The following is a 115,343-nucleotide window of genomic DNA, read 5'->3' as shown; positions in this document are numbered from 1 at the left end:
GGGATTGACTATAAATAAAAAACACCCGCGTCAATAGCGGGTGTCAGATATATAGCGATAAGTTAGCTTTGTCTCAAAACAGTCTGATTAGGCAAAGGCTTTTAAGCGAGCACGGCCGTTGACTACTGCTTGCTTGACTTGGTTTGGTGCAGTACCGCCCAAATGGTCACGGGCTGCTAGTGAGCCTTCTAGCGTGAGATAGTCAAAGACATCATCACCGATGGCATCGCTGAATTGCTGCAATTGTGCCAATGACAAGTCACTGAGATCAACGCCTTCTTTGATGCCCAGTGCAACCGCATTACCCACGACTTCATGCGCATCACGGAATGCAACGCCTTGACGTACCAGATAATCTGCTAAGTCGGTAGCAGTGGCATAGCCTTTCATTGTCGCAGCACGCATACTTTCTTTGTTTGGAACAATGTTAGGTAGCATATCAGCAAAGGCAAGTAGTGAGCCTGTCAGTGTATCGACACAGTCAAACAAAGGCTCTTTATCTTCTTGGTTGTCTTTGTTGTAGGCGAGTGGCTGGCTTTTCATCAGGCTGAGTAATGTCATCAGCTGACCAAAGACACGTGCCGCTTTACCGCGTACCAACTCAGGCACGTCTGGGTTTTTCTTTTGTGGCATGATTGATGAGCCAGTACAGAAGCGATCTGGTATCTGCACAAAGTTGAACTGCGCTGACATCCACAGAATAATCTCTTCGCTCATACGTGACATGTGCATCATAAGAATAGAGGCAGCTGAGGTGAACTCAATCGCAAAGTCACGATCTGAGACCGCATCTAGCGAGTTTTGACAAATACCTTCAAAACCCAATAGCTCAGCGGTGATGGTACGATCGATCGGGAACGTCGTGCCAGCGAGTGCGGCGCTACCAAGGGGCATCTGGTTGATACGGCGACGGGCGTCAACCAAGCGCTCGGTATCGCGATACAACATCTCAAACCACGCCATTACATGATGACCAAAGCTGACAGGCTGTGCGGTTTGTAAATGCGTAAAACCAGGCATAATAGTATCAGTATGTTGATCAGCCAGATCAAGCAAGCCGCTTTGTAAGCGTACGAGTAGTTCGATAATGTTATCGGTTTCTTCACGCAACCACAAACGAATGTCAGTCGCGACCTGATCGTTACGGCTACGCCCTGTATGTAGTTTTTTGCCAACAGCGCCTATAATATCAGTGAGGCGTGATTCGACATTCATGTGCACGTCTTCGAGGGCGATTGACCAGTTAAACTCGCCTGCTTCGATCTCTTGTAATACTTGATGAAGACCGTCGATAATGGTAGATACTTCATCAGCAGTCAAGATATCGCATTCTTTGAGCATCGTTGCATGGGCAATCGACCCTTGAATATCGTGACGAGCAAAACGTTGGTCGAAGTCAACAGATGCGGTAAAGGCAGCCACGAAGCTGTCTGTCGCTTCACTGAAGCGTCCGCCCCACATCTGCTGGCCCTGAGTGCTGGCAGGGCTATTTTGTGCATCTTTGTTTGTTACTGAGACATTCGTGCTAGAATCAGCAACAGATGAACTTTTACTTGATTCGGGATTACTAAGGTTTGAAGAATTGGCGTTCATATCGGTACAAGACAAGTCAAGAGAATAAGAACTCGAGTATAGCAAATGATGAGGTTGCCTTACTAGCTAAGCGCTTAGAGTTTTTTATTCCAAAACTCATGGAGATCATGAGGCCTTGGCAGTGGCTGACATATATTGCTTTTTGGTCACTGTTTCTCACGGTGATTGAGCGTCATGGTCTGTCAAGTTGGTCTGATTTTATTATCAAGTTTTTTTCTCGAGTGCTACAGAATGCACTGACTGTTATTCCATCGCTATATTTGGTAGATTATCTACGTCCTGTTTTCAAAAATGCCAGTATACCTAGTGTAAGTGTGCGTATCGTCATGCTAATGATGTTTGCCGCTACAGTTTCTATGACTTTGGTGGTTTTAATTTTGATCAATATGGGTTTGATGGAATATAACCGTCAAACTTTTATGACCAATTTGTTCTTCAATACCGTACTGACGGGCGGTTTTACCATTGTGTTTTTGCTGTACTTTTTGCGTAGCCACCGTGAGCTTAATGCGCTCAAGCTGTCGTTTGAATACAAGTTGACCGCACAAAATGACTTAATCAAAGCTCGCACTGCCCCTCATTTTTTCTTTAATACTATCAACACACTGGTCTCACTCATTGAGTCTGATCCACCAAAAGCCTCTGCTTTATTACAAAACGTTTCGGTCTTATATCGAGCCAGTTTTAGCGGTGAACGTGAGATTAGTTTTGAAGAAGAAGTGGCGCTATGTGAGCATTATTTAGCGATTGAGTCTAGTCGTTTGGCAGACAAACTCGAGGTCCATTGGGATTTGCCTGATGAAGATATCATGTATGACATGGTGATTACGGCGTTAACCTTACAAAGCGTGTTGGAGAAAATGCTACTCAATGTGGTTGAGATGACCACTGAAACCATTTATTTTAATATTAAAGTCACTTGGCAGCAGCACAGAGTGACTATTCAGATCGACGTTGAACTTCCCAAAAAGACCTTAATCATTAACCATGATTTGCGTCAGCATATGAATTTTTATATTCAAGCGGATCGATTACGCGCGTACTTTGGCCAAAGTGCTGATATTCAAAGCACGGTTACTGGTAACCACATCACTACCATTATTGACTATCCCTTACAAGATGTCAGCTTATAATCTTTCCTCTTTTGCCATTTTTTATGATGTTCTTAGACACTATGTTCTCATAGTAATATGTTATGGCATATTTATTGCATTATCTTTTATATCTACATGGTTATTGCAATTTTTATCCGGCAATTATTGACAATGAGTGGTTACTATAAAAAAATATGATGCAGAAAATTTCACCATATTGAACTGGCCAGTACATTCGTCATACCATCGAAACATATTCAGTAGAATTTGAGGTGGGAGTTTACATGCGTATCGTAGTTTGTGATGATGAGCCTTTAGCGCGTGAGCGTTTGGTCAGAATCGTACAGGAGTCAGGTCATGAGGTGGTTGCTCAAGCTACCACAGGGGCAGAAGCTATTGTCGCCGTAAAAACTCAGCAGCCTGACATTATATTATTAGACATTCGTATGCCTGAGATGGATGGGGTGCGCTGTGCCAAAGAGCTGGACAAACTTGATCATCCACCAGCCATTATATTTGTCACCGCTTACGATCATTATGCGATAGCGGCACTAAAAGCCAATGCAATCGGTTATCTGTTGAAGCCGGCAAACAAAGACGAGCTATTAGAAGCACTGAACAAAGCAAAAAACCTAAACGCGGCGCAATTGAATGAAATTCGCAAGCTTGCAAATCCAACGGCGCGTCCGATACGCGAGCATATTGCTGCTCGTACTCACCGCGGTGTAGAGCTGATTAAACTTAAAGATATCTATTATTTTGCGGCAGATCAAAAATACGTCAAAGTACGTCACAAAGATGGCATTGTATTGATTGATGAGACCCTAAAAGAGCTAGAGCGAGAGTTTGACGATCGTTTGTTCCGTGTGCATCGCAACGCCATTATCAATCTGAACTTTTTAGATTTTTTAGAAACCCTAGACGCTGGACAATATCAGATACGTTTTAAAGGAATTGATGAGACGTTAGCCGTGAGTCGTCGTCATCTGCCAGCCTTACGTGACAAAATTCAAAGCATGTAATAGGATGTTTTCAGAGCGACATAATCATCCCATATCATCAAACCCTTATTTATGCTTAAATAGGGGTATTTTTTGCGCCAGCTTTTACTATCTCTGATGTGAGTCGACCATTTTTTGTGGCAAGTTTTCCCACCCGCTTAGCACCAACTTGGCACTGACATTGTAGCATTGAGATTATAGTATCGAATTTATTGAGGCCCTTTATGAGCAATCCGCAGCAACCTGCTTTGACTACATTAACCATCGCCACGCGTCAGAGTCCTTTGGCTCTATGGCAAGCGGAGCATATTCGTGATCGCTTATTGGCGCTCTATCCTGAGTTGACAATTGAGTTACTAAAAATTGTCACTAAGGGTGACAAGATTTTGGACACACCTTTGGCCAAAATTGGCGGTAAGGGTTTATTTGTCAAAGAGCTTGAGCAAGCATTGTATGACAAGCAAGCAGATATTGCGGTACATTCGCTAAAGGACGTACCGATGCAGCTGCCTGAAGGCTTGACGCTAGGTGTCTACTGTAAGCGTGCTTCACCAACTGATGCTTTTGTCTCAAATACTTATAATAGTATTGATGAATTGCCGCAAGGCGCAGTTGTTGGAACCTCAAGTTTGCGTCGTCAATGTCAGATCAAAGCCTACCGCCCAGATCTACAGATCAAAACCTTGCGCGGTAATGTTGGTACGCGTTTGGGCAAATTAGATGCTGGTGATTATGATGCCATTATCTTGGCGACCAGTGGCTTGCAGCGTATTGAATTAGATGAGCGGATACGTGGGCAGCTAGATATTGATGCCTGCTTGCCCGCAGTCGGTCAAGGTGCGTTAGCCATTGAGTGCCGTGAAGGTGATGTCGAGGTGTTAAAACTATTAGCACCGCTGAACGATGATAAAGCGCGTATTCGCCTTATCGCTGAGCGCGCGCTGAACCGCCACTTGGAGGGCGGCTGCCAAGTCCCGATTGCAGCCTACGCAGTGTTGCAAATGGCTGATGAAACTAGCGCTAATAACGATGACAATGGTGAAAACGGCAATAACGATAACGGCAATGTATTGTGGTTACGTGGTCGAGTGGGTCAAGCGGATGGTAGTAAGCTGTTAAAAGCAGAAAAGCGAGTGACATTGGTTGGTACACAAGACGAGCAAGAGGCGCAGGCAAATCAGCTCGGTATTGATGTTGCCAATATACTACTTGCTGATGGTGCAGGTTCTATCTTGTCAGCGATTTATCACGCTGAGTAACGTATTCGCTTTGTCATACTGAGTCATTGATCCACATATCCAATGTTTGGTCGATGATTCAGTCCATTCTACAAGCCTTTTGTCGTGGTACATCTATGTCATCAACGTCAACTAAAGCTAGGTATACTCATAAAAATCAATCGACTGATGGGTCAGTGCCAAAAATTGTCATCAATACACGACCGATAGCACGCGCTGCGCCATTAACGAGTCATTTGCAAGCAGCAGGATTCACGGTGGTTGAGATACCGATGTTGACGTTGCAACCGCGTCCAACAACTGACGACGACCTAACACTGATGCGTGCGTGGCTAGCAGGTGAATATAAGGCTCTGGTCATCGTAAGCCCAACGGCGGCCACTTCGGGATTGAATGTTTGGCAGTCACTTGTGCACAGTGAGCATGACGATAGTAGTCATGCGAAAGCGGACAATAAAGCAGCCAATATAGCTTCTGAAGTTTTGGTAGCACCAAGTCAAATCATTGCAGTGGGTCAAGCAACCGCTACGGCATTGACTCAAGCCAATATAGACGCGGCAAACTACCAAGTGCGACAGCCTGAAGTTGCCAATAATGAAGGTATGCTAGCAATGCCTGAAATAGAGCGTTTACAGGCGGGTGATAAGCTGCTGATATGGCGCGGACTGGGCGGACGACGCTTATTGGTCGATACCTTACAAGCACGCGGTGTACATATCGATAGTATTGCGTGGTATGAGCGCTCGATGCCTACCGAGGCAACGACTCAGTATCAGCAGTGGCAAAAAGATTTTCATTCGTATCATAAAATAGCGGATACCGCGAAAAAACCTATCGTCGTCGTGAGTAGTGGCGCTGCTTTTGAGCATTGGACGAGCATCGTCCAAGGTGCAAAAGAAAAAATGTCAGAACCAAAACGTAGTAATGACATAATGAGTGATGCAAGAGATAATTTGCCACTCACACTAGCCGACTTTTCTTATGTCGTATTGGGGGAGCGCTTAGCAAATATGGTTGCAGCGCAGCGCCTGAGCTATTGGCGTGTAGAAGATTTGGCACCAGACACCATTCTATCAGCTATTACTGCCAATACTTAGGGCGTGTCCCTATTTTAAAAATGGTGATAAAAATGAGATAAATCATAGGCAAACAAGGAAAGTAGTGAAGACAATATCGAGATATTGACCAGCTATTTGACGCTGTTTGTCAAAGATTTAGCCATTTTTAGCCCATTTAGTGACCAACGTTCGAATTGGGGACAGGCCCTAGTTTCATAATTTCTATTTGATTTAAATATGTTTATACCTACCCATCACGGTACTGTCTTATGCCAATGAATTCTGAGTCTTTATCTAAGGATCCTTCTGCTATACAGCAGCGCCGGCAAGCAAATATCTTGCTGCTGCGGATGCAGTGGTTGTTCATCTTGCTGCTTATCGCGGCATTACTCTGGCTCTATATTAGTCAGCAGCGTTTTCAGCACAGTGTCAACGAGCGCTTGCAGAGCAATGAGCAGGTTGTCAGTCGCCTAAACGAGATGGACGATCGTTTATTTGCCATGAGCCAGCAGACCCTACCAGAGCCTAGAGTCAAAGCCAGTAGCCAAGCGCAAAACCAGCTAGATTTACTACGTATTCAAATAAAAGCCGCTGACAGATTGCTAGCAGACAACAATGATAGTGCCGCGATCGAGTTGTTGCGAGGTTTGCATTGGCAGTTGGCGCAAAGCAGCAATGAGATTGCACCTGCATTGACCGTCGTAATCAAGCAAAGTTTGCTCAAAGATATCGAAAGACTACAAGCGCAAAGCTCACAACCTAGCCCATGGCAAATACAAAATCTTGCGATTCAAAACATTCAAGAGTTCTTGCATAGTCATGAGCGCCTCGGCAGCTACGAGGGTGCTGATATTCAGCGCCGAGAGCTGGTTGATGCAGCGACTGAGGGTGGTCAGAAGCGAGCAGTCGCGAACCCACCTGCTCAAACGTCAGCGCGTAACGACATGATATTGACGCGTAGACAATTGACGATTCATGAAGTTATCATGACATTGAATCTGGCAAGTCAAGCGAGCAATATGCGCGAGCAGGATCAATTGATCAATTATTTGACCCAAGCGCGTAAACAGCTAAAAACTTTACTACCTAAATCATCGATTAGCAATGGCAAAAACCCCGCGCAAGTTGGCGCCATTGGAATAGCACCAGTAGACAAAAAATCAATTGGCGCAGAAAATAATTTAGAAACCATGAACTCGCCTAGTGACATACCAGAGGTCATTGTCTGGCTTGACCAACTTATTGCCAACGCTCCTAAGCCAACACCGTTATTAACCACACAGATTTTGGATAAGCCACAACCTTAATCGATACGGTTCGAAACAACTATATATAGACAACATGAGACACAAGGTAAGTTATGACCAATATGAGTGAAAAGCCAGATTTTATGTCTGAGGTGGCAATCGATCGACCTGAAGTACTGGCGCATTACCCAGTCATTCATTATCAGCCGATTCATTGGGGCGAGATGGATGCCTTTAATCATTTAAATAACGTGGTGTATTATCGTTATTCTGAGTCAGCGCGCATTGGTTATTTGCACGCGTTAGATATGTTCGATGGCAGTATGGTCACCGTCTTGGCACAGTCGAGCTGCCAGTATTTGCATCCAGTGACCTATCCTGATACTTTGTTATTGGGCGTTCGCTGCCAGCGTCTGGGCAATACCAGTATTGCGATGGAATATAGCTACTATAGTACAGCACAAAACAAAATCGTTGCGACCGCTGATGCCGTCGTAGTGCGTCTCGATAGTGATGGGAAAGGTAAGTTACCGTGGACGGCAGAAGAGCGCGCGCGTTTACTAGCATTAGAGGCAAAATTTGGTCATACCCCTGAATTTTAGATAAAGCTTTACCTAATCTAATCAATTGTTAAAAACAAAAAGGCACGCTAATGTCATATTAGCATGCCTTTTTTTATGACTGTTTATTAGTCAATCTTTTAAATAGGTTTAGTTGTCTTGCGGTGCCTGCACAAAATCTACGACATTTAGATCGAAACCTGATAACGCATAAAACTTCATAGGTGATGACAATAGACGCATATCACGAACGCCTAAATGACGTAGTATCTGTGCGCCGACACCGATACTGCGATAAGGCTGCTGGGTGATGGTCGATTGCGATTCATTATTCGCGGCTTGCTCTAGTGCATCCCCAAGATCGACCGGTTGATGATTACCAACCCAGACCAAGACACCGCGCTCTGAGGCGCTGATCTCTTCTAATGCTGACTGTACGCTCCAGCCGCTACGGCCTGTCATGTCATTTTTGGCAGCGAATAAATCACGCAGTGGATGGAAGCCATGAACACGTACGGTACTGACGCCTTCGCTCACATCACCTTTGACCAATGCTAAATGAGTTTCTTCAGCACCAAACTCGCGGAAGCGATGCAACGTAAACGTACCGTGCTCGGTCTCAAAAGGACGAGTTTCAACTTCTTCTACCGTTTGCTCATTGGCAATACGGTAGTTGATGAGGTCAGCAATCGTACCCATTTTGATATTATGTTCTTTGGCAAATATCTCAAGATCATCGCGGCGTGCCATGGTGCCATCAGCGTTGATAATCTCTACGATCACTGCTGCAGGCTCTAAACCCGCTAGTCTAGATAAATCGCAACCCGCTTCTGTGTGGCCTGCACGGTGCAGAACACCGCCGTTTTGTGCCATGATTGGAAAAATATGCCCAGGCTGCACGATGTCTTCTGGCTTTGCTGCCGATGAGACAGCTGCTTGGATGGTACGAGCGCGATCAGCAGCAGAGATACCCGTGGTGACGCCTTCAGCGGCCTCAATCGACACCGTAAAGTTGGTGCTAAATTTCGCTTCATTGCGATCTGACATCAGCGGTAGTGCCAATTGCTGGCAACGCGCTTGTGATAGCGTTAAGCACACCAAGCCACGCGCGTGGGTGATCATAAAGTTAATGTCTTCAGGACGAACATGCGTCGCTGCCATGATGATATCGCCTTCGTTTTCGCGGTCTTCATCATCCATCAAGATGACCATTTTTCCGGCACGAATGTCTTCGATAATCTCAGGAATCGTATTTAAACTCATAGTAAGTCTCAATATTTTATTATTAATAAATATGTGTGATTTGGAATATAAAGTGTTGTCTGCCTATTGTAGCAGTAGTTGGTATCACGCGCTGTTGCTGTTGAGCAAATCACATGACCATCACAGTAATCAAATATAGAAGTAGTTCATGACTTTTATATATCATTCTAAATACATTTTAACGGTTTTTATCCCAGCGTGCTGACACAAAGCTGAACTATCACGCTTAGTCTTTTAAAAACAGGGTTAAATATTATTAATGGCTCATACGTGTCACTTCTCAATCTTTTTTGCAAAGTTAGGCAATGCTTTTGATCGTTACTGTTTTTGGTCGTTACTGGTTTTAGTCATTACTAGCGGCTTGGCTTTTTAACCACTCCATAAACTGTTTGCTATGCTGCTCGCGTTGATTATCTGCAAACTCGTAAAAGCTCGTACCAACCAAATTATCTGGTAAGTAGCTCTGAGGGTAGTAGTGGTGAGGATAATCGTGCGGGTAAGCATACCCTTGACCGTAGCCCTGATTACGCATCAATTTGGTTACGCCATTACGCAGATGTAGCGGTACAGGGGAGGCATCTTTTTCTGCCAACGCCATCGCTGCATTGATTGCTTTATAAGTGCTGTTACTCTTTGCACTGGTGGCTAAATAGACCACGACTTGCCCTAGGATAATACGTGCTTCTGGCATACCGATGGATTGCACACTGCGCAAGGCTGCATCAGCAAGAAGTAGGGCGTTTGGATTGGCGTTGCCGATATCTTCACTGGCCAAAATTACCAATCTGCGAGCAATAAAATCGGCAGGCTCGCCGCCAACGAGCATCCGCGCCATCCAATAAAGCGCTGCGTCAGGATCTGAGCCACGTACTGATTTGATCATAGCTGAGATAATATCGTAATGCTGCTCGCCATCTTTGTCATAACGTACCAACGCCGTCTGCGCCACTCGGCTGACCAGTTCGTCATCGATGATAATCGGTGACTGCTTGGTATCCGCTGTTTGAATCGCCAGTTCTAATAAATTTAGCGCCTTTCTTGCATCGCCGTGAGCCAGTTGGCTGATAGTATCTTGTGCTTGCAAGTCGATGGTGAGTTTCTTGAGTACATGGTCTTCCGTGAGTGCCCGTTTTAATACCGCGCTGATTTGCTCAGGCGTTAACGGCTCTAAACGATACACTTGGCAACGTGACAAGAGCGCGTTATTCACACTGAATGAGGGATTTTCTGTGGTGGCGCCAATCAGCGTAATATCACCAGACTCTACCGCGCCCAATAATGCATCCTGCTGCGCCTTATTAAAACGATGAATCTCATCGATAAATACCACAGGTGACTCAAATGCCAGTGAGTCTTTACTATCCAAGACCTCGCGCAACTGCTTGACCCCAGTATTCAATGCTGAGAGTGCGTGAAAAGGTCTATTAACCGCATCAGCCAATAACATCGCAATTGTCGTCTTACCGATACCTGCTTCGCCGTGCAAAATAATAGAGGGCAGATGCCCTTGCTCGACCAAACGCCGTAAAGGTGCGCCAGTGGCCAGAAGATGCTCTTGACCAATAATAGCAGCGAGAGAAGCAGGGCGCATACGCTGAGCAAGAGGGGTGTCGGCATGAAAGTTAGGCGGCATAAGTTTCTCTATTGAAAAATTAAAAAACGGTCTATTGTCTACAATGGCGGCCATTGAGAGATTTTATAGTCAAATCTAAACAACGACATACTAGTCTACAGTTATCATTTCTATTGAAGTGAAAAGCGTTTGTTTGCTTGGCATGATTCTCGCAGCAACTTCGCCATGATAATTTCGCCATGACAATGAGTATTAGACATCAGCAGTCAAAGTAGGCTAATTTATAAATAGGGTACTTGCTATAAACAATACACGCTAGGCTAACGCAAAAATATGTTAATGAAAGCTAACGAAGCGTATAGCTTATGTCCCCAGCACTTTAGTTTTAATGATTCATCCATATTAATGGTGCAATGGTAACGATCAAAATGGTTGATCAAATATCATTTATTATCACCAGCCTAGCAAATATAAGGTATTACATTGACGATGTCTGGACAATCTCTCAAGCGTTTGCTTAATCGATATTCACGCAGTAGCGCAAAAAAGCAGCAGTCGCGTTGTCTGACAGTTGGTGAGATTGCGTTGGCGCGCTCGGTGTTTGGTGACAGTCTCAGATTAGATGAAGTACGACTAAAAACCACCTGGTGGGTCCTAAAAAACTATGCGGTAAGTCCGAATGGTCATATTTACTTTAATCCAGCCGATTGGATCGATGATTTCAGTGTAGCCTCGCTGGGCAAGCAGAGCTGGCTCATTCACGAGCTCACTCACGTGTGGCAGCTACAGCAAGGATTGAAAGTCGTGCGCGGTACCCTTATCGATCGGCGATATGATTATGTACTAGAGACAGGCAAGTCGTTTTTTAAATATGGTATCGAGCAGCAGGCGCGCATGGTTCAAGATTATTTTGTCCGTAGTCAGCGCGGACAAGATTGCCAAGATTTAGAGGCCTGTATACCATTTTTGACTGTGAATCCTCTCACTGACGTAAAAAGTACCAATCACGCTTCTAGCGCTTAGTTTTTGTCTGATATATGAGGTGAGCTACTAATCGATATTATGCTTCTATCATGACTGATAGGTCAGCAAGGTCTCTGACGGTAATCAAATAGCGCCAGCCCGACACCATTTTAGCTTTTTATATTTTTGCTTTATTAAAGGATACGTACTCTCATGCTTCGACTTTTGCCAGTAAAGCCTAATATCGATACTTCTGCTAGCTCAGCTCTGGCTGCAGTAGCGCTAACGGGCATACTATTTCTGACCGGCTGTCAGCAGCAAGCTGACGCACCGCCTGTACCAGATGAGACTCAGACAACTGAAAAAACAAGCGCAGAGGACAGTCAACCTATGCAGCGAAGTGATTCTGCTGCGGCACGTATAGAGCAGTTTCAACCTATATACGTTGCGCAAGCGCAAGGGCTACAGCGTCGACTACAAGCAGAGTATGAGTCACTGCAAGCGGCAGATGCTTCAGATAGCGAAGAGTCACTATTACTGAGTGAGGCGACTAACGATTCAGCTACTCTTACAGAAAATGCGAATGGCGCCAATTCCGAACCATTACCAGCTGATAGTCCAGTAGAAGCTAACGCTACCAGTGAGGAAGGTTTGGATGCAGAGATAAATACAAGTACCGAAGTGGGTGAGCGTGATCTGACTGTATTAAAGCGTATCAGCCTTGAGCCACGTAAGCCTGTCATACTGACCGAAGAGCAGATCATCGAGCGCTATCAGCAAACGATGGAAGCGTTATATCAGCCTGTGACTACGCCACTCAGTGCAGAGGATTCTGATACGCTGATCAATATAGCGACCTTAGTACCTCAGCTGTTTGAGCATGCAGAGATTGCAGGAAGGGTCAGTGCAAAAAGCCCCGCGCTGGCTCGGTTGATTATTCAGCACCAAGTATGGGAGCAAATAGAAGCGCAGCAAGTGGTGGATATGCAGCAAATGAAGCAACAACAGCAGCAAGAGTTTGAAATGCTCATGACCAAATTCAACGATACGATTAAAGGGTATGACGAGCAGATTGCTAAATATGAACAGACTTTGAAAGAGTTTCAATAACAGTTTGAATGATACTCATAGTAATGAGTTTGCCAATAATTGGATTAAATATATTCAATAGCATCTATCCTAGAACAATAAAAAATCCCGCACGATGGCGGGATTTTTTATTATAAAGATACTATTTTTGCTTACTTACGGTCTTCAACTTTCACAAAGTCACGGCGCGTTTCACCAGTATATAACTGGCGTGGGCGACCGATCTTGTATGGGGCGCTGTGCATCTCTAACAAATGGCTGATCCAACCTGAGGTACGAGCCAATGCAAAGATTACCGTAAACATTGATGTTGGGATACCGATGGCTTTTAAGATAATACCAGAGTAAAAATCAACGTTTGGATATAGGTTACGCTCGATGAAGAACGGGTCTTCTAAAGCAATTTTTTCGAGTGCCATTGCCAATTCAAGCTTAGGATCGTTGACACCAAGTGCTTCTAATACCTCATCACAAGTCTCTTTCATGACTTTTGCACGTGGATCGAAGTTTTTGTAGACACGGTGACCAAAGCCCATTAGCTTCACTTCACGGCTTTTCACTTTTTCCATGAATTCAGGTACATTTTCAACCGTACCGATTTCATCAAGCATCTCTAGTACAGCTTCGTTTGCGCCGCCATGTGATGGACCCCAAAGGGCTGCAATACCAGCAGCGATACAGGCATAAGGGTTTGCACCAGTAGAACCTGCTAGGCGTACTGTTGACGTAGAGGCGTTTTGCTCATGATCAGCATGCAAAGTAAAGATTTTGTCCATTGCACGAGTGATGACATCGTTCGTCTTATAGTCTACATCAGCAGGAGTCGCAAACATCATGTACAAGAAGTTCTCAGCGTAGCTAAAGTCGTTACGCGGATACATGAACGGTTCGCCTTGTGAGTATTTATAACTCATCGCTGCAAGCGTAGGCATCTTAGCAATCAAACGAATAGCTGTGATTTCACGATGCTCTTCGTTACTGAGGTCTAGGTTGTCATGATAGAACGCTGATAGCGCACCAACGACGCCAACCATAATAGCCATTGGATGCGCGTCACGGCGGAAACCTTCAAAGAATTTACGCAATTGATCATGAACAGCCGTATGTTCACGAATTTTTTCAAAGAAATCGGCTTTTTGCTCAGCGTTAGGTAGGTCGCCATTTAGCAACGCATACGCCACTTCTAGGTATTCAGCATGGTTTGCTAACTCGTCGATAGGGTAACCGCGGTGTAATAATTCGCCTTTGCCACCATCGATATAAGTAATTTTTGATTCAACAGGAGCAGTTACTTTGAAACCAGGGTCATAAGACCAAAATCCTGATTCTTGCAAAGCAGCAACATCGATAACTGGGCGCCCTAAAGTACCTTCAATAATAGGAAGTTCGTATTCTTCACCATTCACGGTTAGTTTGGCATTAGTATCAGCCATAAATTGCTCTCCATTGTTTTTGATTTGTTAGAATAAAATTACTGCAGACGTACACCTCACGTCATCATTGGTCAAACGGTAGAATGTGCTTAACTCGTTTAATACGCAAGGTATATTAGCAGCAATTACTTGTGATTTGAAAAAACTTTTATTGACCGTGGGTCCAATTGGCACGGCCTAGCGGTGGTTGTTCGCTGTAATTTTTGTATCAAAATATGTCTGATTGGTTATTTTGCGCCAAACTTTCTGTTTATCAAAAATATTTACAACGTCAATATTGACGTTATATTTTTGGGTTTGTCGCAAAAACGCAACAGAATTTTCGTAAAAAACGAGGCTAAAAACAGACAGGGCATGAGTAGTAGACAAGTTGAGTGTCGATCATAATTGTCAGAGGTAAGCGTTTTCCACATTCAGTATTGCATATATCTATTTGTTTGTTAATTAAGTGTGTGTCTTTATTACTTCAGGGATAAATTTGTAATTATCGCCCAGTCATTTTATAATTGTAGGAATTAACTGGCACTAGCTTTGTGCGAATTGATAAGTGGTCATGATATAGTGTTATTTAGAGCTTACTTTATACATGCTTATTTACGATTGTCTGGTGTTGCGATAAACCAAACCGAATTCTGTGGTTTAAACGTTCTTGTTAACCGCTCTATTTTTAGATGCTCAGCACCAGTATTTAGTGTTTAGCACAAGGTTTATTTTGATAGAGAAGACATATTAACGTTGTCTGGCTATTCATACGACCAATAAAAATAGACTGGTTAGTCGATCTTACTCATGTTTATTTTCTTTGTTGTATAATAGATAGGTTGTTTTGTAGGCCTGTCAGCTCGACAAGCGACACTAAACAGCTTATCAATACCTTATATACATGATTCTTTCTTCATATTTAGCACAAACTAAAAGAAGTCAGCTAGCTCTTCCTTACTTTATTCGTCTCGTGTGTTGCTCGATGCTCAACTGACACCATTTTTGTCAAGCGTTGATAGCAGATACAGGAGTATAACCGCAAAAAGGATGCCCGCTGTGAAAAGCAACCGACCTATTGATCTGCCTCTAAGCCAAGTGATTAGCGTTAATCGCTCACCGATCGCAATCGCCTCTATTTTGCATCGTATCTCTGGCATTATTTTATTCTTATTAATTCCTGTAATGCTGTGGCTATTACAGAACTCATTGGCATCGCCTGAGAGTTTTGAGACCGTATTTGACAACGTGCTTGTGCGCTTTTTAGCATGGATATTTGTTGCCGCCATCGCATATCACTTCGTGATGGGTATCAAACATTTATTTGCTGATATGGGCATGAACGAAGAGCTAAAATCTGGCCGCACTGCCTCTATGGTCAGTTTTGTCATTGCAGCGATTTTAGTTGTCGCGTCATTTATATGGGTGATGTTCTAATGATTAAAAATGATTCAGGAATCAAAAGTGCTACTGGTCTGACAGGTTCAGGCTCACGCGATTGGATTATTCAGCGTATTAGTGCTGTTGTTTTAGCCGTTTATAGTGTGGTGTTGCTGGGCTTCTTTTTGACCCATGGCGATGTCACGTACCTTGAGTGGTCATCATTCATGACTAGCCTGCCAATGCGTTTATTCAGCTTAGTTGCTGTACTTGCACTAGCTGGCCATGCTTGGGTGGGAATGTGGACAGTATTTACTGACTATATTACGACAGGCAAACTGGGCTCAAGCGCAGCAGGTTTACGTTTAGTGCTACAGTCATCGATGATTATCGCTATTTTAGTATTTCTATTTTGGGGCATCATGATTTTTTGGGGTAACGGCTTTAGTGTCGTTGCTGTTTAATCATTGAGTGACCAGCTTTAGTATTGATATAAGTATCTATATATAAAACGGATGCGCGCAGCTGGTATGTCAGCTGATAGAGTAGTTTAAAAGTGTCCGTTGATAGCCAAAAATAGTCATAGCATTGGACCAACAGCGCCCACTATTTAGATTGTCGCTGAATGAGCAACAAGGTTGAGCGGGTTTGGTTCAGTATAACGATAGATATGCAAATTAAGTGGTCAAAGACTGTTATATCATCTTCTCTAATAAGTGCATGTGATGGCCAGATAAAAGCCTTTAAACCTGCAGTAAGAAGATTTTAAAACACGCTTTTCATTTACTTATAAGCATTAACAGGCATTAGGAAAACCGTAATGGCAACTAGACAAGACAATACCATTAGTAATATTAAAACCCTAAACTACGATGCAGTTATCGTTGGTGGCGGTGGTTCAGGTATGCGCGCTTCATTGCACTTAGCGGAAGCGGGTATGAAGGTTGCAGTCCTGACCAAAGTATTCCCAACACGTTCGCACACGGTTGCCGCTCAGGGTGGTATCGGTGCAAGTTTGGGCAACATGAGCAATGACAACTGGCACTTCCACTTTTATGATACCGTAAAAGGGTCAGATTGGTTAGGTGATCAAGACGCTATCGAGTATATGTGCCGTGAAGCGCCAAAGGTAGTCTATGAGCTTGAGCACATGGGCATGCCGTTTGACCGTAACGAAGATGGTACGATTTATCAGCGTCCATTTGGCGGTCATACGTCGAACTATGGCGAAAAAGCGGTACAACGTGCGTGCGCTGCTGCTGACCGTACAGGTCACGCATTGCTACACACGCTCTATCAGAAAAACTTAGAGCAAGGTACTGAGTTCTTTATCGAGTGGATCGCGCTTGACTTGATCAAAGACGAAGCGGGTAACATCAACGGTGTTATCGCCCTTGAGCAAGAGACAGGTACGGTTGCGGTATTCCAAGCACCAGTGACTGTCCTAGCAACAGGTGGTGCAGGTCGTATCTTTGCCGCTTCTACCAACGCTTATATCAATACTGGTGACGGTATTGGTATGGCAGTTCGCGCTGGTATCCCACTGCAAGATATGGAATTCTGGCAATTCCATCCAACGGGCGTTCATGGTGCAGGTGTACTATTGACTGAAGGTTGCCGCGGTGAAGGTGCGATCTTGCGTAACAAAGATGGCGAAGCTTTCATGGAGCGTTATGCGCCAACCGTTAAGGATTTGGCACCACGTGATCTAGTATCGCGTTCTATGGACCAAGAGATCAAAGAGGGTCGTGGTTGTGGCCCTAATGCCGACCATATCGTCATGGATATGACGCATTTGGGTGTCGACACTATCATGAAGCGTCTACCGTCAGTATTTGAGATCGGTAAAAACTTCGCCAACGTTGACATTACTAAAGAACCTATTCCAGTTATCCCAACCATTCACTATATGATGGGTGGTATTCCAACCACTATTCATGGTCAGGTAATCGTACCGGATCTAGAAGCGGGTACTGATGAAGACGGTTTATATGCTAATGGTAACGTTGTTAAAGGCCTATATGCTATTGGTGAGTGCGCTTGTGTGAGTGTACACGGTGCCAACCGTTTAGGTACTAACTCACTACTTGATTTGGTCGTGTTTGGTCGTGCTGCTGGTAAGCACATTGTTGATGAGTTCCATCAAAACGATCATAACTACAAACCACTTGATCCGCATGTACTTGACATCACGGTTGGTCGTTTAGACAAATTGCAGCAATCAACGTCAGGCTACAATGCACAAGACGTGGCTGATGAGATTCGTGCCACTATGCAGACACATGCCAGTGTATTCCGTACGCAAGCCATGATGGATGAAGGCGTTGAGAAAATTTTAGCGCTGGGTGAGAAAGTCGAACAAATCCATTTGGGTGATAAATCACAAGTCTTCAACACTGCTCGTATCGAAGCGTTCGAAGTGGCAAACCTATACGAAGTAGCAAAAGCGACAATGGTATCAGCCGCTAGCCGCCACGAAAGCCGCGGCGCGCATAGTGTCTCTGATTATGATCGTCCAGAAGATGATGACTACGCACCAAACGGCCGTAATGACCACGACTGGATGAAGCATACTTTATGGTATTCTGAAGGCAACCGTATCATTTACAAACCAGTTCGCAAAGTGCCACTGACTGTTGACTATATCGAACCAAAAGTTCGCGTCTATTAATTTTAGACTATGCGCTCGATATAAACAGAAAGCTTAAACGTTTTATCCCTTATTAATTTATTAAAAAGGTGACCGCCAGCTACATGCTCATAGGAGTGTTACTAGGCTATTAATTGATATTCGATATTTAATTATCAGTAGTGATTAATAGCCAACACTCACATGTTGCAATCTTTGTATGCCCGCCATCACCTACGTGTGGAGTTTAGCATTATGAGCCGAGGTACTCGCACCATCGAAATCTATCGCTACGATCCTGATGTGGACGCAGCCCCACGCATGCAAACTTATACGATTGAATTACTTGATTCAGATCGTATGTTGCTTGACGTGCTATTACGCCTAAAGAAAGAAGATGAAACAATCACTTTCCGCCGCTCTTGCCGTGAAGGTATTTGTGGTTCTGATGGCATGAACATCAACGGCAAAAATGGTCTAGCATGTCTAATCAACATGAATACTTTGCCAGAAAAAGTAACCGTTCGTCCGTTACCTGGTTTGCCAGTGGTTCGTGACTTGGTTGTTGATATGAACCAATTCTACGAGCAATACGAAAAAGTACATCCGTACTTAATCAATGATCAGCCAGCACCGCCAACTGAGCGTTTGCAGTCTCCTGCTGAGCGTGAAAAGTTAAATGGTTTGTATGAGTGTATTCTGTGTGCATGCTGTTCAACGAGCTGCCCATCTTTTTGGTGGAACCCTGATAAGTTCCTAGGTCCATCAGCATTGCTACATGCGTATCGCTTTGTTGCCGATAGCCGTGATGGTGACACGCAAGCACGTTTGGCGCGTTTAGACGATCCATTTAGTCTGTTCCGTTGTCGCGGTATCATGAACTGTGTGTCAGTTTGTCCAAAAGGCTTGAACCCAACTAAGGCGATTGGTCATTTACGTAATATGTTGATTGATCAAGCTGGTTAATGGTTTGTAATTGTCTTGATTATTATTGATCGCACAAAAAAACACCACCTATTCGTTAGGTGGTGTTTTTGTTAGTCAAAATCACTGATTATAATAGTGTTAATTTTCTGATCACTATTGTTTGAAGTGTACTTCTGTCTGTAGCAATGAACAATCATACCGGACAGGTAGAAAAAGAAGCCTGGTACACTGGTGAATAATAGGACGTTAGTCTATCCGTAAGTCTGTATGGGCGATACGTTGGTCATATGTAAGAAGACATATTATATAAACAGTCAATCTATATAATCGGATACACGTAAAGTTTGGTATAATTGCATCTTGAACTTGATCAAATATTACGAAGTTTGTTTCGAATACATTAGAAGTAGCATCTATACGGGCTATTGCATTAATACAATAAAACGTTATGTATACAATAACGATGCTTCTATAATTGATAATAGATATTCATTACGTAAATACTTAGTATTGAACAAACAAACTATATCCCAAAAAACGGTCATGGTATTCTATACAGCAATGTATGTTTATCTGAAACGATAAGATTTGTTAGCAAATAGCGGATATTTCAGCGATAATAGCCAGTTTATAGGCTAGCTGAAAGATTGACCATTTATTTATCATTGATGAATTGGTTATGGCTAAAAGAAGTATATATAAATTAATGTTGTGAAACGAGTCAGATCAGAAAACTGAGTATTCACAAATAAATTTATTTTTAACATAGGTGTTGCAATAAGACTTGTTATCACTATTTAGCATTACTTGCTCTTTTAGACAATGACAGCAATATTCTATAGTGACGGCAATACTTAGGGATAAAAGTGTTTTATCGAACAGTATTCAATGGGGTATGACGAATTGTCTGAACGCCTAGCATACAACGACTGACACCATAATAAGCACGATTCCATTCATTTATCTATCAAATAGACGATTATTATGAATAGTATAACCAAAGAAAAAGCGGACCAAGGACATACTGAACTGGCCGCCGATAATGCCAGCTATATAGAAGCTCTTTATGAGCAATACCTAACGGACCCTGATAGTGTTGACACAGATTGGCAAGCGTACTTTGAACAGTACAAATCGTCAAATGATGCTCAGCATAATGCTATTAAAGACCAATTTTTGTTACTTGCTCGCAATCAAACAGCGAACAAATCTAGTAACGAAAGTACCGGTACAAGTAGTAGCAATTCAGACAACTGTACTGATCCAAAGCAAATGGGTGTACAGCAACTCATTTCAGCATACCGCCGCCGTGGTCACCGCCGCGCCAAGCTAGATCCATTAGATTTACATCCACGTGCAGAAGTGGAAGATCTAACTCTAGCTTATCACAACCTATCAGAAGCCGACCTTGATACTGTATTCCCAACCAATGATTTAGTTATCGGTAAAGATGAAGCGCCATTGCGTGAAATTATCGAAATCATGGAGCGTGTTTACTGCCGCCATATTGGTATTGAGTATATGCATGTGACCACCAGTACAGAAAAACGCTGGATGGAAGAGTATGTAGAAAGCAATCTAGGCTATATCAAGTTTGACAAAGAAAAGCGTTTGTCTATTCTTGAGCGTCTAACAGCTGCCGAAGGTCTAGAAAAATATTTGGCGCGTAAATATACAGGCGTTAAGCGTTTTGGTCTAGAAGGTGGTGAGAGTTTCATACCTGCAGTCAATGAAATCATCCAACGTGCTGGTGGCTATGGCACAAAAGAGATGGTTATTGGTATGGCTCACCGTGGACGTCTAAACTTGTTGGTCAATATTTTGGGTAAAAACCCTGCAGACTTGTTTGATGAGTTTGACGGTAAAGTGCAGCCAGAAAAAGGCTCAGGCGATGTTAAGTATCACAATGGTTTTTCATCTAACGTGATGACACCAGGTGGTGAAGCGCATTTGGCTTTAGCATTTAACCCATCGCATCTTGAAATCGTTGCACCAGTATTACAAGGCTCAGTACGTGCACGTCAAGTGCGCCGTAATGATCAGCCATCATTGGACAACACGGGTGGCAACTCAGTATTACCGATCGTTATCCATGGCGATGCGGCTTTTGCTGGACAGGGTGTGGTTCAAGAAACCTTCCAAATGTCACAGACCCGTGCTTATACCACTGGTGGTACTGTGCATATCGTTATCAACAACCAAGTGGGCTTTACCACTAGCCGTCAAGAAGATGTTCGTTCAACCGAATATTGTACTGACGTCGCAAAGATGGTACATGCACCAATCCTACATGTGAATGGTGATGATCCTGAGTCAGTCGTTTTCGCGGCTCAATTAGCCTTAGACTATCGTCATCAGTTTGATAAAGACATCATTATTGACTTGTTCTGCTACCGTCGCAACGGTCACAACGAGGCAGATGAGCCTTCAGCAACTCAGCCATTGATGTATGCGGTTATCAAGAAACTGCCAACGACACGTACCCTTTATGCACAAAAGCTCATCGCAGAAGGTATCTTAAATACTGAAGAAGAAAAGCAGTACGAAGATAATTATCGTGAATCTTTAGACCGTGGTGATTACGTTGTCAGCTCACTAGTTCAAGAACCTAATGAGCAGTTATTTGTAGACTGGAAGCCTTATCTAGGGCATGACTTGGTTGACGACTGGGATACTAGTGTTGATATCGAAAAGCTCAAAGGTTATGGACGACGTATGGCTGAGATGCCAGAAGGGTATAAGCTACAGCGTCAGGTTCAAAAGGTTGTTGAGCAGCGTTTAGCGATGCAAACAGGCGAAGAGCCTCTTAACTGGGGTGCCGCTGAGACATTAGCCTATGCATCATTAGTTGATAACGATGATGTCTTAGTACGTATTACGGGCGAAGATGTTGGCCGTGGTACATTCTCACATCGTCATACTGAAATCTACAATGTTAATGATGGCAGCATGTATGTGCCACTTGCTCATTTGAGTGAGAAACAAGCACGCTTTGCTACTTACAACTCGTTGTTGTCAGAAGAAGCGGTATTGGCCTTTGAATATGGCTATGCTACGACAGTACCGAACGCTTTGATCGTTTGGGAAGCTCAGTTTGGTGACTTCGTGAACGGTGCTCAAGTCGTCATCGATCAGTTTATTTCAAGTGGTGAGACCAAGTGGCAGCGTGTTTGTGGTTTGACGATGTTGTTACCGCATGGTTTTGAAGGTCAAGGCCCTGAGCATTCATCTGCTCGCCTTGAGCGCTTCTTACAGTTATGTGCTGAAGACAATATGCAAGTCATCACGCCAACGACTCCTGCACAGATTTATCATGCCTTGCGTCGTCAAGCGGTACGTCCAATTCGTAAGCCGTTGATCGTTATGTCACCAAAGAGCTTGTTGCGTCACAAGCTAGCAACTTCTCATCTAGAAGAGCTTGCTAACGGTAAGTTCGAAACGGTATTGCCAGAGATGGACGATCACAACGCAGATAAAGTGACTCGTATGGTGCTATGTGGTGGTAAGGTTTATTACGATCTACTAGAACAGCGTCGTGCATTAGGTCTCGATCATGTTGCTATCGTTCGTATCGAGCAGCTATATCCGCTACCAGAGCAACGTTTGGTCGATGAGATCGAAAAATACAGCAACCTAGCTGAGATTGTATGGACGCAAGAAGAGCCATTGAATCAAGGCGCTTGGTATTACTTAGCACCGCATATGTTCCGTATCGTTGTACCACATCCAACCAAAGCAAAAGTTATGGAGCCCGTGGCACGTCCTGCTAGTGCAGCACCTGCAACAGGATCTCCAAAACTGCATGCACAGCAACAACAAGCATTAATTGCTGGTGGTCTTGGTATCAGTGTTGATGAGTTGTCTCAGTAACAGATTATCTAATCGAAAGACTATAGAAGATAAATGAATCAGGCGATGACAGTCAGTATCTTTTAGTACAATCTAAGTAGCATCACTAGAATGCTACTGACTGCCTATCACGACTTAATAATAAGTATGAATATCCAAATCTAAGGAGTATATCGATGGCTGACATCAAAGCCCCCGTTTTTCCAGAATCGGTTGCCGATGGCACAATCGTTGAATGGCATGTCACTGAAGGTCAACAAGTTAGCCGTGACGACCTATTAGCTGAAATCGAAACTGATAAAGTGGTACTAGAAGTTGTCGCACCTGATGATGGTGTATTGACTAAAATCGTTAAGCAAGTTGACGATACCGTATTGTCTGACGAGTTGATTGCACAGTTCGAAGCGGGTGCAAGTGCAGGCGATGCAGCACCAGCTGCAGAGCAGTCAGCTGCTCCAGCACAAGAAGAGCAAGCGGCTGATGGTGGCGAGCCAGTACAAGTCACTGACAAAAAAGATGAAACAGAGCATAAAGATCAAAGCCCAGCAGTTCGTAAAGCAGCAAAAGAGTCTGGTGTTGATCCTAAAGAAGTTGAAGGTAGCGGCCGCGGTGGTCGTGTCACCAAAACAGATATGGCTAACCCAACACTGAAATCAGACAGCAGCATCAAGTCTGACAACGGTCGTCCAGTTGCCGAATCAATGGGTGAGCGTACTGAAAAACGCGTACCAATGACTCGTCTTCGTAAGCGTGTTGCTGAGCGTCTATTATCAGCATCACAAGATACAGCGATGTTGACGACGTTTAACGAAGTGAACATGAAGCCATTGATGGACATGCGCGCTAAGTATAAAGAGAAGTTCGAAAAGCGTCATGGTGTACGTTTAGGCTTTATGTCATTATTCGTAAAAGCGGCGACAGAAGCACTGAAACGCTTCCCAGCAGTAAACGCCTCACTAGATGGCGATGACATTGTTTATCATGGTTTTTATGATATCGGTGTAGCAGTATCTTCAGATCGTGGCTTGGTTGTTCCAGTACTACGTGATACTGATCGCATGAGCATGGCTGATGTTGAAAGCACTATCCGTGAGTTTGGCGGTAAAGCACAGCAAGGTAAGCTTGGTCTAGAAGACATGACTGGCGGTACTTTCACTATCTCTAACGGTGGTGTATTTGGTTCATTGATGTCAACACCTATCTTGAACCCACCACAAACTGCTATCCTAGGTATGCATGCGATCAATGATCGTCCAATGGCAGTTGATGGTAAAGTTGAAATCTTGCCAATGATGTACCTAGCGCTATCTTATGACCATCGCATGATCGATGGTAAAGAAGCGGTACAGTTCCTAGTAACTATCAAAGAGCTGGTCGAAGACCCAGCTATGTTGTTACTAGACTTGTAAGCTTCTAAGCTTGTATTGGCAACCGCTAATACAAGCTTTTTAGCTTTGGTACAGACAATAGCTCTACCTGATAAGCAGCAATTGATTTGCTGTTAATTATATTAAAAAAGAATTTAATAATGGTGACTTGCTATTGACAAGTGAGTCTATCTCACTGACATAGTGTATTAACTATTTAGTGTAGATAACGCTGATCTATCAGCGAGATAACAACCAGTTTAAATGACACATACAATTAAAAATAGGAACGTACTATGAAAGACAATTATGATTTAGTCGTCATCGGCGGCGGTCCTGGTGGTTACGAAGCAGCGATTCGTGCAGGCCAGCTTGGTATGAGTGTTGCTTGTATCGAAAAGCGCGTTTATAAAGGTGAGCCAGCACTTGGCGGCACTTGTTTAAACGTTGGTTGTATCCCATCAAAAGCCCTGCTTGACAGCTCACATCGTTATGAAGCTACTAAGCATGACCTTGACGAGCACGGTATCAGTACTGGTGACGTTGCTATCAACATCGAAAAAATGATAGAGCGTAAAGAAGGTATTGTTAAGCAGTTGACTGGCGGTGTTGCAGCCTTGTTAAAAGGCAATGGCGTTGATTGGTTACAAGGTTGGGGTACTTTAGTTGACGGCAAAGGCGCTGACAAAAAAGTCAAATTTACCGCTTTAGAAGACGAGAGCGAAACAACGATCACTGCTAAGAATGTTATTCTTGCGGCAGGTTCTGTGCCTATCGAAATCCCTGTTGCCAAAACTGACGGTGACCGTATTGTTGATTCGACTGGCGCACTTGATTTCACTTCAGTTCCTAAGCGTTTAGGCGTTATTGGTGCTGGTGTTATCGGTCTTGAGCTTGGTTCAGTATGGCGTCGCCTAGGTAGCGAGGTCGTCGTATATGAGGCACTTCCTAGCTTCTTAGCTGCTGCTGACAAAGACATCTCAAAAGAAGCTGGCAAAATGCTCAAAAAGCAAGGTCTTGATATCCGCGTTGATACCAAAGTAACCAATGCTGAAGTACAAGGTGACCAAGTTGTCGTTACTAGCGAAAGCAATGGCGAATCGAGCGAGGAAAGCTTCGACAAGCTAATCGTTTGTGTCGGTCGTCGCGCTTACTCTGAAAAGCTACTTGGTGAAGACAGCGGTATCACGTTGACTGAACGTGGCCTTATCGATGTCAATGATCAGTGCAAAACCAACCTTGATGGTGTTTATGCTATCGGTGATTTGGTCCGTGGTCCTATGCTTGCGCATAAAGCAATGGAAGAGGGCATGATGGCTGTTGAGCGTATTCATGGCGAAAAACCTCAAGTTAACTATGACACTATCATCAATGTCATTTATACTCACCCAGAAATCGCATGGGTAGGTTTGACTGAGCAAGAAGCTGAAGAAGCTGGCTATGAAGTTAAAACCGGCTCTTTCAATTTAGCTGCTAACGGCCGTGCATTAGCGCAAAGCGAAGCACAAGGCTCTATCAAAGTCGTTGCCGATGCTAAGACAGATCGCCTGCTAGGTATGCATGCTATCTCTGCTGGTGCTGGTGATATCGTCCATCAGGGTATGATTGCGATGGAGTTTGTCTCTAGTATCGAAGATCTACAGTTGATGACATTTGCTCATCCAACGATTTCAGAAGCAGTGCATGAAGCTGCGCTATCTGCAGATGGACGTGCTATCCACGCTATCCAGCGCAAAAAGCGTAAGAAATAAGTAGTTGTTCGTTTAGTTATTATCGATTTACAACCTGATTGTGGTATCGCTATTTTGGAGATACTACGATCATGAGTGCGTCAGATATATGATTAATATATATGCACGCACTTGATTTCACTTTTTATTAATTGTAAAAAATAAAGGATACAATCAATGAATTTACATGAGTATCAAGCAAAAGAGCTATTAAAAAGCTACGGTTTGCCAATTCAAGAAGGCATCATCGCTCATAACGGCGAAGAAGCGGCAGCCGCTTTTGATAAAACCCCAACTGACATTGCGGTAATTAAAGCGCAAGTACATGCTGGTGGTCGCGGTAAAGCTGGTGGCGTAAAGCTAGTTAAAACTCGTGAAGAAGCTAAGCAAGTTGCTGAAGAGCTGATCGGTACTAACCTAGTAACGTTCCAGACTGATGCTGATGGTCAGCCAGTCAACTTTGTATTGGTTGCAGAAGATATGTATCCAGTACAAACTGAGCTATATCTTGGCGCTGTTGTTGACCGTGCGACTCGTCGTGTGACGTTTATGGCATCTACCGAAGGCGGCGTAGATATCGAAGAAGTAGCACACAGCACACCAGAAAAAATCTTCAAAGTACACGTTGATCCTTTAGTTGGTTTAATGCCTTTCCAAGCGCGTGACGTTGCGTTCAAACTTGGTTTAGAAGGCAAGCAAATCAATCAATTTGTTAAATTGATGACTGGCGCTTATAAAGCATTTGTTGAAAACGATTTCGCATTGATGGAAATCAACCCTCTAGCTGTTCGTGAAAATGGCGAAATCGTTTGTGTTGATGGCAAAATTGGCATCGACTCAAACGCCCTATATCGTCTGCCAAAAATCGCAGCGCTACAAGATAAAACTCAAGAAAACGAGCGTGAGCTGAAAGCGGCTGAGTTTGACCTAAACTATGTTGCTCTAGAAGGTAACATCGGTTGTATGGTTAACGGTGCTGGTCTTGCCATGGCGACCATGGACATCATCAAACTGTATGGCGGCAAGCCTGCTAACTTCTTGGACGTTGGCGGCGGCGCAACCAAAGATCGCGTTGTTGAAGCGTTCAAAATTATCCTTGAAGACAGCAGTGTTGAAGGCGTATTGATCAACATCTTCGGCGGCATCGTACGCTGTGACATGATTGCAGAAGCGATTATTGCTGCAGTAAAAGAAGTTGATGTGCAAGTTCCTGTGGTCGTACGTTTAGAAGGTAACAACGCTGAGAAAGGCGCGCAGATCCTAGAAGAGTCAGGTCTAAAACTGATTTCAGCCCAAGGTCTTTCTGACGCCGCGCAAAAAATTGTCGACGCTGTTAAAGCGTAATAGCCAAAGCGTAATGACGGCAGTGACATATTAAAAGGCTAATGACAGCCGACGCCTACTGCCATCATTGCAAGACAACCGAATACAAGGAAAATATAATGAGTGTATTAATCGATAAAGATACCAAAGTATTGGTACAAGGTTTCACTGGTAAAAACGGTACGTTCCATTCAGAACAAGCCATCGAATACGGCACCAAAGTAGTTGGCGGCGTAACCCCAGGTAAAGGCGGTCAAACGCATCTAGGCCTACCAGTATTTAACACAATGGCGGAAGCCATGGAAGCGACTCAAGCTGACGCTTCTGTTATCTACGTACCAGCACCATTTGTACTAGACTCTATCGTTGAAGCCATCGATGCTGGCGTTAAGTTGATCGTTGTGATTACTGAAGGCGTACCGACTATCGATATGCTAAAAGCAAAACGCTATCTTGAAGAAGCGGGCGACGTACGTTTGGTTGGTCCTAACTGCCCAGGCGTTATCACACCAGGCGAATGTAAAATCGGCATCATGCCAGGCCACATCCATCAGCCAGGTAAAGTGGGCATCATCTCACGTTCTGGTACTTTGACTTATGAAGCCGTCGCTCAAACGACTAAGCTTGGTTTTGGTCAGTCAACTTGTATCGGTATTGGTGGTGATCCTATCCCTGGTATGAACCAGATTGATGCGTTAAAACTGTTTGAAGCTGATCCACAAACTGAAGCAATCATTCTAATCGGTGAGATTGGTGGTACTGCTGAAGAAGAAGCTGCTGCTTATATCAAAGACCATGTAACTAAGCCAGTTGTTGGTTATATCGCTGGTGTTACCGCTCCAGAAGGCAAGCGCATGGGCCATGCTGGCGCTATTATCTCTGGTGGTCAAGGTACTGCTGAAGAGAAATTCAAAGCGTTTGAAGATGCTGGCATCGCGTATACACGTGATCCATCTAAGCTTGGTGAGAAGCTAAAAGAAGTTACTGGTTGGTAAAATTGACAAAAGCCTATTAATACCAAAACTGTATTGAATTATTATGAGGACACCCCTACAATGGGGTGTCTTTTTTATGTCTGTAAATTTTATGAGAAACAAAATATTAGTCACTGGTGGTGCTGGATATATTGGTTCGCATACCTGTATAGCTTTGCATGAAGCAGGTTATGATATGGTAGTATACGATAACTTATCCAATAGTAGTCGCGAAGCGATTAATCGTGTCTCTACCTTAATTGGTCAAAATATCGAGTTTGTTGAAGGTGATATTCGAGACATTGAGGCGCTGAGACAAGTCTTCTCATCCCATCAGTTCTTTGGCGTGATTCATTTTGCTGGTTTAAAAGCAGTTGGCGAATCAGTAGCCAAACCATTGCTGTATTATAATAATAATGTTATTGGTACGATAGATTTGTTAGAAGTTATGGCAGAGTATGACGTCAAGAATTTAGTGTTTTCTTCATCTGCTACGGTTTATGGCGATCCTGAAAATTTACCTATTGACGAAAACTCTCCACGTTCTTGTACCAATCCTTATGGACAAAGTAAACTTACTGTCGAGCATATTTTAGAAGATTTGGTCACATCTGATAGTAGTTGGAATTTGATACCTCTTAGGTATTTCAATCCAGTAGGCGCGCACTCATCTGGGCAAATTGGGGAAGATCCAAATGATATTCCCAACAATTTGATGCCTTATATTTCTCAAGTCGCTGTCGGTAAGCTCGAAAAGCTCAGCATCTTTGGCAATGACTATCCTACTATCGATGGAACAGGTGTCCGTGATTTTATCCATGTCACTGACTTGGCTCAGGGTCATGTATCAGCGCTTAATTATTTAGAGCGTCGAACCAGTTCAACAAACCCTTCAGATATGAAAAAATCAGTAGGTTTTCTACCGATTAACCTAGGAACTGGCAAAGGTACCTCTGTATTAGAGTTAGTGAATGCTTTCACCGAAGTGACTGGAAGAGATATTCCTTATCAATTTACAGATCGTCGTGCTGGTGATATCGCCAGTTGCTATGCCAGTGCTGACAAGGCGAAAGTATTATTAGGATGGCAAGCCAAATTATCCGTTAACGACATGTGTAAAGACACATGGTATTGGCAGAGCATGAATCCTAGTGGTTATAAAGTATCTTAAGATTTGTTAGATACTCTTTGTTTATTTAACAACTTTTCCTAATTCATCTTTTCAGAGTGGTCTTCTTGTTATGAAAAAAATAACCCATGCCGTTATACCTGTCGCAGGCTTTGGTACACGTATGCTGCCGCTGTCGAAATCTGTGCCAAAAGAGTTGTTACCACTTGGCAATCGTCCTGCTATCCATTACGTGGTCGAAGAGGCCATCGCTGCGGGTATCAAGCATATTGTCTTGGTCGGTCATGCGCAAAAAAGTGCGATTGAAAACTACTTTGATATCAATGCGGAATTGGATAATCAATTACGTCAAAAAGGAAAGGATGATCTGGCTGATAGCTTGAACTGGCTACCAGAGGATGTAACGGTATCAATGATCCGTCAAGGCAAGGCCTTAGGTTTGGGGCATGCAGTACTAGCTGCGCGCCCTATCATCGGCGAGCATGACTTTGCTGTATTACTCCCTGATGTCGTTCTCGATCCGTTTACTACTGATATGGCTGCTGATAATTTGGCCTTTATGTTAGATGCCTTTGCTACAGATAGTCATTCACAAATATTGGTTGATAACGTAGCAGACGAAGACGTGCATAAGTATGGTATCGCTAAACTCAGTGAGAATAGTGATATGAATGACCAAGCAGATGTGAATGCTAGCTTTAGCGTTGCAGGTTTTGTAGAAAAACCCAGTCTAGCAGAAGCACCATCAAATCTAGCTGTAGTGGGTCGCTATGTATTTAGCAATCAAATTTTTGATTATTTAGCCAATACGCAAGCCTCAATCGGTGGTGAGATTCAGCTGACTGATGCTATCGATGCACTCATTAACGAATATGGTGTAAATGTCACAACGATGCGCGGTGCTAGCTATGATGCAGGTGACATGCGTTCGTATATGCAAGCGTTTATCTATTTTGCCGAGCAGCAATTAGCAGATGATAAGTAGCGATGGATAAGATAAAGGACGATAAGAAGTATGATAGCGCTCGCTGTTCCAAATACTGGGAGCAGTTGCAAACGCTTGCGGCACAGCCATGGTCGCTGGCAAGCTTATTTGCACAAGATGACAGCCGCGCGAAACGCTTTAGTACGCAAGCTGGTGCGCTGCACATAGACTATAGCAAGCAGTGCATTAATTCTCAGGTATTGGACGCTTTATTTCAGCTAGCAGATAGCTGTGAGTTGTCCGCTCGAATTGATGCGTTGATGCAAGGCGCGATGGTCAATAATAGTGAAGAGCGAGCGGCCTTACACACAGCACTACGTCTGCCTGAGAATGCAGAGCTACAAGTTGGTAAGCAAGATGTGGTTGCTGATGTACATCATAGTTTGGCGCAGGTAGCGAGATTATCCGAACGTGTCCGTAGTGGCACATGGCGAGGGTTCTCAGGTAAGGCTATTACCGATGTGGTCAATATTGGCGTTGGCGGTTCTGATCTTGGACCGCTCATGGCAACTGCCGCGCTTGATGAATGGGCAGACACGGACATCGGTGTGCACTTCGTCTCTAATATGGACGGCACTCAGCTTGATAATCTACTAAAACATTTAAATCCTGAAACCACTTTATTTATCATCTCGTCTAAGTCTTTTGGTACGGTTGATACCTTATCTAATGCCAAAACTGCACTGTCATGGTTACTTGCGACGGCGACGCTGCGCGCTGGTACTGAAGACAGTGTGTTGCGTCGGCACTTTATTGGAATATCAGCCAATAGTGAAAAGATGAGCGCTTGGGGGATACATCCTGAGCATCAATTAGAGCTTTGGGAGTGGGTTGGGGGCCGGTTTTCTTTGTGGTCAGCGATTGGGCTAGCCATTGCTATTCGTGTTGGTATGAATGGGTTTAGGGAGCTATTAAGTGGTGCTCACAGTATGGATGAGCATTTTGCTCAGGCAGATTTTGTAAATAACTTACCAGTATTGCTAGGGCTGCTAGCTGTATGGAACAGTACGTTTTTGAAGGTGAATGCCCATACCGTACTGCCTTATGATGGACGGTTGGGCTATCTGCCTAGCTACTTGACCCAGCTTGAAATGGAAAGTAATGGCAAGTCGGTTACTCAGCACGGCGATCATATTGATTATGATACTTGCCCAATTCTGTGGGGCGAAATTGGTTCAAACGCTCAGCATGCCTTTTATCAGCTACTGCATCAAGGAACACAGCAAGTCTCCTGTGATTTTATTGCTTGTGTACGCCGCTATAGTGGCGAGGTACAAAATGCTTCTTTACAACAACAGCATGAGCTATCTTTAGCAAATTGCTTAGCGCAAAGTCGAGTCTTGGCATTTGGCAATGCTGCTGTCACAGATGTCTCAAATAGTGATAAAAAAACGGTATCTAGTGCAGATAAATACAAATACTACCGCGGCAATCAACCATCAACTACCTTGCTTATTGATGAGCTTACGCCTCATAGTTTGGGTGCGCTGGTTGCGCTCTACGAGCATAAGGTTTACGTGATGGCCAGTATTTGGGATATTAATCCGTTTGATCAATGGGGGGTTGAGATGGGCAAACAAATGGCAGAGTCTGTGCATGACGCTATGCAGCAAGAGACTTACAGCCAATTTGACACCTCTACCGACCAATTATTGCAGCATATCAAAAAACTGTCTCAGTAATATTGATCAATCAATAATGTAAAAAGGTACACTCATGGGGACTGCTACAAACTATCAATGTACGCCTTATAATGAATTTGCATCAAGCCAAGTGACCAGTTCCAATGCGTGTGTGCTGGTTGGCCATAGTATCGAAGCGATCACCAGTGCAGTGGTGCTGGCAAGTTTAGGTCAACGCGTTCATCTGTATGCGGATATGGATCTATTGGCTCAGCAGATACAGCAATATAGCTTTGAGCACCATTTGCAAGCGCTATGGCAAATGTATGTACAGCAGCAAATCATTACGAGTCAAGCATTACCAGATAGTGCAGAGACGTTAATACAATATTATGAAACGGCAAATCATGGTGATAGCCAAATTGTCAGTCAAAGCATTCATAGTGATGATCGAAATAAAGTGGCGCTTTACTGGTTGTTTTTAGACAGTATTAAGCCAACATGGAACGACGACAGCTGGATTACGGCATTTAACCATAGTCACCAACAGGCATCACCTGTGATTATGAGTGGTATTGAGCAATTAGGGACTATCTCAGCGCTATCTGAGCGTTTACAGCGCGCTTGGGTTTATTATGTCCCGTTTGTATTTTTACAAGATGGTGATGCTTATAACTCCATGTTGAACCCTGCATTATGGTTACTAGGTGAAAAAACAGCAGATAGCAACCAATATTTAGAGATGTTACAGCCGTTAATGCAGCATGCGCGCACCGCTCATCATGCCGATATCGCAACGATAGAGTTTGCGCGTAGTAGTATTATGGCGATGCTCGCGACCCGAGTGAGCTTTATGAATGAGATGTCACGCTTGGCGGATAGCCAGCAGGTGGATATCAGTCAGGTGAGTCGTATCATGGGATTGGATGAGCGTGTAGGCAGTAGCTATCTACAGGCAGGATGGGGGTTTGGCGGTAATACATTACCTACCGAGCTTGCTAAGTTACAGCAGTCGAGCAAAATACACAGTTTAGACATGCCTCTTTTACAGTCTGTCATGCATATTAACGAAGACCAAAAAGAGCTGATATTTCGCAAGTTTTGGCAGTATTTTGATGGTTTCATTGATAATAAAACTGTCATGATTTGGGGCGGCAGCTATAAAGCAGGCTCAGGCCGTACCGCAGGCTCAGCCATTCATCCGTTATTAGCATTACTATGGTCTTATAATATCCGTACACTGGTTTATAGTGATAAGGCACAGGGTGAGCTTGCTGCACTATACGAACAACAACCTTTACTTGAATTAATCGCTAACCCTTACCAGAAAATGAGTGAGGCTCAGGCAGTCTTTGTGATCAATTGGTCGCCACGAGATCGACTAGATATTGATAAGATCAATCAGCAAGCCATGCCAGTATTTGATGCGCAAAATACATTTACTCGATCGCAAATTGATCGTTTAGTAGGCGACTATGTGGGCATTGGCCGGTCTAAATAATGTTATTGAAGTTCTTCATTATTAAAAAAGCTCGCTAATCATGATTAGCGAGCTTTTTTGTGGCTTTATGCTGGTACAGCACCTTGTGCTGCTAACCATTGCTGAATTTCTTGAGTTTTATCAGACAATAACACGTGATCGCCGCGACTTTCGATATTCAATCTAATCAGTGGTTCAGTATTTGAAGCACGTAAATTAAAGCGCCATTCGCCAAAATTTAGGCTTAAGCCATCAAGCGAAGATTTAATTGGATTGTCGATACTAAATTTTTCTTCAATTGCGCTGATGATCGTTGGGGCATCATGAGTCGTGAGGCGAAAATTTAGTTCGCCTGAGCTGGGATAAGACTGAATGTAGCCTGTGACCAATTCTGATAGGGTCTTACCAGTGATAGACAGCAGCTCTATGGTGAGTAACCAAGGAATCATACCGCTGTCGCAATAGAAAAAGTCACGGAAGTAATGATGGGCGGACATCTCACCACCATAGACTGCACCTGAATCGCGCATGATTTGCTTGATAAAAGAGTGTCCAGACTTGCTGATAACGGCATTGCCATTATGCGCTTCGATAACCGCTTCTGTGTTGTATATGACTCGTGGATCATAAACAATGGACTCGTTTGGATACTTATTCAAAAAAGCTTGAGCGAGCATACCGACGATATAGCTACCATCAATAAACGATCCATTTTCATCAAACAAAAAGCACCGATCAAAGTCACCATCAAAGGCAATACCAAGATCCGCTTTGTTTTCTAGCACAGCTTGCTGAGTCGCCAGTCTATTGGCTTCAATCATTGGATTGGGGATACCATTGGGGAAGCTACCATCAGGCGTATGATGCAAGGTGATAATTTCAATGGGTGCACCAGCTTTTACCAGTCTATCGATTAACAAGTCAACGACTGGACCTGCGCTACCATTACCAGAATTAATGACCAGTTTAAGGGGCTTTAGTTTATCAATATCAACGAAAGTCATGACGTGATCGATATAAGCACTTTTATCAGTCAATAATTGCAACTGTCCTGATTGATTGTCAGTTGTAAATTGTCCTGATTCTGCCAATGCCTGAATCTCTGCCAAACCATCATCCGCACTGATAGGTTTTGAGTGCTCTTTGACCAGTTTTAAACCATTGTAGTTGATAGGGTTGTGGCTCGCCGTGACCTCTATACCACCAAGTGCCTGATAATGACTGGTAGCAAAGTAGACCTCTTCCGTACCACTCATACCCAAATCGATCACATTAATGCCTGCATCAACGATGCCTTTGATAGCGGCTCGTTTTAATTGCTCACTAGAGTGGCGAATATCACTACCAATGACGATAGCTGGTTTTAGATCTGCCATATCATTGGTTTTATTTTCAATGGATGCCTGATAGCGCTGATATAAAATCTGAGCAAAAGCCCGACCAATACGGTAAGCGATGTCTTCATCGAGATTGACGCCAAGCTCACCGCGTATATCATAGGCTTTAAACGAGTTGATGGTGATAGGATTGAATTCCGTGGCTGGCTGATAGCTGGTGGTCTCAGAAGTGGACATAATGATAAAATTCCTTGCGCGTGAGCAATGATAAAATAAGAAAGTAGATAGCATAATTATAAGCCAATCAGGGTTCAATGATACATTAACTACTCAATGAGTTAGATACATGTCGATATGTATGACGCAGATTTATGCTGATCGATCACTAAGCCTCTTACTACACTGACATACGAGAATGATAAACTATACGCTATACCAAGCCAAAAAATGGCATGATAAATAAGATATAAGAGTATTTCCTATGAGTATTTTAGACAATAAAGTAACAGTGCCTGCGCCTGTGCAAGGCACACCAGAAGCGAGTGGTGAGTTTGATGATTTACTGGCTTTGATGGCTCGTCTACGAGCAGATTGTCCGTGGGATAGGAAACAGACTAACCATAGCCTTATTCCTTATGCCATCGAAGAGGCTTATGAGCTTGGCGAAGCGGTGCAAAGCGATGATGATGAAGATATCAAAGGCGAGCTGGGAGATGTGCTGTTACAAGTCATCTTTCATTGTCAGATGTACGCTGAACAAGGGCGTTTTGATATGAGTGATGTCATTACGACCTTGCAAGAAAAGCTGGTTCGCCGTCACCCTCATGTATTTGAAGCGGAAACACTCAAGGACGATGCCGCAGTAAAAATACGCTGGGATGAAATTAAATTGGAAGAGCAGCAGGCACGCGAAGCACGTGGCAAATCAAAACGTCGCTTAGATCAAGTGAAAGCGGGCAGTGCCTTAATGCAGGCACAAGACGTGCAAAAACAAGCGTCAAAGCTGGGTTTTGATTGGGACGGTATTGCTGGTGCAGTCGAAAAGCTGGATGAAGAGATTGCCGAGCTAAAGCATGAGCTAACAGATAAATCTATAGTCGAGATCAAAGCAAATATCAGAGAGGTCGAAAAGGAATTAGGCGATTGCATGTTTGCGCTCGTCAATGTCGCACGTAAACTGAACCTTGATGCAGAAGCGTCTACCTTAACCTGCGTACATAAATTTAAATCACGTTTTGGTTATATCGAGGAGCAATTAGCATCAAGTGGTAAGCGTTTGGAGGACAGCGATATAACCGAAATGGATGCATTGTGGGAAGCGGCGAAACAACATGAACGCTCATCATAAAATCTCGTCTCGTAGCTATATTTTGTCTAGCAGCTATATAGCAATGTCTATTTTCGGTCTTTTATGTGCTCTGCTGGTGCTTAATAATGCCCACGCTGCTCCCTGTTTTGACAATCCTCAGCGTGCTTACAATTATCTGTTGGCACAAGAAAATGCCAAAATACAGGCACGAGATGAAGCCACCGTAAATATCAATCGTGCCAGTGAAGGTGAGCTGGTATCGCTAAATGGTATTGGCAGCAGTAAAGCACAGGCGATTATTTTATATCGTGAAATGTTCGGTGAGTTTAAAACAGTAGATGAATTAGCAAAGGTGAAAGGTATTGGTGCAAAAACGCTTGAGAAAAATCGAAGACGCTTAAGTGTGCAAGATTAATAGCGGTATTTTACATTAATCAATCCCAATATTGACAAAATAGCATGTAAGTAAATGTCATAACACACCCAGCACGTGCAAAATTTGTTAAACTAGCGGGTACATCCGCCTGATAAACGCTGTGTTATTCAGGGGTGGTTAAAGAATACCGGCGAGGAGTAGATGCATGGCCGAGCGTGCCGCCAAGCAGTTAGAACTGAACAAATCTGAATTACCCAATTCCATTACTGAAGTGATTGCCACATTGACCCGAGCTGGGTTTGATGCGTATATCGTTGGTGGTGGTGTGCGCGATACCTTATTGGGTCTGCGCCCAAAAGACTTTGACGCCGTGACTGATGCCAAGCCGCACGAGATTAAAGATGTCTTTGGCAAGCGTTGCCGTATCATCGGTCGACGCTTCCAGTTAGCACATGTGTATTCAGGTCGCGAGTTAATCGAAGTGGCTACTTTCCGTGGTCCACCAACGAGCAATGCCAATACCAATCAGGATGGTATGATCCTGCGCGACAATGTGTGGGGCGATATCAAACAAGACTTTGCCCGTCGTGACTTTTCTATCAATGCGCTTTATTATCAGCCGCTCAAAGGCGTGGTGCATGATTTCTGCGGTGCGCTTGATGATATTGATAACAGAATTATTCGTCTATTGGGTCATGCGCCAGTACGTATCGAAGAAGATCCAGTAAGATTATTACGTGCCCTTCGATTTAAAGCCAAATTGGGCTTTGAGTTTGATGATGCGTTGTCCGATCAGTTTCATGATGGCAACTGGGCCCTGCTTGAGCAGATATCGCCACATCGTCTCTATGATGAAACACAGAAGATGTTTACCGGTGGCTATCTAGTGCCACTGTTGCCATTATTGTTTGAGTCTGGCGCGATCGATAGCCTCATCATTTATCCACCAGCCGAGCCAAGCGCCTTAGTCAATCAAGTGGCAATCAATACTGACAAGCGTATTGCAGCAGGCAAAAGCATCAATCCAGCGTTCTTTTATGCGGCGCTATTGTGGGAAAACTATCTGCATCAATTGGCAAAAGCTAAAAAGCGCAATATGCCGTTTGCTGAAGCACAAATGCATGCCGCTGGTAAAGTCATTGACCGTCAACGCATCAAAACCGCTATTCCAAAATTTGCTGAGCAGTTTATCCGTGATATCTGGATATTGCAGCCAAAACTTGCAGCTCCGCGTAGCAAGCAAATCGTTCAGCTCTCTGAGCATCCGCGCTTTCGTGCGGGTTTTGACTTTTTATTATTGCGTGAGCAATGCGGTGATGCTGAGCATCCATTGTCAGAATCGACGAATGACATGGGCGAGTGGTGGCAGACGTATCAGACATTGTCTGAGCGAGAGCAGCAGCAAGCGATTGAAGCGTTCGACGAAAATATCCGCCGCGGTGCCTACAAAAAAGGGCAACGTAGCCGTGGACGCAATCGTCAAAAACCAGAAGCAAATATCACTGATCACTCACCATCTAATCAGAGCAGTGCGAAACAAAGCAATGCTAATGATAGTAATGAGAAAGGTAGAAAGGATCAGACAATGGTAAACGATTCATCGAATATCCCAGCACGCCGTCGTCGCGCTGTCAGCCAGTCTAAAAATGACAGCAGTAACAACAAAGAGTACAACACGCAGCAGGTGAAACAAGATAGCAATGAGCTTGCGCAGCTACAGCAGCTATCGCTTGCTAGTAATAACCAAGCGACAAACAAACGCCACCATTCTAAACCTGCGCCACTGTTTGTTATAGAGCACGAAAAGGTTGTGCCGCCGCTACAAAAGCAGCTGCCAGCTGAGAGTGCATCGCAGCCGAAGCGCAAGAGCGCACCTGTGCAAAAGCAAGAGTCGACTAATAACGACACCCAAAAGCAAACGGATAAAGCTGATCGTTCAGATAACACTCAGTTGTCTCAAGCTAGTTCGTCAGAGGTTAAGGCATCAGCTGATCAGGCAAGACCAACTCGCTCAATCGCAAGATCGCCTGCGCTAGTCAGTATGAATAACGAGCCGATTCCGCACAAGCGTCGCCGTCGTCAGCCCACTGTTGATAGTGCAAATAGTGTCGAGTTGCAAAGCAAGAATGATAAAGAGCAGTCAACAGTGAAGTATGCGAGAAAAGCACCTAAGTCAGTAGCGAAATCAGCTAGTTCAGCTGATACTACAGAAGCAAAAACTGTAGAGCGTGAAGTGACGAAGAAAGCGGCTACACCAGCAAAGGCTAAGAAATCAGTCAAAGCAACCACAGCAAAAACTGAGCAAGCTGCTAGTAATCAAGCCCCTGCTGTTAAAGTGACCGATGATAAAGGCCCTGTGCCATCAAAACGCCGTCGCCGTCAGCCTAGTACTGAAAGTGCCTGATATGAATAACAGTACGAATGATAGTCACTGGGTTACCTGTTATGTGGGCCTAGGTAGCAATCTATCTAATGAGTTGGGCTCGCCTATAGACCATTTGCAGCAAGCGCTTGAAAGTATGAAAAATAGTGAGAAAATACGCGAAATTAGTGTGTCTTCTTTTTATGCGTCAGCGCCAATGGGTCCACAAGACCAGCCAGACTTTATCAATGCGGTTGCTGGGTTCGAAACGGTAATGACGCCTTTTGAGCTGCTTAGTTTTTGTCAGAAGTTAGAGAGCATGGCCAAGCGGGCACGTTTGCGCCGCTGGGGTGAGCGTAGTCTAGATGTCGATATTTTACTATATGGTGATATGCAGATTGCCGAACCACAACTAACGGTTCCGCACGCTGGACTACGCGAGCGTAATTTTGTATTGATACCACTGCGAGAGTTAGCGCCACATTTGACTATCGTAGGAAAATCAATAGCTGACTACCCACAAAGTCATGATTGGACAGGCTTAAAATTATTATCAAATGACTGATCTTCAGTGGCTTATTATAACTGATTAAGTATCAGATACTTTTTATGATAGCTCACTAACGCTAGCTAAAATGATAGACATTGATAATTAAAGGCATTGCAAGTTAATTGAGGGTCATATGACAACATTATCTACGTTAAATAAATTTAAAAAAGACGGTACTAAGTTTACTTGCTTGACGTGCTATGACTCAATGTTTGCACGGATGATGGATAAAGCTGAGATAGATACGATTTTGATTGGTGATAGTCTAGGTATGGTCGTGCAAGGCCACGACTCAACGTTACCTGTGACCGTCAATGATATGGCATATCACACAGCCAATATCGCCCGTAGTAATGAACACGCCTTGATATTGGCTGATCTGCCTTTCATGAGTTATGTGACGTTGCCAGAAGCCATTGCCAATAGCCGCCAATTGATGCAAGCAGGCGCGCATGTAATTAAGGTCGAAGGCGGTAGTGAGCTCTGTGAATTGGTGACGACTTTAGCGCAAGCAGGTACGCCCACTTGTGTACATCTTGGTTTGACCCCGCAATCGGTCAATGTCTTTGGCGGCTATAAGATTCAAGGTCGCGGTGACGAAGCGGCTGACAAATTGCTCGCTGATGCTAGGGCAGTGGTTGATGCTGGTGCAGCGCTGTTGGTGCTAGAGTGTGTACCGGCAGCACTTGCCAAAGCAGTGACAGATGCTGTCGCTGTACCAGTCATCGGTATCGGTGCCGGCGCAGATACTGATGGTCAGGTACTGGTGATGCATGACATGCTTGGTATGGTACATGGTCGTGTTCCCCGTTTTGTTCATGACTTTTTGACTGATGAGCGAAACAGTACACGCAGTATTGAAGGGGCTTTTGCATTGTATCAGCAATCGGTACGTGAACGCAGTTTCCCAACCGAACAGCACCAATTTAGCTGATTTTTAAGTTGTTTAAGCTATTGAACAACAGAACGTTTGAATAGAAGAAAAGTAATCATGTTTCCAATTATTTATCATGATATCTCGTCACTACGTGAAGCGCTTCAGCCTTATCGTGGTCAGAAAAGTGAGAAACAAGGCCGTCAGCAGCGCATTGCGCTAGTACCAACAATGGGTAATCTACATGACGGTCATCTTGAGCTGGTAAAAATTGCCAAACAGCATGCAGATATAGTGGTGGTCAGTATCTTCGTTAACCCTACTCAGTTTGGCGTTGGAGAAGATTTTGATAGTTATCCACGTACACTAGACGAAGATGTGGCTAAGCTTGCTACTGTTGGTGCAGATTATGTTTTTGCGCCGAGCAGTGATGCGATGTACCCAGTATTACCACCACCGACTACCGTATTAGCTGGCGCTATTAGTAACCAACTATGTGGTCAATCACGCCCTGGCCATTTTGATGGCGTTGGTATCATTGTCTCTAAGCTTTTCAACATTGTGCAACCAGATGTGGCGATATTTGGCCAAAAAGACTATCAGCAGCTGGCTATTATTAAGCAGTTGGTGCGTGATTTGAGCCACCCAATTGAGATTATTGGTGCACCTATTGTTCGTGCTGATGATGGGCTAGCGCTCTCCTCGCGTAATCAATACTTAACCGAATCTGAGCGACAAGTTGCGCCTACACTGCATCGAGAGCTACAAGGTTTGGCAGAGCAGTTGAAAGGTGGTGGCATCAGCCAGCAAGCGTTTGAATCATTACTAGCAGACAAGCGTACACGCATTAGTGACGCAGGTTTCACGATCGATTATCTAGAAGTAAAAACTGAAGAGCTGGGTTCTGTCGTAAGTGACTCTATAACCTTCAATATAGAAAATAAAAACATTGTTATTTTGGTTGCAGCATGGCTGGGACGCGCACGTTTATTGGATAATCAGTTAGCAGTGGTGGGGTAAACCCTTTGGTACATAATGTATCAGATGCAATGAACTAGAATGGGTAGATCATGGATATAAGTCAGGATCAAAGCGATAATCAAGCCGCATCGATAACGCCAAAAATATCAACGGATAAGCTCAGTATTCTAGTGGTATCAGGCCGTTCAGGATCAGGCAAAACATCAGTGCTGAATATCCTAGAAGATTTAGGATATTACTCTATTGATAATCTGCCGTTGTCTTTATTGCCGAGCGCCGCCCACAAGCTGGTAAAAGAAAGCGGTATCCATCGTATTGCGCTAGGTGTTGATATACGGACGCCACGAGCTGATCTATCTAACTTTGCCGCCATCTATGCTTCTTTGAAAGAGACCTATGGGGCGCAAGCGGTACAAGTCTTATATGTGACGGCGCAAGAGAATACTCTGATAGCACGTTTCAATGCGACGCGCCGCGTTCACCCTTTGATGTCTCAAGATGTTGATAGTGACAATGCAAAGCATATCGCATTTAACCTGCCTGCTGCGATCAAGAAAGAAATTGAATTATTAGAGCCAATTTCTGGTCATGCTGATATTAAGATTGATACTACCAGTCTAAATATCCATCAGTTAAAAGACAGGTTACGCGAACATATTGGCATGGACAATCAGATTGTCATTAACCTGCTGTCATTTGGTTTTAAGCACGGTAGTCCTATTGATGCTGACTTTGTATTTGATGTCAGGATTTTGCCCAATCCACATTGGAATCCTAAGCTGCGTGCCTCAACAGGGCTCGATGCTGAAGTCAGCGCATTCTTCGCTGACTATCCTGAAGTGTCTGAAATGCTCAATGACATCGATAGGTTTTTGACACGTTGGCTACCAGAGTTTTTGCACAACAATCGTCATACAGTGACGGTTGCGATCGGTTGTACCGGCGGTAAGCATCGTTCAGTATTTATCGCCGATCATTTGCAGCGTCGCCTGGCTGATACGATGCCAGGAGGTGTAAAAGTACTGGCAAAACATCGCGAAAAAAGTCGTTGGTAGTTATATTCAGTACTATTAATTTTATTACTTATTATTTTGGAAAGCTTTTATGATTGACTGGTCAGAACAAGATATGCGCGTCTCGCGCACAGAACTCAAAAAATCTCATGAGCGCTTGCAGCAACTGTCTATACCGCTCGCTGGCCTATCAAAAAAACAGCTAAAAACATTACCAGCCAGTGATTACTTTATGGCGGAACTCATGGCATTGGCTGATATCACCAGCGCCAATGCTCGTAACCGTCAGACCAAGCGTGTCGGCAAGCTCATCAGTGAAGAAAATCGTCACGAGTTGGTCAAGGCGTTGTTTGATGCATTTTTTCCTAAAGAGCAAGTGTCTAAAATTGAAAGTTGGTATGATCGCCTAAACATCAATGATGAGGGCACGCTCAAGCAGTTTGTAAAACAATACAAAGCTTCTGAGCACAACAGTATGTATCAATTGCTACTATGGATTGAGTACGCCAAACATATGCAAGACGATGAGCTAATGGAAGAATCCAAAGCAGACTTGGCAAGCTATATTCGTGAAGTGGCGATCTTGTCGCAATTAAAAAAATAGATATACGATAGTAATATTGATTAGATTTTATAACGCAAAAAAGCCAATCAATGAATGATTGGCTTTTTGACGTGTCATACAGAAATTATCGCACGTAAATGATGCTATTCAAGCTAACGTAATATAGGTTATTTCTTTTCAGCGCGGGCTTTATCGACTAGATATTCAACAACTTTAGGCACTTTCGCATCTTCACCAGTTACCACGTATTTGCCTTGTACGACCACGGCTGGTACGCCAGAAAGCTGATAGCGTTTAGCGCCTTCTTGTGAGCGACCAATTTTTGTGCCAACAGCAAATGAGTTATACAGACTGTTGAATTTCTTTTCATTCACGCCTTTTGATGCGTACCATTTGCTCAATGATGATTGATCAAACAGCTTTTTGCCATCTTTGTGGATCGCGTCAAATAGTGCAGAATGGGTTTTGTCTTCGAACCCTAAAAGCTGAGCCGCATAGAAACCACGAGCGTTGGCTTCCCAAACAGGGTTAAGTGCCGCTGGGGTTTTGAAGAATACCACATCTTTGTCTTTAGTTTTTGCCCATTTTTCCATATACGGATCAAGCACATTACAGTGCGGGCAGCCATACCAGAAAAACTCACGAACAATGATAGCATCACCGCTGATGGTCTCTGGGTTGTCTATTACGCGATAATCTTTTCCAGCGACATAGTCCGCAGCTTGTGCGCCCATTGAGGCAAGTCCAATGGCCATCGCCAGACCAGTCAGTGTAATGACACGTTTCATACTTTATCCTTGAGGTGTAGGGATTTAGAGTTTGTTAAAAGGTTAGGGTATTTATGACATTTACAACATCGATATGTGAGATATACGATTTTCAGAGTGTCTGAACGATACAGCGTCAAGTATAATCGAACAATATTGAAGTATCGACTATGATAGCGTAAAACGTGCACGCTTGTGAATCGGATTCTTAACCGACAGTTATAAAGTTGTTAGCTATTATTTAAGGCGTATTGCTTGTCATTTCTGATAGTTAGCTCTTTGAAGCTTACGCCTCATCGCTATGCTTACTTTATACTAATTATAAAGCATGCGAATAAGTATGTCTAAAGCAGCTATTCTCTATTATTTGCCATAAAACTGCAGGTAAAAAGCAGGTAAGAAATAGACGTTTGCTAAGCCCATTCACAATCAGTGACGATGTACCTACGACAAATATACGGCTCTCATGCTAATATTGAGCACATAACCGTGCACTGTATACGATAACAACTATAATGACAATCAAGGAAAATGCTATGAGCTCAGCTTTATCTTCTTCGCCATCTTCGAGCAATAAAACCAACGAAAATCTCGATAAAACGGCGGCTGGCACTATAAACGTGGACCCCAGCGAAGTTGAAAAATTTAACAATCTGGCGAGCGAGTGGTGGAGCAACACAGGTGCATTTGCAACGTTACATGAGATCAATCCGCTACGTTTGAATTGGATAGAAGAGAATATTAAGCGTGGCTATCAAAACGATACTCGCAGTAATGATGTGACTGATAAAACCGCTGAACAAGGGCTTGCTGACAAAAAAGTGCTAGACGTAGGATGCGGTGGCGGAATACTGTCAGAGTCTATGGCACGTCGCGGTGCAGATGTGACAGGGATCGATTTGGGTACTGAAAACCTCAAGGCCGCTGCGCTGCACGCTGAGCAAAGCGGATTAGAGAGCACTTTACGCTATCAGCATATTCCAGTTGAAGAGCTAGCAAAAACGCATGCAGGTCAGTTCGATGTGGTGACCTGTATGGAGATGCTGGAGCACGTGCCTGATCCTAGCTCGATTGTACAGGCTTGTTATGAGCTCTTAGCGCCTGGCGGCGTTTGTATACTATCGACAATCAACCGAAATCCTAAGTCGTACTTGTTTGCTATTGTCGGGGCAGAGTACGTACTGCGATTGCTCGACCGCGGCACCCATGATTATGCCAAGTTTATTACCCCAGCTGAGCTAGACAAAATGGCCATTAATACAGGCTTTGTACGCCAAGATATCATCGGTTTGCATTACAATCCGCTGACTAAGCGCTATTGGCTCGCCCAAAACGTTGATGTGAACTATATGATAGCTGTCCAAAAGCCATTGGTTTAACGCGGTAGAATGAGCACTGTAGACGGCTTTCTTTATCCATTGTAATTTTACTAAACACGTTATCAATTTCAAGAGCATTCACTATGACCCAATTTGTAAAAGCTGTTTTATTTGACCTTGATGGGACGTTAATCGATACTGCTGCAGATTTTGTGCGTATCATTGGTAAAATGAGTCTCGAAAACGATTGGCAAGCGCCGCCTGAGGCAGAAATCCGCGAGCAAGTCTCTGCTGGCGCTTCAGCTATGGTGCAATTGATGCTCAGGCATAACGACCAACTAGAAGTCAGTGAAGAGGCATTGCTTGAGTTCCGCCAGCAGTTCTTAGATGACTATGAGGCAGATATCTGTGTCGACAGCTGCTTGTTTGAGGGGCTTGAAGCTGTGTTAGTTGATTTAGAGAGCAAAGGCGTACCTTGGGGTATCGTGACCAACAAGCCTCGCTATCTGGCAGAAAAACTATTAAATAAGATGCAGTTGGATGAGCGCTGTGCCGTCTTGGTATGCCCTGATGATGTGTCGCGTTCAAAACCAGATCCAGAGCCAATGTATATGGCACTAGAGAAACTGGCTATCCCTCGCGGTGCGGCTGGCTGTGTGCTCTATGTAGGCGATCATATACGCGATATCGAAGCGGGCAATGCGGCTGGTATGTCTACGATTTTGGCGGCTTATGGTTATATTCCACCTGAAGATCAAAAGACGCTAAAGAAATGGGGCGCAGATCATATTACTGACACCCCTGAGCAATTGAGCAAATTGCTGCTTTCTTCTGGCAAATTTGAGTATTTATAGATTGGTTTTTAGGTAGTAAATCATCAGTATGAGTCATCTTGAGTTCATACTGATAAGCATATATTTTCAATGATTCAACGATAAGTAGTGAGCAATAGCATGAGTGACAATATCAATCAGCCAGCTAATCAGACAAATAATCAAAAAAACGTTCAAAGTCTTACTCAACCTTTGACTCATGACGATATTCGCAACTTTGTGCCACCTACTCATTGTCTAGATGGAAAAACTATCTTAGTGACAGGTGCAGGGGATGGCATTGGCCGTGTTGCAGCATTAACCTATGCTCGCTATGGCGCTACCGTCTTGCTACTAGGCCGTACCAGCAGCAAGCTCGAGTATGTCTATGACGAGATTGAGAGCCTTGGCGGTAAACAGCCTGCTATGTTGCCGATGAATCTAGAAGGGGCGACCTATGCTGAAATGCAGCAGCTAGAAAGACTCATTGATAAAGAAGTTGGTCAGCTGGATGGTATCTTGCATAACGCTGGTGTGCTTGGGCAGTTGACGCCACTTGAGATGTATGACGTTGATACATTCGCTCAAGTCATGAAGGTCAACTTTACAGCGACCTTTATGCTCACTCAAGCGTTGCTACCACTGTTAAAAGATGCCGATCATGGCTCTATCGTCTTTACTTCTAGTACAGTTGGCACGCATCCTCGCGCATTTTGGGGTGCTTATGCGCTATCAAAACAAGCAGTAGAAGGTATGAGCGATATCTTTACTCAAGAAACCCAAAATACCACGAATCTGCGTTTTAACTGTGTTAATCCAGGTGGTACTCGTACTAATATGCGCGCCCATGCTTATCCAGGTGAAAACCCGATGAGCTTAAAAACACCTGAAGATATTATGGCAGGTTATGTCTGTCTGATGAGTGATGCAAGTATTGGCGTGCGCGGGCAAGTGGTTGAGCTACAGCCAAAAGATTAGCAGTGATATTTTTGCTGTATGTTGTCATGTTTTATTTATGATATTGCGACGATTGTTAGGTTGTAATCAGTCGTATCTAGCCCCATCTATTTGTTATTAAAGAAATTATATAAAGAATAATGACTAATAAAAAACAAATAGGATAAAATTATGGCAGGTGGCTGGTCAAGAGATGGTGCTGAGCACGAACAAATGGATGCAACGGTCAATGATGCCTTGGAGCGAGCGCGGCGTTCGCTACCAACAGGTATCAGTGCTGAGCTATGTGATGAATGTGGTAACCCTATTCCAGAAGCGCGGCGACTAGCAGTGCCTGGTATTCAGCATTGTGTCAGTTGTCAGACAGAGCTTGAACAAGAGGCAAAAGCGGCTGAGCTATTCAACCGTCGCGGTAGTAAAGACAGTCAGTTGCGCTAAAAAGTAAAAAGAAAAAGGGCGGACATTGCTAGATAACAAAGCAATGTCCGCCCTTTTTTTGTCTATGACTATACAACCATTGCCATCAGTTCGCGATCGCAATCCTCCCAATCTATCAAGGCTAATGACGCTTTAACATCATGTTCAGTTTCTGTTTTTTCTGTAGCTGTATCGACCGCATTGCTTAATTGCAAAATAATTTCTAATCGACTATCAGTCTGTGGGCTAATCGTTCTGGTGGTTAGACTACCAGGGTTAAAATTGATCTGCATCCAGCCATCAGAAGTATGAACCACGCCTTTTATGCGTTGCCAGTTTGGCAGTGCTAACAACCAATTCTGTAAATCGTCAGCATTTAGCATGTAATGTGCAGGTAGTCGCCATCCAGCCAACTGAAAATCCTTTTGATCTTCATGGTAGCGATAGGGCAGGTCGTTATTAGCATTAGCCGGAGTATTGGTTTGAGCCTCGCTCTCATCGGTAGATGAACTCGATGATGGCGCAGCTCCTAAAGAGTTGGCTTGAGACTGTAAACCAATCAACGGTTTTTGAGGATTAGAAATACTGACTTTTCGTTGATTCGAAATGATAGAGCTGGGCTTATTCAATTGGTCGTTCAACGTAGACGAGTATGCATCTGCTACAAGTTTATTTGCTACAAACTTATCTGATGAATGGACATCTGATGAATCTATTGTCTCAGCTACCGTTAGTTCAGATACTGCCCAAATGATTTTTACTTGTGAATTTAGCTTGGCTATCCACTCCACCATCGATTGTTTTTCGCTAGTATTTAGTTGGGCGTAGCGATTAATTATCAGCACATCGGCATCACGAACATGCGCTTGAAAACCATCATGATCACGATACTTAACCTGTTGCCACTGCTCGCCACTCAGTACAGTTATCACCGCATTCATCTGTAGTGCGGTTTGCCAATGCGGCGCACTGAGCTGTAATATCAGCTCGCGTGGATGTGCCAATCCTGTGGGTTCAATAAGCAGTCTCTGCGGGTGATGGTCACTGAGTAGGCGACTGATCGCAATTTGTAAGGGCAGCTGACTGGTACAGCAAATACAGCCGCCACTAACTTCTCGAATGGCGATATTCTTTTGCTCAAAATCGTTATCTTGAGAGCTTGCCAAGAGTGCACCATCAATACCGATACGGCCAAACTCATTGATTAAGAGAGCCCAGCGCTCGTCATTAGATTTTGTGGCAAGCATCTGATTGATGACGGTGGTTTTGCCAGCACCTAAAAACCCTGTCACTAACGTGCAGGGTATGTTTTGAAAAATAATAGGGTTTTTCACAGGTATGCTCATCATATTGGCACGTGTTTGCGAATAACCAAACACGGCCTATATTAAAAGAAATGTCATCAGTCAAAGGTTATTCACTCTTGACGGTTTCTACCTCAGCTTCATCAGGAACGAACACATAGCCCACACCCCAAACCGTTTGAATATAGCGGGCTTGTGAAGGGTTGTCTTCAATCAAGCGACGTAGGCGTGATACTTGGACATCGATAGAGCGCTCCATCGCACCCCACTCACGACCACGGGCAAGGTTCATCAACTTGTCACGGGTCAACGGCTCACGTGGATGCTGAACTAGAGCCTTTAACACCGAAAACTCACCTGTCGTCAAAGTGACGACGTTACCATCACGTTTGAGCGTGCGAGTTGATAGATCTAGTGTCCATGGACCAAATTCAACCACTTCTAGTTGGTGACTTGGCGCCCCTGGAAGCTCACGGTTTTGACGACGCAAGACGGCCTTGATACGCGCCAATAGCTCTTTTGGGTTAAATGGTTTAGGCAGGTAGTCATCTGCACCCGCTTCCAAACCTGCGATACGGTCAGCATCGCCACCTTTGGCGGTCAGCATAATGATTGGAATGTCCGCATTGTCTTCACGTAGGCGCTTACAGATGCTGATACCGTCTTCGCCTGGTAGCATCAAATCTAACACAACCAAAGAGAAGAGCTCACGTTGCATGAGTTTGTCCATCTGACTGCCATCATGGGCAGTACGAACGACGAAACCATCATCTTCTAGGAAGCGCTGTAGCAAAGAGCGCAGGCGAGCGTCGTCATCGACAACTAAAATACGCTGAGTCAAAGTATCGGGGCTGTTGTTATCAGTCATACAGGCATCCTCTTATAAAAATTATTGTTAGCAGAAATGACGAGTAAAAAGCGATGAGTAAAATACTGCCATTAATTATCGTTATTTAATGATGGGTCAAAACAAGCACGTCATAGAATCAAAAACTATTGTTCAATATATCAGCACATCTCAATATTTGTGCTATTGATACTTTAGTGTATAAGATTGCACCGCGAATTGCATCACCCATGAGAATAAATGCTGTATGCGTTTGTTTAACAAGGCTACAGAACGTTTGATATAAAACGTTTTATGACGCAAAACAGGCGATAATTAACGAAAAGATAAAAAGGATTTTTATTCATGCAGCTTTTGCTATAATGCAAAACTACATTTCTCAACGATTGATACGTATATGAGTAGCACTGATACCTTAACGTCATCTCAAACCTCGACAAATGCACAGGTTTTGGATGCAACCACACACGCGAATATTCACGACAAGCTTGCTCGCGCGCTTGGCATTAAGACTGCTCAAGTCAATGCGTTTGTGAAGCTTTATGATGAAGGCGCAACCGTTCCGTTCATTGCGCGTTACCGCAAAGAAAAGACGCAGAACCTTGATGACGCGCAGCTGCGTGCTTTAGAAAAATCTCTCAATTATGAGCGTGACATGGCCACACGTCGCCTCAAAATTACTGAGCTGTTAAGCACACAGGGCAATCTGACCGATGAGCTACAGACGCGTATCAATAATGCGACGTCTAAGCTTGAGCTTGAAGACATCTATCTGCCATATCGCCCGCGTCGTCGTTCACCGGCTGCCAAAGCACGGGCTGCTGGTCTTGACGCTGCCGCCCAAGCGGTGTTAACGCAAGAAATCACTCCGACAGAGGCGCTGGCTGATTATCAAGTTCAATCAAGTATCACTGATGATAGTGGTAATGAGATCGACGTTGATTTTAGCGATATCGAAAAACAGCTCGCTGGCGTACAAGCCATTATCGTCGATGAGTGGACACAAGCACTGGGCTTGTTGGATAACCTACGTAGCGGGTTTGCCAAAACTGCCAGTATCGTATCGAGCGTTGCGAGTGAAGAAAAGCGTGAAGTCGGCGAAAAGTTCAAAGACTATTTCGAGCATAGCGAAAGCCTTGCCCGTCTGCCTAACCATCGCCTATTAGCAATGTTGCGCGGTCGTCAAGAAAACGTCTTGGGTCTAAAAATTGAAGGCGAAGACGCCCCCTTTATCGAAAAAATCATCAATCATTTCGATGTCGATGCCAAAGCGCCAGCAGCACGCCGTGAGTTTTTGGCAGAGGCAGCCAGCAGCTTATGGAAAGACAAATGGCGTCCGCATATCGAGCATCGCCTATTAACTGAAAAGCGTTTGGCCGCAGAAGCAGATGCGATCGATGTATTCGCTAGCAATCTACAGCATTTGCTAATGTCTGCACCTGCAGGCCCTAAAGTGATCTTAGGTGTCGATCCTGGTATCCGTCATGGCGTAAAAATGGCCATCGTCGATGCGCAAGGTCATGTCATGTCAGATAGTGAAGAGAAACCTGTTATCGCGACAGTGTATCCGTTCGCACCTGACAACAAAATGACTGAAGCCAAAAAAGTCATCGATGAGCTATTAAGCACTTATAACGTTGATTTGGTCGCTATCGGTAATGGTACGGCAAGTCGCGAAACCGATGCGATGATCAAAGAGATTCTAGCCGCGAACGATGCACTCAAAGCCAAAGCTGTCATCGTGAACGAGTCGGGTGCCTCTGTCTATTCTGCCAGTGAGCTTGCCAGTGATGAGCTTGCTAATCTAGATGTTTCTGTGCGCGGCGCGGTTTCTATCGCACGTCGCTTGCAAGATCCATTGTCAGAGCTCGTTAAAGTGGATCCAAAAGCTATCGGTGTAGGTCAGTATCAGCATGATGTCAATCAAAACCAGCTCGCAGATAGCCTTGATAAAGTCACTCAAGACAGCGTGAACGCGGTTGGTGTTGATGTAAATACGGCAAGCCCTGCTATCTTGGCTCATATCGCTGGTCTTAACCGCAACGTAGCGCAGCAAATTGTCACTTATCGCCGCGAGCACGGTGCATTTGATAGCCGTGAAGCACTCAAAAATGTCCCACGCCTAGGCGCTAAGACCTTTGAGCAAGCAGCTGGTTTCTTGCGCATTCATAATGGTAGCAATCCATTAGATGCCACTGGTGTGCATCCAGAAAGTTATGCCTTGGTTGATAACTTACTTGCGCAAGCGGGTAAGCCGTTGTCAGAAGTCATCGGTAATGATGGTGTGCTAAATGCTATCGATACGACTGCGCTGGCTGCTAACGATGATAATGTTAGCGTAAAAGCGATTATCGAAGAGCTTGCTAAACCTGCACGCGATCCACGTCCTGAGTTTAAAACAGCCAATTTCCGTGATGATGTCAATAGCATCAAAGATTTGAGCGAAGGTATGCAGCTTGAAGGGGTAGTCACTAACGTAACGGCCTTTGGCTGTTTCGTTGATGTGGGTGTCCATCAGGATGGTTTGGTCCATATCTCTCAGATGGCCAATGACTTTGTCGCAGACCCCATGAACCGCGTCAAACCTGGTGATATCGTATCGGTTCGTGTTATCTCTATCGATGAAAAACGTGGTCGTATCGGATTTAGTATGAAGCCTGAGTCTGAAAAACCTGTCCGTACGGCTGCTAAGTCTACTGCAACCAGTACAGATGGTGAAAAAGTGAGCCGTCCACGCAGTAATCAGGCGAATAGTGACCGCCCAAATAATAGCCGTCCCGCTACTGATAAGCGTTCGTCTAAGCCACGTGGTAAACGTCAGGACAATACGAATAGTAACCGTAGCAAACCGATCAAAAACGATAAAGCGGAAGCACCTAGTAAGATGGGTACACTTGGCGCTTTGTTACAAGAAGCTGGCGTGACTAAAGCTAAGAAATAGCCAAAATTTATAGCCGTGTTCAACAAAAAAGGCAGCCAATTGGCTGCCTTTTTATATGTCACTTATTGATAGTAGTAAACTATTAATCATACTATTCAATCAAGCACTGTCATTCAATCAAGTACTGCCATTATTAACGAATTGTGAAACGACGGTTTTCGTTGAATTCAACTTGACCAGGCTGAGTGGCTAAAAGCTCACCACGACGGTCTTTTTTCTTCTCTTGTAAGGTAATCTCGACTGGCTTTTCGCGCATGTCAGCAGGTGTTACTTGGCTGCTTTGAATGTCATTTGTCATCTGTGCGCGGCGCATCATAGCGGCACGTGCTTGAGCATCATTATTAGACATTTCATCCTCTGCTGTAACTGTCATGTCTTCATCCATGTCACCTTCTTCAGACTCCATATCGTCATTCATCGTATCCATGTTGTTATCATCAACAGCACCTGGTTGAGTAGCGAGAAGCTCGCCATCAGGGCCTTCTATTTCGGCTTGCAAGGTATTATCGACAGGAGTGGTACGCATGTCTGCTGGCATAATGTCACTGGTATTGACAGGTGCAGCTATTGCTAACGCTGGCAAAACAAGTGTCGCGCCTAATACTAACGGTAAAATATTCTTTTTCATTATAAAACTCCAAATTTGATAAATTAACAATGATTAAAAAAGGCTGCCCCTGTTTTGATATAGCTAATTTTAAATATTATTGGTTTAAAATATAGACGATCAAAAACAGCCAGACTTTGGTTCGACCTTACTATAATATGTAAAAACAAAGTACCAGTTATATAGCTGACATTTCAGTAGTAAACTCATTAAGGTTCTAACAGCTTGGTATATTCTTGTGACGTTGTGAAACTAATAAGCCCACATCTTATTTAAGAAATGAAGTAAGCATTTGGATCTATTCTATTCAACAATGATATATTTACCAGTATTTGTATCGATAACACGCCGCTGAGAATCTTTATCTGGCACACGAACTACTAGAAAATTTTGACTAATATCAATGCGATCAATAATATTTTTTAGAGAAATATCTTTATTGGATGATGCTTTTTGAAGTGAACTTTGATTAAAAGTTTTAAATGAATATTCTCTATGATAACCAAACCTTAATGTGTTTTATCCTAGCGTATTGGTGAGAATATGGCTGTGACATTAAGCTAGGGATGTGTAGCATAATGTATTGAAAAATCGAAAAGTTGCAACATTGATTACCAAAAAAGTACGGTATTAGTATTCGCTAACATGACTGATGAGCACTATAAAATTTGCGTATTAAAAAACCGCACCTTGTTATCAAGATACGGTCACAAAAATCATCAGCGTTAATAAATCATTATTTAAATGTTTTACACTCGATTAACCATCGATAACATCAAAACTTAAGCCTGAATGTTCTTCTAAACGGGCTATGAGCTTATCACCCATCGCAGAGGCAGGCGTCCAGAATCCGCCGCCAACGTCTTCTTTACTGATATCTTGTGCCAGACATAATGCTGCCTGCGCGAGCATACGGGAAGTGCTGCCGTAACCAGGATCTTTATCGCCGGTAACTTTGACCGTAATGGTGTCGTTTTTAGCTGTCTGACCGAAATGGCGAATATCAAAGTAGCCATTTTCCTGCTCATTCTTAGAAGGGCCTGTGCCTGCTTTGGGCAGAACATGTTTGGACAATAACTCACGGCTTGGTTTAATCATCATAGCAGTGGCAAATCCTAGTAGACCCGCGCTCATCGCGTAGCTTGATAACTTACCTTTGACACCATCTTTCATCCACATGGCTTCGTCATATTTAAAATCGCGACCGTATTCATAATCAAGTAGCTGGTTACTGCGATGTACAATACGTGTGTTAATACTCGCCATCACAAAGGGCGCCAACCAACGTTTATGGGTGCTGTCGTATTCTGGTTTGCTGACATTGTCTTGACGGACATTGGGCACATCTATGTCATCGTTTAGTAGATAAGGGTTGGCCACTTGCTTACGGCGTGACTTATCTTCACCAACTTCTTCGAATATCGTAGCCATCGAGGCAATCGTACCACCAGAGATGCCGCCTTTTGCCGCTTTTACTCGCATGTGAATCACATTACAAGCTTCTCCGAACTTCTCTTCTGCTTTGGTTTGCGTAAAGTAAACGCCTAAATCTGATGGGATAGAATCAAAGCCACAAGAGTTGACGATACGTGCGCCGCTTTGCTTGGCAGTATCTTGATATTTGTCCATCATATCTTTGATAAAGATCGCTTCACCAGTAAGATCGACGTAATCAGTACCGTTTTCGGCGCAAGATTTGATAAGAGGCTCGCCATATTTGAGGTAAGGGCCGACGGTTGAGATGATGACTTGTGTCTGTTTGGTCATCTCATCGAGGCTGGCAGAGTCTTTACTATTGGCAATGATAATATCTACTTTGCTCTCAAGTTTCGACTGTAGCTCATTGAGTTTTTCTTCATCACGTCCTGCAATTGCCCAAGTGACGTTAGAGCCATCTTTATTTTTAGCATTGGATAAAAAATTGATTAAATAGTGAGCGGTTATTTGTCCGACAAAGCTTGTTGCGCCATATAAGATGACGGCATAAGGGCGGTTGTCGCTACTATCTTTTTGCGTAGGTTTTGCGGTATCCGTCTCGGTACTCATAAGTATTGTCCTTAATAGATTGGATGATAATGTGACTTTGAACTATAAACCAAGTGGTCTAAATAAGTTAGAAGTTTATGGGGTCGCTATAGTTTTCATTGCCAAATCTCTTTTTCAGGAATTTTTGATGTTATTTATATGCAACTACAAGGCAACCAATAATTTAGCAAATAAGGTGCTCATCATCGTAAATAATATATTTATAGAGACAAGAAAAAATAAAAGGTATTAACACTTGCTACAAACTTTACATAATCTACTGACATCATTACTAAAATGCACGTTCTTTAAAGAGAAATATTGCTAATCTATGTTTGTAAGCAGATATGACTGGTATTAGAAAAACAAAAAGTTAAATTAATACTATATAAAGTTTACTATCTGATTTTTAACAATTATTTGAGGAGAATATTATGTTTCGTTGGGCTATTATTTTTGCAGTGATCGCACTGTTAGCAAGTTTATTAGGATTTGGCGGCGTCGCAGGATTGTCTGCTAATCTGGCATATATCTTCTTAGCAGTCGCTGTGATTTTATTTATTGTGGCATTTGTCAGTCGCAAAATGTAAATACAGCTTATTACTATAAAAAATCCAGTATAAGAAAAGACCCTCAATTGAGGGTCTTTTTTATGTTCTACTAAAGCGCTTCAGTTACTCGTTTAACATAAGCATAAGGCTATAGACGTTTGGGCTGAACGATATGCTCCATGCGTTTTGCAAGGCGAATGTCCAAACTAGAGATACCACCCGTATCCTGATTAGTCAGGCGTACCTCGACTATATTGTATATATTACGCCATTCGGGGTGATGTTCTAGTGCTTCAGCATGAAATGCCGCTTGGTTCATAAAACTCATGGCTTCGATAAAGTCACTGAAGTGATAGGTCTTGACGATACTATTACCATCGCGCTGCCAACCAGCAAGCTCTTCTAACTGTAGATTGATTTGTTTGTCAGATAAACTACTCATATTAATAACCTTTATTGTTATATGGATTGGTTTATTAAAAGTTATATTGGGATCGGTCTCCTAATCTAAAATAGGTTGCTAAAATCATTATTGCGCACAGTCTTTTATCGTTAAGGAGTAGCAGTAAGCTAGATAAGATCTTGGTACTCAGGGTGCTTGCTGATATATGAGGCGACAAATGAGCATTGCGGCACGACTTTTTTGTCATGCTCACGGGCGTAATCTAGCGCATGCTTGACTAGGGCAGAACCAACACCTTGACCGCCTAATTGTTGCGGAACGATCGTGTGGTCATAGACGAGCTTGTCATCACGGTCTTGATAGCTAATGTAGCCAGTTTGGCCATCAATAGTCGTCTCGAAACGATTTGCTGCTTGGTTATGAGTAATATCTAAGTTTGTTTTGGTCGTTTGGTTACTCATTGAACAACTCCATTTATTATTATCGAATATTTATGATGAATTAAGGCTGTTTAACAGGCGCTAATATCATTATGCGTGCTAATAATTCTAGCCATATATTTATCAAACACTTGTTGTTATTTTAGTATGACGCATTACCGCTTAACAATCTAGATGCTTACCACAATAGTAGACATGACAGCGTCTGTGTATATAGTTTTAGCGTTAACCAGTCTGCGTAAGAATGAAGTATTTCTAAAATACTATTTTGGCACATTACCATGCATAGGATAAGGCTTGGCGGACAACTGGTGGTAAAAACCGACCAAGGCCACCTTTGACCACTGGTTTAGTCTCACGATCGATGCGATTATCGGTATCTGACATTGACGCCTTATACGCATGCCATTCTTGTTCGCTAGGTTTGCTAAAGTGGTGGATACGTCCTATTACTTGTCGCAGCTGTGTACTAAAACGTCCAGTGTTATAGGCCAGATTGTATTTGTGGCAGATGGCTTTCACCTGAGGAGCAATACTGGCATAGTGGCTGGCTGGCATATCAGGAAAGATATGGTGCTCAATCTGATGGGATAAATTGCCAGTCAAAATGTGAAACCATTTATTCCCTTTGATATTGCTAGAACCCAAAATCTGACGCACGTACCAATCGCCTTTGCTCTCATCAGTATCGAGATGGGTATAGATATGTGCTTGCTCAGTGAAATGACCACAGAAAATCACCGCCCACGTCCACAGGTTACGAACCGTATTGGCCGTCATATTGCCGCTCAGTGTGCTTAGGGCACTACGACGGCCTAGTGTCATTGCTGCTATGGCTGGCAGTGCAATGTAGTCTTTACCCACTTGCCGGCCGATTTTGGCAAATAGTGCGCGAGATTTTTGCTGCATGATTTTGTGCAAGTCAGGGGAGTCGGCGTATTCATCGACACTGATCTGAATATCATGAAAGGCAACCGCCCATTCAAACCCAAATGCCAGTACCGCTGTACTAAACATATTGTAGCGATCTTCTGGCGTCCAAGGCTGCTCATCGGTCACCCGAATTAAGTGATAGCCGACATCATGATCTCGACCAACAATATTGGTAAACGTATGGTGTAAGTAGTTGTGCGAGTGTTGCCACAATGGCGCAGGGCAAACAATATCCCAATCAAACTTTTGACTGTTCAGATGTGGGTGCTGCATCCAATCGTATTGACCATGCATGACATTATGCCCAAGCTCCATGTTGTTGAGTATTTTGCTAAAGCTAAGCATTGACGTACCCAGTAGCCAAGTACCTATCTGCGAGCGGCGTGATGACATGCGTCCTGCGGCGGCCAGTAAACCACGGGCGACAAGCTCACTATAAGCCACAGTGGCATAAATCCGCTGAATGTATTTGGCGTCATCGCTACCTAATGAGTCCATTACACCTTTATATAGCGCATTTAATTCTACTGCCAAGGCATCACTTTGTGCTTTTGTTAATGGTGCATGGGTTACTGTTGGATAGCGAGTTTGCTGTGATGATAGGGTTGGCTGCTCGCTATCATTTTTTGTCAACGGTGCATCGGACAATGGTGTCAAGATAGGTACGGCAGAATGTGCTGTGTCAATAGGTGGTAATAAGCGCATATATAAATCCTTAACCGAAACGGCACGAATAAACAGCACTAGGTTCGGTTTTATGAGTCATCTGAGTTTTAGCATACAATATGAGTTAACATCAGTCTATTTTTTAGTTTTAAGAGGTCGATAGTCAGGGGTTAGTGGTCGTATTTTTTATTTCAGCAGTGCTAAATGTCTAACACCACGTCTGTCATAGCGATATTGATGCACGTCTGGATAGACTCGTAACCATCACTACTTATCTTGCCAGTTTGGATGTTTTTGACCACGCCGCTCACTTTATTGCAGCGGCACAACTGGCAAATTCCTTGCCTACAGCCATAGGCTAGACGTACATCTGCATTTTCGGCAGCGACCAACAATGTAGTGTCGCTATCGAACTGCCGTTGCCGTGATCGCAAATACACCGTATGCGACTCTGTCTGTAGTGCGTTATCTAGTACTTGATTGCCGCCGCTATTAAAATCAGGGAGTGCACTACCGAAATTTTCTACGATAATGTTGTCACGTAGCTGGATGTTTTGTGGCACGTTAATCTCGTTTACTGTTTTATATAAGCCAGCTAATAACGCTTGTGAACCGCAGGCAAATATCTGCATATCTGCCAGAGGTAGATTAAGTGATAACAGACCCTCTGCACTTAAGTGTCGTTCGCCAGCCAGATAGGTAGCAGGGTTATCAGTATGGATCAAATGATAGTTGAAGGCTGGATAGATATCGCTCAGCTGTTGCCACTGATGCTGAAGCTGGGGAAGTTTCGTTCGATTATAATGTAGCAACGCCACCTGATGTCCGTCTGCTAGTGCTTGCGTAATAAGTCCTAGCATAGGCGTGATACCGCTACCGCCAGCGACAAATAACAAAGGGTTTAATCTTTTATTATCTAAGTTTGTCTTCGCTAAAGTGAAGCTACCAAGTGGAACACTCGTATCAACGATGCTAGATAGTGGCAGTTGTTTGGTGAGGTAATGAGACACCAGTCCTTGTGGTTTGATTGCGATAGTAACCGTGTGGCGTTGGCTTTTTGCTGACTTAGTAATGACGGCATCATCTTGCCACCATAGTGGTTGGTTCGCCAATCCTACAATTGAATAGCTGCGCTGATGATAAACCCCATCGATAAAAACACGTAAATCGAGGTACTGACCACCTTGCCAATCATCTGTCCCTTTAGATATCTGCTGCCTAAACGCTTGATTGATCTCAAATTGCAGTGCGATTAAATCATCACTCATCTCGTATCGAGCAATAAGGCGTAGCTTGGGCGTCGTCAAAGACCAAAACGGATGTAAGCGCGACCCGATAAAATCGACAAACGCACGTTGAACTATTTCAGGGCGATAGCCGTTGGCCATATAATCAGTACCTGTATAAATATTATTAAAAAATATATGAAAAATAATGACTCAGCTTATAGTTAGTCTCATTGATAAGATATGAAACCATCCTTTTTTGCGCTGTTAAGCTACTCTAACATGCTAACGACTATTGATTAAATTTGCGAAAGTTTTGATGCTGTTTTTTGTGGTTTTTATAAAACAGTAATGAATCAGAATGTTAAGCTTGTTATTTCAGCAAAATATTTGTGGCCGCTTTTATCCAAAAACGGCGATGTGCTATGACAAAACTCGCAAAACAAAGGGTAAAACAACCTGTTAGCTTGCAGGGTATGCGCCACAATGCGATAATGACCTATAATTTGTAACCCTGATTTTGAGGTACGGCACGCTTGGCATCATCGCTGAGTGGCATTTGCTGTTCTCTTCTATGCAGTCTATCGGAGTGTTAATGGCTCAATATATTTACACGATGAACAACGTGTCAAAACTTGTTCCCCCTAAGCGCGAAATCTTAAAAAACATCAACCTATCGTTTTTCCCTGGTGCCAAAATTGGTGTCTTGGGTATCAATGGTTCGGGTAAATCAACCTTGCTACGCATTATGGCTGGCGTCGACACTGAGTTCAGTGGTGAAGCACGCGCGCAAGCTGGTACCAAAGTTGGCTATCTGCCGCAGGAACCACAGCTTGATGACAGCAAAGACGTGCGTGGTAATGTCGAAGACGGCATGCGCGAAGCATTAGATGCGCTCGCTCGTCTAGATGCCATCTATGCTGAATATGCAGAGCCGGATGCTGATTTTGACAAACTTGCTGAAGAGCAGGGCAAAATGGAAGACATCATCCAGTCATGGGATGCGCATAACCTAAACAACCAGTTAGAAAAAGCCGCCGATGCGCTACGTCTGCCACCATGGGATGCGGACGTTAGCAAACTGTCAGGTGGTGAGAAACGCCGCGTAGCACTATGCCGTCTACTATTGTCGCGCCCTGATATGCTATTACTTGACGAACCAACCAACCATTTGGACGCCGAGTCTGTCGCGTGGCTAGAGCAGTTCTTGCAGAACTACAGCGGTACTATCGTTGCCATTACCCATGATCGCTATTTCTTGGATAACGTCGCTCAGTGGATATTAGAGCTTGACCGTGGCCATGGCTATCCGTATGAAGGCAACTATACTGAGTGGCTAGAGCAGAAAAACAATCGTCTAGAGCAGCAAAACAAGCAAGAAGAGACATTTGCTAAAGCCTTGAAAAAAGAGCTTGAGTGGATTCGTAAAAATCAAAAAGGTCAACAGGCTAAGTCGAAATCTCGTGTACAGCGTTTTGAAGAGTTGAACTCAACAGAGTTCCAGAAACGTAATGAGACCTCTGAGATTTATATTCCACCTGGTCCACGTTTGGGCAACAAGGTGATCGAAGTCAATGACATCTCCAAGTCATTTGGCGATCGCCTACTATATGAAAACCTAAGCTTCAACGTCCCAGCGGGCGCGATCGTTGGTATCATTGGTCCAAATGGTGCGGGTAAAACCACGCTATTCAACATGATTACTGAGCGTGATACCCCAGATACTGGTTCGGTTGATTTGGGTGAAAGTGTCAAGGTTGCCTATGTCGGTCAGGTGCGTGATCACTTAGATGATAATAAAACCGTGTGGGAAGAAGTCTCTGACGGCCTTGATATCATTACTGTTGGTGATTACACCACGCCAAGCCGTGCCTATATCGGACGTTTTAACTTCAAAGGCTCAGACCAGCAAAAGCACGTCGGTCAATTATCAGGTGGTGAGCGTAACCGCCTGCAATTAGCGAAGACACTAAAGCAGGGCGCAAACGTATTGCTCCTCGATGAACCATCAAACGATTTGGATATCGAAACCTTACGTGCGCTAGAGGATGCGATTCAAGTATTCCCAGGCACAGTCATGGTCGTCTCGCATGATCGCTGGTTCCTTGACCGTATTGCTACTCATATCTTGGCATTTGAAGAAGAAGGTCCAGTGTGGTTCGATGGTAACTACACTGAGTTTGAAGCCTATCGCAAGAAAACCATGGGTGATGACGCCAGTCCTAAGCGTGCCAAGTATAAGAAGATTACCAACTAATACCGCTATTTGGTATATTGGAACTGAATAAAAAAGACCGCTAATGATTAGCGGTCTTTTTTTAGATAAGTATTTTTTAATTGTACCGGTGATGGTATTTATTTATCAATAATTGGAGATTTCGATTAAATTGCCATCAGGGTCACGAAAGTAAAATGACATAATTGCCCCTTGCGCACCTGTTCGCGGTACGGGACCTTCGAGCACGTCAACACCTTGCCCACGCACATGGGTCATGGCATCGGCTAAGGGCGTGGTGGTGATAAAGCACAAATCGGCGCTACCTGCTTTGACATTTTGCGCTTTGGGCTCAAACTCATTACCCAGCTCATGCAGGTTGATTTTCTGTTGACCATACGTCAAGGCGACACGTCCTGCACCAAAACGCACTTCGCTCATGCCCAGCACCTTGGTATAAAAATCAATGGTATGCTGTAGATTTTTTACGGTTAAAACAAAATGGTCAAGCCTTAGTATGTCCATGGCATCTTCCTTAGGTATTATTGATAATAAAATATTTCATACGAGCGTGATTTATGACGATTAAAGCATCCCAGCAAGAAACGATAGAGCAGTTATATCACACCCACCCGCTACTAAAGACGATCACAACGACCAAACCGCTATGCTGGTTTAACCCCAAGTGGCAGTCCTTTGCAGAAGTGGCCTATGCTTTACCGCTTGGCGCAAAGGAGATCGCAGACGCCGCTGATCGTTTGCAGCGGTTTGCTCCCTATATTGCTAGCGTATTTCCTGAGACGGCGGCAAGCGATGGCATCATCGAATCCCCATTGATCGCTATCCCGCGCATGCAGCAAGCGCTACAAACCTTTTGTGGTCATCCCATGCTTGGGCGCTTATTGCTGAAATGCGACAGTCACTTGCCGATTTCAGGCTCGATTAAAGCACGAGGCGGTGTCTATGAAGTACTCAAGCATGCTGAGACAGTCGCGATTGATTCAGGTCTGTTAACCCTAGAAGACAACTATCAAAAACTCGATAGTGCTGCCTGTAAAGCGGTCTTTGCCACACATAGCATCGTGGTCGGCTCAACGGGCAATCTTGGTTTGAGCATCGGCATTATGGGTGCGCAGCTTGGTTTTCAAGTCACTGTGCACATGTCCGCCGATGCCCGCCAATGGAAAAAAGACTTGTTACGTGACAAAGGTGTCCGTGTTGTCGAGCATCAAGATGATTATAGCAAAGCTGTCGAACAGGGACGTATTGAGGCCGAGCAAGCACCGCGCTGCCATTTTATCGATGATGAAAACTCCCAAGATCTGTTCCTTGGTTATAGTGTCGCTGCTGAACGCCTAGAGCAACAACTGGACGATCAAGGTATTCAGGTCAATTATGAGCAGCCGCTGTTTGTTTATCTGCCTTGCGGCGTTGGCGGTGGTCCCGGCGGCGTGGCCTTTGGTCTAAAGCAGATTTTTGGTGACGATGTGCATTGTTTTTTTGCTGAGCCTACCCATTCTCCAGCTATGTTGGTTGGTATGTATACGGGCTTGCATGATGGCGTGAGCGTTCAAGACTTTGGTATCGATAACAAAACCTGTGCCGATGGTCTTGCAGTTGGTCGACCATCCGCCTTTGTCGGCCATGTGATGGGACCACTGCTCAGCGGTATCTACACGGTGGCGGACGACGACTTATACCGTCTGCTGGCCTTGATGCATGACAGTGAAGGTATCGATCTTGAGCCTTCCGCCTTGGCAGGCGTGCCTGGTATTTCCAAAGTCCTCACTGAAGGTACAGCGTATCTGGAGCGCCACGGGTTAACGGATAAGCTCGACCAAGCGACACATATCGTGTGGGCAACGGGCGGCAACATGGTGCCCAGTGAAGAGCACCTTAACTACTATCAAAAAGGAAAAAACCTACTATAAGATCTTTTAAATAAGCACAAAAGCTGAGACGCAATGCGTTTATTCTTTAAAAAAATAGCAGATTTCCTGTGGTATTAATTTATTGAATGATAGCCGCCTAAAAGCTGGTCACTACCGTCACCCCAGGTACAGTATTATGCTCCATCGACATCAGCGCCTCGATGGACTCTGCTAAGCTGATTTCGCGCCCCAATAGCTTTTCGGGCGCAAGCTTGCCTGTGGCAATCATCGGTAGCATGGCATCATAACGAAACGCCTGCATCCCGTGGCTGCCAATGATTTCTAATTCATTGGCGATGACTCGGTCCATCGGGATGGGCGGTGTCGCTTGCTCAGCTAATAGCAGGCCGACTTGGACATGCTTACCCCGTTTTTTTAGACTTTTAATCGAGTTGATACAAGTGGTCGGATGACCCAGCGCGTCTAAAGACACGTGGGCGCCGCCCTTGGTCAGCTCCAAAATTGCTTCGGGTACACTCGCCACGGTATTGGCATTGATGGTGGCATAAGCGCCTAACGCTTTGGCCAGTGCCAGCTTGTCATCGGCGATATCTACCGCAATTACATTGGCACCCAGACTATCGGCAATCATAATGGCAGACAGGCCAACGCCGCCACAGCCATGTACCGCGACCCATTGACCCGCGCTGACTTTCCCTTGATCTACGACCGCTCGAAATGAGGTCACAAAACGGCAACCAAGGCTGGCGGCGGTGGTAAAGTCGATGGTTTCAGGCAGATGGACTAAGTTGACATCGGCATGATGGATCACTACGTATTCTGCAAATGAGCCCCAGTCGGTAAAGCCCGGTTGGGTTTGGTTACCGCACACTTGATGGTTGCCAGAGTGGCATTCATGACAGCTGCCGCAGCCGCTGACAAACGGCACGGTGACGCGATCCCCTACCTTAAATCGCGTGACATTACGGCCAACTTCGGCAATGACACCAGCAAACTCATGACCAGGTACATGAGGCAGCTCGATATCAGGATCATGTCCCATCCAGCCATGCCAGTCACTACGGCACACGCCAGTCGCTTCCACCTTAATTACCACATCATCAGCCTCTGGCGTGGGATCTGCCACCTGCATCAGTTTGGGTGTGGCACCAAAATTTTCATAAACAACCGCTTTCATAAATCCTCTCTTTTCTATAACAAGGCATGGCATTTATTCTACTCAGATAAGCCAAACAGTATCAGCAACTACGCGATTTTTCTGTCTGTCCACTATCAATATACGGTAATCAATATCATGATTTTAGAATGACGCGCTGCTTCATAAAGATAGCTGATCAAAGATATTTTGCTAATAATTGTAACTACTTTTGTTGAGACTGACTACGCTTGTATGTGATTTTGCTTGTCAGTGCATTGCATTTTGCATGCTGGCTCTATCTATGGAAGAAGCCAAACAAAAAAAGACCGCTAATCATTAGCGGTCTTTTTTTTGGCTTAATTGTTTAAAAGTCATGAGAAACAACTAATAATTAACGCTTACGCCCAAATTTACGCTGCTTTTTATTACCAATCTCAGTAATCGCGTGAGTGATTTCTTCTTCGTTTAAACTGGCGACTTGCTGCAAGATTTGCATCATATCAGGCGTCAGCACATATTTGGCATGACTGGCGATGTCATTGATACGATGGTCAAAGGTGAGGATACCCGTTTCATCATCTTTTTGTAGATAATCAAGACGAGTCAAGGCGCTGATAAAGCTGGTGAACAATGCACGATCAAAGAAGTCAGGAATATCATCCGCATACAGTACAGACAAGCGCTGTCCAAGCAAATGGCACAGGTCAACGACTTCGCTTTCGGTTAGATTGCCAGAGCCTTGCTGAGCGAGTAGGGCAAGCGTCATAAAATAACGCTCAAGGCTTTGTCCAACGGGTGTCGCCAGTACTTGTAGCTGTTGATAGCACTTGCTATTAGACTCAGGGACACTAAGCGTGTCGTCGCCTAACTCAACAATCAACCCATGAGACAGTAAACTATCGACCTTTTTGTTGAGCGTCTCAGCCAAACCATGCGCTGGATAGTATAAGAATAGCTCACCTTGCAAGAACGGATATAACTGCTCAGCAATACTATCTAAGCGACTGCGTTTGATACGTCCATTACGTGCCACTAGCGCTGATAAAAAAGACAGTAAAATAAAGACGTGTAGAATATTATTGCGGAAGTAGCTGAGCAATGCCGCCTGCTTGCCAGCGACCTGAATGATATCGCCTAAAATGTGCGGCGTACGCTCTATCAGTTTTAGCTTGATACCATAATCAATGATTTCTTGCGGCGTCATATCTGTGATGACAGTGTCATCTGCATAAGGAAGCTGCTGCGCTAGGCCTTGGTACAAAGCGATTTGCTCACGGCAACTGTTTTCATCCAATGCCGCTTTTGGTGCGGATAGTAGTACCAATGATAGCAGCGACACAGGCGTTATCACGGCCGCTTTATTGATGTGCTGCATGACTTTTACACCGATGTTATCGACCATGGCACTGGCTTTTTCATCGAGCGGGGAGTCGGTGCGATCGGACGGTAAGCTGTTGGCTGGAACATCGAACTTTGTCATAAAATCGCTAAGATGCAGCGGTGTACCAAAACTTAGATGTACATTACCAAAAATACGCTCAATTTTACGACCAACCTTGAGTAGCCCAATCAAAGATTCTGACTCTTTTGGTTTGCCTTTCAACTCGCCAATATAAGTGCCGCCTTCCATAATGCGCTCATAACCAATATAGGTTGGAATGAACACCACAGGCTTATTAGTTTGGCGTAACTGGCTATGTACAGTCATGGCTAGCATACCCATCTTGGGCGGTAGCAGGCGACCTGAGCGTGAGCGACCACCTTCGATGAAGTACTCGATCGGCGTATTACGCGTGATAAGGGTGTGCATATATTCACGCAATACGGCGGTATAAAGGGCATTGCCACGGAAGCTACGACGAATATAAAAAGCGACAGCGCCGCGCAATAACGGACCCAATACAGGCACATCTAAATTGTCGCCTGCCGCAATGTAAGGAATGCTCAAGCCGCGCTTGTAGATGACATAAGACAACAATAGATAATCGACATGACTGCGATGGCACGGCACATAGATCAATTCGTAATCGGTCGCTAGATCGCGTACACGCTCAAAATGATGGACTTCGACACCATCATACAGTTGCGTCCATAACCACGTTAAAAACTTATAAAACCCACGAATAATCGAATGAGAATAGTCATTGACCATCTCGTTGGCATAGCCTCGCGCTTGACTACGAGCGTCGCGTACGCTGGTACCTTTTTCGGCAGCTTCCAGCTCTATTGCGTGCTTAATCGCTGGCGAGTAGACCAGTTTATCAACCAGATTACGTCGATCTGACAAATCAGGGCCAAGCATACTGGCGCGCTGCTTGTCTAAGTAGATCGTCAGTTGCTGCTGCAACATCCGCACGAGTTCACGATTACCATCAGCGGCCGCCACGAGCGTATAGCTGGGTGATATTTCAGCATCAGTTTTGACATCATTATCCGTCGTTGCTGATTCAGTATCTTGTGAGTCTAAAGCAGTTGATTTTTTAGCACCTGAATTCTCAGAAACCGAATCAAAAACGTTAGGGCCCGCGCTTTCACCTTTGAGGCTGTCATTGATGATAGTACGTAAATCTTGGGGTGGGTGGAACTGTACAAAGGTATCGCGGCCCATCACGCCGATATTGAACAACTGCTTGCTGATACTCGGGTCTTGCCAATTGTCAGCGGTTAACAGTTTAAATAGCGAGTCTTCTTTTTCAGGGGCGCGTCCCCACAGGATAGATACGGGTACTAGGCGCACCTTTAGCTCTGGATATTGCAATACCGCAGACACTAGACGAGAAAGGCGCGGAGACAACTGATTGTCTTTGGCATGTGGGTGATTCAAAAATATGATGGCTGCGTTTTCTTTGATATTGTGAGCCGCGTCATTGACCCCAACCAATGCAGGCGGCAAGTTATGCTCTTGCGTCTGCAAATCGATCAAAATACTGTTGGAGCGAGAATAATCCTGTAGCACATAAAACCTGAGTACCTGATCGTCGCTATCAAAATCAGGCAATTCACCCAGTAGTTTCGGTTTGACAGCAACGTCGAGTAGCTGCCCCGATAGCTTACGATATAGCTGATTGATCGGAGCATTGGAATATGGCTTGGTGACGATTGGACCTGCGTCAGTTTCAGAAGTGCGGTCAGTGCTGACTGGCGCTTTAAAAATCCGTTTTTTTAGGAACTTCGGTATCATAATCAGTATCAAAAATAGTCAAATATGTTGCGCTTATGATGCCATAAAAGCCACCAAAGCGATATATAGTGTCTGTATATACTGCTAATATTAATACTATTGGGTTACTCACTAGTAAACGAGTAATGATACAAAACGGTCAAGTATTTGAAAGTTACGATATTTGGCGTAATAATATATTGATGCCATGTCTATCTAATCCGTATGACGCCCATTCTTTAGTTCTATTTTATTAAGCCGAAACTTTATGACGCCAGCTATCGATCTTGCCAAAAAACGCGATCTTGATTACCGCATACACGAATATACTCATGACAGTCATGCTGCTTCTTTTGGTTTAGAAGCCGCAGAAAAGCTTGGCGTAGCAGTAACGCAAGTGTTCAAAACTTTGGTGGTGTCGACCGATACTGGCGACCTTGCGGTTGCGATATTGCCAGTAGATAAAACCCTCAATTTTAAAAAAATGGCCAAAGCCTTATCTGCCAATAAATTGCTGTCCTGCAAAAAAGTACAAATGGCAGATCCCAAGCAAGTCGAGCGGAGTACCGGTTATGTGTTGGGCGGCGTCAGTCCATTGGGGCAAAAAAAGCGCTTAAAAACAGTCATAGATAGCAGTGCGCAAGATCAGACAACAGTCTATGTCAGTGGCGGTCGTCGCGGCTTAGAAATTGAATTGCCACCAGCGCAATTAGCCAACACACTTGATGCGCATTTTAGTGCGATTACTGACGAATAATAGGCATAAAGGTTTTACGGTGGCTAAAGATACCGCGTAAACTTATCAGCCAGATTATCTATTACTTTTTATACAAGGATATACCCATGCCGCATTTAACCATTCAAGCCACGCCCAACGTCAGTATCCCTCACGAAGAATCATTGTTAAAGTCGCTCAATAAAGCACTATGGGACAGTGGGCTGTTTAAACAACCTGCTGAAATCAAAACACGTATCTTACCTATTGAGACGTTTTTAGTAGGCGTGGAAGATGATGAACAAGCGAATGGCTTTATCTATGCCAATCTAAAACTGATGAGCGGCCGCGATATAGAGACTCAAAACCAGCTGGCTGAGCTACTGGTTGCTACCATCGAAGAAAAGATCGGAGACGAGCAATCAGGTCGCGCGGCACTGCAAATATGCGTAGAAGTCGAAGAGATTAGTGCGGTCTATCATAAGAAGATGCTGGGTAGTTAATGTTAAACGCTCTAACCTCTTCTAAAGCGACTTATTCTAGTTTAAATGTCATAGTTTGAAGGCTGTCATTTGAAGGCATTAGACGTCTATGGTTAAGCAGGCTTGCATAAAGACTTGCTGGCATACTTTGGTAGTATCATGACCTCAACTTTATAGCCAGCCGTTTTGCCTTGCGTTGCCATCAGGTTACGTGCGATACGTAATCGATAATCACCCGTGGTTGGCAGACAACCTTGATAAATGATACCGCCTTTGGTGCCATCTTTTTTACCATTCGGCATATGTAACACACCGACGTTAGCAGTCTCGGGCGTGCATGCAAGTGGCGAAATGTTAATAACGGCATATTGCTGACTTGCAGCATCGAAACGATACCACCGCTCATTTTCATGGGCGTTTAACTTGCCAGTGACGACGCTAGTAATGGCGCCCTTTGCAAAATGCAGAGTACTATCGCTACTTTTGGCAACTGCACTGCTGATGCCAATACTGACGAACGTAGTACTAATGACTAAGGCTCGCATATATTGAGCAGCTAAAGCCGCGTTTTTATCGTTAGGTAGAATCATCATGTGCTCCTAAATTACAGGTTGCTTTTGATAGTCTTTAATCATAATACGGTCAGTTAAACACAAAAAAGCGCCTAAATGATAGGCGCTTTTTTATGGATTATTGATGCAGTGTTAGTCTAGAAAAGCAAAGTTTTCGATGTCCATCTCTGTCATGCTATTGCTTGGTGCGACCATGGCTTCAGCATGCCCCGAGGTACGTGGTAATAGCTTGTCAAAGTAGAATTCAGCTGTTTGAATCTTCGCTTTGTAGAATTCTGGTGCTTCTGTGCCACCATTTTCAAGCTTGTCATAAGCGACTGCTGCCATACGTGCCCAGTGGTAGCCCATCATGACGTAACCTGAGTACATCAAGAAGTCATCTGATGCGGCTGAGATGATTTCACGGTCTTTACGAGCCATTAACATCAAGCGTACAGTTAATGTGTTCCATTCAGCGCACAGCTTAGTAAGTGCCCAAACAAATTTACGCATATCTTTATCAAGGGCATACTCGCCGCACCATTTCATGATGCTTGAGGTATAGTCACGGATGATTTTACCTTTAGATTGCAAAATAACTTTACGGCCTAATAGATCCAATGCCTGTACGCCAGTCGTACCTTCGTACATGGTTGCGATACGTGCATCACGAGCGATCAGCTCCATGCCCCATTCTTTGATGTAGCCGTGACCGCCATAGATTTGCTGACCGTGTTTGGCCGCTTCGATACCTAATTCAGTCAAGAAGCCTTTTAGGATTGGCGTGTAGAAACCTAGCTTGTCATCCCATTTTTCGAACTCTTCATCATCACCATTGACGATACCCTGTGCCATTTTGTCGGCATAGCGTGCTGAGTGATAAATCATCGAACGACCACCTTCAGCAAAGGCTTTTTGCGTCAATAGCATACGGCGTACGTCAGCATGATGAATGATGGCATCAGCTACTTTTTCAGGATCTTTGGTGCCAGATAGCGTACGCATAGAACGACGTTCTTTGGCATACGGTAGCGCGTTTTGGAAAGACAGCTCAGTGTGCGCCAAACCTTGGATACCAGTACCGATACGAGCAGTGTTCATAAAGGTGAACATCGCTTTTAGGCCTTTGTGCGGTTCGCCAATTAGGTAGCCAGTAGCACCATCGAAGTTCAATACACAGGTAGAAGAGGCGCTGATACCCATTTTGTGCTCGATTGAACCGCAAACAACGGCATTGCGCTCGCCAGATTCACCTTCAGCATTCGGCGTGAATTTCGGTACGATGAATAGCGAAATACCGCGTGTGCCTTCTGGAGCATTGGGTAGACGTGCTAGGACAATATGAATAATATTGTCTGTTAAATCATGCTCACCGCTTGAGATAAAGATTTTGGTACCACTGATTTTATAGGTACCGTCATCCTGCGGGATGGCTTTTGATTTTACTTGGCCCAAATCCGTACCACACTGTGGCTCGGTCAAACACATTGTACCTGCCCATGAGCCTTCGACCAACTTCGGTAGATAAAGAGCTTTTTGCTCATCTGTACCATATTGGAGTAGCGTGTTGATACAACCAGTTGATAGGCCAGAGTACATCGCCCACGGCCAGTTAGCAGTACCGATCATTTCAGCTTTGATTAGGTTGATTGACGTCGGTAAGTTCATCCCGCCGTATTCTTCAGGATACGAGATACCTTGCCAGCCGCCTTCTACAAACTGGTTGTAAGCTTCTTTGAAGCCTTTTGGCGTGGTGACTTCGCCATTTTCAAAATGACAGCCTTCTTCATCGCCTGATTGATAGATAGGAGCGAGGACGTTTTCAGAAAAGTCAGCCATGCCTTGTAGGATCATGTCAATCGTTTCAGGATCCGCATTCTCGCCATTGTCTAGGCTTTTATAATGCGTTTGGTAATCAAATACATCATTAATCAAAAATTTGATGTCACGTAAAGGTGCTTTGTAAGTTAACATAATCGCTCTCTTTGGTTGGTTCACTATCATGGACTTACGACGCAGTATTTGAGTCAAAAGTCATGTCAGCGATGTGTCATTATTTTAATTGAGATAGATACTATATCTGTTGTTATGAGTGCTAGTAATAAACAGCGAGTCCATTGTGAAGGGCTTTATGACGTCCTTGTTGAGCGTCAGCTATTATTGCGTTGATATGATTATAAATCTTATAGGTCGATAAATATACAATTGATAACTATTATTCATGACTTTTATTTTAATTAATCAATTTTAGTTTTATGAAGTGGCTGATATATGGGCTGGATGTGCTCAAAAATCATCTGCTATAGATGATTGATGATAAGCAGAAGACCGAAGAGTAATAGACATAATAAATAAGGAAGGCCATCTATGAGCGACTCAAAATCTCACAAACAATCCTCTTGGTTGACCACATTCTTGATGCGCATTAAATTGCTCATTGACGGTGAGCTTGGGCATTTACTGACAGTCAATCGTAGTCGAAGGCCATGGCATATGCCTATTGTTGCTGCGATTGCGATCAGTTTTCCAGTATTCGTGGGCGCTTACTTTAGTGACTTATCTGCTGGAATCAAAGCGTCGCTGGGGTCAATGATTATTCTCAATTTGCCCTTGGTGGGCGGGTTACCTTATCGACTGGTGACAGTGATGGCTTGGGGGTTTGCCATGATACTCAGCTTTGCGCTGGGTTTGATGGCGCAGCAATTGCCTATACTCAGGCTGCCTGTCTTTATGCTTGTTGCGCTTAGCGTGGTGATGTTGAGTCGTTATTATAAGCAGCCACCACCAGCAGGGTTGTTTGTGTTGATGGCTGGGGCAATCGCGCTGTTTATTCCTGTCCCGTTAGATCGAGTGCTCTCAGCGATAGGGCTTGTGTTATTAGGTAGCGGGTCTTCGATGTTGCTGGCGCTACTATATACGCTGTTTTTGCTCGCCACACGTCCTATTGCCCCTGCGCCTAGTTATCATTATGAGCCAGATATGATCAGTGATAGCCTCATTGTCGTAGGTTTCATCAGTCTGGCGTTGGTGATAGCAGTTTTGTTAGACATGCCTTATCCATATTGGGTCGCCATGAGCTGCTTTATTATTATTCAAGGTATACAGCTAAGAACCATGTGGATCAAGCAATTGCATCGTATATTGGGTACGTTGGTTGGTATGATGGTTGCCAGTTGGATGCTGTCTTGGGGACTATCGATGTGGGGTGTCGCCGTGGCTATATTATCAATGATGTTATTGATAGAGTCATTTGTCGACCGGCATTATGGGCTGGCGGTGATTTTTATTACGCCGTTGACGATATTTATCGCGGAGTATGGCAGCACAATGCCGGTGCCGCCAGTGGCAGGAGATGTCATTCATACGCGCATGATTGATACGGCACTCGGTTGTGTAATTGGTCTGAGCGGTGGTTTGGCGATACATTCTACAAGATTGCGTGTACCACTGCGGCGTTTGGAGCATTGGCTGCTGCTGCGCTTTAGTGGATAATAAGCAGCAGTTTAATGCTGCTTATTAAGAGTTACATTAAGTATTTTGACTCAAGGCGGCTGTCGCTTTTGCGACATCGATCTCATGACCCGTCCAGCGCTCAAAACTCAATGCTGCTTGTCCGATGAGCATGCCGTAACCTTCAGACGTTTCGGCATCACGCGCCGCGAAATGCTGCAAAAAGGGTAGGTCGCGCCCATACATCATGTCATAAGCGTATTGGCAATGTAGATTATCATCCAGCGGCAGTGTATCGCCTGATAAGCCGATGGAGGTGGCATTGATAATCATATCAAAGTCGCCGCTCAAGTCGCCAGTGACACAGGTCTGAATCTGCTGCTCTGCAATGACTGAGCTTGCTGTGCTTAGCTCATCCACTAAATCTGCCGCTTTACTCACTGTGCGATTGGCGATAGTCAGTGATCCAATATTTGCTTGAATCAGCGGTAGTATGACACCGCGTGCCGCGCCGCCTGCGCCAATAAGGGCAACGCGAGCACCGTCCAGTGGCCAACCTAAGCTTATTATGTGATTGACGAGCCCTTGTCCGTCCGTATTATCGCCGTATATGGCCTCTTTTATCGACGCGCCTTGTTGTAGTAGCACCTCATCTATCATAAGGGTATTGACCGCGCCTGCTGTTTTGGCATGTTCTGATAAGCCGCCGCTTGCCGCACAGCAGTCATAAGCGACTTGCTTAAAAGGTACGGTCACGTTAGCACCCACACCACCACCATGAAAAAACGCCTCAACGACCGCTGTAAAACTGGCAGCATCGTCAGGACAGTACTGGCGCTGGTAGCGAATATCAATACCCGCCTGTAACGCAAATTGCTCATGAATTTCAGGGGATTTGCTGTGGGCAATCGGATTGCCAATAACGATAAAGTGTTGGATCATAAAGGGTCCATTGGCTAAAAGAGGCAAGACATCATCAAAAATGCATCGCTTACGACCATTTATCATAAGCGATAAAATGATGATTGACAAACCAATGGCTCACTTCATAAGCCTTGTATCGGGCAGAGTTTGATGAGTGATATCTTTAACAAATATGTACCCTCTGGGAGCGTTATGCGTAACCTAAAAGGTAGTCAAGCGCCGAGCAGTTGGGTAAACTATCGATTATATGTTAATTAGTATAATATGCTCTAATGACTGTTAGGTTATAACTTTTATTAAATACATTTTTTATTAAAAAACCCTTTGTTATCGGTGGCTTCTGGGCCAGCTCGTTAATATTATTGTAAGATCAATCTAAAAGTGTGAGTAAATTATCCATGTGGAATCATAACCTTCAGACTCTTCTAGTTGGTACGATAATGGCAGTTAGTGTGACGCTTGGTGGCTGTGATAGCACCAAAGAGGATGCTCAAAATCTAGAGACAAACGCTGAGAGTAGCGAGCAGACTGTGACGGATACCTCTGTACAGGATAGCGCTGTAGATAATCCTGATCTAGATGGCGCGACCGCCCAACAAGGTACACCAGTAAAATACGATGTCTCGGCATGGGGCGCTGACAAGGTAGAGCCGCTTAGCACCGATGAGTTAGATAGTATCAAGTCAGCATTTGGTAAAGTAGTAAGTACGGATGAAAATAGCCTAGACTATGCCAGCAATCCTGCTACCAAATATCGCTTTATGAAGACGGACGCGCCTTATCTAGATATTATCGACTCCGAAAAATACCTTGAGCTTGGCTGGTATTATGCCAATCCGACCGATTCTGATAAAGAAAAAGCGTTGAGCCAAGACCATGCCAAAAAAGCCTACCAACTATCGCGCCGACTGATGGATGATGAGGGTGGCAAAATGGTCGCTGATATGCTCAGTAACCAAATCATCAAAAACAGAGTCATTGGTGGGCAAAAGGTAGAACTGGCAAAATGTGAGTTTTATAGCTGCATGCTAGTCATCAATAAATCCGCTGCCCAAACAGACAATAGCTAAGCGATGATAGATATGAGGTCACTGCCTAACCGTTGGGTCTGCCTATATCCACAAGACGATATGGCAACTAGCGAAGCGGTGACACTGTCGCCAGACAACCGCGGATTGGCCTATGCGGATGGGTTTTTTACGACCATGGGTGTGATGGACGGGCTCATATTATGGGCAGACTATCATCATCAGCGGCTCATCTCCCACGCTGACGCCTTGCAGTTAGATATAGAATGCGAAGAACTACTGGCAGTATTAAAAATGTATGCCCAGCAGCTAGAGCAGGGCATGCTCAAGCTCGTGGTGACTCGCGCCGCACAAGACATTCGCGGTTATGGCTATGCACCAAGTGAATCAGGAAGCGCTTGTGAGATATGGCTAAAGCCGACTGTTATGAGAGTCTCCACTGCTGTGCAACTGTCGTTACCTGATGGCAGTCTAGTACCGATGCAGCCGAACGCCTCGGCGATATGCTTATCTTCACAGATTGCCTGTCTGCCGCCGCCGCTGGCAGGACTCAAAAGCTTGAGCCGCCTAGACAATGTCCTTGCCAGTGGCGAGCTACAGCGCATAAAAGCTGAACCATTGGCCTCTAACGTTGCAAAGAGTCTCAGTGAAGGGTTGCTACGTGATATGAGTGGTCACTGGGTTGAAGGGACGATGAGCAATGTGTTCTATCAGTTAGCAGATGAGCCTTTATCCGAATCTAAAACGCGCTCTAGTGGCCATGAAGGTGTTGATAACAATCATGAGACTTATCTAACCATAGGTCAATGGTATACCCCTTCTATGGATCAATCGGGCGTTGCTGGTGTGATGCGGCAGGTGATTATTGATGCTTTATCCACGACAGAGTATCCAGTGGTGATACGGTCGTTATCAGATGAGGATTTGCCTAAGTTGACGCGGTTATTCTTTTGTAATGCACTGCGCGGCATCATGCCTATGAGTAGTTTGACGCTATTGTCAGGTGATATTGTGGATTTTAAATTCGTTTAGTTGTTATTGAAAAACAACAAATTTAGTATCAATAAAATCATCTGGATATAAAACTACTTGCTCATTTCTATACATCTCTTGCGCTTTCAAAAGCGCACTTTGCTTATCTTCTGCGATGACCTCCACGATATTGCTTAGTGTTTCAACAATTTCAATTTGAAAGGTCTGTGACATTTTTTCATTTGTTCTTATCATAGTGAATCTCAATATTGAAAAGCTACTTTCGTTATCTATGCTGGCTAGATTAGCAAAAGCATTCAAAAGAAGTGATCGTCTTTTGTTACGCAGACTTGTGCCATAAAGCAAATCGATCAATGATCCTTTTTCAATGGAAATTTTTAAAAGGACAATATCGCATGCGTTCGGTATATAAAGATAAACGAATTCCGTTACAACTTCGTCGATTGATGATATTTAATAAAGTTTGCTGTGTAGCAAAAGAAAATCCTGATGAAGTAATTCACTTACCTTGCTATTCACAAATAGCATTTAGTATTGTGTATTCTAAGAAAGATAAAAAATACACAGCGTTTGGAAGTGTGTTTAAGTATGCGCATACCCGTCAAGAAGTCATTGAACAAGGTTTAGATAAGCAGTTTCATGAAGATACTGTGATGTGTGCAATCACAACCGAAAGACAAGCTTTTACTAAAGCTTCTCGCACTCCGTTAGGGCTGTTAATGAGCTGGAATAAACAGGTAAAAAATCGAGCTTATACCTGTCTCGATGGCAATGTGAAACACTTTTTCAAAGTAAATGATGAGCTAGAGCTAGATTATCCTCCTCACAAGTTTTACGGTCGTTTGGTTGCTGCCAAAGGTTTGCCATTATGGGATGATAAGTGTTCTTAGTATAACTTTTGATAATGGCCACGGCTTATAAATTTAATAATGCCTTTATCTCGTAATACCTGTAACTGTTGGCGAATTTTATCTTTTACGTGGTTGTTTTCAGGATGTTTGAGTTGTAACTCATCAGCAAAAGCATAAACTTGATTGAGAGAAAAACTGGCATCGAGCCGGTCGATACATTGCCAGACATCGAGTGTCCAGCCACGCGACTCTATAGATTGCGTGCGTAAAAATAAGGTTTTTTGGAATTGCTGGGTAACCGACTCTTTATCTATGATTTTTTGGTCTTTGACCAAAAATACTTTGCCTGATTCTGGCACTTTTCGTAAGTCAATATTGCAACCCACCCAACCTGCGCGTTTGGCAGTCACTGATAATGGTTTGCGCTTCATAATAATATCGGGCGTAAAGAAATGCTTGGGAATAATTAGAAAATTATTGACGGTGTATTCTTTTGAGTAGGTCAAAAAGAAAAAACTGGGATTGTCATCACTATTGATACGCTCAATCATCGTCTTATAAGCGCCATCATTAACGATGTTGCTGAGTTTGGTTTTTTTACTTTTTAGCTCATATTGCTCATTACAATGCGCGCAGTAAAAATCAGCGACTGGTTGACCGTTAGCAAATTCAGTCAAAGGCTGCTCGCTACAATTAGGACAGTAACCATTTTCCGTCACCCATGCTTCACTGAGTACACGAACTTTTTGAGGTCCAGAGTGATAGCTTTTAGCAAGACTTTGATTAAAATGTAGGTTCATAAGATATTTTCATTATTAATAGATAAACTGAGAATACTGAAAAAAACGCCTAAGTATTAAGCCATATAAACGGCCATCAATAGCAAGATAATTCATAAGCTAAGCAAATACCATTGAAAATCGTACGGTTCAGTGCTAAATTCTAGCAAACATCTGCCTCGCGAGTTGCCATGAGCAAGCCCACACCCAATACACCACCTGAACGTCCCAATGAGTCGCCATCGAATAAGCAAGATGGCACAGTCGAGGAGCGTGTAGACACCACGCTACCGGACGCGCAACCAGTGGTAGATAGGGGGGAAGACACGCCAGCAACCAATGTCTCGCTGATCAGTGGCAACAGCAAACCGCGTCAATATAAAGTCAACAATCCCTCATTTTTTATGCAGCGCGGTTATCAGGTATTGCTGGTAATAGGGCTCATTGCTGCATTTTTCTTAGTCATGGTATATCAGACCTTGTTTGGTCGTATCGAGCAGCCGCAGCAAATGGTCACGATTGAGCAAGGTCAGACGTATTATGGCCTATTGCCGCAGTGGCAAAACCAGATTCCGCTGTTTTCGGCCAGCGTAGCCAAGCTATATATCAAGTCGCAAGTCGATGCGCCTTTGCATGCAGGTATCTATCAATTACCTGAAAATCCAACCATTGCTGAGGCATTGCAAATATTAGAGCAGGGCGCAAAAGCAGCTATGGTAAAGGTGCAGATCATCGAAGGCAAAACCTCAAAAGATTTGTATCAAGCGCTGCGTGATAATGACAATATCGAAAAAGAAGTGCTGACCGCAGATAGTGATAATGCCAGCATCGCACAAGCGTTAGATTTGGCTGGTATATTGCCAGACAGCGTGACCAACAGCAGCGATCCTATCGTCAATCATAATCTTGAAGGGTGGTTTGCACCTGATACCTATTATTATGGTGAAGGAACGAGCGATAAAAAAGTGCTCACAGACCTATATAAACGCCAGCAAAAAGCGCTGACTGATGCGTGGGAAAATCGTGCGCCTGACCTACCTTATAATAGCCCTTACGAAGCATTAGTAATGGCATCTATCATCGAAAAAGAAACCAGCGTACCAGAAGAGCGTCCGCTAGTCTCTGCCGTGTTTAGAAATCGCTTGGTTAAAAACATGCGTATGCAGACCGATCCGACCATCATTTATGGTATGGGTAGTCGTTATGATGGTAATATCCGCCGCAAAGACATCGATGAAAAAACGTCTTATAATACCTATCAGATTGATGGCTTACCGCCAACGCCAATCGCCCTGCCATCTGCCGCATCTATCGAAGCAACCTTACATCCTGCCGATAGCGACGCCCTTTACTTTGTGGCAACCGGTAATGGCGGACACAAATTTACCAATAGCTTGGCTGAGCACAACCAAGCGGTAAAAGACTATCTGAGCGTCATGCGTGAGAAAAAATCTCAAACACCGCCGCAATAAATAACCTTCTTATCTCTTATAAAACTTATCGTTTATTGAGCGCTATAACCTAGCTATAGCGCTCATCAATGACATAAGGTCATATCATGTCAGTACCTATACAGACCAACGCGCCATCCGCACATACGAGTACAGCATCGTCCACGCTACCGGAATCGAATGCTTCGCAAACGACGAACGCATCTACTGTAGGGCGGTTTATTAGCTTTGAAGGAACGGAAGGCGTCGGGAAAACCACGGCGATTGAGCAGCTATGCTTGCAACTAGAGAAAAATGGTATTCAATACCTTCGTACTCGCGAGCCGGGTGGTAGTCCGTTTGCTGAGCGACTGCGCGATATATTGCTAGACCCTGCAACTGAAATTGAGGATGATACAGAGCTTTTATTATTGTTTGCGGCGCGCTGTGATCATATGCAGCAAGTCATTCTACCCGCACTACAACGCGGCACATGGGTAATCTGTGATCGGTTTACGGACTCTACTATTGCGTATCAGGGTTTTGGACGCGGACATGGCGATCAAGCGATGCTGACCAAAATTGAGACGCTGATCGAGCAGTTTGTGACCCAATTACCTGAGCTGACTTTATGGCTTGATTTGCCAGTATCAGAGGGCATGGCTCGCGCCAATAAACGCAGCGCCGCAGATCGCTTTGAGCAGCAAGCGATGGATTTCTTCACTTGGGTACATATCGGTTTTAGTCGGCTTGCAAGCTCGCATCCTGAGCGCATACAGCGTATCGATGCGTCAGGCAGTACTGATGAAGTGAGCGCGCGGATATGGCAGGCAGTCGTAGACAGATTTGATGTTAAATAATCATATTTGATCGAGTATTTTTATCTTGTAAGTAGATTTAATAATCAAGCGGATGTAATAAAAGTAAAAAGCCCCAGCATGTCGCTGGGGCTTTTTATTGATGACAGTTTGTTATTTAACCGATTATGACGTTAGCGAGTAAATAACGACAGAGTTTATTTATCACTATTTTTGTCATTCAGCTCACTCTGCTCGGCTTCTTTCTCAACCGCAATAGAAGTGTCAGTGTCAGTTTTGGCAGTCGAATGAGTAGCATTGTCTTGACCAGAATCAGGGAGGCGATTTGGATCAAGCGCTCCTTTTTTGTTTTTAGGCGCGTTACCATTACCGTTGGTATTACTATTACTAGACGTTTTGGTTTTCGAGGTCGCTGTCGAGTTTGCTGACATCACACCTTTATTAGCTGCATCAGTCGAGACGGCTTTTGGCGCCACTGCTTTATCATCCGTCGCTACTGGCGCGATATTAGACGACTTATCTACGCCACTATTCACACTCGCAGTACTTTTCTCAGCATTTTTAGCAGTATCAGTGGTCGTCTCTGGTTCTGCTTTTTGAGTGCTATCACTGCTCAGCTCTTTTTCTTTACGCTTTTCAGGTGCTTTTGAGCTGGATTCAAAATTAGCATCGGCGACCATACGCGCTTGTTCTTGCTTGGGTGTCACGTCTACTGGTTTTGGCTGTACTTCATCATCCACGACCAGTGAGATAAGCTTACGATCACGAGGCACCGTACCGTCGAACTTGTCAGTAATGACATGCAGCTTGCCTTCTTTATCTATGGTGTACAGCGGCACAAACTGCTTGTTATCCGCTTTATACTGCTCAAAGCTATAGCTGTCAGTGATGTTGGTGATTTTGATGCGGGCTTTTTTGGACAGCATACTAGCAAGCTTGGTGTACGTCACATCTTTGCCAAATAGCCACTGTGAGTGAAAATTGGACTGCTTGTCGTCGCGCTCACTTCTGACTTTTTCATCACTGAACTTGAGACGGTATAGCTTACGTTCGCCAAATTCATGACGATAATGAATCTCAGACAAGGTATTCATCTCTTTGTCCATACTCATGGCAAACAAACGCCCAATACCGATAAGGTCGAGATGGTGATCAGCGTGATCAGAGATGGGATTGCCAAAGTAAGTACGCAGTCCGCTCATGCGTGCGCGCGCAATATTGGTATAGTTATTATGGGCAACGATGACGTCGAAGCCTTGCTCTTTAAGAGAGGTAGCGATGAGTAGGGCAATCGGGTTTGAGCCGACGATAAGAATACCGTTGGTCTCAGGCTCACGTACGCCCAGCAAGTTGCCGACCACCTTTGCGCCCAGACCCTGAATCATCACCGTGCCAATGATGACCATAAATACCAATGGTACAAGTAGCTCAACACCCTGAATATCATACTCTTGCAAACGAATCGCAAACAGGGATGAGATAGCAGCAGCGACGATACCGCGAGGGCCAATCCAGCTGATCATGAGCTTTTCATTGGTTTTTAGATTGGAGCCGATAGAGGACGCCCATACCGATAATGGACGAGCCACAAACATGACAATAGCCAGGAGCACCAGACCTGCAAACCCTACGCTCAATAAACTTGCCAGCTCTACACGAGCGGCCAAAATAATAAATAGCACAGAGATCAGCAGAACGGTTAAAGACTCATTGAACTCCAAAATCGTCTCGCGCGGGAATTTTGGCCAGTTTGCCAAAGCCACACCCAGTACGGTCACGGTCAATAATCCTGATTCATGCTCCAAGTGATTTGATACCGAAAACAAGACCAAGACGAATGCGAGGGTAAAAACATTGCGCAAAAACTCAGGAACCATATGACGACGCATGAGGAAGGCAAGCAACCAAGCGCCTGCCATACCAAGTGCAGTGGCCAATACGACAATTTTGGCAAATAGTAAGATACTACTGGCTTCACCGCCTGAGATGATATATTCATAAACCAATACCACGGCGATAGCACCGATTGGATCAATGATAATACCTTCCCATTTTAGGATGTTGGATATCGTTTTGTTGGGGCGCACGCTACGCAACAGCGGCATAATGACCGTCGGACCGGTCACGCAGACCAGCGCACCGAACAGGAGTGCAATCAATGGATCGACATCAAATAATAAATAAGTCGATAGTGCTACGATAGCGATAGTGATAAGTACACCAACCGATACCAGCATTTGCACCACGGTACCGTGTTGTTTGATCTCATCGAATTCTAGGGTTAGCGAACCCTCAAACAGGATAATCGCGACACCTAAAGAGATGAAGGGAAACATCAACTCACCCAATACCAAATCAGGGTCAAATACGCCCAGTACTGGTCCGACGATAATACCAATCAATAATAAAAATAAAATGGACGGTTGCTTCAAATACCAAGCCAGCCATTGGGCGGCAATGCCAATCCCAACTACGCCGGATAGCAATAGGGCGGTATCCATAAATTAATCCTTTTGTAATCTTGTCATATTTTATATCTATCAAATAGCTGCCATAAGATAATCGCTACCGTTCACTTCATAATAAGTTGCTATCATTACTTATCTTATCTGGGTCATAGCACTGATAGCCATCATGGATCACAACATGAGCTAGATATGATATATATACTATAAAGTAGCAAAGACAAAAGCAGTCCTAGACAAATAATGTGGGTCTAGAAATGCAAAAGATGGAAAACAAGGGTGATGATAGCCAGCTTGATAAACGGATAGTCGATAGTATTTTTACTAATTGACTTTTGTCTGTTTTATGATTTGTTTTGCTTGCTATCATAACATGGTTTGATTCATATACATGTATATAGCGCCTGCCACGATATTAGCGCGCAGCCACAAAATTGTACAAAGTCAGTATGAAATAACCATGCCTTGGGTTATCCTGCATTATGGAAATAATGACAAGATAACGTTTTGTTCATCATACAGGAGCTACGTTGGTCATGCACGCCGCCAAAACGACAATAATATGACGTCAATCAGAGACCATATATTAGCGCTGAGGGTTTATATTTACCAAGGCCACCAATTCTAATTTTTACTAAATAAGTATAAAAACGGGGCGGATATGATCGTTACTATATCAGCCTAGCGGTAAAACATATATGAAATCGATGCATAGTACGAATACCATCGTGTAATATGAGTATAACGATATAAGCAAATATAAGAACGCTGACCAATAACGATTGGGGTTATGTGCGTCAGATAAGACGTTATCGAGTACCACCATCATCTAATTACCAACAATAATAATGACCATTCATATGGGGGACAATATGCCTATCAATATGTTTAAATCACGAACCACTGTCGATATGCGACTTTGGTTACAGCGCAGTGCGTTGGCACTTGCTGTGAGTACGGCGATGGTGGCGAGTATTAATGTCACCACAATGAGCAATGCCCATGCGGCTGTAACCACGGCTGATTTTTCTGGCCTAGTTCAACAAGTGACGCCAGCGGTGGCACGCGTCAACGTTACCAAGACAGTCAGTGAGGCTGAGCTTGCTAAGGCGCAAACGGCTGAAGTGTTGCGGCAGTTTTTTGGCGATCGGGTGCGCATTCCTGATCGAGCAGTCACGCCAGCGATAGAGCATGCTTATGGTACGGGCTTTTTTGTCACATCTAACGGCTACATGCTGACCAACCATCACGTCATTGAGGGCGCTGACAAAATCACTGTCACACTTAATGATAGAACCGAGCTTGATGCAACCTTGATTGGTAGCGACGAGCGCTCAGATGTGGCTGTATTAAAAGTTGAAGGCACTCAGTTCCCAGCATTGCCGATTGGCGACTCAAACAGCTTAAAAGTAGGGGAGCCCGTACTAGCGATTGGTTCACCATTTGGTTTTGATTATTCAGCCTCCGCTGGCATCGTCAGTGCCAAATCACGCAGCTTCTCACGCGAAACCAGTGTGCCGTTTATTCAAACCGACGTGGCGCTGAACCCTGGTAACTCAGGTGGCCCTCTATTTAATCAGCGCGGCGAAGTGATTGGTATCAACTCCCGCATATTTAGTGGGACGGGCGGCTACATGGGACTATCGTTCTCTATCCCGATTGATGCTGCTATGGATATCTATGAGCAATTAAAGACCAGTGGTGAAGTCGCTCGCGCATATTTAGGTATCTATCCCCAAGATATCGACCGTAATCTGGCTGAAGCTTATAAATTGGATAAACCACAAGGCGCTTTGCTGACCCGTGTTTCTCCAGATTCGCCAGCACAAAAAGCAGGTCTAAAACCTGGTGACATTATCTTGCAGTACAATAATGTACAAATCATGCGAGCATCCGACTTATTGAATCTGCTCAATCGAGCAAAGCCAAGCGATCCGTTTCGCGCACAGATTCAGCGCAATGGTAAGCAGATGATCATTAGCGGTAAGCTCGCTTATGCACCTAATGATGTGAGAGCCCAAAGTGGGGATCAGCAGAGCAATGATGTACAACTGGGCTTACGCTTGCGTGATTTAACCGAGGATGAGCAAGCAGAAATCGCTGCAGATAATAAAACGGGTATTTTGGTTACCACTGTTGATCCGACAGGACTTGCTGCCCGCTCAGGTATTTTGGCAGGTGATGTTATTACTAACTTTCATCAAAAGCCTATTAAAAAGGTAACGGACTTCTCTGGTGCGATCTCTTCTTTACCAAAGAAAGGCGTTGTGACTATAGAGGTCATCCGCCAAGGTATCCCTGCTATTATTGGTCTGCGTATTGAGTAGATAAAACCATAAGGAAGTGATTTGGAGAGCAGCATACCAAAGAATACCGAAAAGTATAATTGTTCATAATAGATACCGCTCATTATAAGAGATACGCAAACGGATATTGTATTAGTCTGCAAATAATATATTTAAATATTCGTCAGCAGCGGTATTGGTACGCGAGGCCTGCCTTTTCGCTTATATCGTCCCACCATCGATGTGTTGACGATTCGTTAACATTAATCAAAAGACTTATCAGTGCTGATTCATTACGCTAAACTAGCTATTAAGTTTAGCGTTTGTTTATTGATAAAGCCCTGAGCTTATATTTATGGTTTTTGGTAGTACAAAAGCCTCTTTTTAGCCTTTGATTTATGATTGCAGCATCAATTGATTGATAGCGGTCAAATCAAAATATGCTACACTAGCAGGCGTTTTTATTATTATATTTTATGGCGCAACAGGTATTAGCAGTCACTGACATAGATAATGCCAATACTCACGTGAGTACGCAGTAATTTATAATGTAAACGTTGTGATAATAAATAAAACTTCAGCATTAACATCAAGCAAGGATTGGCCATTAGCGTTTATCGACGCATATCAATATTTGGCACTTGCAAACGACCTATCATGTGACAGCTTTGATAAAAGCTAGGATAATACAGTAAGGCACGGTTATGAGCACAGCATACGACGAGATCAAAACCCGATTACAAGGCTCAATGGTAGCCTTGGTAACGCCCATGCACCCTGACGGTACAGTTGATTATAAACGTCTGGCTGACCTCATAGACTGGCAGATAGAGCAGGGCACACATTGCCTCGTTGCTGTTGGTACCACTGGTGAGTCGGCAACCCTATCAATGCAAGAGCATAGCGATGTCATTCGCTATTTTATCCAGCACGTTAAAGGTCGCGTGCCCGTTATCGCGGGTACTGGCGCTAATAATACTATGGAAGCCATTAAGCTGACTCAAGACGCAGCAGATGCTGGTGCAGATTGTGCGTTGTTGGTTGCTCCTTATTACAATAAGCCGCCACAAGAAGGTTTATTTCAGCATTATCAAGCCATTGCTAAAGCTGTCAATATTCCTCAGATGCTCTATAACGTACCGGGTCGCACGGTCGTTGATATTGCACAAGACACGGTTGAGCGTTTGTGCGATATCGATAATATCGTTGCTATCAAAGATGCGACAGGCTCTGTTGGTCGCGGTGAGCAATTGATTAAAGCCGTTGGCGACAGAATGGTTGTATTGTCTGGTGATGATGGCACAGCGCTTGATCTACTAAAAGTAGGCGGTAAAGGCAATATCTCAGTGACTGCCAACGTAGCGCCAAAAGCCATGAGTGAGACTTTCGCTGCTGGTTTGCGTGGTGATTTCGCAGCCGCTGACAAAATCCACGATGTGGTCAAGCATTTACATCGTGATTTATTTATCGAATCAAGCCCTATCCCAGCGAAATACGCCCTACATAAAATGGGTATTATCGATAAAGGTATTCGCTTACCACTCGTTTGGTTGGCAGAGCAGCATCATGCGACTATTGATGAAGCGTTGGTTCGAGCAAACATACTATAACTTGATCTTCAGCGATTTAAGACTTGTTGCTTGACGATTAATATTCAAGCGAGCAATAAGTCAACTTATCATGATGAGTCAATCGCCTAAATGAGCAATAACTGCTAACTCAGAGAGACAACATGATGACAATATCATCAAAAACAGTATCATCAAAAACGACAAAACTACTTCCTGCAATGCTGACCTTAGTTTTGGGTAGCACCCTTGTATTGAGTGGCTGTCAAGCAACCAAGAGCTTGCTTGGCAAGCGTGATAATGGCAGCTTAGACTATCAACAAAGCAAAAAGCTTGCACCGATAGAACTACCAGCTGCTCAAGAAACAGCGCCTTTCGTGCCTTTGTATCCAACACCGAATGTGGGTGCGAACACGCTCAAACTACAGAATGAGTCAGGTAATCAGTATCAGCTGCCAAAGCCTCAGCGTGCTGTTAGTAGCCCTTCAAACTAATTTATTTCTTCATTTGTACCGCCGATTTTTATGATTATTGATTAGAATAATATCGATATTGTAATAAGAGTCAGCGGTCACTGCGCGTTTTTACCACATAAGCTTGAACGAACAGGAACCCCTATAATGCAAAAGCAACAACTGCTGTATAAAGGCAAGGCCAAATCTGTCTATGAAACAGAAGACAATGATCTTCTGATTTTACACTTCCGTGATGATACCTCAGCGCTTGATGGTAAGCGTATCGAACAATTGGCGCGTAAAGGCGTGGTGAATAACCGCTTTAATGCTTTTATCATGCAAAAATTGTCTGATGCTGGCATCGAGACGCATTTCGAAAAGCAATTGTCTGACGACGAAGTATTGGTCAAGCGCTTGGATATGATTCCTGTAGAGTGCGTGGTGCGTAACTTTGCCGCTGGTAGTTTGGTACGTCGTTTGGGCTTAGAAGAAGGGCAAGCATTGACGCCGCCAACGTATGAGCTTTTTTATAAAGACGATGCGCTAGGTGATCCAATGGTCAATGAGTCGCTTTCTGTATCTCTTGGCTGGGCGACCAAAGAGCAATTGGCTAAGATGGAAGAGCTGACTTATCAAGTCAACGATGTATTGAAAGCATTGTTTGATGCGGGTGATTTAATCCTAGTTGATTTTAAACTAGAGTTTGGCGTATTCCATGACCGTATCGTATTGGGTGATGAGTTCTCACCAGATGGTTGCCGTATCTGGGATAAGAATACTAAGAAGAAACTTGATAAAGACCGTTTCCGTCAGTCATTGGGTGATGTGATCGAAGCTTATGAGGAAGTGGCTGACCGTATTGGTGTGCCATTAAAATAAGTATCTGATACTTAGTATGCAACAAAAAACTGAGCCTTGTGCTCAGTTTTTTTATGGCATTATATTAATGTTGGTACCCTAATGAGGACTTTAACCTTTAGCTGTGGGCTAATACTATCAACGCTTTGACATACTGGAATAGTCATGGTGTACTTACCACACATATTTTATTTGTGATTGGTGCGCTATACAGGCATCAAACTAACCGTATTAGATACGACTTTAATGAGCGTACAAATGCTAAACTGATAGGTAGGTCATTATCATTAGGCTGTCTTATTAAAATTCCTAGATTGTTTTTTATGATGTTATGAACATAGCTCAATATCTAAGGTAGTTTCGTAACTTCGTAAAAGAACTGATACTTTTACAAGAAGTCTAATAATAAATATTACCTACTTAAGTTCAATTCGTCTTGAATAAGTGGGTTGCTAATTATCATATAGTCATGAAAGTCAAAGGAAATTCGTCCCCAGAGTATTCTCATAATATGATTAAAACGGTCACGACATTCGCATGCTTCGTCTTCATTAAATTTCTCTAATATGTAACATTCTGAAGTATGTATTTGGTTTGTCATCAAGTTATTTATACTATGACCAAGATAGTATAAATCTGCTGCGAATTTTCTGTACAATATCTCGTTACCTTGTAAGCTTGCACATAATTTGATTAAAAAATATTCTAGACTCCAATATTTTTCAATATCCCAAATACACAGTTCCTCTAAAGAGTAGTGAAAAGACTTCTCATCCCAAAAAATATCTTTGCATTCACTATACTTTCTAACAGTCATTATTAGTCTCCTGTTTTTCATATTTTCATCGTATGTGTTTGTTTCTAGTTATATTATAAATACCTTTGGATGTTGATGACTTTATTTTAAGAAACTTAATTAGGGTATACCCCAAGGAAACCAGTTATCTCACCCTTCAAACCTATTAACAGACCACTTAAAACAGACTGGTATAATGGAGCCACTTAAAACGGACTGCAATTCCTATCCATTTATCAACCAGTATCGCCCTTGTAGACACAGGCTTATCGTCCAACTCGTATAAAAAATCAAACATAGCGCCAACACTGTCTTCCATACCTTGTCTTACTTTTATGCTAATTTGTTAGTACTTACTCATATCAATTAGACCATAAAAATAAGAAAAGGTTTCGCTAATGTCTACTGCCTCATCAACTGTTTTAGAGCCTGACTGGTTCACCCGTCCGACCTGTGTGGTCGCTGCCGATTTGGTGGGTAAGGTGCTTTGTAGAAAGCTGATTGACAGCGACGGATCAGAAAAAGTTTTGCGAATGCGTATCTCTGAGACCGAAGCCTATATTGGTCAAGATGACCCCGCTTGCCATTCACATGCAGGTACTCGAACGTCGCGCACAGAGATTATGTATGAGCAAGGTGGCGTGTTCTATGTCTATTTGACCTACGGTGTGCATCATATGCTAAATTTGATTAGCGGCCCTCTAGAGTCGCCTGAGTCGGTATTGATTCGCGCTGGGTTTTTGACGGATGATAGCGACTGTCTGATTGATGAGCAACAACTCAGTCCAAATAAGCAGCTGACTCACCCCAAGCAGTTTGCAGGTCCGGGTAAGCTGACCAAGCGCTTGCAGATAACTCGCGATTTATATGGTAAACCGATCTCGCCAACTTCAAAGGTTTGGATAGAAGATGATGGCTGCCAGCCACCCGTGTCAGTGCGTCCGCGTATCGGTATTGATTATGCTGGTGATGCTAAAGACTGGCTACTACGCTATATATGGACCGATCATCCTTCTTTATCTAAGAACTAATAGATTGAGATTTAAACCTATTTTGTGAGGTAAGTTCATGTATAAGTTGACGGTTTTTATTCCTGATGAGGCACTAGAGCAAGTAAAGTCCGCTTTATTTGCAGCTGGTGCTGGGAGTATTGGCGATTACGAACAGTGCTGTTGGCAAGTGCAAGGAACAGGACAGTTTATGCCATTAGCAGGTAGCGCGCCGCACATCGGTAAGCAAGATAGTTTAGAAACGGTCAATGAATGGCGAGTAGAGATGGTCGTCGATGACGCGTTTATTACTGCTGCTGTCATCGCGTTAAAAGAGGCGCACCCGTATGAAACGCCAGCGTATGATGTGATAAAAGTCTTGGATTTTTAGTTTTATATAGAAAAATATTAGCTTGTTGAGTGTAAGAATTCTCACAAAAAAACCAAACAAGCCAATTGATGACTTATTTGGTTATAAGTTTTTTGATATTTCAACTGAGTATTAGCAGTGAATATCAGACCCTAATAATCGATTAATCCTTTTTAATCTTAATGACATTGTAGCTTGGATAGCCCAGTTCGACTTTATAATCGTCGCGACCACGCTCAGCTTTGACCTTAATTTTACGGTCGCCCTTTTTATATTTAACATCTTTGACACGGTATCCCATGCTGCTAACTTTATTGGCAGCTCGACGCTCGATAGCAGCTGAGTAGACGTTTTTATCCGCTTTTTTATGTTTGTTTTTGTGCTTTTTATGCTCTTTGTTATCTTTGTAGACGTCTCCGTAGATATCGTCATATACGTTATAGCCGCCAGGTGTAGTGACACAGCCGGTAGTTACCGCTAATAAAGTGGCGACAATACTGCCGGATATTACATTCTTTAGTGTTGAAGATGATAAAGCTTTCATAAAAATGTCCTCATAATACACTATCGTTGGATAAAGATAGTTTTCCAATATTTCAGTAAAGGGGCGTGTAGAACTGCTCTACTAACAGTAGTGTCAGCGTCATCAGTCTTTTTTAACGCTAATAACATCTAGATTTGGGTAACTGAGCAATATCTCATACTCCTGCGAGCCGCGTCTGGCCTCAATGTCAAAGACACCACGCTTGTTTTTTTCTTCAAGATCGATATCTTCGACACGGTAACCCATAGACCTTACTTTATTGATGGCACGGCGCTTGATCGCTGGGTAACGTGACTCTCTTTTAATGCTGTCCTCTATATCACCTTTTTTATAGCGCTTGTCATTCTTATATTTGCCATTATTTTTATGCTTATCTTTTTTATAATGGTCATTGTCTTTTTGATACTTGTTATCTTCCCAGTTGTTTGACCATGATCTTTTATTTGAGCTGATGAGTCTTAGAGAAGGGTAAGTATATGTTAGCTCATAGAGCTGATTATTCTTTTTGGCAAAAGCTGTCATTGCGCGATCGCCACGATAACTGTCAGAACGAATGTCTATGACTTGATAGCCTTTGCGGCGTAAGTCTTGACGTAGCTGCTGGCTGACACGGTTAAAGCTATCGTTTTGCCGATTATTATCACCACGATATATGGGTTGGTTATCATAGCCTGGACCAACGACAGCACAGCCGACAGTGGTACCCAATAGAGCAACGATAAGACCAGTAGACATGGCTGTCTTAAAGGAGAACGGCTTTAGAGTTTTCATGATGCAATATCCTATAAGGTTTCAGAGAGCTTGCGATAAGAATACTTATATGAGTTAAAGGTAGGAGGTTCTAAAATATGTTGATACAGCCATACTCAGATAGGTATTAAGAGCTACTATCACTAAAAAAACTATTTTTAGAAATGTTTTCTTACATTATCTATCATAGGATACAAAGCTTTATATTAAGTGTCATTTGCGTTAATAAGTTGTAATTATTGAGAATAATTAAATCGTTGTAAGCATATGCTTACACGCAATGACGTTTACGCGACTTAACATGAGAGTGAGAGTGAGGCATTATGGTTACACGGCATTAGGGAATGTGACTCAAGGATTGAGTTGACCGCATTAAGGATAATGATTCAATTATTAGCATCAGGATGATAATAGTAGTTGAAGTAAGGACACATACCCATTGCTGATAGCAGCAGTTAAGATTAGATGCTGTATGCAGTAATAAGGGCAGGATGCCCAGTATCACAATCACTGAATATTTGTGCAAGGATGCATAGAAAGCAGTCGTGATAAGTAACATGGATAGTTAACAATAAAACCGCATAACAATTTATTGCTATGCGGTTTTATCGTGTCTGGATGAGGCTAATTATTCTAATTAGCCTATACTAGCTTTTATTTGATACCAAATATGAAATGAGAACTACAGAATACTGCTTCTTTAATTTATGATTTGCATAAAAAAAACCGCATAAATCTCTATGCGGTTTTTATTTTATTTACTTTGAAAAAGACACTATTTATATTTCTCAAAGAAAACTTATTAGTAATTGTTTTCGCGGCGCCAGTCATCTACTTCGCGCTCGGCGTGATCTTGAGCATGGCCATAACGCTCTTGTACACGGCCAACCAGCTTATCGCGGCTGCCTTCAACTTGATCTAAATCATCATCGGTCAGCTCACCCCATTTTTGTTTTACTGAGCCTTTTAGCTGCTTCCATTCGCCTTTTAGAGTATTCTCGTTCATATTTGTATTCCTTTTTCTTTAATTAATATGTGTAATATAATTTTTAATTACTTTTCATGGTAGTTCTATTTGCTAATTACTAAACCTACTGATTTATTTATTTTCTTATTTTAGTAGTTCACAAGTATTATTGGCTGTTACCAATTATCTTGTAGTATTAAATATAGGACGTTTCAATTCAGCTGTCTGTATGTGCTATGTTTATAGTGTTACTTAATTATAGTGAGCGTGCATTATGTGTTATCTGCCGACTCGCTGTAGTAGCAAAGCGTAAATTACGTCTGCCATGCGTAATAAAAATACTCAAATCAATGAGGGTCTTTAAGTACGAACAAGATAAAAAAATCATTCTTACGTAAAATATATAGCCTACGAATAAAAAGCAGAAACCTAAAAATAGGTCACTGCTTTTTTATTCTGCAATATAAAATAAGAGCCAGCTTGTTAAGATACTCTGCTAGTGGTTAGCGAGGTAACGCTGGTAACGTTTGGTCAATTTGCTGAGACGGATACGGTCACTAAGTAGTGACAATATTGGCGACGCATTTGGTTTAGGCGGCTTTGCTTTACCCATACGCTGTAGTTGGCGCTTGATGACTGCCATAGTAGCAACGGCACTTAAGGTCTTATCCTTCCACTGTACCATAGGATTGTGAGCACTGAGGCTACCATCTTTTTTCCAGTCATTGGGTAGCGCTGGGTTCATGGCTAATGCCGTTCCCATACCGACAATATCAATACCTTGAGCCAGTACTTCTTCTGCAACGGCCAATCGTCTGACACCACCTGTGGTCATCACAGGCATTTTGGCTACTTGTGCAATCTCTTTTGCGAAGTCCAAAAAATAGGCTTCTCGTTGCAACGTGCGACCATCTGCTGTGTTGCCTTGCATGGCTGGGCTTTCGTAACTGCCACCTGACAGCTCAACCAAATCTACTGCTAGCTCGCTCATCGCCAAAACAACCACTTTGGCATCATCAGCGTCAAACCCGCCCCGCTGAAAATCTGCTGAATTGATCTTTACAGCGACCGCAAAGGCGGGCGTAACTTGAGCGCGAATGGCCTTAATGACCGCAATCAGCAATCGCATACGGTTTTCAATCGACCCGCCGTATTCGTCTTCTCGTTTATTGGTGAGCGGTGATAAAAACTGAGAAATCAGGTAACCGTGAGCCGCATGAATTTGCACGCCATCAAAACCAGCTTGCTCTGCTTTGATAGCGCTATCGGCAAATCGTTGTATCAGCTGATCTATATCCTGCTGCGTCATGGCGCGAGGTTTGCTAAACAAATGCGAGTGCTTACCCAAATCAATAGCCACATCAGAGGGTGACAATACATCACCACCCATCGAGGCATAAACTTGACGACCAGGATGATTTAGCTGCATAAAAACGCGTGTGTTGTTTTGTTTGGCAGCACGTGCCCACGCTTTAAAAGGCGCTATATCGCTGTGTTTATCTAATACGACACCGCCCGGACCAGTCATGGCGCGGCCATCGACCATCACGTTGCCTGTGATTAATAAACCAGTACCGCCATTCGCCCAGCTTGCATATAAGCGCAGTAAGTTAGGGCCAGGGATTTGACCAACATCAGCCATGTTTTCTTCCATGGCAGCTTTGGCTAAGCGGTTGGGCAAGGTGATACCACAAGGCAATATAAACGGTGAAAAAACAGGTGATGTCATGATAGCAGCCTAAAATTATTGTTTTGTGAAGCGTGCGTTCTACTATGAATTTGGCTATAGACTTATCGTTTAAATGACTATAACCTTATAGTCGAAACATAATTAGTAAAAATTGTTGTGGGTTTAAAAATGATGAGTCTAAAAATAGTGATCGCTATGTGACTATCATCACACTTTTTTAGCACAATAGCACTTCAGGTAAATTACTGGCGTGTTGACATAATCCTTTATCGAGTAGGGATACCTCTGTATTGAAGGCATTAGCGCAAAATGAAGCCGCACCTATAGAGTCAAAACGTGAGCTGGCAAAAGCCAAGACGCGGCGTGCCTTATTAAAAAGTGCGTTACGGCTCTATAGTCTAGAGGGCGCTCAAGGCATGAGCATGAATAAAGTGGCTAAAGGTGCTGGTATTGCGCAGCCCAGTTTTTATAATCATTTTGAAAGCTTGGATGCGCTACAGAACGAGCTCAGCGCTCAGTTAAAAGACAACTATCTATCGCCGATGCGGCTGGCATGGGTCAATATGCTCAAGGACTATGACGTACTGACTAAGGACGAGTTTAATCAGCAGTGTCAGCAATGTCTGGTGATGATTTTTGATTCAGCATTTCAGAATATTGCGCTATTTCAGCATTTGCTCGAAGATCGTCCGCGATTCACTGCCGATATAGAAAACCAATCCTCACTCAATAATGGACTGGGTAATCTAGTCAGCGAAATACAAGAAGAGTGGACTGAGATATTTATTCAAGGATTGCAGCTATCCAATCGTTCTTGTGAACGTAGCGCTGTCAATCTCTGTGTGGATATGGCAGCCGCGCAAGTACATGAGCTGATATTGGGCTGTCATCAGCAGCGCTACTCAAGGGAGCAAGCGATTGCCACCTTGAATGTCAGCTTTGACGCACTGTTCGCCAATTTTTTGCAAGGAAGCAACCATAGCGACTCATGATAAACATCATGAAAGCTAGGATTTATAAAACACAAAAGGGAGTATGACTATGGCCACTACAGCGGCTAGTGCGACGGACAACGAACAAATCCACTTTAGAACCTGTACTTTATGCGAGGCCATGTGCGGGATTGAGATCAAGCACGATGGCGAAAAAGTCTTATCGATTAAAGGGGATAAAAACGATCCTTTTTCTCAAGGTTATATTTGCCCAAAAGCCACTGCTTTGCAGGATTTGTACGAAGATCCTGACCGTTTGCGAGGCCCTGTCGAAAGAACGGCGGATGGTTGGAAATCGATCAGTTGGCCAGAGGCGTTAGATAAAGTTGCTGCAGGTATTCAGTCTGTTCAGCAAAAATACGGTCAAAATGCATTTGGGGTGTATTTGGGTAACCCGAATGTCCATAACATGGGTGGCATGTTGACCATCAAACAGCTACTCACTAGCCTAAAAACGCGTAGCCGCTTTTCTGCGACCTCAATCGACCAATTGCCGCATCATATCGTCAGCATGCACTTGTTCGGTCATATGCTGCGTATCCCTGTGCCTGACGTGAATCGTACGCAGTATATGCTCATCATCGGTGGTAACCCGCTGGCCTCTAATGGCAGTATCATGACCGCGCCCAATATGCGTCAAAAGCTAAAAGACATCAAAGCACGCGATGGTAAAGTGGTTGTGATTGATCCAAGGCGTACTGAAACAGCAGACATCGCCAGCGAGCATCACTTTATCCGCCCAGCGACAGATGTATTGCTACTATTGGCCATGCTCAATGAAATCTATGCACAAGGCTACGCCAAGGTAGATAGCCGAGTGGCAGATTTGGCACCAGAGATTGATCGTATTGAATCATTTGCAGCAGGATTCACGCCTGAGTCGGTGGCAAAGATTACTGGTATTACTGCTGATGAAATCAAACGTATCGTCAAAGAGTTTTGTGAAGGCGAAAGCTCGGTTTGTTATGGTCGGATGGGTATCTCGGTGCAAGAGTTTGGCTTGCTGAGCCAATATCTGTCCATGGTTATCAACATCGTCACAGGACGCTTAGATGAAGTGGGCGGGCTTATGTTCCCCAATCCTGCTGTCGATGTTGTCAATAGCTCGGGCCCAGGTTATTTGGGCAAACGCCACAGCCGCGTGAGTAATCTGCCTGATTTTAATGGCGAATATCCAGTGGTTGCGATGGCGGATGAGATGCTAGTAGAAGGGGAAGGACAGTTAAAAGGCTTTATGAGTGTCGCTGGCAACCCTGTTCTTAGCACGCCAAATGGCGAAAAACTGGATGAGGCATTATCAGGGCTAGAGTTTATGGTGTCGCTCGATTACTTTGTGACCGAGACTAGCCGTCATGCCAATATTATCCTGCCGCCCGTCTCGCCATTAGAGCGTGACCATTACGACATTACGTTTAATGGCTTTGCCGTACACAATGTTGCCAAATACTCGCCCGCCTTATTTAGCAAAACAGATAATGAAAAGCATGATTGGGAGATTTATCTAGAGCTTGCCGATCGTTTGGATAAAGACGCGCCAGAAGCAACGCAAAAAGAACGTGCCGCGACAAAAGCCTTTGGACCGAAGTTCTTGCTTGAGCAGGGTCTCAAATATGGACCTTATAAAGACGTCACATTGGATGCGCTCATAGATAACCCACATGGTCTCGACTTGGGACCATTGCATCGTATGTTGCCAGAGGCGATCAAGCACGCCGATAAGCAAATCAATCTCAATGTTGATTTTTATCAGGCAGATTTGGCACGGGTCAAAGAGATGATGCAGCAGTACGATGATCAAGAGATTTTGCTCATTGGTCGTCGCCATGTACGTAGCAATAACTCATGGCTACACAATAGCTATCGATTGGTCAAAGGTAAATCTCGTTGTACGTTGATACTGCATCCACAAACGGCAGTGCAGCACGGTATTACAGACGGGCAAGATGTGAAAGTGACCTCTCGAGTAGGCAGTGTGGTCATTGCAGCAGAAGTGACCGACGAGCTGATGCCAGGCGTGGTCAGCATTCCGCATGGCTTTGGTCACGGACGTAAAGGGGTTAAGCAAAAGATTGCGCAAGCGCATGCCGGTGTGAGTGTTAATGACTTAACAGACGATACCTTAATTGATCAATTGAGTGGTAATGCCGCCGTGAATGGTGTACCTGTGCAATTAGAAGCATTGGATATGGATGTAGATAGTTTATCTACTGCTACAGAGACTGTAGCAGAAAGCGCACTAGCATAAAGTTAATCGCAAGTTCATAGATATACAAAAAGGCGTTCACATAAAGTGAGCGCCTTTTTTTTGCAATCTGAATATATTGCTGAGCCGATCAAACGCTCATGCCGATAAAATCAAAATCAACGTTGGGCGTTTCATCTTGTATTAATAAGCTGATGGCTTTTGCAGAGCCGCAAGCATGCGTCCAGCCTAATGTACCATGTCCTGTATTTAGCCATAGATTGTCAAAAGTGGCTGAAGTATTGTGGCTACCATGTTTGACTTGACCGCAATGCGCACGACCAATCAAAGGTACGTTCGATGGGGTCATCGGGCGTAGTCCTGTCCAATACTGCACAGAATTTGCGATGATGCCTTTGGGAAATAGTTGCTGCACGCGACGAGTAATGGCTTCACAGCGTGTGGTATTCAAATCTAAATTATAACCATTAAATTCTGCGGTCCCAGCCACTCGCAATTTGTCACCCAGCCGCGAGGTCACCAGCTTAAACTCATCATCAATCAGGCTGACAAAGGGCGCTAAATGCGGTGCACGTGGATTGACGGTATAGGTGGCCGAATAGCCCTTTGCTGGAAAAATAGGCACGTGAATGTCCAATGGTTTTAACAGAGGGACGCTATAGCTACCTAGCGCGACCACATGACTATCAGCCGTGAAAGTCTGCGCATTTTCGCCTTTTGGCCGAATGGTAATACTGTGTATATGAGGTTTTGCAGAGTTAGCATCGGTATTGAGTGCTAAGATCTCGGTATCATATAAAAACTGTACACCAGCATCTATGCAGCGCTGTGCCAAGCGCTGCGTGAATAGATGCGCATTGCCAGACTCGTCGCGGCTGGTATAGGTTGCGCCTGTGAGTTTATGTGCAATGGGATAGAGGGCAGGTTCCAAGTTAACGGCATTATTGATATCAATCACATGACGCTCACAACCAAGCGCTTGCATACGCTCAGTGGGTTCGATAGCGGCATCAAACTCAGCTTGGCTGGTATAAAAATGCATGATACCGCGCGTTTGCTGCTCATAATTGATACCGATATCGGCGCGTAGCTGTTGTAAGGCGTCGCGAGAATACAACCCTAAGCGTACCATTTGCACCAGATTGGCATCGGCTCTATCGGCGCGGCACTCTTGCAAAAATTGCATGGCCCATTTGAGCTGATCCTTGTCCGCACGCAGGCGAAACAGTAGCGGGGCGTCTTCTTTAAATAACCACTTAAGCGCTTTCATCGGGGTGGCAGGATTGGCCCACGGCGTCGCATGAGAGACCGATATTTGACCACCATTGGCAAAGGACGTCTGCATCCCTGCTGCGGACTCACGTTCAATCACGGTCACATCATAGCCTGCTTGACGTAGATACCATGCGGTGGTCACACCCACCACGCCTGCTCCGAGTACCGCAATATGTGTCATGGGATTCTCTATGCTGATGTTAATCATGACGGCAGCCGTATATTAGCTTGCCATCACCGTTGCTGTGCAGCTTTCTTGATTCGAATTATTTTGGGCGCGCAACATCTACCTGTAGCGCCGCTGGCAAGTCCAGTATGCTGAGTGTGCTTTCTGCCAATTGTTCAGGACGAGCCACGACAAGTGCAGTAAAGCCATTGTCATTTTCTATCGCATTCACCACTTGGATTTTATCGAGTTTGTCACCTGCTACTGGTACCGCGCCGCTACCTTTTACATAATGTAAAAACGCTTTTGGCGCAGATTTAAAATAAATACGGGCAATGACTTCTTGACCCAAATAGCAGCCTTTATCATAGTCCATGCCGCCGCGTTGATGCAGGCGCAGCTCTTGCGGTTGGAACTCACCTTGAGTCGCAGCGACAATCCAATAGTTACCAGTCGCTAGGCTGCACGCCATCCAAGCCTCAGTATCTTCAGCGGTATTGTGATCGTCCTTATGACTAAAGGTTGGTTCGTCTGCTAACACGCAAGGATAAATCGCGATCGACTCGCTGGTATCAAATTTAGAAAACGCGCCAAACTTTTTTAAATGAGCTTGTAAGGCTTCTGCACAATCGCTGCTAATAACCACATCATAGTGCTTCTCGGCTTGTTTCTTAATCCAAATACCAAATTCGATCCGACCTTTTAAGTTGCAGATTGCAGCGGCTTGATAGCTAAGCCCAAGCTTGGTGACATCGCAAGTCAATTGCCCTTGCAAGAATTTTTCGGCATCCTCGCCTTGAATGGTCAACTGCGAAAACTGCGGCAATGCAGCGCTGTTTGGAGACTGAGTCATTGTTATTATCCTTCTGCTGAATGCTTAATTATTAAAAATATATAGATGAAATCGAAGCGATAAGAATTATAGGTGCACTTTATATAGGCGCTGTTGTTACTGACAAAACATGTCAGCAAAAATGTAAATAAGGTTAAGAAGAGTACCACAAAAATGGTGTCACAAAAACGTCATCAATAAGTGGGGCGCTTAAATGTAGATTAAGCATTAAATTGGGCGTAGCGCGCCATTTTCAACGGTACAAATTGGTTAAAAATGGCGAGTTACGGTACAATGTCCGCTCTATAATAAACCCAACGTCTGATGACTGCCGAGGATATGATGAGCTTACCAAATTGCCCGAAATGTGATGCTGAATATACGTATGAAGATGGTGCGTTACTGGTATGTCCGATGTGCGCTCACGAGTGGACAGCAGCTGAGACGGATGCGGCACAAGTGGAAGAGCAAGATGCTATCATTCGCGATGCCGTTGGCAACGAGCTACAGGATGGTGATGCGGTGACCGTCATTAAAGACCTAAAGGTTAAAGGCTCTTCACTTGTCATCAAAGTCGGTACTAAAGCGAAAAGTATTCGCCTATTGCCAGACGCGACCGATGGTCACGATATTGATTGCAAACTCGACGGCTATGGCCCAATGAAGCTTAAATCTTCTGTCGTCAAAAAAGCGTAAATTGTAAAAATGTCTTGAAAGATTCGATAATAAACAAATATAAGACTGACGACATTTAGAAAACACAGAACTTACAGAATACAGAACCTATAAATAGAGAATAGCTATGAGTACTAAAAACGAACAGCTTTTTGCCCAAGCTCGCAAACATATTCCAGGCGGTGTTAATTCACCCGTCCGCGCCTTTGCAGGGGTCGGCGGTACGCCAATTTTTATGCACCGTGCCAATGGCAGTAAGATTTATGACACCGAAGACAATGCCTATATTGATTATGTTGGTTCTTGGGGCCCAATGATTTTGGGTCACGCCCATCCAAAAGTCATCGATGCGGTAAAAAAAGCGGCCGATGACGGCTTGAGCTTTGGAACACCAACCCCGTTTGAAACGACGGTCGCTGACAAGATTTGTGACATCGTCCCGAGCGTTGAGATGATTCGCATGACCAGCTCCGGTACAGAAGCGACCATGAGCGCGATTCGTTTGGCACGCGGTTATACTCAGCGTGACAAAATCGTCAAGTTTGAAGGCTGCTATCATGGACATTCAGACAGTCTGCTCGTGAAAGCAGGCTCAGGTATGCTCGACATCGGTGAACCAACGTCTAAAGGTGTACCCGCCGATTTTGCGAAGCACACGATTACGATCCCTTATAATGATCCGCAAGCAATCAAAGACTGCTTTGAAAAATGGGGTGATGAGATCGCTTGCGTGATCTTAGAGCCGATCGCTGGCAACATGAATATGGTCATTCCAGCGCAAGAGTTCCATGACACGCTGCGTGCCCAGTGTACTGAGCATGGTGCAGTATTGATTTTTGATGAAGTGATGACAGGATTCCGCGTGGGTCTGGGCGGTGCGCAAGCACACTTCGGTATCACGCCTGATTTGACCTGTTTTGGCAAAATCATTGGTGCAGGTTTACCAGTTGGTGCGTTTGGCGGTAAAGAAGAGATTATGTCTTGTATCGCACCGCTTGGTGGCGTTTATCAAGCGGGTACGCTATCAGGTAACCCACTTGCGATGCGTGCTGGTATTGCGATGTTTGAAGACTTAACAGCAGAGGGCTTTTACGAAGACTTATCTGCCAAAGTCGATCATCTGGTCGATGGTTTCCAAGCGGCGGCGGATAAGCACGGTATCAATCTGCGCACCAATAAATTGGGCGGCATGTTTGGTATGTTCTTTGTCAAAGACGCTGATACCAAAACCCCAAGTAACTTTGATGATGTGACAGAGTGCGATATGGACGTGTTTAACACGTTCTTCCATGGCATGCTTGATCGCGGTATTTACTTGGCACCGTCTGCGTATGAAGCGGGCTTTATGTCAATCAAGCACAGCAATGAAGATATCGAGGCGTCAATTAGCGCAGCTGATGAGATATTTGCAGAGATGGCAAAGGGCTAACCCACTCTAAATCTCTCAAATCTTAGGCATTTAAAAAATGAACCAGCATTCGTAAGTAAATTATGATGCTGGTTTTTTTGTGCGTTTGTCATACCTGCGATCTTTTAGGCTTAAATTGCCACGCAGTACGTCGCCATACATCCGAAAATCACTAGCAAAACTCTTTAGCGGAAATTTAAACGAGGCAGGTTTATTTTTTTCAAAGAAAAAATGTCCGACCCAAGCACAAGCATATCCGGCAGCGATTCCTTTTGCTAACGGCTTTACTGAGCCAGTTTTGATTGACTTTGCCAATCCTAACAAGCCAAAGCTGCTACCTGCGAAATGGAGACGGCGACAAGCCATGTTTTGATGCTCGTCTAAATAAAAATCATAAAACGCCTGTTTGGGTGACGCGTTAGTTTTTACCATATCCGTTCTGGTGCTGTTATGGGTATTAGCGGTTTCGGTCGCATTTTTTTCGGTTGTTTGATTCATGCGGTTAGCTTCCTTGCTGGTGGGTTTGTCGACTATCCATCGTCGGCAGTTTTTAGGTAAATAATTGATGGTTTTCGATGTGATTTATAACGATGTAAAAGCAGTAAATAACGGTTTTTTATCACAATATTACGAGCCTTCAATGTAGCAAACCGATATGGCTAACACAAGCGTTAGATGTAGGCTTGGTCATTAGCCTTTGATAGATTGGTTCTACACTTTTGCTATGATTTTACGGCGCTTGCGCGTATTTGGTATAAATGCTTTAATGGAAAAATGGCCCAGATTTGTGTGGCGGCTGCTTTTTCTATACCTGTGATTTTATATCTATGTCGTACCTGATTTTGTTAAACTACACACTCTCTCTAACACGGTGACAACTTGCCTTATGCCTACTGACTATCTTACGAACCCGCCGCTCGGCGATGATGAAATGATGGCAGCCATTGATATTGGTTCCAACAGTTTTCACTTAGCCATTGCCCGTCTTGACCACGGGGAAGTGCGCAAAGTAGTCTCTATGTCTGAAAAGGTACAGCTCGCTGCTGGACTGGATGAGCATAAAATCTTGAGCGAGACAGCCGAACAGCGTGGTCTGGATTGTTTGAGTCGGTTTGTGGCGCGCTTGGATTCTGTACCGCCAGAGCGTATTCGTGTGGTTGCGACCAACGCCTTGCGCCAAGCCAAAAATGCCAATCATTTTATTTCTCGTGCCAATAAGATTTTGCCCAAACCCATTGAGATTATCGCTGGTCGCGAAGAGGCACGATTGATTTATTTGGGCGTCTCGCATACCAATGAGAGTAGCGACAAGCGCTTGGTCATTGATATCGGTGGTGGCTCGACAGAATTTATCATCGGTCAAGAATTTGATCCGCTATTGACTGAAAGCTTACAAATGGGCTGTGTTGCATTTACACAGAAGTACTTTGCTGATGGCCTTATTACCAAAGAGGCTTTTAACAATGCGATTTCAGGCGCGCGCAAAGAAGTACTAGCAATCAATGGTCGTTACCAAAAGACCGGCTGGAGCAGTGTGGTCGGCTCAAGTGGCACGATCAAAGCGGTGCGTAACGTCCTTGTGTCCAAAGGCTGGGCCGATGAGCAAGAACGCATTACTTATAAAGGCGTCAAAAAATTAGAGCGATTGCTACTTAAGATTGGCAATATTGATGATATCGAGTTAGAAGGCGTCAAAGACCACCGTAAAGCCGTATTTCCGGCAGGGGTAGCAGTGTTGCGTGCGGTGATGAAGGTACTAGGCGTTGAAACCATTACCTACTCAGATGGGGCGTTACGTGAAGGCGTGATGTATGACATGCTTGGGCGTTTTGCGAGCGAAGATGTACGTGACCGCAGTGTGCTTGCGCTAATCAAGCGTTATTCAGGCGACAAGAAGCAAGCCAAGCAAGTGGTAAAAACCAGTCGTAACCTGTTTGAGCAAGTAAAAGATAAGCTTGCCTTAACAAGCGATGACTGTGACTTACTCAGACGTGCGGCGTTTTTGCATGAGATTGGCCTTGCGATCAGTCATAGCAGTTATCATAAGCACAGCGCCTATTTGCTTGAGTATTCTGATATTCCAGGGTTCTCGCAAGTGGATCAAAAGCGTATGGCGCAGTTGATGCTCAACCATCGTCGCAAGCTCAAAGCCGATATGTTCGAGCAGACCTGTCAGATTGGAGGAAACCAGCTCGTCTATCTGTGCTTGCTATTGCGTCTTGCTGTACTCGCGCATCATAGCCGTAGTGATTATAAACTGCCAGAGCTGGAATTAAAGGTCATCAGTGATAGCGACTGGCAAATCACAGTTGCTGATAGCAGTGAGCATTATGCGTTTTTGGTTGCTGATTTGCGCACAGAGATTGAACAGTTTGCCAAATGGGGCGTACAGCTTAACGTGATGGAGACGCAGGAGGCTGAGCCGTTACCATTGTCAGTATCGAGTTAAAGATTAACGTAACAAAAGCAGTGTTGTCGATAATGTCATGCCATATAAGATGTGCTACTATAGCCTCTACTCAGTTTACAACTGTACTTTCATTATCTGAACACCGATAACGATATTATTCTTAAACATAAATACATTAAGTATAATGATTAAAGGGAAGCGTCTATGAGCACTGTCTGGGATAGTGTGCAGCTTGCACGACATGCCAAGCGTCCATTATTTATGGACTATGTTAATCAGCTTTTTACTGAATTTGACGAGTTGCACGGCGATCGTGCTTTTGCCGATGACAAAGCCATTTTGGGCGGTCTGGCACGGTTCAATGATCAACCTGTAATGGTCATCGGTCAGCATCGTGGTCGCAGTACTCGTGAGCGTATCGAGCATAATTTTGGTATGGCCAACCCTGAAGGCTATCGCAAAGTGATTCGCTTGGTCAAAATGGCCGAGCGCTTCAATATTCCTGTGATGACCTTTGTCGATACTCAAGGTGCCTATCCTGGTGTTGGCGCAGAAGAGCGCGGTCAAGCGCAAGCGATTGCAGAAAGCATCGCGGTATTCTCTAGCCTAAAAGTTCCTATCATTGTCACCATTATCGGTGAAGGTGGCTCAGGTGGTGCATTGGCAATTGGCGTTGGTGATAAAGTCAACATGCTACAAAACAGCATTTATTCGGTCATCTCTCCTGAAGGCTGTGCTTCTATCTTATGGAAAACCGCTGAAAAAGCACCAGACGCCAGTGAAGCACTGAAGTTAAACGCCATTAATCTATATCAAATGGGTTTGATCGATGCCGTCATCGATGAAGGTGAAGGCGCACATGTACAGCCACAACCAGTGATGAACGCACTAAAGGCATTGATTAGTGAACAGCTCGATGAAATCAAAGATTTGGATCCTCAAGAGCGTTGTGAGCAACGCTACGAAAAACTAAAGACGTTTAACTCAGAAGTGATGTTGCCTGCTTAATGCAAAGCATGTGCTAAGCTTTTTATATTAGAGACTGAGTCTTAATGTTAAGATAAAACGTGTCATTCAATGACGCGTTTTTTTATGTCTATTAATTTGCTCATGAATTTATTTATCTAAAACTAAGGCTGATTATGACTAGCAGTGCCATCCTCACGCATCCTATTAGACCAGTCAACGATTTGCCGATTGATGAGACGTTGGCAGATGCATTATTGGATAGCATGTCGGACTATAGTGAGCAATTGCATGGTCGTCGTCTATGGCTGGCTTGCAGTGGTGGGCGTGATTCATTGGCGCTCGCGGCGCTGTGTGTACAGCTTTATCGACAAGGGCGATTGCCCTGTTTACCGCAGCTTTTACATGTTGATCATGGTTTGCAAGCCGATAGTCAGCATTGGGCAACGCATGTCGCTGATTGGGCTAAGATACAGCAGATACCTTGTCGTATCCTAAGAGCACAAGTGACAGGTCATGACGAGCAAGCAGCGCGTCAAGCCCGCTATAACGTCATGCGTGCGCATATCAATCAAGACGATGTATTGCTATTAGGGCATCACGCCGATGACCAAGCCGAAACGGTGTTAATGCGCTTGATCCAAGGCGCTGGGGTTAATGGTCTGTCAGGCATGCAGCCATGGCGAGTACAAACCCAGCATGGGCGACGCAATGTATTATGGCGGCCTTGGCTTACGGTAAGGCGCGCCACGATTAGTACTTATGCCAAGCGCTTAGCATTGCCTTATATCGATGATCCGACTAATGATAGCGGCGACAACGTACGTAGCGGACTGCGCCGCGATATCATGCCAGTACTGGCGGCTTATAATCCCAATGTCATCGATAATATTGCTCGCAGTGCGCAGCTATTAGGCGATGCGCAAGCCACTGTCAATGCTCAAGCTGAGCAAGATATGCAGCAGACAGCTGATGAAAATCTACAGCTACCAGCAGCACAGCGCGTGCTCAATATCGATGCATTGCAAGCATTACCTCTGTATCGCCAGCGGCAACTACTTCATCATTGGCTGGGACAAGATGAGCCATTACCGCCTGCTAAGCAGCTCGTCGATGACGTATGCAACCTCACTCAGCGTAGCGACCATGATCACCAAACTGAGCTGTTTTGGCAAGGTCGCACGTACTCTTATACCGTTCGCCGCTATCGTCAGCAGATTTATCGTTTTAGCAGCGAATGGTTGTCTTGGTTAGATAGACCAATGATAGAGCAGAAGCAGCCATTGTCTCGTCTGAATTTGATGGAGAATGATTCCGCTAGTCATAATGTGGCATCACTTACCCTGCGTTACAGTGAAGGCTATATCTGGCAGTTGCAAGTGTATCCAGATGCGCTGGTAATACTGATAGAAAGTCATATAGATGAGACAGCATTTGATGCAGTATTAAAGATAAAGCCATTAGCTCGCAAACAGCGTGTGCAGACGGCATTGGCGACGCGTCCACAAGCGGGCAAAAAGCTGTATCAAACCCTTGGTATTCCATTATGGCTGCGAGAAAGCTTGGTTGTGGTCAGCGTAGTGTTGCTAGATAAAGAACACGCTAAAAATGAGATACCCATCCTATTATTATCGCCTTTTAACAGTTGGGTATTGAAAAATAACTTTTCGATCAGTATCAAAAATCTAGGTAGTGATATCGATGATGTTTTTAAGAATGTTCTAAGACAAGCTGAGTAGATGAGTTGAAACTATTTAGGTAGTTGAAGGATTTGTATTTTTTATCATTTTAATATCTATTATTTTGGTGTTTTCATATATCTCCTCGTGACGCTCTGCACTCTGCTCAAAGCCGTGTTTTTCATAAAAGTTAATGGCGTTGGTATTGGTGTCCAAAACCCATAGATGAAAACGAGCCGCGGCATTAGCGGCTGTTATATCTTGCAATGATACTTTCATAAGTGCGCTGCCCATACCTTGATGTTGATAAGTAGGTAAAATATATAGCGTGGTGATTTCATAAAGGTTATTTTGAGAATAGTAGCCGATAAAACCTACGATGGTATTACCGTCCTGTGCTACCCAAACCTCTACTTCGGGTTGACGCAATATCTGCTCCCACATGGCTGTTTTTTTAGCCAAGTTATTCATCTCATTGATATAAGAGATGGGTAAAAGGTCTAAGTAAGTATCATGCCAACTGTGGACATGTACTTTTGCAATATCTGAGCAGTCTTTTTGAACGGCTTTACGAATAAAAAACATATTTGACACCTCAAAATATTTTATAAAGATTATTTCTCAATCTAACAGCTAAACCATGTCATAGTCGACGTCAGTTGCGCGTTTTAATTAGGTTTACTACCGTTGTAGACGGCAGGAATTTATCAAACGATACTCGGAGCAGTATGATAAACTGAGTGTCGTTTTATATATCAGTATGTTACGTTGAATACTTTTAAATTTTGTGACTAGGAGACAAGTATGTCGGTATTAGATAATAAGAAAATCAGTTTTATTGGTGGCGGAAACATGGCGCAAGCGCTTATTAGCGGGCTTGTGGGCTGCGGCATCGAACCAAACCTCATCACGGTCGCCGATCCTAGCAGCGATATTCGTGAGCAACTAGCGGCTAAAGGGCTAAACACTGTTGATCCAATGGCGGATGCCAAATCTGCTGTGGTCGGTGCTGATATCGTGGTATTGGCAGTAAAACCACAAATGATGAAAGTGGTGGTTGGTGCTTTTGCTGATGCATTGGACAATCAGTTGGTCATCTCGGTTGCCGCAGGTCTGTCAACTGACCTATTGTCTAGCATGCTGGGCGGTTATAGTAATATCGTGCGCGCCATGCCAAACACGCCTTCGATGATTCAGATGGGTGCGACTGGCCTCTACGGTACAGATAATATCTCAGCCGAACAAAAAGCGTTGGCAACTGCGGTGATGGAAGCGTCAGGATTGGTTATGTGGGTCGATAACGAAGAACATATGCATGCTGTTACTGCCGTGTCAGGCTCAGCGCCAGCTTACATGTTTTACTTCATCGAATCGATGGTCGATAAAGGCATTGCGCTAGGACTAGATACAGAGCAGGCGTCTGCACTGGCACTACAAACCATGATAGGTGCGGCAAAAATGGCGATGAATAGTGAAGATGCGCCTGCTGAATTGCGCCGCAAAGTGACGTCTCCAAACGGTACCACTCAAGCAGCCGTTGAATCCATGCAAGCCAATGAGATTGGTCGCCAAATCGGTGAAGCGATGCAAGCTTGTTATGATCGTAGCCAAGCGCTGAGTGAAGAGATGAGTAAATAGTTATTGATTAGCAATTAGTAATTAATAAGTAACGACACAAAAAGTAAGTCAGGCTAAATAGCTGACCTACATTGCATGATGATTCGCATCTGATAATGACAGTTGTCATCCTAAAATCTGTCAACAATGTCCCATTGAGTAGCCCTTCATGAACAACATGTTATTTCAAGTTTTTGATCTGGTCACCACATTCGCTATGATGCTGGTGTTTATTCGTTTTATGCTGCAATTTGCAGGGATGGATGCGCGCAACCCGATGATTGCACCTGCCTATAAAGCGACCCATATCGTCGATGTGTTTGGGCGTATCTTCCCAACGGTCGGACAGGGACGTATTAGCATTGCGGCTATCGTTCTGATGTTTTTGATTCGTCTGATTGACATCTCTGGAAAAGCAGCATTGACGCATCAAGGGATTGCCCCTGTGCCGCTATTTTTCACGGGTACGATCAGCTTGGTATTAGACTTTTTACGCATGTGTCGCTACTTGGTGATTGGGTCTATTATCGTCAGCTGGATCGTGGTGTTTACCCAATCCCAGCATCCTATTATTGGTATTATCATGAGCTTAGCGGAGCCAATACTAGAGCCGTTTCGTCGTATTACGCCAAACTTAGGGATGCTTGATTTGTCACCGATGGTTGCTTTCTTTGTGTTTTATTTACTTGAGATATTCATTGGTGGGTTAGCCGCAAACTTCATGCCTATGTTGGGTTAAGCGATATTTTGCAACAGTAAATAAACCATGCACATTGTCAGATCTTTGACTAAAAAGGCGCTTTATACTTTATATAGCGCCTTTTTTACGTTTGCTGTTAATGAATGCCTGATAAATATAAAATTACTATCTTATAAACATATCAGGCGCGCACAAAGCGATTGGGTATCAATTGAGCTTCAGTATCTTCAGGATGCGGTATGTCAGCCGCGCGCAATGTCTGGGTAATCCAATTATCTGCGGATTTTACCGCATCAATCAAATCATCTTCCATCGCCAAACGCCCAGCGATAAAGCTGGCAAGCGAACATCCTGAGCCGTGAAATTCACCCTCTAGGCGCAGTAAGGTACTCTTATGTATCATCTCTCCTTTTATATATAAATACTGCTCGATATCACCGCTATCAAAATCATGAGAGGTTTTTACCAACACCGCATGAGCGCCTTGCGCGCATAGTTTTTTTGCACCAACATGCAAGTCTTGCTCGCCGCTGAGCGCGCGCAGTTCATGCGTATTGGGTGTAATCAAGGTGGCGTAGGGTAGCAGCTGCCTAAACGCGCGCACCAGCGTCTTCTCATCGCCCAAGCTGCCACCACTATTGGCGACCAATACAGGGTCTAAGACAAAAGGCGTACCGTCAGCGATAATGCCCTCAGCAAACAAACGGGTCAACATCGCAATATTGTCAGTGGTACCGAGCATGCCTGATTTAATGGCTTTAACAGGCAGATCGTCAAGCACTGCAGTGGCTTGAGCTTTCACTAACGTTGCCGCACACGCTTCAAAACCAAATACTTGCTGTGAGCTTTGGATCGTGACTGCTGTACAAGCAATGGCAGCATGCGCCCCAGATTGACCGATGGCTTCGATATCCGCTTGTAATCCAGCGCCGCCTGAGGGATCCAATCCTGAAAAACACAGTACGACAGGTCGCATAACCGCTCCTTTGAGGTATTTTATAATAAGTGATAAATACTATAGCCACCTACTGTCAAAAAATCTATCTCAGTATGGTGTTTGTGAATCGAGCATCAGTGACTAGCATGAATACGTTTTATCCAAAGAATCATGATAGCTGCGATAGCTCGCTATAATCTATGTTAGTTTTCAGCATTAAAAGGTGAAAAAAGCATTTATATCGATAATTATGAGAAAAGCTGGATTAAATCGGTAGACAAGGCTTGCAATTCGTTTTGGCTTTGCTATAATACTCGCCCACGGCATAAGACGTATTGTTAGCATCAATACCGTGTTTATAGATTTTTTATAGATGTCTTAAATCGTTAGGTGAAGTGGGTGAGTGGCTGAAACCAGTTCCCTGCTAAGGAACCATACGTGTAAGCGTATCGAGGGTTCGAATCCCTCCTTCACCGCCATTTATTCAGTTATTATTAGAGTAGTAACGCAGTATATTGCGTTAAACATTCTTAATAATTAAATCAAAAAATATTTTGTTTTTAATTAAAAAAGATGTTGACACAACCGATATTATCTATATAATAGCCAACCTAATTTACTGAAATTGTTGTTAACAACTCGGTAAATGATTTGCAAAGTACGCGCTTGTAGCTCAGTTGGATAGAGCACTTGGCTACGAACTAAGGGGTCGGGAGTTCGAATCTCTCCAAGCGCACCATTTGCATAATCAACTAAATCAATCGCCTGTCTTATGATAATTGGCGATTTTTTTATGTCTGCAATTTTTGTTATCTAGCATTGCTTTTTATTTAGTGACTTCAAAGGTTTTGGTTTCGTGATTTTATATTGACCAAATCATAGCTATCCTATGTGATTAGACAGTCATTTAGGATAATGTACGATAGACCAGTCATTTACGGTACAATAGCGTTACTATTCACTGCTTGCTATGAGCTCGTACCATGTCAAAAAGTTCCTCTAAACGCCCGTCAATGTCTATTAGCAAATCAAAGCCGCAACCGAGCGCTTTTGCACAGCAAAATCCTAATGAAGAGCCCACCATTGCCAAACCCATGGTTCGTGTCGTGGCTATCCTTTATGATGGCATGTTGATTTTGGCATTGTTATTTTTGGTGGGTACAATCCTGACCGTAGTTGGCACGCTGCTAACGATGGAGACGGGTACCGAGTCTTCACAGGCTCAGTCACTACCGCTTTGGTATCAAAACGCCATTATGACGCCGTCGTTTGTGCTGACACTGGTGGCATTCTATGGGATCTTTTGGCGCCGTGGTGGTCAGACATTGGGGATGCAAACGTGGCGATTGAAAACCATAAATGATGCTGGTCAGTGGCTCACGTGGGGACAGTCGTTTAAGCGTATCTTGGCCGCTTGTCTGATGCCGTTACTCTTTGGCATTATCGGTAGTCTTATTGATGGGTCACGCGCCGCCTTATTGGCCAGCGCGTTTCTTGGGTTGGTATTCAACTATGTTTTTTGTCTGTTTAACCCTCGCGGTCTCGCAGTACAGGATATGCTATCCAACACCATTACCCTAAAAATGCCAAAAGTAGCACATGAAGGGTTATGGCGTGGCTTTAAGAATCGTAAGAAAAAGTCTTAGGATTATAAAATAGCCAGTAATGCTCAAAACATACAGAAGTGAAAATTATATACTAACGCTTTGAATCAGCCATGCAGTATAACCGACAAAGAAAAGTACCAACGTAGCGCCCGACGTACGACCGAACTGGCGCTTCGTGGTAAAGGCAAACACACACAGAGCAACGAGTAATACCGTCAGTAGCCCCATTGCCATCACATCGCGCGATAAAATCACCGGATCAACAGAGATAGGGGCAATGACCGTTGCTAGGCCTACGACCGCCAAGGTATTAAAAACATTCGAACCAATGATATTACCTAGTGCCATATCGTGTTCGCCTTTACGCGCTGCTGACAAGCTTGATACCAGCTCAGGCAGTGATGTACCAACCGCAACAATCGTCAAGCCAATGATGAGCTCGCTGAGACCCCAGAGCGTTGCCAATTCAACAGCTCCCCAGACGATCGCCCGCGAGCTGATTACCAGCATCAGCATACCGAGTAGCAAGCTACCAAGTCCACGCGCTATGCTTAGCTCTATCTCATCTGAATCCGCACTATCAGCAATATCATCTTCGTGCTCATGATAGCCTTCACGAATGCTTAGCACGATCTGTAGCCCCAATACGGCAAACAATAACACCAGTAATACGAGACCATCCGCTTGGCTCAACATGCCATCACGTAGCTGCCATGCAGCGATGGCGGTGATTAAGAGTAGTAGCGGCAGGTCACGCTTTACGATGCCCTTACGGATGATAATAGGACTAATCAATACGGTTGCGCCGAGTACTAAAGCAATATTAATAATATTAGAGCCATAAGCATTGCCCAAAGCCAGCTCAGGGCTACCTTCTAGCGCTGCTAATACTGACACCACCATTTCAGGCGCTGATGTACCGATACCTAATATCAAAACACCGATTAGGAAACTCGGTACACGAAACTTTTTTGCCAGTGCTGTCGCCCCATCAATAAAGACATCGGCACTCCAAACCAAAATTGCTAACCCAATCAGTATTGCAATCACTGCCAACCACATCGGTATGTTTCCTTATATATGATGAAAAATATGAGTTTAATAGAGAAAAATGGCATAAAAAAAGCCGAATCTTGATTTAGATTCAGCTTTCCTCTTAGCATCGAGATTTTTAGTAATAATAGCAGTTAATTCAAAGATGTAACTTTGTGTTTATCTTAAATTTACCAAAACCTCACCATCCTGTCATATTAAGCAACTTGTACAGGAATGATATTTGCTGTGTCTTTAACTGTGTTGTCTTCGTTACAATAGACCAGTTTTGGCTGATACGTCGATGCTTCAACTTCATCAAAATGCGCGTAAGCACAAATAATGACGATATCACCCAAATCTGCCATATGAGCCGCAGCACCATTTAATGAGATAATACCAGAGCCCGCCTCAGCACGGATAGCATAGGTGCGAAAGCGCTTGCCATTGGTCACATTATAGATATCGATAGATTCATTTTCACGTAGACCAGCAAGGTCAAGTAGATCACCATCGATACCGCATGAGCCTTCATAATGAAGCTCAGCATGGGTAACGCGAGCACGATGTAATTTGCATTTAAGCATATTAAGTAGCATAGGTTGCTTCCTTAGCGTAACTGATATTAAATAACTAAATCAAAAGGTTAATGGGGACAAAACTACCAAAATAAAAGGTCGTTATCATAAAGCCGCGATATTATTCAGGTAATTTAAAGCCATTGATTTGTGAACGTGCTTTTTCGATATCACCATCTAGCAATAGTGGTAGCGCGTCAAAAGCCGCCGTTAATGCGCTATCAATGGCGATTTGCTCATCGGGAGACGCTTTTGAGAGGACATGTCCACTGACTTTAGATTTGTGACCAGGATGGCCAATACCCACACGCAGACGATGAAAGTCATTACCGATATGCGGCGTAATATCACGCAGGCCATTGTGACCACCGTGACCACCATCGGTTTTGAGCTTAATGCTACCGGCGGGAATATCGAGCTCATCATGAGCAATCAATAACTCGTCGTTTTTGATGCCATAAAAATTTACCATAGGCACGACTGACTGACCAGATTTATTCATAAACGTCAGAGGCATAAGTAAACGCACATCAGAGCCATGAATGTGCCCACGTCCTGTCACCCCATGAAATTTTTTGTCAGGGGAGAGCGTAATGTTGAACTGCTGAGCCAAATGATGGACAAACCAAAATCCGGCATTATGACGCGTAAACATATACTGCTGACCAGGATTACCAAGACCGACAATAAGCTTTATGGCCATAAAAACACCCTGCTTAAATTTGATAAATAAGGATAAGGTTTGAAATATTGATAGATAGTATGTTCTCAAACCTTACTTACAAAAACAGCAGGAGATTTCAAATCACCTGCTGTCTTCTTAACTAAACGAGTCTGTTACTAGGTAGCACAAAATAAATCGCTACCTAGACATAGTATATTACTCGTCGTCTTTGCTTTCTTCAGCATCAGCGTCGTCGTTTTGCTCAGTTGCTGGTACTTCATCAGCATCAACGTCGTCAGCATCTTCGTCAACTTCTTCAACCGTTGGTGGCTGCATGTTAACGATAGTACGGTCATGACCGTCTTCTAGCTCAAGCTCATGAATCACAACGCCTTCAGGAAGTTTGATGTCTGATAGACGGAACAAATCACCGATTTCCATACCAGATACATCTACTTCTAGATATTCAGGTAACTGTGATGGTAAGCAGATAACTTCGATATCAGATACTAGGGTAGATAGTACACCAGCAGCAGCAGTACCTGGCGCTTCTTCACGACCAACAAAATGCACAGGAACGTTCATGTGGATTTTTTGACCTTTTACAACGCGCTGGAAGTCAGCATGCATTGGGAAGCCTTTAGCAGGATGACGCTGCAAGTCTTTGATAACGGCTTGATGCTCGGTACCGTCAACATTGATAGTCAAGATGTGTGAGAAAAATGCTTCAAACTCAAGTGCTTTTACTAGCTCGTTGATTTTGATAGAGATCGCTGTTGGCTCTTCATTACCACCATAGATGATAGCAGGAACTAGGTTCTGCTTACGTAGGCGGCGGCTCGCACCTTTACCTTGGGTTTCAGCAGAACGATCAGTAGCGTTTAGTTCAAAATGATTATTGCTCATGGATATAATCCTATAAAAAGAATGATGAAGTGTCTGGTCATAAAAAAGTGGATTTGCGACCAATCCACTAATACGTGATGAGAGCTAATATCTATCGTTGCGTATAAATGACACAACTATCGATGTTAGCTATTTGCTTATAACAATGATTTTTATAATAAAAATTACCATAATAGCCATTATTGTTCAGCATGATCAGCACTTTTGATAATGCTAACCTGATTGAATAAAACAAAAGGTCAGCACAGGCGCGCATTATACGGGATTTTGTAGTAATAATAAAGACCTACGCAAAAGGCCTACATAAAAATAGCGCCAAGTACTGATACTTGACGCTATTATTTTTATTACTAAATTTTTATTGTCACCACAATGCTATTAAAATTTATAGCAATGACTGTCTCATATTAGGCATCAAACATCGCACTAATAGATTCTTCATTATTAATACGGCGTAAGCTTTCAGCAAGCATCGGCGCGATACTGACCTGACGGATTTTGCTACACGCTTTTGCTTCAGCAGATAATGGAATCGTATCGGTCACAACAACTTCGTCTAGCGCAGATTCGCTGATGTTCTTGAGTGCATTACCCGATAGGACAGGGTGAGTGATGTATGCTAAGACGCGGCGTGCACCATTGGCTTTCAATGCTTCAGCTGCTTTACATAGCGTACCTGCGGTATCGACCATGTCATCAACGATCACGCAATCACGGTCACGAACATCACCGATGATGTGCATGACTTGTGACTCATTGGCACGCGCACGGCGCTTATCAATAATCGCCATGTCGGTATCGCCTAACTGCTTGGCCATTGCACGGGCACGAACCACACCACCAACATCAGGTGAAACAACCATGATATTGTCATAATCTTGTTTTTGTAGGTCGTTTAGGAGTACTGGCGTGCCGTAGATGTTATCTACAGGGATATCAAAGAAACCCTGAATCTGATCTGAGTGCAAATCAACAGTCATTACGCGATCAATACTAACGATGTTAAGCATGTCTGCGACGACTTTGGCCGAGATAGGTACACGAGCTGAACGCGGGCGACGATCCTGACGAGCATAACCAAAATATGGCATGACAGCTGTGATACGACCAGCACTAGAGCGACGCAAGGCGTCCGCCATCATCATGATTTCCATCAAGTTGTCGTTAGTCGGTGCACAAGTAGGCTGCATGATAAACACATCTTTACCACGTACGTGTTCTTTGATTTCCACGGCAATTTCGCCATCAGAAAAACGCGTGATGTCAGCTTTACCAAGAGGTATATGAAGATGATCGGCTACGGTTTTTGCTAATTCTGGGTGGGCATTACCCGTAAAAATCGCCAAATAAGGCATGACAGAAGTCCTATTGATTGACTCAAGCAGCGACCGCTAAGCAGTGACAAACTGCTCAAATTAAGAAAAGAGTGGTGAAAAAGACTGAAGACTACTATTACAGTAAAAAA

The 115,343-nt window shown here is 43.9% G+C and carries 100 protein-coding genes and 2 tRNA genes; 63 read left to right on the top strand and 39 right to left on the bottom strand.

What is annotated here, in order from left to right; all coding sequences use genetic code 11:
- Positions 1-87: 87 nt before the first annotated feature.
- Positions 88-1,461 carry an argininosuccinate lyase gene (argH, locus tag QO189_RS04505; RefSeq protein ID WP_371531792.1) on the bottom strand — a complete coding sequence of 458 codons (1,374 nt, stop codon included), beginning with the start codon at positions 1,459-1,461 and terminating at the stop codon, positions 88-90.
- Positions 1,462-1,700: 239 nt separating this feature from the next.
- On the opposite strand from argH, the gene QO189_RS04500 reads away from it, so the two are divergent.
- From QO189_RS04500 to QO189_RS04475, 6 genes are all read left to right on the top strand, one after another.
- Positions 1,701-2,726, top strand: a complete 1,026-nt coding sequence (locus QO189_RS04500) for a histidine kinase (protein ID WP_371531703.1) — start codon at positions 1,701-1,703, stop codon at positions 2,724-2,726.
- Between the two features lie 245 nt (positions 2,727-2,971).
- Positions 2,972-3,709 carry a LytR/AlgR family response regulator transcription factor gene (locus QO189_RS04495; RefSeq protein ID WP_371531702.1) on the top strand — a complete coding sequence of 246 codons (738 nt, stop codon included), beginning with the start codon at positions 2,972-2,974 and terminating at the stop codon, positions 3,707-3,709.
- A gap of 203 nt (positions 3,710-3,912) precedes the next feature.
- Positions 3,913-4,947 carry a hydroxymethylbilane synthase gene (hemC, locus tag QO189_RS04490; protein ID WP_371531701.1) on the top strand — a complete coding sequence of 345 codons (1,035 nt, stop codon included), beginning with the start codon at positions 3,913-3,915 and terminating at the stop codon, positions 4,945-4,947.
- Positions 4,948-5,042: 95 nt separating this feature from the next.
- Positions 5,043-6,023 (top strand): uroporphyrinogen-III synthase, encoded by a 981-nt coding sequence (locus QO189_RS04485; protein WP_371531700.1) that lies wholly within the window; start codon positions 5,043-5,045, stop codon positions 6,021-6,023.
- A gap of 230 nt (positions 6,024-6,253) precedes the next feature.
- Positions 6,254-7,291 carry a hypothetical protein gene (locus tag QO189_RS04480; protein ID WP_371531699.1) on the top strand — a complete coding sequence of 346 codons (1,038 nt, stop codon included), beginning with the start codon at positions 6,254-6,256 and terminating at the stop codon, positions 7,289-7,291.
- A 53-nt stretch (positions 7,292-7,344) separates the two neighbouring features.
- On the top strand, positions 7,345-7,833 hold the full coding sequence (locus QO189_RS04475; protein ID WP_371531698.1) for an acyl-CoA thioesterase: 489 nt from the start codon (positions 7,345-7,347) through the stop codon (positions 7,831-7,833).
- Between the two features lie 108 nt (positions 7,834-7,941).
- On the opposite strand, the gene ribBA is transcribed toward QO189_RS04475, so the two are convergent.
- Complete coding sequence (gene ribBA / locus QO189_RS04470) at positions 7,942-9,054, bottom strand: bifunctional 3,4-dihydroxy-2-butanone-4-phosphate synthase/GTP cyclohydrolase II (RefSeq protein WP_371531697.1); 1,113 nt, start codon at positions 9,052-9,054, stop codon at positions 7,942-7,944.
- A gap of 343 nt (positions 9,055-9,397) precedes the next feature.
- Positions 9,398-10,687, bottom strand: coding sequence for a replication-associated recombination protein A (locus QO189_RS04465; protein ID WP_371531696.1), 1,290 nt, complete (start codon positions 10,685-10,687; stop codon positions 9,398-9,400).
- Between the two features lie 429 nt (positions 10,688-11,116).
- Here QO189_RS04465 and QO189_RS04460 point away from each other — a divergent pair, with 429 nt between their 5' ends.
- Positions 11,117-11,650: a type IV secretion protein Rhs gene (locus tag QO189_RS04460; protein WP_371531695.1), complete on the top strand. Its 534-nt coding sequence runs from the start codon at positions 11,117-11,119 to the stop codon at positions 11,648-11,650.
- Positions 11,651-11,803: 153 nt separating this feature from the next.
- Entirely contained in the window at positions 11,804-12,700 is an 897-nt protein-coding gene (locus QO189_RS04455) for a hypothetical protein (protein ID WP_371531694.1), read from the top strand.
- A 131-nt stretch (positions 12,701-12,831) separates the two neighbouring features.
- Here QO189_RS04455 and gltA read toward each other — a convergent pair whose 3' ends face one another.
- Positions 12,832-14,112 carry a citrate synthase gene (gene gltA, locus QO189_RS04450; RefSeq protein WP_075105829.1) on the bottom strand — a complete coding sequence of 427 codons (1,281 nt, stop codon included), beginning with the start codon at positions 14,110-14,112 and terminating at the stop codon, positions 12,832-12,834.
- Positions 14,113-15,141: 1,029 nt separating this feature from the next.
- On the opposite strand from gltA, the gene sdhC reads away from it, so the two are divergent.
- The 13 genes from sdhC to QO189_RS04385 all read left to right on the top strand — a co-directional run bounded on the left by sdhC (position 15,142) and on the right by QO189_RS04385 (position 33,507).
- On the top strand, positions 15,142-15,528 hold the full coding sequence (sdhC, locus tag QO189_RS04445) for a succinate dehydrogenase, cytochrome b556 subunit (protein ID WP_075105828.1): 387 nt from the start codon (positions 15,142-15,144) through the stop codon (positions 15,526-15,528).
- Between the two features lie 20 nt (positions 15,529-15,548).
- Positions 15,549-15,935 carry a succinate dehydrogenase, hydrophobic membrane anchor protein gene (sdhD, locus tag QO189_RS04440; protein ID WP_371531791.1) on the top strand — a complete coding sequence of 129 codons (387 nt, stop codon included), beginning with the start codon at positions 15,549-15,551 and terminating at the stop codon, positions 15,933-15,935.
- Between the two features lie 356 nt (positions 15,936-16,291).
- Positions 16,292-18,142 (top strand): succinate dehydrogenase flavoprotein subunit, encoded by a 1,851-nt coding sequence (gene sdhA / locus QO189_RS04435; protein WP_371531693.1) that lies wholly within the window; start codon positions 16,292-16,294, stop codon positions 18,140-18,142.
- Positions 18,143-18,355: 213 nt separating this feature from the next.
- On the top strand, positions 18,356-19,066 hold the full coding sequence (locus QO189_RS04430; RefSeq protein WP_058023969.1) for a succinate dehydrogenase iron-sulfur subunit: 711 nt from the start codon (positions 18,356-18,358) through the stop codon (positions 19,064-19,066).
- Between the two features lie 945 nt (positions 19,067-20,011).
- Positions 20,012-22,897: a 2-oxoglutarate dehydrogenase E1 component gene (locus QO189_RS04425; protein WP_371531692.1), complete on the top strand. Its 2,886-nt coding sequence runs from the start codon at positions 20,012-20,014 to the stop codon at positions 22,895-22,897.
- A gap of 155 nt (positions 22,898-23,052) precedes the next feature.
- A complete protein-coding gene (gene odhB, locus QO189_RS04420) occupies positions 23,053-24,285 on the top strand; it encodes a 2-oxoglutarate dehydrogenase complex dihydrolipoyllysine-residue succinyltransferase (protein WP_371531691.1) in 1,233 nt (410 codons plus the stop codon).
- 254 nt (positions 24,286-24,539) lie between these two features.
- A complete protein-coding gene (gene lpdA / locus QO189_RS04415) occupies positions 24,540-25,994 on the top strand; it encodes a dihydrolipoyl dehydrogenase (RefSeq protein WP_371531690.1) in 1,455 nt (484 codons plus the stop codon).
- 156 nt (positions 25,995-26,150) lie between these two features.
- Positions 26,151-27,317 carry an ADP-forming succinate--CoA ligase subunit beta gene (sucC, locus tag QO189_RS04410; RefSeq protein WP_371531689.1) on the top strand — a complete coding sequence of 389 codons (1,167 nt, stop codon included), beginning with the start codon at positions 26,151-26,153 and terminating at the stop codon, positions 27,315-27,317.
- Between the two features lie 98 nt (positions 27,318-27,415).
- A complete protein-coding gene (gene sucD / locus QO189_RS04405) occupies positions 27,416-28,291 on the top strand; it encodes a succinate--CoA ligase subunit alpha (protein ID WP_201601740.1) in 876 nt (291 codons plus the stop codon).
- A 76-nt stretch (positions 28,292-28,367) separates the two neighbouring features.
- The gene (gene galE / locus QO189_RS04400; protein ID WP_371531688.1) at positions 28,368-29,441 is read left to right on the top strand and encodes a UDP-glucose 4-epimerase GalE; all 1,074 of its coding nucleotides are present in this window, start codon (positions 28,368-28,370) and stop codon (positions 29,439-29,441) included.
- A gap of 70 nt (positions 29,442-29,511) precedes the next feature.
- The gene (locus QO189_RS04395; RefSeq protein WP_371531687.1) at positions 29,512-30,384 is read left to right on the top strand and encodes a UTP--glucose-1-phosphate uridylyltransferase; all 873 of its coding nucleotides are present in this window, start codon (positions 29,512-29,514) and stop codon (positions 30,382-30,384) included.
- Between the two features lie 2 nt (positions 30,385-30,386).
- Positions 30,387-32,066 carry a glucose-6-phosphate isomerase gene (gene pgi / locus QO189_RS04390; protein ID WP_371531686.1) on the top strand — a complete coding sequence of 560 codons (1,680 nt, stop codon included), beginning with the start codon at positions 30,387-30,389 and terminating at the stop codon, positions 32,064-32,066.
- Between the two features lie 34 nt (positions 32,067-32,100).
- Positions 32,101-33,507, top strand: coding sequence for a UDP-glucose/GDP-mannose dehydrogenase family protein (locus QO189_RS04385; RefSeq protein ID WP_371531685.1), 1,407 nt, complete (start codon positions 32,101-32,103; stop codon positions 33,505-33,507).
- Positions 33,508-33,572: 65 nt separating this feature from the next.
- On the opposite strand, the gene QO189_RS04380 is transcribed toward QO189_RS04385, so the two are convergent.
- Positions 33,573-35,060, bottom strand: coding sequence for a phosphomannomutase CpsG (locus tag QO189_RS04380; protein WP_371531684.1), 1,488 nt, complete (start codon positions 35,058-35,060; stop codon positions 33,573-33,575).
- A gap of 244 nt (positions 35,061-35,304) precedes the next feature.
- On the opposite strand from QO189_RS04380, the gene mazG reads away from it, so the two are divergent.
- The 8 genes from mazG (at position 35,305) to yjgA (ending at position 42,892) form a co-directional block, all read left to right on the top strand.
- Positions 35,305-36,171 carry a nucleoside triphosphate pyrophosphohydrolase gene (gene mazG / locus QO189_RS04375; RefSeq protein ID WP_371531683.1) on the top strand — a complete coding sequence of 289 codons (867 nt, stop codon included), beginning with the start codon at positions 35,305-35,307 and terminating at the stop codon, positions 36,169-36,171.
- Positions 36,155-36,547 (top strand): ComEA family DNA-binding protein, encoded by a 393-nt coding sequence (locus QO189_RS04370; protein WP_371531682.1) that lies wholly within the window; start codon positions 36,155-36,157, stop codon positions 36,545-36,547. Before mazG ends, QO189_RS04370 begins: the two co-directional genes overlap by 17 nt.
- A gap of 166 nt (positions 36,548-36,713) precedes the next feature.
- A complete protein-coding gene (gene pcnB, locus QO189_RS04365) occupies positions 36,714-38,912 on the top strand; it encodes a polynucleotide adenylyltransferase PcnB (RefSeq protein ID WP_371531681.1) in 2,199 nt (732 codons plus the stop codon).
- A 1-nt stretch (position 38,913) separates the two neighbouring features.
- Positions 38,914-39,435, top strand: coding sequence for a 2-amino-4-hydroxy-6-hydroxymethyldihydropteridine diphosphokinase (gene folK / locus QO189_RS04360; RefSeq protein WP_371531680.1), 522 nt, complete (start codon positions 38,914-38,916; stop codon positions 39,433-39,435).
- A gap of 118 nt (positions 39,436-39,553) precedes the next feature.
- Positions 39,554-40,354: a 3-methyl-2-oxobutanoate hydroxymethyltransferase gene (gene panB, locus QO189_RS04355; RefSeq protein WP_371531679.1), complete on the top strand. Its 801-nt coding sequence runs from the start codon at positions 39,554-39,556 to the stop codon at positions 40,352-40,354.
- A 57-nt stretch (positions 40,355-40,411) separates the two neighbouring features.
- The gene (panC, locus tag QO189_RS04350; RefSeq protein WP_371531678.1) at positions 40,412-41,314 is read left to right on the top strand and encodes a pantoate--beta-alanine ligase; all 903 of its coding nucleotides are present in this window, start codon (positions 40,412-40,414) and stop codon (positions 41,312-41,314) included.
- A gap of 50 nt (positions 41,315-41,364) precedes the next feature.
- Positions 41,365-42,330 carry an RNase adapter RapZ gene (rapZ, locus tag QO189_RS04345; RefSeq protein WP_371531677.1) on the top strand — a complete coding sequence of 322 codons (966 nt, stop codon included), beginning with the start codon at positions 41,365-41,367 and terminating at the stop codon, positions 42,328-42,330.
- Positions 42,331-42,379: 49 nt separating this feature from the next.
- The gene (yjgA, locus tag QO189_RS04340) at positions 42,380-42,892 is read left to right on the top strand and encodes a ribosome biogenesis factor YjgA (protein ID WP_371531676.1); all 513 of its coding nucleotides are present in this window, start codon (positions 42,380-42,382) and stop codon (positions 42,890-42,892) included.
- Between the two features lie 128 nt (positions 42,893-43,020).
- On the opposite strand, the gene QO189_RS04335 is transcribed toward yjgA, so the two are convergent.
- Positions 43,021-43,641 (bottom strand): thiol:disulfide interchange protein DsbA/DsbL, encoded by a 621-nt coding sequence (locus QO189_RS04335; protein WP_371531675.1) that lies wholly within the window; start codon positions 43,639-43,641, stop codon positions 43,021-43,023.
- Between the two features lie 515 nt (positions 43,642-44,156).
- On the opposite strand from QO189_RS04335, the gene ubiG reads away from it, so the two are divergent.
- The 4 genes from ubiG (at position 44,157) to QO189_RS04315 (ending at position 47,146) form a co-directional block, all read left to right on the top strand.
- Positions 44,157-44,999, top strand: coding sequence for a bifunctional 2-polyprenyl-6-hydroxyphenol methylase/3-demethylubiquinol 3-O-methyltransferase UbiG (ubiG, locus tag QO189_RS04330; RefSeq protein ID WP_371531674.1), 843 nt, complete (start codon positions 44,157-44,159; stop codon positions 44,997-44,999).
- Between the two features lie 83 nt (positions 45,000-45,082).
- Entirely contained in the window at positions 45,083-45,793 is a 711-nt protein-coding gene (locus QO189_RS04325) for an HAD family hydrolase (RefSeq protein WP_371531673.1), read from the top strand.
- 99 nt (positions 45,794-45,892) lie between these two features.
- Positions 45,893-46,729 carry a YciK family oxidoreductase gene (locus tag QO189_RS04320; RefSeq protein ID WP_238036055.1) on the top strand — a complete coding sequence of 279 codons (837 nt, stop codon included), beginning with the start codon at positions 45,893-45,895 and terminating at the stop codon, positions 46,727-46,729.
- 150 nt (positions 46,730-46,879) lie between these two features.
- A complete protein-coding gene (locus QO189_RS04315; protein WP_201600864.1) occupies positions 46,880-47,146 on the top strand; it encodes a DksA/TraR family C4-type zinc finger protein in 267 nt (88 codons plus the stop codon).
- Positions 47,147-47,214: 68 nt separating this feature from the next.
- Here QO189_RS04315 and QO189_RS04310 read toward each other — a convergent pair whose 3' ends face one another.
- Together QO189_RS04310 and ompR are read right to left on the bottom strand one after the other, a co-directional pair.
- Positions 47,215-48,459 carry a GTP-binding protein gene (locus tag QO189_RS04310; protein ID WP_371531672.1) on the bottom strand — a complete coding sequence of 415 codons (1,245 nt, stop codon included), beginning with the start codon at positions 48,457-48,459 and terminating at the stop codon, positions 47,215-47,217.
- 79 nt (positions 48,460-48,538) lie between these two features.
- Positions 48,539-49,297, bottom strand: a complete 759-nt coding sequence (gene ompR, locus QO189_RS04305; RefSeq protein WP_058023990.1) for a two-component system response regulator OmpR — start codon at positions 49,295-49,297, stop codon at positions 48,539-48,541.
- Between the two features lie 376 nt (positions 49,298-49,673).
- On the opposite strand from ompR, the gene QO189_RS04300 reads away from it, so the two are divergent.
- A complete protein-coding gene (locus tag QO189_RS04300; protein WP_371531671.1) occupies positions 49,674-52,217 on the top strand; it encodes a helix-hairpin-helix domain-containing protein in 2,544 nt (847 codons plus the stop codon).
- A gap of 133 nt (positions 52,218-52,350) precedes the next feature.
- Here the strand turns inward: QO189_RS04300 and QO189_RS04295 are convergent, their stop codons facing one another.
- Both QO189_RS04295 and QO189_RS04290 read right to left on the bottom strand, forming a co-directional pair.
- On the bottom strand, positions 52,351-52,845 hold the full coding sequence (locus tag QO189_RS04295; RefSeq protein ID WP_371531670.1) for a hypothetical protein: 495 nt from the start codon (positions 52,843-52,845) through the stop codon (positions 52,351-52,353).
- Positions 52,846-53,583: 738 nt separating this feature from the next.
- The gene (locus QO189_RS04290) at positions 53,584-54,870 is read right to left on the bottom strand and encodes a trans-acting enoyl reductase family protein (protein ID WP_371531669.1); all 1,287 of its coding nucleotides are present in this window, start codon (positions 54,868-54,870) and stop codon (positions 53,584-53,586) included.
- Positions 54,871-55,283: 413 nt separating this feature from the next.
- On the opposite strand from QO189_RS04290, the gene QO189_RS04285 reads away from it, so the two are divergent.
- Positions 55,284-55,439, top strand: a complete 156-nt coding sequence (locus QO189_RS04285; RefSeq protein WP_021814049.1) for a DUF1328 domain-containing protein — start codon at positions 55,284-55,286, stop codon at positions 55,437-55,439.
- Positions 55,440-55,548: 109 nt separating this feature from the next.
- On the opposite strand, the gene QO189_RS04280 is transcribed toward QO189_RS04285, so the two are convergent.
- The 4 genes from QO189_RS04280 to QO189_RS04265 all read right to left on the bottom strand — a co-directional run bounded on the left by QO189_RS04280 (position 55,549) and on the right by QO189_RS04265 (position 59,230).
- Positions 55,549-55,842 carry a 4a-hydroxytetrahydrobiopterin dehydratase gene (locus tag QO189_RS04280; protein ID WP_102078853.1) on the bottom strand — a complete coding sequence of 98 codons (294 nt, stop codon included), beginning with the start codon at positions 55,840-55,842 and terminating at the stop codon, positions 55,549-55,551.
- 128 nt (positions 55,843-55,970) lie between these two features.
- Positions 55,971-56,264, bottom strand: coding sequence for a GNAT family N-acetyltransferase (locus QO189_RS04275; protein WP_371531668.1), 294 nt, complete (start codon positions 56,262-56,264; stop codon positions 55,971-55,973).
- A 255-nt stretch (positions 56,265-56,519) separates the two neighbouring features.
- A complete protein-coding gene (locus QO189_RS04270) occupies positions 56,520-57,881 on the bottom strand; it encodes a fatty acid desaturase (RefSeq protein WP_371531667.1) in 1,362 nt (453 codons plus the stop codon).
- A 161-nt stretch (positions 57,882-58,042) separates the two neighbouring features.
- Positions 58,043-59,230 carry a flavin reductase family protein gene (locus tag QO189_RS04265; protein ID WP_371531666.1) on the bottom strand — a complete coding sequence of 396 codons (1,188 nt, stop codon included), beginning with the start codon at positions 59,228-59,230 and terminating at the stop codon, positions 58,043-58,045.
- A gap of 433 nt (positions 59,231-59,663) precedes the next feature.
- On the opposite strand from QO189_RS04265, the gene ettA reads away from it, so the two are divergent.
- Entirely contained in the window at positions 59,664-61,325 is a 1,662-nt protein-coding gene (ettA, locus tag QO189_RS04260; protein WP_371531665.1) for an energy-dependent translational throttle protein EttA, read from the top strand.
- A gap of 105 nt (positions 61,326-61,430) precedes the next feature.
- Here ettA and QO189_RS04255 read toward each other — a convergent pair whose 3' ends face one another.
- A complete protein-coding gene (locus QO189_RS04255) occupies positions 61,431-61,808 on the bottom strand; it encodes a VOC family protein (RefSeq protein WP_371531664.1) in 378 nt (125 codons plus the stop codon).
- Between the two features lie 53 nt (positions 61,809-61,861).
- On the opposite strand from QO189_RS04255, the gene QO189_RS04250 reads away from it, so the two are divergent.
- Positions 61,862-63,214 (top strand): D-serine ammonia-lyase, encoded by a 1,353-nt coding sequence (locus QO189_RS04250; RefSeq protein ID WP_371531663.1) that lies wholly within the window; start codon positions 61,862-61,864, stop codon positions 63,212-63,214.
- A gap of 97 nt (positions 63,215-63,311) precedes the next feature.
- On the opposite strand, the gene QO189_RS04245 is transcribed toward QO189_RS04250, so the two are convergent.
- Entirely contained in the window at positions 63,312-64,352 is a 1,041-nt protein-coding gene (locus QO189_RS04245) for a zinc-dependent alcohol dehydrogenase family protein (RefSeq protein ID WP_371531662.1), read from the bottom strand.
- 352 nt (positions 64,353-64,704) lie between these two features.
- On the bottom strand, positions 64,705-67,494 hold the full coding sequence (gene plsB / locus QO189_RS04240) for a glycerol-3-phosphate 1-O-acyltransferase PlsB (RefSeq protein ID WP_371531661.1): 2,790 nt from the start codon (positions 67,492-67,494) through the stop codon (positions 64,705-64,707).
- A 247-nt stretch (positions 67,495-67,741) separates the two neighbouring features.
- On the opposite strand from plsB, the gene ybaK reads away from it, so the two are divergent.
- Positions 67,742-68,230 carry a Cys-tRNA(Pro) deacylase gene (ybaK, locus tag QO189_RS04235; RefSeq protein ID WP_201600833.1) on the top strand — a complete coding sequence of 163 codons (489 nt, stop codon included), beginning with the start codon at positions 67,742-67,744 and terminating at the stop codon, positions 68,228-68,230.
- 86 nt (positions 68,231-68,316) lie between these two features.
- On the top strand, positions 68,317-68,691 hold the full coding sequence (locus QO189_RS04230; protein ID WP_371531660.1) for a 5-carboxymethyl-2-hydroxymuconate Delta-isomerase: 375 nt from the start codon (positions 68,317-68,319) through the stop codon (positions 68,689-68,691).
- 92 nt (positions 68,692-68,783) lie between these two features.
- On the opposite strand, the gene QO189_RS04225 is transcribed toward QO189_RS04230, so the two are convergent.
- On the bottom strand, positions 68,784-69,263 hold the full coding sequence (locus tag QO189_RS04225; RefSeq protein WP_371531659.1) for a hypothetical protein: 480 nt from the start codon (positions 69,261-69,263) through the stop codon (positions 68,784-68,786).
- A gap of 111 nt (positions 69,264-69,374) precedes the next feature.
- Complete coding sequence (locus tag QO189_RS04220; protein WP_371531658.1) at positions 69,375-71,195, bottom strand: acyl-CoA dehydrogenase C-terminal domain-containing protein; 1,821 nt, start codon at positions 71,193-71,195, stop codon at positions 69,375-69,377.
- Positions 71,196-71,588: 393 nt separating this feature from the next.
- Between QO189_RS04220 and QO189_RS04215 the strand changes: the two genes are divergently transcribed.
- Complete coding sequence (locus QO189_RS04215; RefSeq protein ID WP_371531657.1) at positions 71,589-72,713, top strand: FUSC family protein; 1,125 nt, start codon at positions 71,589-71,591, stop codon at positions 72,711-72,713.
- A gap of 36 nt (positions 72,714-72,749) precedes the next feature.
- On the opposite strand, the gene aroE is transcribed toward QO189_RS04215, so the two are convergent.
- Positions 72,750-73,613: a shikimate dehydrogenase gene (gene aroE / locus QO189_RS04210; protein WP_371531656.1), complete on the bottom strand. Its 864-nt coding sequence runs from the start codon at positions 73,611-73,613 to the stop codon at positions 72,750-72,752.
- Between the two features lie 422 nt (positions 73,614-74,035).
- On the opposite strand from aroE, the gene QO189_RS04205 reads away from it, so the two are divergent.
- Both QO189_RS04205 and QO189_RS04200 read left to right on the top strand, forming a co-directional pair.
- Entirely contained in the window at positions 74,036-74,665 is a 630-nt protein-coding gene (locus QO189_RS04205; protein ID WP_371531655.1) for a hypothetical protein, read from the top strand.
- A 12-nt stretch (positions 74,666-74,677) separates the two neighbouring features.
- Entirely contained in the window at positions 74,678-75,655 is a 978-nt protein-coding gene (locus tag QO189_RS04200) for an aminotransferase class IV (RefSeq protein WP_371531654.1), read from the top strand.
- 3 nt (positions 75,656-75,658) lie between these two features.
- Here QO189_RS04200 and QO189_RS04195 read toward each other — a convergent pair whose 3' ends face one another.
- A complete protein-coding gene (locus QO189_RS04195) occupies positions 75,659-75,916 on the bottom strand; it encodes a DpnD/PcfM family protein (RefSeq protein ID WP_371531653.1) in 258 nt (85 codons plus the stop codon).
- Between the two features lie 95 nt (positions 75,917-76,011).
- On the opposite strand from QO189_RS04195, the gene QO189_RS04190 reads away from it, so the two are divergent.
- The gene (locus QO189_RS04190) at positions 76,012-76,506 is read left to right on the top strand and encodes a hypothetical protein (RefSeq protein WP_371531652.1); all 495 of its coding nucleotides are present in this window, start codon (positions 76,012-76,014) and stop codon (positions 76,504-76,506) included.
- Here QO189_RS04190 and QO189_RS04185 read toward each other — a convergent pair.
- A complete protein-coding gene (locus QO189_RS04185) occupies positions 76,503-77,267 on the bottom strand; it encodes a DpnI domain-containing protein (RefSeq protein ID WP_371531651.1) in 765 nt (254 codons plus the stop codon). The two genes, QO189_RS04190 and QO189_RS04185, sit on opposite strands and share 4 nt — an antisense overlap.
- 170 nt (positions 77,268-77,437) lie before the next feature.
- Here QO189_RS04185 and mltG point away from each other — a divergent pair, with 170 nt between their 5' ends.
- Together mltG and tmk are read left to right on the top strand one after the other, a co-directional pair.
- Positions 77,438-78,718, top strand: a complete 1,281-nt coding sequence (gene mltG / locus QO189_RS04180; RefSeq protein ID WP_371531650.1) for an endolytic transglycosylase MltG — start codon at positions 77,438-77,440, stop codon at positions 78,716-78,718.
- 86 nt (positions 78,719-78,804) lie between these two features.
- Entirely contained in the window at positions 78,805-79,536 is a 732-nt protein-coding gene (gene tmk, locus QO189_RS04175) for a dTMP kinase (protein ID WP_371531649.1), read from the top strand.
- A gap of 155 nt (positions 79,537-79,691) precedes the next feature.
- Here the strand turns inward: tmk and QO189_RS04170 are convergent, their stop codons facing one another.
- On the bottom strand, positions 79,692-81,995 hold the full coding sequence (locus tag QO189_RS04170) for a cation:proton antiporter (RefSeq protein WP_371531648.1): 2,304 nt from the start codon (positions 81,993-81,995) through the stop codon (positions 79,692-79,694).
- A gap of 875 nt (positions 81,996-82,870) precedes the next feature.
- On the opposite strand from QO189_RS04170, the gene QO189_RS04165 reads away from it, so the two are divergent.
- The 4 genes from QO189_RS04165 (at position 82,871) to purC (ending at position 87,146) form a co-directional block, all read left to right on the top strand.
- Complete coding sequence (locus QO189_RS04165; protein WP_371531790.1) at positions 82,871-84,286, top strand: Do family serine endopeptidase; 1,416 nt, start codon at positions 82,871-82,873, stop codon at positions 84,284-84,286.
- Positions 84,287-84,948: 662 nt separating this feature from the next.
- Entirely contained in the window at positions 84,949-85,854 is a 906-nt protein-coding gene (dapA, locus tag QO189_RS04160; RefSeq protein ID WP_238036099.1) for a 4-hydroxy-tetrahydrodipicolinate synthase, read from the top strand.
- Between the two features lie 122 nt (positions 85,855-85,976).
- The gene (locus QO189_RS04155; RefSeq protein WP_371531647.1) at positions 85,977-86,306 is read left to right on the top strand and encodes a hypothetical protein; all 330 of its coding nucleotides are present in this window, start codon (positions 85,977-85,979) and stop codon (positions 86,304-86,306) included.
- A gap of 126 nt (positions 86,307-86,432) precedes the next feature.
- Positions 86,433-87,146 carry a phosphoribosylaminoimidazolesuccinocarboxamide synthase gene (gene purC, locus QO189_RS04150; RefSeq protein WP_057757995.1) on the top strand — a complete coding sequence of 238 codons (714 nt, stop codon included), beginning with the start codon at positions 86,433-86,435 and terminating at the stop codon, positions 87,144-87,146.
- A 391-nt stretch (positions 87,147-87,537) separates the two neighbouring features.
- Here the strand turns inward: purC and QO189_RS04145 are convergent, their stop codons facing one another.
- Entirely contained in the window at positions 87,538-87,942 is a 405-nt protein-coding gene (locus QO189_RS04145) for a hypothetical protein (RefSeq protein ID WP_371531646.1), read from the bottom strand.
- Between the two features lie 157 nt (positions 87,943-88,099).
- Positions 88,100-88,240, bottom strand: coding sequence for a hypothetical protein (locus QO189_RS04140; protein WP_371531645.1), 141 nt, complete (start codon positions 88,238-88,240; stop codon positions 88,100-88,102).
- A 79-nt stretch (positions 88,241-88,319) separates the two neighbouring features.
- Between QO189_RS04140 and QO189_RS04135 the strand changes: the two genes are divergently transcribed.
- Both QO189_RS04135 and QO189_RS04130 read left to right on the top strand, forming a co-directional pair.
- Positions 88,320-88,952 carry a DNA-3-methyladenine glycosylase gene (locus tag QO189_RS04135; protein WP_371531644.1) on the top strand — a complete coding sequence of 211 codons (633 nt, stop codon included), beginning with the start codon at positions 88,320-88,322 and terminating at the stop codon, positions 88,950-88,952.
- 37 nt (positions 88,953-88,989) lie between these two features.
- On the top strand, positions 88,990-89,301 hold the full coding sequence (locus tag QO189_RS04130) for an NGG1p interacting factor NIF3 (RefSeq protein WP_371531643.1): 312 nt from the start codon (positions 88,990-88,992) through the stop codon (positions 89,299-89,301).
- 142 nt (positions 89,302-89,443) lie between these two features.
- On the opposite strand, the gene QO189_RS04125 is transcribed toward QO189_RS04130, so the two are convergent.
- The 4 genes from QO189_RS04125 to QO189_RS04110 form a co-directional block, all read right to left on the bottom strand.
- A complete protein-coding gene (locus QO189_RS04125) occupies positions 89,444-89,824 on the bottom strand; it encodes a hypothetical protein (RefSeq protein ID WP_371531642.1) in 381 nt (126 codons plus the stop codon).
- 102 nt (positions 89,825-89,926) lie between these two features.
- Positions 89,927-90,595 carry a hypothetical protein gene (locus tag QO189_RS04120; protein ID WP_371531641.1) on the bottom strand — a complete coding sequence of 223 codons (669 nt, stop codon included), beginning with the start codon at positions 90,593-90,595 and terminating at the stop codon, positions 89,927-89,929.
- Positions 90,596-91,376: 781 nt separating this feature from the next.
- Positions 91,377-91,580, bottom strand: coding sequence for a CsbD family protein (locus QO189_RS04115; protein ID WP_201600796.1), 204 nt, complete (start codon positions 91,578-91,580; stop codon positions 91,377-91,379).
- 457 nt (positions 91,581-92,037) lie between these two features.
- Positions 92,038-93,270 carry an NADH:flavin oxidoreductase/NADH oxidase family protein gene (locus QO189_RS04110; RefSeq protein WP_371531640.1) on the bottom strand — a complete coding sequence of 411 codons (1,233 nt, stop codon included), beginning with the start codon at positions 93,268-93,270 and terminating at the stop codon, positions 92,038-92,040.
- Positions 93,271-93,521: 251 nt separating this feature from the next.
- Between QO189_RS04110 and QO189_RS04105 the strand changes: the two genes are divergently transcribed.
- A complete protein-coding gene (locus QO189_RS04105; protein ID WP_371531639.1) occupies positions 93,522-94,223 on the top strand; it encodes a TetR/AcrR family transcriptional regulator in 702 nt (233 codons plus the stop codon).
- A gap of 49 nt (positions 94,224-94,272) precedes the next feature.
- Positions 94,273-96,468: a molybdopterin oxidoreductase family protein gene (locus tag QO189_RS04100; RefSeq protein ID WP_371531638.1), complete on the top strand. Its 2,196-nt coding sequence runs from the start codon at positions 94,273-94,275 to the stop codon at positions 96,466-96,468.
- 88 nt (positions 96,469-96,556) lie between these two features.
- On the opposite strand, the gene QO189_RS04095 is transcribed toward QO189_RS04100, so the two are convergent.
- Entirely contained in the window at positions 96,557-97,882 is a 1,326-nt protein-coding gene (locus QO189_RS04095; RefSeq protein WP_371531637.1) for a D-amino acid dehydrogenase, read from the bottom strand.
- An 85-nt stretch (positions 97,883-97,967) separates the two neighbouring features.
- Complete coding sequence (locus QO189_RS04090; RefSeq protein ID WP_371531636.1) at positions 97,968-98,720, bottom strand: folate-binding protein YgfZ; 753 nt, start codon at positions 98,718-98,720, stop codon at positions 97,968-97,970.
- A gap of 321 nt (positions 98,721-99,041) precedes the next feature.
- Here QO189_RS04090 and QO189_RS04085 point away from each other — a divergent pair, with 321 nt between their 5' ends.
- Complete coding sequence (locus QO189_RS04085; protein ID WP_371531635.1) at positions 99,042-99,395, top strand: zinc ribbon domain-containing protein YjdM; 354 nt, start codon at positions 99,042-99,044, stop codon at positions 99,393-99,395.
- 106 nt (positions 99,396-99,501) lie between these two features.
- Positions 99,502-100,803 (top strand): glutamate-1-semialdehyde 2,1-aminomutase, encoded by a 1,302-nt coding sequence (gene hemL, locus QO189_RS04080; RefSeq protein ID WP_371531634.1) that lies wholly within the window; start codon positions 99,502-99,504, stop codon positions 100,801-100,803.
- Between the two features lie 60 nt (positions 100,804-100,863).
- On the opposite strand, the gene QO189_RS04075 is transcribed toward hemL, so the two are convergent.
- Complete coding sequence (locus QO189_RS04075; protein ID WP_371531789.1) at positions 100,864-101,214, bottom strand: Mpo1-like protein; 351 nt, start codon at positions 101,212-101,214, stop codon at positions 100,864-100,866.
- A 454-nt stretch (positions 101,215-101,668) separates the two neighbouring features.
- On the opposite strand from QO189_RS04075, the gene ppx reads away from it, so the two are divergent.
- From ppx to tilS, 3 genes are all read left to right on the top strand, one after another.
- On the top strand, positions 101,669-103,231 hold the full coding sequence (ppx, locus tag QO189_RS04070; protein WP_371531633.1) for an exopolyphosphatase: 1,563 nt from the start codon (positions 101,669-101,671) through the stop codon (positions 103,229-103,231).
- A 165-nt stretch (positions 103,232-103,396) separates the two neighbouring features.
- Complete coding sequence (locus QO189_RS04065; protein WP_371531632.1) at positions 103,397-104,200, top strand: acetyl-CoA carboxylase carboxyltransferase subunit alpha; 804 nt, start codon at positions 103,397-103,399, stop codon at positions 104,198-104,200.
- A 134-nt stretch (positions 104,201-104,334) separates the two neighbouring features.
- Complete coding sequence (tilS, locus tag QO189_RS04060; protein ID WP_371531631.1) at positions 104,335-105,897, top strand: tRNA lysidine(34) synthetase TilS; 1,563 nt, start codon at positions 104,335-104,337, stop codon at positions 105,895-105,897.
- 15 nt (positions 105,898-105,912) lie between these two features.
- Here the strand turns inward: tilS and QO189_RS04055 are convergent, their stop codons facing one another.
- The gene (locus QO189_RS04055; RefSeq protein WP_371531630.1) at positions 105,913-106,422 is read right to left on the bottom strand and encodes an N-acetyltransferase family protein; all 510 of its coding nucleotides are present in this window, start codon (positions 106,420-106,422) and stop codon (positions 105,913-105,915) included.
- Between the two features lie 219 nt (positions 106,423-106,641).
- Between QO189_RS04055 and proC the strand changes: the two genes are divergently transcribed.
- On the top strand, positions 106,642-107,475 hold the full coding sequence (proC, locus tag QO189_RS04050) for a pyrroline-5-carboxylate reductase (RefSeq protein WP_238036133.1): 834 nt from the start codon (positions 106,642-106,644) through the stop codon (positions 107,473-107,475).
- A 148-nt stretch (positions 107,476-107,623) separates the two neighbouring features.
- On the top strand, positions 107,624-108,193 hold the full coding sequence (locus QO189_RS04045) for a YggT family protein (RefSeq protein WP_075105771.1): 570 nt from the start codon (positions 107,624-107,626) through the stop codon (positions 108,191-108,193).
- Between the two features lie 142 nt (positions 108,194-108,335).
- Here QO189_RS04045 and QO189_RS04040 read toward each other — a convergent pair whose 3' ends face one another.
- Positions 108,336-109,130, bottom strand: a complete 795-nt coding sequence (locus QO189_RS04040; protein ID WP_371531629.1) for a hydroxymethylpyrimidine/phosphomethylpyrimidine kinase — start codon at positions 109,128-109,130, stop codon at positions 108,336-108,338.
- 350 nt (positions 109,131-109,480) lie between these two features.
- Between QO189_RS04040 and QO189_RS04035 the strand changes: the two genes are divergently transcribed.
- The 3 genes from QO189_RS04035 (at position 109,481) to QO189_RS04025 (ending at position 110,737) form a co-directional block, all read left to right on the top strand.
- A tRNA-Ser gene (locus tag QO189_RS04035) sits at positions 109,481-109,570 on the top strand.
- Between the two features lie 183 nt (positions 109,571-109,753).
- Positions 109,754-109,830 (top strand) — tRNA-Arg (locus QO189_RS04030).
- A 244-nt stretch (positions 109,831-110,074) separates the two neighbouring features.
- Entirely contained in the window at positions 110,075-110,737 is a 663-nt protein-coding gene (locus QO189_RS04025) for an RDD family protein (RefSeq protein WP_371531628.1), read from the top strand.
- A 45-nt stretch (positions 110,738-110,782) separates the two neighbouring features.
- Here QO189_RS04025 and QO189_RS04020 read toward each other — a convergent pair whose 3' ends face one another.
- From QO189_RS04020 to QO189_RS04000, 5 genes are all read right to left on the bottom strand, one after another.
- Positions 110,783-111,760 (bottom strand): calcium/sodium antiporter, encoded by a 978-nt coding sequence (locus tag QO189_RS04020; RefSeq protein WP_371531627.1) that lies wholly within the window; start codon positions 111,758-111,760, stop codon positions 110,783-110,785.
- 188 nt (positions 111,761-111,948) lie between these two features.
- Positions 111,949-112,329, bottom strand: coding sequence for an aspartate 1-decarboxylase (gene panD, locus QO189_RS04015; protein WP_010196068.1), 381 nt, complete (start codon positions 112,327-112,329; stop codon positions 111,949-111,951).
- A 100-nt stretch (positions 112,330-112,429) separates the two neighbouring features.
- Complete coding sequence (pth, locus tag QO189_RS04010; RefSeq protein ID WP_093067285.1) at positions 112,430-113,011, bottom strand: aminoacyl-tRNA hydrolase; 582 nt, start codon at positions 113,009-113,011, stop codon at positions 112,430-112,432.
- 177 nt (positions 113,012-113,188) lie between these two features.
- Positions 113,189-113,878, bottom strand: a complete 690-nt coding sequence (locus tag QO189_RS04005; RefSeq protein ID WP_238036141.1) for a 50S ribosomal protein L25/general stress protein Ctc — start codon at positions 113,876-113,878, stop codon at positions 113,189-113,191.
- Positions 113,879-114,285: 407 nt separating this feature from the next.
- On the bottom strand, positions 114,286-115,233 hold the full coding sequence (locus tag QO189_RS04000) for a ribose-phosphate pyrophosphokinase (protein WP_371531626.1): 948 nt from the start codon (positions 115,231-115,233) through the stop codon (positions 114,286-114,288).
- Positions 115,234-115,343: the final 110 nt, after the last annotated feature.

Origin of the sequence: Psychrobacter sp. Arc29 (genome assembly GCF_041431175.1) — a bacterium.
Lineage (GTDB): Bacteria > Pseudomonadota > Gammaproteobacteria > Pseudomonadales > Moraxellaceae > Psychrobacter.
Note: the sequence above shows the minus strand (reverse complement) of the source record. Positions and strands in the feature narration are given on the sequence as shown.

Bases quoted from the DNA above. Each gene is read 5' to 3' on its own strand.
- argH (WP_371531792.1), bottom strand. From the start codon at position 1,461: ATGTGGGGCGGACGCTTCAGTGAAGCGACAGACAGCTTCGTGGCTGCC.
- QO189_RS04500 (WP_371531703.1), top strand. From the start codon at position 1,701: ATGAGGCCTTGGCAGTGGCTGACATATATTGCTTTTTGGTCACTGTTT.
- QO189_RS04495 (WP_371531702.1), top strand. From the start codon at position 2,972: ATGCGTATCGTAGTTTGTGATGATGAGCCTTTAGCGCGTGAGCGTTTG.
- hemC (WP_371531701.1), top strand. From the start codon at position 3,913: ATGAGCAATCCGCAGCAACCTGCTTTGACTACATTAACCATCGCCACG.
- QO189_RS04485 (WP_371531700.1), top strand. From the start codon at position 5,043: ATGTCATCAACGTCAACTAAAGCTAGGTATACTCATAAAAATCAATCG.
- QO189_RS04480 (WP_371531699.1), top strand. From the start codon at position 6,254: ATGCCAATGAATTCTGAGTCTTTATCTAAGGATCCTTCTGCTATACAG.
- QO189_RS04475 (WP_371531698.1), top strand. From the start codon at position 7,345: ATGACCAATATGAGTGAAAAGCCAGATTTTATGTCTGAGGTGGCAATC.
- ribBA (WP_371531697.1), bottom strand. From the start codon at position 9,054: ATGAGTTTAAATACGATTCCTGAGATTATCGAAGACATTCGTGCCGGA.
- QO189_RS04465 (WP_371531696.1), bottom strand. From the start codon at position 10,687: ATGCCGCCTAACTTTCATGCCGACACCCCTCTTGCTCAGCGTATGCGC.
- QO189_RS04460 (WP_371531695.1), top strand. From the start codon at position 11,117: ATGTCTGGACAATCTCTCAAGCGTTTGCTTAATCGATATTCACGCAGT.
- QO189_RS04455 (WP_371531694.1), top strand. From the start codon at position 11,804: ATGCTTCGACTTTTGCCAGTAAAGCCTAATATCGATACTTCTGCTAGC.
- gltA (WP_075105829.1), bottom strand. From the start codon at position 14,112: ATGGCTGATACTAATGCCAAACTAACCGTGAATGGTGAAGAATACGAA.
- sdhC (WP_075105828.1), top strand. From the start codon at position 15,142: ATGCCCGCTGTGAAAAGCAACCGACCTATTGATCTGCCTCTAAGCCAA.
- sdhA (WP_371531693.1), top strand. From the start codon at position 16,292: ATGGCAACTAGACAAGACAATACCATTAGTAATATTAAAACCCTAAAC.
- QO189_RS04430 (WP_058023969.1), top strand. From the start codon at position 18,356: ATGAGCCGAGGTACTCGCACCATCGAAATCTATCGCTACGATCCTGAT.
- QO189_RS04425 (WP_371531692.1), top strand. From the start codon at position 20,012: ATGAATAGTATAACCAAAGAAAAAGCGGACCAAGGACATACTGAACTG.
- odhB (WP_371531691.1), top strand. From the start codon at position 23,053: ATGGCTGACATCAAAGCCCCCGTTTTTCCAGAATCGGTTGCCGATGGC.
- lpdA (WP_371531690.1), top strand. From the start codon at position 24,540: ATGAAAGACAATTATGATTTAGTCGTCATCGGCGGCGGTCCTGGTGGT.
- sucC (WP_371531689.1), top strand. From the start codon at position 26,151: ATGAATTTACATGAGTATCAAGCAAAAGAGCTATTAAAAAGCTACGGT.
- sucD (WP_201601740.1), top strand. From the start codon at position 27,416: ATGAGTGTATTAATCGATAAAGATACCAAAGTATTGGTACAAGGTTTC.
- galE (WP_371531688.1), top strand. From the start codon at position 28,368: ATGTCTGTAAATTTTATGAGAAACAAAATATTAGTCACTGGTGGTGCT.
- QO189_RS04395 (WP_371531687.1), top strand. From the start codon at position 29,512: ATGAAAAAAATAACCCATGCCGTTATACCTGTCGCAGGCTTTGGTACA.
- pgi (WP_371531686.1), top strand. From the start codon at position 30,387: ATGGATAAGATAAAGGACGATAAGAAGTATGATAGCGCTCGCTGTTCC.
- QO189_RS04385 (WP_371531685.1), top strand. From the start codon at position 32,101: ATGGGGACTGCTACAAACTATCAATGTACGCCTTATAATGAATTTGCA.
- QO189_RS04380 (WP_371531684.1), bottom strand. From the start codon at position 35,060: ATGTCCACTTCTGAGACCACCAGCTATCAGCCAGCCACGGAATTCAAT.
- mazG (WP_371531683.1), top strand. From the start codon at position 35,305: ATGAGTATTTTAGACAATAAAGTAACAGTGCCTGCGCCTGTGCAAGGC.
- QO189_RS04370 (WP_371531682.1), top strand. From the start codon at position 36,155: ATGAACGCTCATCATAAAATCTCGTCTCGTAGCTATATTTTGTCTAGC.
- pcnB (WP_371531681.1), top strand. From the start codon at position 36,714: ATGGCCGAGCGTGCCGCCAAGCAGTTAGAACTGAACAAATCTGAATTA.
- folK (WP_371531680.1), top strand. From the start codon at position 38,914: ATGAATAACAGTACGAATGATAGTCACTGGGTTACCTGTTATGTGGGC.
- panB (WP_371531679.1), top strand. From the start codon at position 39,554: ATGACAACATTATCTACGTTAAATAAATTTAAAAAAGACGGTACTAAG.
- panC (WP_371531678.1), top strand. From the start codon at position 40,412: ATGTTTCCAATTATTTATCATGATATCTCGTCACTACGTGAAGCGCTT.
- rapZ (WP_371531677.1), top strand. From the start codon at position 41,365: ATGGATATAAGTCAGGATCAAAGCGATAATCAAGCCGCATCGATAACG.
- yjgA (WP_371531676.1), top strand. From the start codon at position 42,380: ATGATTGACTGGTCAGAACAAGATATGCGCGTCTCGCGCACAGAACTC.
- QO189_RS04335 (WP_371531675.1), bottom strand. From the start codon at position 43,641: ATGAAACGTGTCATTACACTGACTGGTCTGGCGATGGCCATTGGACTT.
- ubiG (WP_371531674.1), top strand. From the start codon at position 44,157: ATGAGCTCAGCTTTATCTTCTTCGCCATCTTCGAGCAATAAAACCAAC.
- QO189_RS04325 (WP_371531673.1), top strand. From the start codon at position 45,083: ATGACCCAATTTGTAAAAGCTGTTTTATTTGACCTTGATGGGACGTTA.
- QO189_RS04320 (WP_238036055.1), top strand. From the start codon at position 45,893: ATGAGTGACAATATCAATCAGCCAGCTAATCAGACAAATAATCAAAAA.
- QO189_RS04315 (WP_201600864.1), top strand. From the start codon at position 46,880: ATGGCAGGTGGCTGGTCAAGAGATGGTGCTGAGCACGAACAAATGGAT.
- ompR (WP_058023990.1), bottom strand. From the start codon at position 49,297: ATGACTGATAACAACAGCCCCGATACTTTGACTCAGCGTATTTTAGTT.
- QO189_RS04300 (WP_371531671.1), top strand. From the start codon at position 49,674: ATGAGTAGCACTGATACCTTAACGTCATCTCAAACCTCGACAAATGCA.
- QO189_RS04295 (WP_371531670.1), bottom strand. From the start codon at position 52,845: ATGAAAAAGAATATTTTACCGTTAGTATTAGGCGCGACACTTGTTTTG.
- QO189_RS04290 (WP_371531669.1), bottom strand. From the start codon at position 54,870: ATGAGTACCGAGACGGATACCGCAAAACCTACGCAAAAAGATAGTAGC.
- QO189_RS04285 (WP_021814049.1), top strand. From the start codon at position 55,284: ATGTTTCGTTGGGCTATTATTTTTGCAGTGATCGCACTGTTAGCAAGT.
- QO189_RS04280 (WP_102078853.1), bottom strand. From the start codon at position 55,842: ATGAGTAGTTTATCTGACAAACAAATCAATCTACAGTTAGAAGAGCTT.
- QO189_RS04275 (WP_371531668.1), bottom strand. From the start codon at position 56,264: ATGAGTAACCAAACGACCAAAACAAACTTAGATATTACTCATAACCAA.
- QO189_RS04270 (WP_371531667.1), bottom strand. From the start codon at position 57,881: ATGCGCTTATTACCACCTATTGACACAGCACATTCTGCCGTACCTATC.
- QO189_RS04265 (WP_371531666.1), bottom strand. From the start codon at position 59,230: ATGGCCAACGGCTATCGCCCTGAAATAGTTCAACGTGCGTTTGTCGAT.
- ettA (WP_371531665.1), top strand. From the start codon at position 59,664: ATGGCTCAATATATTTACACGATGAACAACGTGTCAAAACTTGTTCCC.
- QO189_RS04255 (WP_371531664.1), bottom strand. From the start codon at position 61,808: ATGGACATACTAAGGCTTGACCATTTTGTTTTAACCGTAAAAAATCTA.
- QO189_RS04250 (WP_371531663.1), top strand. From the start codon at position 61,862: ATGACGATTAAAGCATCCCAGCAAGAAACGATAGAGCAGTTATATCAC.
- QO189_RS04245 (WP_371531662.1), bottom strand. From the start codon at position 64,352: ATGAAAGCGGTTGTTTATGAAAATTTTGGTGCCACACCCAAACTGATG.
- plsB (WP_371531661.1), bottom strand. From the start codon at position 67,494: ATGATACCGAAGTTCCTAAAAAAACGGATTTTTAAAGCGCCAGTCAGC.
- ybaK (WP_201600833.1), top strand. From the start codon at position 67,742: ATGACGCCAGCTATCGATCTTGCCAAAAAACGCGATCTTGATTACCGC.
- QO189_RS04230 (WP_371531660.1), top strand. From the start codon at position 68,317: ATGCCGCATTTAACCATTCAAGCCACGCCCAACGTCAGTATCCCTCAC.
- QO189_RS04225 (WP_371531659.1), bottom strand. From the start codon at position 69,263: ATGATGATTCTACCTAACGATAAAAACGCGGCTTTAGCTGCTCAATAT.
- QO189_RS04220 (WP_371531658.1), bottom strand. From the start codon at position 71,195: ATGTTAACTTACAAAGCACCTTTACGTGACATCAAATTTTTGATTAAT.
- QO189_RS04215 (WP_371531657.1), top strand. From the start codon at position 71,589: ATGAGCGACTCAAAATCTCACAAACAATCCTCTTGGTTGACCACATTC.
- aroE (WP_371531656.1), bottom strand. From the start codon at position 73,613: ATGATCCAACACTTTATCGTTATTGGCAATCCGATTGCCCACAGCAAA.
- QO189_RS04205 (WP_371531655.1), top strand. From the start codon at position 74,036: ATGGCAGTTAGTGTGACGCTTGGTGGCTGTGATAGCACCAAAGAGGAT.
- QO189_RS04200 (WP_371531654.1), top strand. From the start codon at position 74,678: ATGAGGTCACTGCCTAACCGTTGGGTCTGCCTATATCCACAAGACGAT.
- QO189_RS04190 (WP_371531652.1), top strand. From the start codon at position 76,012: ATGCGTTCGGTATATAAAGATAAACGAATTCCGTTACAACTTCGTCGA.
- QO189_RS04185 (WP_371531651.1), bottom strand. From the start codon at position 77,267: ATGAACCTACATTTTAATCAAAGTCTTGCTAAAAGCTATCACTCTGGA.
- mltG (WP_371531650.1), top strand. From the start codon at position 77,438: ATGAGCAAGCCCACACCCAATACACCACCTGAACGTCCCAATGAGTCG.
- tmk (WP_371531649.1), top strand. From the start codon at position 78,805: ATGTCAGTACCTATACAGACCAACGCGCCATCCGCACATACGAGTACA.
- QO189_RS04170 (WP_371531648.1), bottom strand. From the start codon at position 81,995: ATGGATACCGCCCTATTGCTATCCGGCGTAGTTGGGATTGGCATTGCC.
- QO189_RS04165 (WP_371531790.1), top strand. From the start codon at position 82,871: ATGCGACTTTGGTTACAGCGCAGTGCGTTGGCACTTGCTGTGAGTACG.
- dapA (WP_238036099.1), top strand. From the start codon at position 84,949: ATGAGCACAGCATACGACGAGATCAAAACCCGATTACAAGGCTCAATG.
- QO189_RS04155 (WP_371531647.1), top strand. From the start codon at position 85,977: ATGATGACAATATCATCAAAAACAGTATCATCAAAAACGACAAAACTA.
- purC (WP_057757995.1), top strand. From the start codon at position 86,433: ATGCAAAAGCAACAACTGCTGTATAAAGGCAAGGCCAAATCTGTCTAT.
- QO189_RS04145 (WP_371531646.1), bottom strand. From the start codon at position 87,942: ATGACTGTTAGAAAGTATAGTGAATGCAAAGATATTTTTTGGGATGAG.
- QO189_RS04140 (WP_371531645.1), bottom strand. From the start codon at position 88,240: ATGGAAGACAGTGTTGGCGCTATGTTTGATTTTTTATACGAGTTGGAC.
- QO189_RS04135 (WP_371531644.1), top strand. From the start codon at position 88,320: ATGTCTACTGCCTCATCAACTGTTTTAGAGCCTGACTGGTTCACCCGT.
- QO189_RS04130 (WP_371531643.1), top strand. From the start codon at position 88,990: ATGTATAAGTTGACGGTTTTTATTCCTGATGAGGCACTAGAGCAAGTA.
- QO189_RS04125 (WP_371531642.1), bottom strand. From the start codon at position 89,824: ATGAAAGCTTTATCATCTTCAACACTAAAGAATGTAATATCCGGCAGT.
- QO189_RS04120 (WP_371531641.1), bottom strand. From the start codon at position 90,595: ATGAAAACTCTAAAGCCGTTCTCCTTTAAGACAGCCATGTCTACTGGT.
- QO189_RS04115 (WP_201600796.1), bottom strand. From the start codon at position 91,580: ATGAACGAGAATACTCTAAAAGGCGAATGGAAGCAGCTAAAAGGCTCA.
- QO189_RS04110 (WP_371531640.1), bottom strand. From the start codon at position 93,270: ATGACATCACCTGTTTTTTCACCGTTTATATTGCCTTGTGGTATCACC.
- QO189_RS04100 (WP_371531638.1), top strand. From the start codon at position 94,273: ATGGCCACTACAGCGGCTAGTGCGACGGACAACGAACAAATCCACTTT.
- QO189_RS04095 (WP_371531637.1), bottom strand. From the start codon at position 97,882: ATGACACATATTGCGGTACTCGGAGCAGGCGTGGTGGGTGTGACCACC.
- QO189_RS04090 (WP_371531636.1), bottom strand. From the start codon at position 98,720: ATGACTCAGTCTCCAAACAGCGCTGCATTGCCGCAGTTTTCGCAGTTG.
- QO189_RS04085 (WP_371531635.1), top strand. From the start codon at position 99,042: ATGAGCTTACCAAATTGCCCGAAATGTGATGCTGAATATACGTATGAA.
- hemL (WP_371531634.1), top strand. From the start codon at position 99,502: ATGAGTACTAAAAACGAACAGCTTTTTGCCCAAGCTCGCAAACATATT.
- QO189_RS04075 (WP_371531789.1), bottom strand. From the start codon at position 101,214: ATGGTAAAAACTAACGCGTCACCCAAACAGGCGTTTTATGATTTTTAT.
- ppx (WP_371531633.1), top strand. From the start codon at position 101,669: ATGCCTACTGACTATCTTACGAACCCGCCGCTCGGCGATGATGAAATG.
- QO189_RS04065 (WP_371531632.1), top strand. From the start codon at position 103,397: ATGAGCACTGTCTGGGATAGTGTGCAGCTTGCACGACATGCCAAGCGT.
- tilS (WP_371531631.1), top strand. From the start codon at position 104,335: ATGACTAGCAGTGCCATCCTCACGCATCCTATTAGACCAGTCAACGAT.
- QO189_RS04055 (WP_371531630.1), bottom strand. From the start codon at position 106,422: ATGTTTTTTATTCGTAAAGCCGTTCAAAAAGACTGCTCAGATATTGCA.
- proC (WP_238036133.1), top strand. From the start codon at position 106,642: ATGTCGGTATTAGATAATAAGAAAATCAGTTTTATTGGTGGCGGAAAC.
- QO189_RS04045 (WP_075105771.1), top strand. From the start codon at position 107,624: ATGAACAACATGTTATTTCAAGTTTTTGATCTGGTCACCACATTCGCT.
- QO189_RS04040 (WP_371531629.1), bottom strand. From the start codon at position 109,130: ATGCGACCTGTCGTACTGTGTTTTTCAGGATTGGATCCCTCAGGCGGC.
- QO189_RS04025 (WP_371531628.1), top strand. From the start codon at position 110,075: ATGTCAAAAAGTTCCTCTAAACGCCCGTCAATGTCTATTAGCAAATCA.
- QO189_RS04020 (WP_371531627.1), bottom strand. From the start codon at position 111,760: ATGTGGTTGGCAGTGATTGCAATACTGATTGGGTTAGCAATTTTGGTT.
- panD (WP_010196068.1), bottom strand. From the start codon at position 112,329: ATGCTACTTAATATGCTTAAATGCAAATTACATCGTGCTCGCGTTACC.
- pth (WP_093067285.1), bottom strand. From the start codon at position 113,011: ATGGCCATAAAGCTTATTGTCGGTCTTGGTAATCCTGGTCAGCAGTAT.
- QO189_RS04005 (WP_238036141.1), bottom strand. From the start codon at position 113,878: ATGAGCAATAATCATTTTGAACTAAACGCTACTGATCGTTCTGCTGAA.
- QO189_RS04000 (WP_371531626.1), bottom strand. From the start codon at position 115,233: ATGCCTTATTTGGCGATTTTTACGGGTAATGCCCACCCAGAATTAGCA.